This is a genomic window from Spirochaeta thermophila DSM 6578, from assembly GCF_000184345.1.
In the GTDB taxonomy this organism is placed as follows: Bacteria; Spirochaetota; Spirochaetia; order Winmispirales; family Winmispiraceae; genus Winmispira; species Winmispira thermophila.
This window is the reverse complement of sequence record NC_017583.1, coordinates 2003902-2118217: the sequence shown is the minus strand read 5'-3', so window position 1 is coordinate 2118217 and position 114316 is coordinate 2003902. Positions and strand designations below refer to the sequence as shown.

104 protein-coding genes and 1 tRNA gene (2 of these 105 running past the window's edge) are annotated in these 114316 nt (G+C 63.0%); 70 read left to right on the top strand and 35 right to left on the bottom strand.

Annotated elements, in window-relative coordinates:
* A protein-coding gene (locus SPITH_RS09650; protein ID WP_014625474.1) for an IMPACT family protein crosses the window boundary here: on the top strand, positions 1 to 536 show its 3' portion. Its footprint begins 82 nt before the window's first position; only the last 536 of its 618 coding nucleotides appear in the window; its start codon lies beyond the left edge, outside the window; it ends in the stop codon at positions 534 to 536.
* Position 537: 1 nt separating this feature from the next.
* Complete coding sequence (locus tag SPITH_RS09645) at positions 538 to 1806, top strand: M20 family metallo-hydrolase (RefSeq protein WP_014625473.1); 1269 nt, start codon at positions 538 to 540, stop codon at positions 1804 to 1806.
* Here the strand turns inward: SPITH_RS09645 and SPITH_RS09640 are convergent.
* From SPITH_RS09640 to SPITH_RS12135, 3 genes are read right to left on the bottom strand one after another with little or no spacing between them, the layout of a single operon-like run.
* Complete coding sequence (locus tag SPITH_RS09640; protein WP_014625472.1) at positions 1772 to 2626, bottom strand: hypothetical protein; 855 nt, start codon at positions 2624 to 2626, stop codon at positions 1772 to 1774. The two genes, SPITH_RS09645 and SPITH_RS09640, sit on opposite strands and share 35 nt — an antisense overlap.
* 3 nt (positions 2627 to 2629) lie before the next feature.
* A complete protein-coding gene (locus SPITH_RS09635) occupies positions 2630 to 3904 on the bottom strand; it encodes a LysM peptidoglycan-binding domain-containing protein (protein WP_014625471.1) in 1275 nt (424 codons plus the stop codon).
* The gene (locus SPITH_RS12135; protein ID WP_014625470.1) at positions 3871 to 4929 is read right to left on the bottom strand and encodes a tetratricopeptide repeat protein; all 1059 of its coding nucleotides are present in this window, start codon (positions 4927 to 4929) and stop codon (positions 3871 to 3873) included. The genes SPITH_RS09635 and SPITH_RS12135 overlap by 34 nt, the downstream gene beginning before the upstream one ends.
* A gap of 100 nt (positions 4930 to 5029) precedes the next feature.
* Here SPITH_RS12135 and icd point away from each other — a divergent pair, with 100 nt between their 5' ends.
* The 14 genes from icd (at position 5030) to SPITH_RS09560 (ending at position 19135) form a co-directional block, all read left to right on the top strand.
* Positions 5030 to 6238 (top strand): NADP-dependent isocitrate dehydrogenase, encoded by a 1209-nt coding sequence (icd, locus tag SPITH_RS09625; protein ID WP_014625469.1) that lies wholly within the window; start codon positions 5030 to 5032, stop codon positions 6236 to 6238.
* 60 nt (positions 6239 to 6298) lie between these two features.
* Positions 6299 to 7084, top strand: a complete 786-nt coding sequence (locus SPITH_RS09620; protein WP_014625468.1) for a DUF432 domain-containing protein — start codon at positions 6299 to 6301, stop codon at positions 7082 to 7084.
* A 2-nt stretch (positions 7085 to 7086) separates the two neighbouring features.
* A complete protein-coding gene (locus SPITH_RS09615) occupies positions 7087 to 7989 on the top strand; it encodes a mechanosensitive ion channel family protein (RefSeq protein ID WP_014625467.1) in 903 nt (300 codons plus the stop codon).
* Positions 7990 to 8045: 56 nt separating this feature from the next.
* A complete protein-coding gene (locus SPITH_RS09610; RefSeq protein WP_014625466.1) occupies positions 8046 to 9056 on the top strand; it encodes a P-loop NTPase in 1011 nt (336 codons plus the stop codon).
* 192 nt (positions 9057 to 9248) lie between these two features.
* Positions 9249 to 11144 (top strand): 1-deoxy-D-xylulose-5-phosphate synthase, encoded by a 1896-nt coding sequence (dxs, locus tag SPITH_RS09605; RefSeq protein WP_014625464.1) that lies wholly within the window; start codon positions 9249 to 9251, stop codon positions 11142 to 11144.
* A 48-nt stretch (positions 11145 to 11192) separates the two neighbouring features.
* The gene (gene folP, locus SPITH_RS09600) at positions 11193 to 12059 is read left to right on the top strand and encodes a dihydropteroate synthase (RefSeq protein WP_014625463.1); all 867 of its coding nucleotides are present in this window, start codon (positions 11193 to 11195) and stop codon (positions 12057 to 12059) included.
* Complete coding sequence (cdaA, locus tag SPITH_RS09595; RefSeq protein WP_014625462.1) at positions 12056 to 12853, top strand: diadenylate cyclase CdaA; 798 nt, start codon at positions 12056 to 12058, stop codon at positions 12851 to 12853. Before folP ends, cdaA begins: the two co-directional genes overlap by 4 nt.
* Entirely contained in the window at positions 12850 to 13818 is a 969-nt protein-coding gene (locus SPITH_RS09590) for a CdaR family protein (protein WP_014625461.1), read from the top strand. The genes cdaA and SPITH_RS09590 overlap by 4 nt, the downstream gene beginning before the upstream one ends.
* Positions 13815 to 14192, top strand: coding sequence for a holo-ACP synthase (locus tag SPITH_RS09585; RefSeq protein WP_013314609.1), 378 nt, complete (start codon positions 13815 to 13817; stop codon positions 14190 to 14192). The genes SPITH_RS09590 and SPITH_RS09585 overlap by 4 nt, the downstream gene beginning before the upstream one ends.
* A complete protein-coding gene (locus tag SPITH_RS09580) occupies positions 14189 to 15088 on the top strand; it encodes a DUF2225 domain-containing protein (protein WP_014625460.1) in 900 nt (299 codons plus the stop codon). Before SPITH_RS09585 ends, SPITH_RS09580 begins: the two co-directional genes overlap by 4 nt.
* Entirely contained in the window at positions 15075 to 15821 is a 747-nt protein-coding gene (gene truA / locus SPITH_RS09575) for a tRNA pseudouridine(38-40) synthase TruA (protein WP_014625459.1), read from the top strand. Before SPITH_RS09580 ends, truA begins: the two co-directional genes overlap by 14 nt.
* A complete protein-coding gene (locus SPITH_RS09570) occupies positions 15814 to 16575 on the top strand; it encodes a uracil-DNA glycosylase (RefSeq protein WP_014625458.1) in 762 nt (253 codons plus the stop codon). Before truA ends, SPITH_RS09570 begins: the two co-directional genes overlap by 8 nt.
* Positions 16576 to 16579: 4 nt before the next feature.
* A complete protein-coding gene (gene priA / locus SPITH_RS09565) occupies positions 16580 to 18523 on the top strand; it encodes a replication restart helicase PriA (RefSeq protein WP_014625457.1) in 1944 nt (647 codons plus the stop codon).
* A gap of 63 nt (positions 18524 to 18586) precedes the next feature.
* Positions 18587 to 19135 carry a DJ-1 family glyoxalase III gene (locus SPITH_RS09560; protein WP_014625456.1) on the top strand — a complete coding sequence of 183 codons (549 nt, stop codon included), beginning with the start codon at positions 18587 to 18589 and terminating at the stop codon, positions 19133 to 19135.
* Positions 19136 to 19196: 61 nt separating this feature from the next.
* Here SPITH_RS09560 and SPITH_RS09555 read toward each other — a convergent pair whose 3' ends face one another.
* Together SPITH_RS09555 and SPITH_RS09550 are read right to left on the bottom strand one after the other, a co-directional pair.
* The gene (locus SPITH_RS09555) at positions 19197 to 20531 is read right to left on the bottom strand and encodes an acetate kinase (RefSeq protein WP_014625455.1); all 1335 of its coding nucleotides are present in this window, start codon (positions 20529 to 20531) and stop codon (positions 19197 to 19199) included.
* 195 nt (positions 20532 to 20726) lie between these two features.
* Entirely contained in the window at positions 20727 to 22700 is a 1974-nt protein-coding gene (locus tag SPITH_RS09550) for a PEGA domain-containing protein (protein WP_014625454.1), read from the bottom strand.
* 118 nt (positions 22701 to 22818) lie between these two features.
* Here SPITH_RS09550 and SPITH_RS12130 point away from each other — a divergent pair, with 118 nt between their 5' ends.
* Together SPITH_RS12130 and SPITH_RS12830 are read left to right on the top strand one after the other, a co-directional pair.
* Entirely contained in the window at positions 22819 to 23832 is a 1014-nt protein-coding gene (locus tag SPITH_RS12130; protein WP_155816553.1) for a hypothetical protein, read from the top strand.
* Positions 23826 to 23957, top strand: coding sequence for a hypothetical protein (locus SPITH_RS12830; protein ID WP_281047817.1), 132 nt, complete (start codon positions 23826 to 23828; stop codon positions 23955 to 23957). Before SPITH_RS12130 ends, SPITH_RS12830 begins: the two co-directional genes overlap by 7 nt.
* Here the strand turns inward: SPITH_RS12830 and murB are convergent.
* Positions 23954 to 24898, bottom strand: a complete 945-nt coding sequence (gene murB, locus SPITH_RS09540; protein ID WP_014625452.1) for a UDP-N-acetylmuramate dehydrogenase — start codon at positions 24896 to 24898, stop codon at positions 23954 to 23956. The genes SPITH_RS12830 and murB overlap by 4 nt on opposite strands.
* A gap of 48 nt (positions 24899 to 24946) precedes the next feature.
* Here murB and cysS point away from each other — a divergent pair, with 48 nt between their 5' ends.
* The 13 genes from cysS to SPITH_RS09475 all read left to right on the top strand — a co-directional run bounded on the left by cysS (position 24947) and on the right by SPITH_RS09475 (position 39260).
* Entirely contained in the window at positions 24947 to 26359 is a 1413-nt protein-coding gene (gene cysS, locus SPITH_RS09535; RefSeq protein ID WP_014625451.1) for a cysteine--tRNA ligase, read from the top strand.
* A gap of 35 nt (positions 26360 to 26394) precedes the next feature.
* Complete coding sequence (locus SPITH_RS09530; RefSeq protein WP_014625450.1) at positions 26395 to 26907, top strand: RNA polymerase sigma factor; 513 nt, start codon at positions 26395 to 26397, stop codon at positions 26905 to 26907.
* Positions 26904 to 27398 (top strand): hypothetical protein, encoded by a 495-nt coding sequence (locus SPITH_RS09525; protein WP_014625449.1) that lies wholly within the window; start codon positions 26904 to 26906, stop codon positions 27396 to 27398. The genes SPITH_RS09530 and SPITH_RS09525 overlap by 4 nt, the downstream gene beginning before the upstream one ends.
* Positions 27395 to 27946, top strand: a complete 552-nt coding sequence (locus SPITH_RS09520; protein WP_014625448.1) for a hypothetical protein — start codon at positions 27395 to 27397, stop codon at positions 27944 to 27946. The genes SPITH_RS09525 and SPITH_RS09520 overlap by 4 nt, the downstream gene beginning before the upstream one ends.
* Positions 27946 to 29517, top strand: coding sequence for a transglutaminase domain-containing protein (locus SPITH_RS09515; RefSeq protein WP_014625447.1), 1572 nt, complete (start codon positions 27946 to 27948; stop codon positions 29515 to 29517). Before SPITH_RS09520 ends, SPITH_RS09515 begins: the two co-directional genes overlap by 1 nt.
* 271 nt (positions 29518 to 29788) lie before the next feature.
* Positions 29789 to 31027, top strand: coding sequence for a Crp/Fnr family transcriptional regulator (locus tag SPITH_RS09510; protein WP_014625446.1), 1239 nt, complete (start codon positions 29789 to 29791; stop codon positions 31025 to 31027).
* Positions 31028 to 31178: 151 nt separating this feature from the next.
* Positions 31179 to 32351, top strand: coding sequence for an ISNCY family transposase (locus SPITH_RS09505; protein WP_014625445.1), 1173 nt, complete (start codon positions 31179 to 31181; stop codon positions 32349 to 32351).
* A gap of 157 nt (positions 32352 to 32508) precedes the next feature.
* Positions 32509 to 33117, top strand: coding sequence for a hypothetical protein (locus tag SPITH_RS09500; RefSeq protein ID WP_014625444.1), 609 nt, complete (start codon positions 32509 to 32511; stop codon positions 33115 to 33117).
* Between the two features lie 11 nt (positions 33118 to 33128).
* The gene (locus tag SPITH_RS09495; protein ID WP_014625443.1) at positions 33129 to 35210 is read left to right on the top strand and encodes a flagellar assembly lytic transglycosylase; all 2082 of its coding nucleotides are present in this window, start codon (positions 33129 to 33131) and stop codon (positions 35208 to 35210) included.
* An 11-nt stretch (positions 35211 to 35221) separates the two neighbouring features.
* The gene (locus SPITH_RS09490) at positions 35222 to 36022 is read left to right on the top strand and encodes an undecaprenyl-diphosphate phosphatase (RefSeq protein ID WP_014625442.1); all 801 of its coding nucleotides are present in this window, start codon (positions 35222 to 35224) and stop codon (positions 36020 to 36022) included.
* A gap of 68 nt (positions 36023 to 36090) precedes the next feature.
* Positions 36091 to 38667 (top strand): DNA translocase FtsK, encoded by a 2577-nt coding sequence (locus tag SPITH_RS12890; RefSeq protein ID WP_041624092.1) that lies wholly within the window; start codon positions 36091 to 36093, stop codon positions 38665 to 38667.
* A 38-nt stretch (positions 38668 to 38705) separates the two neighbouring features.
* Positions 38706 to 38903, top strand: coding sequence for a hypothetical protein (locus tag SPITH_RS09480; RefSeq protein WP_155816552.1), 198 nt, complete (start codon positions 38706 to 38708; stop codon positions 38901 to 38903).
* Positions 38904 to 38999: 96 nt separating this feature from the next.
* Positions 39000 to 39260 (top strand): DUF2335 domain-containing protein, encoded by a 261-nt coding sequence (locus SPITH_RS09475; protein WP_014625439.1) that lies wholly within the window; start codon positions 39000 to 39002, stop codon positions 39258 to 39260.
* Positions 39261 to 39264: 4 nt separating this feature from the next.
* On the opposite strand, the gene SPITH_RS12125 is transcribed toward SPITH_RS09475, so the two are convergent.
* Positions 39265 to 39672, bottom strand: a complete 408-nt coding sequence (locus SPITH_RS12125) for a hypothetical protein (protein WP_014625438.1) — start codon at positions 39670 to 39672, stop codon at positions 39265 to 39267.
* A 108-nt stretch (positions 39673 to 39780) separates the two neighbouring features.
* The gene (locus tag SPITH_RS11830; protein ID WP_281047851.1) at positions 39781 to 41238 is read right to left on the bottom strand and encodes a HEAT repeat domain-containing protein; all 1458 of its coding nucleotides are present in this window, start codon (positions 41236 to 41238) and stop codon (positions 39781 to 39783) included.
* A gap of 535 nt (positions 41239 to 41773) precedes the next feature.
* Between SPITH_RS11830 and SPITH_RS09455 the strand changes: the two genes are divergently transcribed.
* Positions 41774 to 43072, top strand: coding sequence for an NAD(P)/FAD-dependent oxidoreductase (locus SPITH_RS09455; protein WP_041624348.1), 1299 nt, complete (start codon positions 41774 to 41776; stop codon positions 43070 to 43072).
* Positions 43073 to 43082: 10 nt separating this feature from the next.
* A complete protein-coding gene (locus SPITH_RS09450) occupies positions 43083 to 44246 on the top strand; it encodes a D-alanyl-D-alanine carboxypeptidase family protein (RefSeq protein WP_014625436.1) in 1164 nt (387 codons plus the stop codon).
* Between the two features lie 2 nt (positions 44247 to 44248).
* Here SPITH_RS09450 and SPITH_RS09445 read toward each other — a convergent pair whose 3' ends face one another.
* The gene (locus SPITH_RS09445; RefSeq protein ID WP_014625435.1) at positions 44249 to 45100 is read right to left on the bottom strand and encodes an SDR family oxidoreductase; all 852 of its coding nucleotides are present in this window, start codon (positions 45098 to 45100) and stop codon (positions 44249 to 44251) included.
* 141 nt (positions 45101 to 45241) lie between these two features.
* Here SPITH_RS09445 and SPITH_RS09440 point away from each other — a divergent pair, with 141 nt between their 5' ends.
* The 8 genes from SPITH_RS09440 to SPITH_RS09405 all read left to right on the top strand — a co-directional run bounded on the left by SPITH_RS09440 (position 45242) and on the right by SPITH_RS09405 (position 52651).
* A complete protein-coding gene (locus tag SPITH_RS09440) occupies positions 45242 to 45748 on the top strand; it encodes a tetratricopeptide repeat protein (RefSeq protein WP_014625434.1) in 507 nt (168 codons plus the stop codon).
* Positions 45749 to 46048: 300 nt separating this feature from the next.
* Complete coding sequence (locus SPITH_RS09435; RefSeq protein ID WP_245523378.1) at positions 46049 to 46633, top strand: MBL fold metallo-hydrolase; 585 nt, start codon at positions 46049 to 46051, stop codon at positions 46631 to 46633.
* Positions 46630 to 47193: a GNAT family N-acetyltransferase gene (locus SPITH_RS09430; protein ID WP_014625432.1), complete on the top strand. Its 564-nt coding sequence runs from the start codon at positions 46630 to 46632 to the stop codon at positions 47191 to 47193. The genes SPITH_RS09435 and SPITH_RS09430 overlap by 4 nt, the downstream gene beginning before the upstream one ends.
* A gap of 36 nt (positions 47194 to 47229) precedes the next feature.
* Positions 47230 to 47898: a deoxyribose-phosphate aldolase gene (deoC, locus tag SPITH_RS09425; protein ID WP_014625431.1), complete on the top strand. Its 669-nt coding sequence runs from the start codon at positions 47230 to 47232 to the stop codon at positions 47896 to 47898.
* A gap of 98 nt (positions 47899 to 47996) precedes the next feature.
* Positions 47997 to 49040: a BMP family lipoprotein gene (locus SPITH_RS09420; protein WP_014625430.1), complete on the top strand. Its 1044-nt coding sequence runs from the start codon at positions 47997 to 47999 to the stop codon at positions 49038 to 49040.
* Between the two features lie 77 nt (positions 49041 to 49117).
* Positions 49118 to 50644 (top strand): ABC transporter ATP-binding protein, encoded by a 1527-nt coding sequence (locus SPITH_RS09415; protein ID WP_014625429.1) that lies wholly within the window; start codon positions 49118 to 49120, stop codon positions 50642 to 50644.
* A complete protein-coding gene (locus SPITH_RS09410; protein ID WP_245523377.1) occupies positions 50641 to 51729 on the top strand; it encodes an ABC transporter permease in 1089 nt (362 codons plus the stop codon). The genes SPITH_RS09415 and SPITH_RS09410 overlap by 4 nt, the downstream gene beginning before the upstream one ends.
* Positions 51716 to 52651 carry an ABC transporter permease gene (locus tag SPITH_RS09405; protein WP_014625427.1) on the top strand — a complete coding sequence of 312 codons (936 nt, stop codon included), beginning with the start codon at positions 51716 to 51718 and terminating at the stop codon, positions 52649 to 52651. The genes SPITH_RS09410 and SPITH_RS09405 overlap by 14 nt, the downstream gene beginning before the upstream one ends.
* A gap of 44 nt (positions 52652 to 52695) precedes the next feature.
* Here SPITH_RS09405 and SPITH_RS09400 read toward each other — a convergent pair whose 3' ends face one another.
* Positions 52696 to 53676 carry a dihydroorotate dehydrogenase-like protein gene (locus tag SPITH_RS09400; RefSeq protein WP_014625426.1) on the bottom strand — a complete coding sequence of 327 codons (981 nt, stop codon included), beginning with the start codon at positions 53674 to 53676 and terminating at the stop codon, positions 52696 to 52698.
* Positions 53677 to 53821: 145 nt separating this feature from the next.
* Between SPITH_RS09400 and SPITH_RS09395 the strand changes: the two genes are divergently transcribed.
* The gene (locus SPITH_RS09395; protein ID WP_014625425.1) at positions 53822 to 54712 is read left to right on the top strand and encodes a 2-oxo acid dehydrogenase subunit E2; all 891 of its coding nucleotides are present in this window, start codon (positions 53822 to 53824) and stop codon (positions 54710 to 54712) included.
* Between the two features lie 173 nt (positions 54713 to 54885).
* Positions 54886 to 56187 carry an endo-1,4-beta-xylanase gene (locus SPITH_RS09390; protein ID WP_014625424.1) on the top strand — a complete coding sequence of 434 codons (1302 nt, stop codon included), beginning with the start codon at positions 54886 to 54888 and terminating at the stop codon, positions 56185 to 56187.
* 43 nt (positions 56188 to 56230) lie between these two features.
* On the opposite strand, the gene SPITH_RS09385 is transcribed toward SPITH_RS09390, so the two are convergent.
* The 9 genes from SPITH_RS09385 to SPITH_RS09345 form a co-directional block, all read right to left on the bottom strand.
* Positions 56231 to 56683: a GtrA family protein gene (locus SPITH_RS09385; protein ID WP_014625423.1), complete on the bottom strand. Its 453-nt coding sequence runs from the start codon at positions 56681 to 56683 to the stop codon at positions 56231 to 56233.
* Positions 56676 to 57620 carry a glycosyltransferase family 2 protein gene (locus SPITH_RS09380; protein WP_014625422.1) on the bottom strand — a complete coding sequence of 315 codons (945 nt, stop codon included), beginning with the start codon at positions 57618 to 57620 and terminating at the stop codon, positions 56676 to 56678. The genes SPITH_RS09385 and SPITH_RS09380 overlap by 8 nt, the downstream gene beginning before the upstream one ends.
* 9 nt (positions 57621 to 57629) lie before the next feature.
* Complete coding sequence (locus tag SPITH_RS12825; RefSeq protein WP_014625421.1) at positions 57630 to 61286, bottom strand: phospholipid carrier-dependent glycosyltransferase; 3657 nt, start codon at positions 61284 to 61286, stop codon at positions 57630 to 57632.
* Positions 61287 to 61406: 120 nt separating this feature from the next.
* Positions 61407 to 62138: a lysophospholipid acyltransferase family protein gene (locus tag SPITH_RS09370; RefSeq protein ID WP_014625420.1), complete on the bottom strand. Its 732-nt coding sequence runs from the start codon at positions 62136 to 62138 to the stop codon at positions 61407 to 61409.
* A complete protein-coding gene (locus SPITH_RS09365) occupies positions 62135 to 63370 on the bottom strand; it encodes an LL-diaminopimelate aminotransferase (RefSeq protein ID WP_014625419.1) in 1236 nt (411 codons plus the stop codon). Before SPITH_RS09365 ends, SPITH_RS09370 begins: the two co-directional genes overlap by 4 nt.
* Positions 63371 to 63432: 62 nt before the next feature.
* Positions 63433 to 65163, bottom strand: coding sequence for a PAS domain S-box protein (locus tag SPITH_RS09360; protein WP_014625418.1), 1731 nt, complete (start codon positions 65161 to 65163; stop codon positions 63433 to 63435).
* Positions 65164 to 65200: 37 nt separating this feature from the next.
* On the bottom strand, positions 65201 to 66208 hold the full coding sequence (locus SPITH_RS09355; protein ID WP_014625417.1) for an AEC family transporter: 1008 nt from the start codon (positions 66206 to 66208) through the stop codon (positions 65201 to 65203).
* 30 nt (positions 66209 to 66238) lie between these two features.
* Positions 66239 to 67429, bottom strand: coding sequence for a DNA polymerase IV (gene dinB, locus SPITH_RS09350; protein WP_014625416.1), 1191 nt, complete (start codon positions 67427 to 67429; stop codon positions 66239 to 66241).
* A complete protein-coding gene (locus tag SPITH_RS09345) occupies positions 67426 to 69546 on the bottom strand; it encodes a hypothetical protein (protein ID WP_155816551.1) in 2121 nt (706 codons plus the stop codon). Before SPITH_RS09345 ends, dinB begins: the two co-directional genes overlap by 4 nt.
* A 146-nt stretch (positions 69547 to 69692) precedes the next feature.
* On the opposite strand from SPITH_RS09345, the gene SPITH_RS09340 reads away from it, so the two are divergent.
* Positions 69693 to 70202: a nitroreductase family protein gene (locus tag SPITH_RS09340; protein ID WP_014625414.1), complete on the top strand. Its 510-nt coding sequence runs from the start codon at positions 69693 to 69695 to the stop codon at positions 70200 to 70202.
* 3 nt (positions 70203 to 70205) lie between these two features.
* On the opposite strand, the gene SPITH_RS09335 is transcribed toward SPITH_RS09340, so the two are convergent.
* Entirely contained in the window at positions 70206 to 71291 is a 1086-nt protein-coding gene (locus SPITH_RS09335; RefSeq protein WP_245523376.1) for a D-alanine--D-alanine ligase family protein, read from the bottom strand.
* Between the two features lie 30 nt (positions 71292 to 71321).
* Complete coding sequence (locus SPITH_RS09330; protein WP_041624089.1) at positions 71322 to 72833, bottom strand: UDP-N-acetylmuramoyl-L-alanyl-D-glutamate--2,6-diaminopimelate ligase; 1512 nt, start codon at positions 72831 to 72833, stop codon at positions 71322 to 71324.
* On the opposite strand from SPITH_RS09330, the gene queD reads away from it, so the two are divergent.
* From queD to SPITH_RS09300, 6 genes are all read left to right on the top strand, one after another.
* Positions 72832 to 73260 (top strand): 6-carboxytetrahydropterin synthase QueD, encoded by a 429-nt coding sequence (queD, locus tag SPITH_RS09325; RefSeq protein WP_014625411.1) that lies wholly within the window; start codon positions 72832 to 72834, stop codon positions 73258 to 73260. The genes SPITH_RS09330 and queD overlap by 2 nt on opposite strands.
* Positions 73205 to 74917, top strand: a complete 1713-nt coding sequence (locus SPITH_RS09320; protein WP_014625410.1) for a DNA adenine methylase — start codon at positions 73205 to 73207, stop codon at positions 74915 to 74917. The genes queD and SPITH_RS09320 overlap by 56 nt, the downstream gene beginning before the upstream one ends.
* A 128-nt stretch (positions 74918 to 75045) precedes the next feature.
* Positions 75046 to 75474 (top strand): hypothetical protein, encoded by a 429-nt coding sequence (locus SPITH_RS09315; protein ID WP_014625409.1) that lies wholly within the window; start codon positions 75046 to 75048, stop codon positions 75472 to 75474.
* A 49-nt stretch (positions 75475 to 75523) separates the two neighbouring features.
* Positions 75524 to 75838, top strand: coding sequence for a YhbY family RNA-binding protein (locus SPITH_RS09310; RefSeq protein WP_014625408.1), 315 nt, complete (start codon positions 75524 to 75526; stop codon positions 75836 to 75838).
* Positions 75839 to 77011: an iron-containing alcohol dehydrogenase gene (locus SPITH_RS09305; protein WP_014625407.1), complete on the top strand. Its 1173-nt coding sequence runs from the start codon at positions 75839 to 75841 to the stop codon at positions 77009 to 77011.
* An 8-nt stretch (positions 77012 to 77019) separates the two neighbouring features.
* Positions 77020 to 77973, top strand: a complete 954-nt coding sequence (locus SPITH_RS09300) for a 1-phosphofructokinase family hexose kinase (RefSeq protein ID WP_014625406.1) — start codon at positions 77020 to 77022, stop codon at positions 77971 to 77973.
* 143 nt (positions 77974 to 78116) lie between these two features.
* Here SPITH_RS09300 and SPITH_RS09295 read toward each other — a convergent pair whose 3' ends face one another.
* The gene (locus SPITH_RS09295; RefSeq protein WP_014625405.1) at positions 78117 to 79781 is read right to left on the bottom strand and encodes a diphosphate--fructose-6-phosphate 1-phosphotransferase; all 1665 of its coding nucleotides are present in this window, start codon (positions 79779 to 79781) and stop codon (positions 78117 to 78119) included.
* 169 nt (positions 79782 to 79950) lie between these two features.
* On the opposite strand from SPITH_RS09295, the gene manA reads away from it, so the two are divergent.
* Positions 79951 to 81183, top strand: coding sequence for a mannose-6-phosphate isomerase, class I (gene manA, locus SPITH_RS09290; protein WP_245523375.1), 1233 nt, complete (start codon positions 79951 to 79953; stop codon positions 81181 to 81183).
* A complete protein-coding gene (locus tag SPITH_RS09285) occupies positions 81184 to 81648 on the top strand; it encodes a YaiI/YqxD family protein (protein WP_014625403.1) in 465 nt (154 codons plus the stop codon).
* A 6-nt stretch (positions 81649 to 81654) separates the two neighbouring features.
* Here the strand turns inward: SPITH_RS09285 and SPITH_RS09280 are convergent, their stop codons facing one another.
* Both SPITH_RS09280 and SPITH_RS09275 read right to left on the bottom strand, forming a co-directional pair.
* Positions 81655 to 82071: a HEPN domain-containing protein gene (locus SPITH_RS09280; protein WP_014625402.1), complete on the bottom strand. Its 417-nt coding sequence runs from the start codon at positions 82069 to 82071 to the stop codon at positions 81655 to 81657.
* Positions 82068 to 82445, bottom strand: a complete 378-nt coding sequence (locus tag SPITH_RS09275) for a nucleotidyltransferase domain-containing protein (RefSeq protein ID WP_014625401.1) — start codon at positions 82443 to 82445, stop codon at positions 82068 to 82070. Before SPITH_RS09275 ends, SPITH_RS09280 begins: the two co-directional genes overlap by 4 nt.
* Before the next feature lie 209 nt (positions 82446 to 82654).
* Here SPITH_RS09275 and SPITH_RS09270 point away from each other — a divergent pair, with 209 nt between their 5' ends.
* The gene (locus tag SPITH_RS09270; RefSeq protein WP_014625400.1) at positions 82655 to 83332 is read left to right on the top strand and encodes an HAD family hydrolase; all 678 of its coding nucleotides are present in this window, start codon (positions 82655 to 82657) and stop codon (positions 83330 to 83332) included.
* 117 nt (positions 83333 to 83449) lie between these two features.
* Here SPITH_RS09270 and SPITH_RS09265 read toward each other — a convergent pair whose 3' ends face one another.
* The 4 genes from SPITH_RS09265 to SPITH_RS09250 all read right to left on the bottom strand — a co-directional run bounded on the left by SPITH_RS09265 (position 83450) and on the right by SPITH_RS09250 (position 87785).
* The gene (locus SPITH_RS09265) at positions 83450 to 85498 is read right to left on the bottom strand and encodes a 7TM-DISM domain-containing protein (RefSeq protein WP_425358086.1); all 2049 of its coding nucleotides are present in this window, start codon (positions 85496 to 85498) and stop codon (positions 83450 to 83452) included.
* A gap of 148 nt (positions 85499 to 85646) precedes the next feature.
* On the bottom strand, positions 85647 to 86510 hold the full coding sequence (locus tag SPITH_RS09260) for a VIT1/CCC1 transporter family protein (RefSeq protein ID WP_014625398.1): 864 nt from the start codon (positions 86508 to 86510) through the stop codon (positions 85647 to 85649).
* A 63-nt stretch (positions 86511 to 86573) separates the two neighbouring features.
* On the bottom strand, positions 86574 to 87020 hold the full coding sequence (locus tag SPITH_RS09255; RefSeq protein ID WP_014625397.1) for a pyrophosphohydrolase domain-containing protein: 447 nt from the start codon (positions 87018 to 87020) through the stop codon (positions 86574 to 86576).
* 15 nt (positions 87021 to 87035) lie between these two features.
* Complete coding sequence (locus tag SPITH_RS09250) at positions 87036 to 87785, bottom strand: SDR family oxidoreductase (RefSeq protein WP_041624088.1); 750 nt, start codon at positions 87783 to 87785, stop codon at positions 87036 to 87038.
* A gap of 308 nt (positions 87786 to 88093) precedes the next feature.
* Between SPITH_RS09250 and SPITH_RS09245 the strand changes: the two genes are divergently transcribed.
* The 3 genes from SPITH_RS09245 (at position 88094) to SPITH_RS09235 (ending at position 90561) form a co-directional block, all read left to right on the top strand.
* Positions 88094 to 88546 carry an Hsp20/alpha crystallin family protein gene (locus SPITH_RS09245; protein ID WP_013314513.1) on the top strand — a complete coding sequence of 151 codons (453 nt, stop codon included), beginning with the start codon at positions 88094 to 88096 and terminating at the stop codon, positions 88544 to 88546.
* Between the two features lie 21 nt (positions 88547 to 88567).
* Positions 88568 to 88945, top strand: coding sequence for an Hsp20/alpha crystallin family protein (locus tag SPITH_RS09240; RefSeq protein WP_013314512.1), 378 nt, complete (start codon positions 88568 to 88570; stop codon positions 88943 to 88945).
* Positions 88946 to 89046: 101 nt separating this feature from the next.
* A complete protein-coding gene (locus SPITH_RS09235; protein WP_014625395.1) occupies positions 89047 to 90561 on the top strand; it encodes a Do family serine endopeptidase in 1515 nt (504 codons plus the stop codon).
* Positions 90562 to 90630: 69 nt separating this feature from the next.
* On the opposite strand, the gene SPITH_RS09230 is transcribed toward SPITH_RS09235, so the two are convergent.
* The 3 genes from SPITH_RS09230 to SPITH_RS09220 all read right to left on the bottom strand — a co-directional run bounded on the left by SPITH_RS09230 (position 90631) and on the right by SPITH_RS09220 (position 94439).
* Positions 90631 to 91710: a glycoside hydrolase family 130 protein gene (locus tag SPITH_RS09230; protein WP_014625394.1), complete on the bottom strand. Its 1080-nt coding sequence runs from the start codon at positions 91708 to 91710 to the stop codon at positions 90631 to 90633.
* Positions 91694 to 92914: a glycosyltransferase gene (locus SPITH_RS09225; protein WP_014625393.1), complete on the bottom strand. Its 1221-nt coding sequence runs from the start codon at positions 92912 to 92914 to the stop codon at positions 91694 to 91696. The genes SPITH_RS09230 and SPITH_RS09225 overlap by 17 nt, the downstream gene beginning before the upstream one ends.
* A 61-nt stretch (positions 92915 to 92975) precedes the next feature.
* A complete protein-coding gene (locus SPITH_RS09220; RefSeq protein ID WP_014625392.1) occupies positions 92976 to 94439 on the bottom strand; it encodes a glycoside hydrolase family 130 protein in 1464 nt (487 codons plus the stop codon).
* 114 nt (positions 94440 to 94553) lie between these two features.
* Here SPITH_RS09220 and SPITH_RS09215 point away from each other — a divergent pair, with 114 nt between their 5' ends.
* Positions 94554 to 95069, top strand: a complete 516-nt coding sequence (locus SPITH_RS09215) for a nucleoside-diphosphate kinase (protein WP_014625391.1) — start codon at positions 94554 to 94556, stop codon at positions 95067 to 95069.
* 24 nt (positions 95070 to 95093) lie between these two features.
* A complete protein-coding gene (gene argA, locus SPITH_RS09210) occupies positions 95094 to 96410 on the top strand; it encodes an amino-acid N-acetyltransferase (protein WP_014625390.1) in 1317 nt (438 codons plus the stop codon).
* Positions 96411 to 96423: 13 nt separating this feature from the next.
* Here argA and SPITH_RS09205 read toward each other — a convergent pair whose 3' ends face one another.
* Positions 96424 to 96822 (bottom strand): hypothetical protein, encoded by a 399-nt coding sequence (locus SPITH_RS09205; protein WP_014625389.1) that lies wholly within the window; start codon positions 96820 to 96822, stop codon positions 96424 to 96426.
* Between the two features lie 8 nt (positions 96823 to 96830).
* Positions 96831 to 98054 carry an ROK family transcriptional regulator gene (locus tag SPITH_RS09200; RefSeq protein ID WP_014625388.1) on the bottom strand — a complete coding sequence of 408 codons (1224 nt, stop codon included), beginning with the start codon at positions 98052 to 98054 and terminating at the stop codon, positions 96831 to 96833.
* Positions 98055 to 98231: 177 nt separating this feature from the next.
* On the opposite strand from SPITH_RS09200, the gene SPITH_RS09195 reads away from it, so the two are divergent.
* The 11 genes from SPITH_RS09195 (at position 98232) to SPITH_RS09145 (ending at position 110612) form a co-directional block, all read left to right on the top strand.
* Positions 98232 to 99953 (top strand): ABC transporter substrate-binding protein, encoded by a 1722-nt coding sequence (locus SPITH_RS09195; protein ID WP_014625387.1) that lies wholly within the window; start codon positions 98232 to 98234, stop codon positions 99951 to 99953.
* Between the two features lie 128 nt (positions 99954 to 100081).
* Positions 100082 to 101074 (top strand): ABC transporter permease, encoded by a 993-nt coding sequence (locus SPITH_RS09190; RefSeq protein WP_014625386.1) that lies wholly within the window; start codon positions 100082 to 100084, stop codon positions 101072 to 101074.
* Positions 101071 to 101988 carry an ABC transporter permease gene (locus SPITH_RS09185; RefSeq protein WP_014625385.1) on the top strand — a complete coding sequence of 306 codons (918 nt, stop codon included), beginning with the start codon at positions 101071 to 101073 and terminating at the stop codon, positions 101986 to 101988. Before SPITH_RS09190 ends, SPITH_RS09185 begins: the two co-directional genes overlap by 4 nt.
* A 3-nt stretch (positions 101989 to 101991) precedes the next feature.
* A complete protein-coding gene (locus SPITH_RS09180; protein ID WP_014625384.1) occupies positions 101992 to 102954 on the top strand; it encodes an ABC transporter ATP-binding protein in 963 nt (320 codons plus the stop codon).
* Positions 102947 to 103900, top strand: coding sequence for an ABC transporter ATP-binding protein (locus SPITH_RS09175; protein WP_014625383.1), 954 nt, complete (start codon positions 102947 to 102949; stop codon positions 103898 to 103900). The genes SPITH_RS09180 and SPITH_RS09175 overlap by 8 nt, the downstream gene beginning before the upstream one ends.
* Positions 103901 to 103977: 77 nt before the next feature.
* Positions 103978 to 105825, top strand: coding sequence for a glycoside hydrolase family 3 protein (locus SPITH_RS09170; protein ID WP_014625382.1), 1848 nt, complete (start codon positions 103978 to 103980; stop codon positions 105823 to 105825).
* A gap of 51 nt (positions 105826 to 105876) precedes the next feature.
* Positions 105877 to 108249, top strand: a complete 2373-nt coding sequence (locus SPITH_RS09165; protein ID WP_014625381.1) for a chemotaxis protein CheA — start codon at positions 105877 to 105879, stop codon at positions 108247 to 108249.
* 9 nt (positions 108250 to 108258) lie between these two features.
* The gene (locus SPITH_RS09160; protein WP_014625380.1) at positions 108259 to 109629 is read left to right on the top strand and encodes a chemotaxis protein CheW; all 1371 of its coding nucleotides are present in this window, start codon (positions 108259 to 108261) and stop codon (positions 109627 to 109629) included.
* A gap of 3 nt (positions 109630 to 109632) precedes the next feature.
* A complete protein-coding gene (locus tag SPITH_RS09155) occupies positions 109633 to 110103 on the top strand; it encodes a chemotaxis protein CheX (protein ID WP_014625379.1) in 471 nt (156 codons plus the stop codon).
* Positions 110100 to 110537 carry a response regulator gene (locus SPITH_RS09150; protein WP_013314494.1) on the top strand — a complete coding sequence of 146 codons (438 nt, stop codon included), beginning with the start codon at positions 110100 to 110102 and terminating at the stop codon, positions 110535 to 110537. Before SPITH_RS09155 ends, SPITH_RS09150 begins: the two co-directional genes overlap by 4 nt.
* 1 nt (position 110538) lies before the next feature.
* Positions 110539 to 110612 (top strand) — tRNA-Val (locus SPITH_RS09145).
* Positions 110613 to 110791: 179 nt separating this feature from the next.
* Here the strand turns inward: SPITH_RS09145 and ilvN are convergent.
* Positions 110792 to 111334, bottom strand: coding sequence for an acetolactate synthase small subunit (gene ilvN, locus SPITH_RS09140; RefSeq protein ID WP_014625378.1), 543 nt, complete (start codon positions 111332 to 111334; stop codon positions 110792 to 110794).
* A 1-nt stretch (position 111335) separates the two neighbouring features.
* Positions 111336 to 113051: a biosynthetic-type acetolactate synthase large subunit gene (gene ilvB / locus SPITH_RS09135; protein WP_014625377.1), complete on the bottom strand. Its 1716-nt coding sequence runs from the start codon at positions 113049 to 113051 to the stop codon at positions 111336 to 111338.
* A 78-nt stretch (positions 113052 to 113129) separates the two neighbouring features.
* On the opposite strand from ilvB, the gene SPITH_RS09130 reads away from it, so the two are divergent.
* A protein-coding gene (locus SPITH_RS09130) for a DUF401 family protein (RefSeq protein ID WP_014625376.1) crosses the window boundary here: on the top strand, positions 113130 to 114316 show its 5' portion. 109 nt of this gene lie beyond the right edge of the window; only the first 1187 of its 1296 coding nucleotides appear in the window; the start codon lies at positions 113130 to 113132; the stop codon falls past the right edge of the window.

Below are 114316 nucleotides of genomic sequence, written 5' to 3'. Positions count from 1 at the left end.
CGGCTTTTTCGGTCGCAGAGGCACGGGATGTCATCGAGGAGAGACGGAGGGAGTGGAGTGATGCCACACACGTGGTCTACGCCTATGTGGTGGGAAGTCCGCGTTCGGAGGTCCAGGGGATGAGCGACGACGGCGAGCCTCACGGTACGGCTGCGAGACCCGTCATGGCCCTCATCAGGGGGAGGAGGCTCTGGAACGTGGTGGTCACGGTGGTCCGCTACTTCGGCGGCGTGAAGCTCGGTACGGGCGGGCTCGTCCATGCCTATGCGGAAGCGGCCCGCAGGGCCCTCGACCGTCTCCCCGTGCGGCCCTTCGTCCCCATGGCGCGGATCCGGCTCGTGGTTCCCTATCCTCTGTTCTCACGATTGGGGCCCTTGCTCGAGGAGTACGAGGTGACGGTGCTCGAGCAGGAGTTCACTTCCGAGATCTCGCTCACGTGTCGTCTCCCCCGGCGGTGCCTCGAGGGCTTCTCGAAGGGGCTTCGGGATCTCGGATCGGGGAGCGACGTCGACATTCTGGAAGAGGAAGGAGCGTGACATGCACGAGGATACGAGCAAGAGGATGCTTTCCTACATGGAGGCACACACCGAGGAGATGGTCGAGCTGCAGCGGCTGCTCACCTCTCACCCCGCCCTCTCGCCCGAGGTGGGTGGTCGAGGAGAGTGGGAGAAGGCCCAGGCCCTCGTCGAGTGGCTGGAGGCCCATCTCCTGCGCGAGGCGCGCGAGAAGGGGGTGGCGGCATCCCTCTCGGTGGTGGAGGTGCCTGACGAGCGGGCCGAACGCGGTTCCAGGCCTTCGATCCTGGTGGAACTCTGGCACGACAGGAACGGACCTGCCTTCTGGATCATGACGCACCTCGACGTGGTGCCGCCGGGCGAAGTCGCACTGTGGAACGGGGATCCCTTCACCGCGGTGGTAAAGGAGGGGCGTATCTACGGACGGGGAACCGAGGACAACCAGCAGTCGATGACGAGTTCGATCTTCGCGGCGCGTGCCCTGGTGGCCCTCGGCCTTGCGCCCGAGCGGCCCCTGAAGCTCCTCTTCGTGGCGGACGAGGAGTTCGGCAACCGTTACGGTATCCAGGCGCTCGTGACCTCCCACAGGAGTCTCTTCAAGGAGGGGGACGTGTTCCTGGTGCCGGACGGGGGACTCCCCGACGGCTCCATGATCGAGGTGGCGGAGAAGCAGCTCCTGTGGCTCAAGTTCACCACACGGGGACGCCAGTGCCATGCCTCGAGGCCCGATCTGGGGAAGAACGCCTTCGTGGCGGCTTCGGATCTGGTGGTGAGGCTCTCCCGGCTCGATGAGCGGTTCCCCCGGCGGAACGATCTGTTCGTGCCTCCCTGTTCCACCTTCGTGCCTTCCCGTAAGGACCCCAACGTGCCCAACATCAACACCGTGCCGGGCGAGGACGTGTTCTACATGGACTGCCGGGTGCTCCCGGAGGTGGACCTTGCCGAGGTCATGGGGGCGGTCGAGGCCCTCTGCCGCGAGGTGGAGGCGGCCTACGGCGTCGAGATCTCGGTGGAGGTGGTGCAGCGGATCGTCTCGAGGCCCACACCCGCGGATGCCCCGCTCGTGGATGCCCTGAAGGCCGCGGTGGAGGAGGTCTACGGTGTCGAGGCGCGTCCCATGGGGATAGGAGGGGGCACGGTGGCCGCTCCCCTTCGGAACGAGGGGTTCGACTGTGTGGTGTGGTCGACCGTGGACGAGACCGCTCACCAGCCCAATGAGTACTGCGTCATCGAGCACATGGTGAAGGACGCGGGGGTCATGGCCCTTCTTGCACTACGTTTTCGCAGATGACGAGGATCCTTCCCTCGGTGAGGATGCGTTGGTTCTCGGGATGGGCGAGGAGCATCCTCACCGCTTCCTCGGGAATCACGAGATCGGTCCTCCCCTGGCCGAAGACGGCTTCCGCCCGGATGCGCAGGGGATGTGCGCCTATGCGTTCGAGATGGGGTTCCTCCCGGTAGGAGGTGGTGAAGGCCACGGCTCCCCAACGGGTGAGTACCTGGGGAGGGATCATGCGTTCGCTCAGGACGAGCTCCCCGGTGGTGCTGTAGAGGCGGGGGAAGAGGGAGGGGGTGAGTGCGGCGGTTTCCCCTTGCTTTCCATATACGGGGAAGGTGCCCTTCGCGTCGATGACGAGTCCGGAGAAGGTGTCGGCGGGTACCCATCCGATGCGCTCGGGGAGGGGGTCGGGGTCGTGGTGGAGGAGGAGGTGTGGGAGGATTTCGCGGGGCACGGAGAAGGTGTAGCGGGCGGTGATACGCGAGAGGTCCTGGCTGTAGGTGATGAGGTCGGGGCGCTTGGTCTCGGGGAGCGCGAGGAGGGAGAGGAGGCGATCGGGGTTGGAGCGGAAGAAGTCCTCTCCGGTGATGCGGGAGGAAATGCGGAGGGTGGAGAGGGTCTGCCTGAGGGAGAGGGGGAGGAGCGTCTGGATGTCTTGGAGGGTGCGGTGGGGTGCGTCGGGGGTGAGCCGGCCGGCCGGGGGTGCGAGCCCGATGGTCAGTTCGAGGGTCTGGGCCTCCCAGTCCAGCCTCCAGTGGATGGCAGGAGGGGCTTCCTGGGTGAGGACGGGGAGCGACAGGAGGATGCCTGCGAAGAGGAAGATGCGCCTCATCTCTTATTCCTCGACCAGGGGCACGGGTATCTTGAGCCGCATTCCCGGATGGATGACCGCGGAAGGGGATAGGCCGTTCGCGAGGGCGATCCACTCCACGGTGGAGCCGTAGGTGCGCGCGATCCGCCAGAGGGATTCGCCTTCCTCGACCGTGTGGTGTTCCCACCTGAGGGAGGCGGGGAGGGCGGGAGGGGGTGGAGGGGTCCGGGGGGAGACGAGGGGGATGATGAGGGTCATGCCCGGCGTGAGGGCGCGTGGACGGACGTCCGGATTGTAGAGGTAGAGGAGGGAGAGGGGGATTCCGTAGTACCGTGAGAGGGCGGAGAGTGTGTCGCCTGTACGTACAGTGTGGAGGGTGATGTCCATCAAGGGGACTGATTCCAGGGCTTCCCTCACTGCCGGGGCATAGTGTCGGGGGATCCTGATCACGCTGGAGGGAGGGGCGATCCCCAGGAGGAAGGAGGCGTTCGCCTCCTCGAGGATGTCGAGCGGGACCCCCGTCCGTGCGGAGAGGAGACGGAGCGAGACCGGTCTGTCCACGGAGAGCCCCTCCCATTCCCATGGTTCTTCCCACGAGATGGGAAGCCCGTGTCGGGCCGCCTGGGATGCTATTTCCACCACGGCGATGAACCGGGCCACGTAGTGTGTGGTCTGGTGGGGAAGGTGACCTCCTTCGGCGAGGGCGAAGTAATCCGTGAGTCCCGTGAGGTGTATGATGGAGAGCATGCGGTTGAGGCCGCAGTTGTAGGCGGCGAGGGCGAGGAGCCAGTCTCCCAGGACGGAGTAGTTGTAGGAGAGTTTTTCGATGGCCGCGCGGGTGGAGAGGACGAAGTCCCGCCGTTCATCGATCCACTCGTTCTTCGTGAGCCACGGGTGCATGGAGTTCTCCATGAACTGCCAGAGCCCCACGGCCCCCGAGCGGGAGACCGCGCGTACGTTGTAGGCCGACTCCACCACCGGAAGGTAGACGAGTTCCCAGGGGAGTCCCGCTTCCATGATGCTGAGGGAGATGAAGTGCCAGAAGGGCCTCGCACGCTCGAGGCTGCGTGCGAGCCACGTCTTTCCTTCTCTCGAAAGGAGCCGTTCCCGTTCGGCCTCGATGAGCGGGTGGGGGGGCACCCGGAGGGAGTAGCCCCGTGGGCCGGCGTGGTGTGACCAGGAAGGAACCTCGGCGGGTCCGGTGCGGAGGGGGCGTGACGGCGCCTCTTCCCCCGGGAGGATGGCCGCCGAAAGGAGGATGCAGGCTAGAACTTCTCGCCGAAATAGATACCGGCCCATTCCCACTTTCCGTCGATGTCGGGATCGAAAGGATAGTTCACCCGCCTGAAGTAGAGATACCAGACGTTTATCCGGTACGACCACCCCCAGGTCCTCAGGTAGGCCTCGCTCGGGGTGGAGGAAGGATCGAGTTCGCTCGCATAGCGGACCCTGGTTCCGGAGAAGAAGGGGGTGAAGTCGAATATCACCTGAGCGTTCTTGGCGGTCCGCTCCTGCTCCCACGAGATGGAGAAGAAGTTGACCTTCGCCCGATACCGCGAGAGGAGGGCGGCGTTCCTGGTGCGAATGGCGTACGTGACGGCGTCGAACAGACTCTCGAGATCGTCGAAGAGCCAGTTCTTGGGCGAATCGTGGAAGGCGAGGAGTTCCTGAACCTTGAGGTAGGCCTCGGGTTCACCCGGGATGCTGGTGGCGGGGTAGTTGAGGAAGAGCCGGTAGGTACGGATGGCGTCGTCCCACATCCCGGCCTGCTCGTAGGACTTGGCAAGGAAGTAGTAGGCGACGCCAGCATCGATCCGGGAGGCGTACCGTTGGATGAGGAGATTGTAGTAGCGGATCCTGGTGTACGGATCTTTCTCCTTGTCGGCCAGCTCCCTGAGACAGAGGAAATGGAGGGGTATCCCTTCGATGAGCAGGTCGGGATATCCCTCGAGGATCCTCCGGTAGTAGAGGAGGGCGAGAGGCTCCGCACCCTCCCGTTGGTACTGACGGGCGAGGAGATAGAGGTAATAGGCGGTGAGGGGCGAGTCGGGAGTCCGGGAAGCGAGGCCGGAGAGGAAGGCGGCCCGTTTCGTCCAGAGTCCTTCCTGTGCGAGAAAACCCGCTATCTCCTTGACCGCGATGAGTCTCGTCTCGGGTGAACTCTCGGGGATCAACGAGAGAAGTCGGGCGATGTGTGTCCGTTCGGGAGGTCGTTCCGGAAGGAGATACCCGTCCACCCATGGGGGTGAGGGCACGAAGAAAAAGGACAGGGAGAGGACGACGAGGGTGAGGAGGATGAGCGTGGTACGGACGGTGCTGCTCACGGGTCGATCTTATAGTGTAAGTCGAGGGGTTGGCAAGGGCGTGCAGGTCCGCTATAGTGAGATGCCATGCATATCCCCCTGCAGGAAGGAGTAAGAAGCCGTGGGAGAGAAGATACGAAAGGAAGCTGGAGGACTCGTCGTACCTGACGAGCCCGTCATCCCCTTCATCCAGGGAGATGGGACCGGTCCCGACATATGGCGTGCGGCGGTTCGCGTCTTCGATGCAGCGGTGGAGAAGGCCTACGGCGGTAGGCGGAAGGTGGCGTGGCTGGAGGTGTTTGCCGGCGAACGGGCCTACCGGGAGAAGGGGACGTGGCTCCCGGACGAGACCCTCGAGGCCTTCAAGGAGTACCTGGTGGGGATCAAAGGCCCCCTCACCACGCCCGTCGGCGGTGGCTTCCGGAGCCTCAACGTGACGCTCAGGCAGATGCTCGATCTCTACGTGTGTCTGAGACCGGTGAAGTACTATCCCGGCATCCCCTCCCCGGTACGACACCCGGAGCTGGTGGACATGGTGGTCTTCCGGGAGAACACCGAGGACGTCTACGCCGGATTCGAGCTCCCCTCGGGGGATGAGCGTACGAAGCGTCTCATCGAGTTCTGCAGGAGGGAGTTCGGGTGGCAGATCCGCGAGGATTCGGGGATCGGGGTCAAGCCCATAAGCCCCACGGGGACGAAGCGTCTCGTACGGGCCGCGATCAGGTACGCCCTCGACCACGGAAGGCGCTCCGTGACCCTCGTGCACAAGGGGAACATCATGAAATACACCGAGGGGGCCTTCAGGGCGTGGGGTTACGAGGTGGCGAAGGAGGAGTTCGGCGATCGGGTGGTCACCTGGGAGGATGTCCCCGACGGCGTCGTGCCGGAAGGGAAGGTGCTCGTGAAGGACGCCATCGCCGACGCCTTCCTCCAGCAGATCCTCACCAGACCTGCGGAGTTCGACGTGATCGCCACCATGAACCTCAACGGGGACTACGTCTCCGACGCCCTCGCAGCTCAGGTGGGGGGTATCGGTATCGCTCCGGGGGCGAACATCAACTATGACACAGGGCATGCGATCTTCGAGGCCACGCACGGCACCGCACCCAAGTATGCGGGGAAGGACATGGTCAACCCGAGCTCCGTGATCCTCTCGGGGAAGATGATGTTCGAGTACCTCGGCTGGCACGAGGCGGCTGCGCTCATCGAAAAGGGCCTCACCGGTGCGATCGCCTCCCGCAAGGTCACCTACGACTTCGCACGTCTCATGGAAGGGGCCGAACAGGTCTCCACGAGTGAGTTCGGTAACCAGATCGTCGCCCACATGTGAGCCTCCTTCCTCAAGTGGTGCGTCCTTGGCATCCTCGCTCCTTCAGGGTACACTGACTTCATGCAACCGGAGGAGGCCTATACCCTGGAGGAGGGGGCTGGATACCGCGTACGGGTGGGGCGGCTCAGGCTCTCCCTCGGGTACGAGAAGGGAATGTGCAGGCTGGCGTATCGGTACGGATCACGTCAGGTGGATCTCGATATCCGTCCGGGTACCCCGATCACCGGACCTCCGGAGGAGGTGACCACCCAGAGCATCCTCCTCAGCGTGCCGGCGCGGTCTTTCTCCCTTCTCCCTGCGGTGCCCGACAAACCCCTCATCCTGTTTCTCGAGGATCCTCTGCGGGTGTTTCCAGGGAACGAGCACCGCATCTTCTTTCACATCCCCCTGTGGGTGAAGCTCGTCCTTCGTGGCGACTCGTACGAGTACACAGTGTTCGATCTCCCGCCGATGGTGTTTTCCAACACGTGGTCCGGATCTCCCGAGTCGGGAGTGCTCGGTTATTCCTTCAGGACGAGGATCATGACCGAACCCGAGGATCGTCCCCCGGGCATGTGGGCCCTCTGTGCGGTACGTCTCCACAACCGGACCCAGGGGGAGCTCCTTCTGGAGCGTTTCGTCGTGCCCGTTGCCTTCCTCTCCCTCTACCGCGGTGGGGACAGGCTCACCACCTCCCGCGCATCGCTCTCGTTCCGCGGAGAGACCGGAGAGCTCCAGTGGAAGTTCGAGAGGGGTGCTCCGGGGTACACCGAGGGCGAGGTGCTCGTCTCGGGTCCCAGGGAGAAGGCGACTCGAAACATCTTCGTGATGGGGGCTTCCCTCATCCGCAGTCTCACGGGGTTTTGAGTATGAAGTGGCCGTCCGTGGATCTGTCTGGACTCCTCTCCATGGAGTGGTGGGGGGATGCCCTCGGGATTCTCGTCCTGGTGGTGGGAGGGTTTCTCAGCCTCAAGCTGCTGAGCCTCTTTCTCCGCAAGGTGGTGCTCCGGAAGCTCTCACCCCATGCGAGCATGGTGATCACCAAGTTTGTCTACTATTCCGGCCTCCTTCTGCTTATCCTGGTGGTGCTCCAGAAGCTTGGGGTGAGTCCGACCACCATCCTTGGAGCTGCGGGGATCGCCGGTATAGCCGTGGGGTTCGCGGCGCAGACGAGCATGTCGAACCTCATAAGCGGGATCTTCCTCCTCTCCGAGCGACCTTTCAGCGTAGGCGATCTCATCAAGGTGGGCGAGATCACCGGGTTCGTGGTCTCGGTGGACCTCCTCTCGGTGAAGGTGCGCACCTTCGACAACAGGTTCGTACGTATCCCCTCGGAGAGACTCATCAACCAGGAGCTCGTGAACATCACCTACTATCCCATACGGCGCCTCGACATCGATCTCTCGGTGGCCTACAAGGAGGACTTCACCCGTGTGGCCCGCATACTGCGCGAGGTGGCCGAGAAGAATCCCTACTGTCTGGACGAGCCGGAGCCCCTCATCGTCTTCAAGGCCTTTGGGGCCTCGGGGATCGAGATCTTCTTTGGGGTGTGGTTCATAAAGACCGACTACCTCAAGCTCAAGAACTCCATCATGCACGAGATCAAGCAGCGCTTCGATGCCGAGGGGATAGAGATACCCTTCCCCCACGTCTCGGTCTACACGGGATCGGTCACCTCGCCCTTTCCGGTCCGGGTGGTGGATGAGGTGCATGATCCCTCCGTCGTGGGGGCGGCTCGGGACGTCCCTCCCCCTGAGGACGGGGGGCCGTAACCCCATGGGGGAGGCCGGCGCTTGCCTTCTCCGGATCGGGTGAGTACCTTAGACCCATGAGTCCTGAAGCAGTCTACGAGGTGTTGTCGAAGGTCACGGATCCCGAACTCGGCAGGAACATCGTGGAGCTGGGGTTCGTGAAGGACCTTTCGATAGAGGATGGGAGGATCGCCTTCACCCTCGAGCTCACCACTCCGGGGTGTCCGCTCAAAGAGACGCTCACGGCGCAGTGCAGGGAGGCCCTCCTCTCGGCCTTCCCCGAGGTGCGGGAGGTGGACATCCGCGTGAGCGCGCGTGTCCGTCAGGACGCCCGCATCCAGGAGAGGCTCTCGGTGCCCGTGAAGACCGTGCTCGCGGTGGGAAGCGGAAAAGGCGGGGTGGGTAAGTCCACGGTCACCGCCCTCCTCGCCCACCTCTTCCACAGGTTGGGAGCCAAGGTGGGGGTCCTGGATGCCGACATCTACGGGCCCAACATCCCCCGCCTCCTCCCGCCCGTGCAGGGTCCCGAGGCGGAGGGTGAGCGTATCGTCCCTGCCCGGACGAGGGAGGGGATCGTGGTGATGAGTGTGGGGTTCCTCGTGGAGGAGGGGCAGGCCCTGGTCTGGCGAGGTCCCATGCTCCACAGCATGCTCCAGTCGCTCATCACCCAGGTGGAGTGGCCCGTACTCGATTACCTCCTCCTCGATCTCCCCCCGGGCACGGGGGACGTGCAGCTCAGCGCGAGCCAGCTCCTGCCGCTCACCGGTGCCCTCCTGGTGGCCACGCCGCACCCCCTCGCCCAGGAGGACCTGCGACGCGGGGTGGACGCCTTCAAGCGGCTCTCGGTACCCCTGTTGGGTGTCATAGAGAACATGGCCGGCGAGGTGTGGGGCGAGGGGCTCACGGCCCGTACCGCGGAGAGCCTCGGCATTCCGTTCCTGGGGAGTATTCCCCTCTCCCGGGAGATCGCCCATGCGGGTGTCTCGGGCGATTTCTCGTTCCTCGACAAGGGTGAGCTGCCTTTCAGGGATGTCGTGGAGGCCGTGGGGTCGAGGGTGAGCGTGGAGACCTACCGACTCCAGGGGTGAGGCCCTTGACGAAAGGGGACGGGGTTCGCATAATGCATCCACCACTTCTTTGTGAGGAGAGAGATCGGTGCCGTGCGGAAGAAAGCGTAAGCGGAAGAAGATCGCCAAGCACAAGAGGAAGAAGAAACTCCGGAAGAACCGCCATAAAAAGAAGAAACGCTGAGGTTTCATGACTCGAAAGAGGGCAGGCCGGTGAACTTCACGTACCTCTCTCAGGTAGAGGGGCCAGAGGATGTCAAGAGACTTTCCTTCTCCCAGCTTTCCGAGCTGGCAGAGGAGATACGGGAGTATATCCTTGCGACGGTGAGCCGGACGGGAGGACATCTTGCATCCAATCTGGGCGTGATAGAGCTCACCCTTGCCCTCCACTATGTCTTCGAGAGCCCGAAGGACAGGATCATCTGGGACGTGGGGCACCAGTGTTACCCCCACAAGATCCTCACGGGCAGACGTGATGCCTTCCCCACCCTTCGCCAGAGGGGGGGGATAAGCGGGTTCCCCAAGCCCTCGGAGAGCGAACACGACGTGGTGGAGACGGGGCACGCCTCCACCTCGCTCTCCATAGGTCTGGGCCTCCGGATGGGCATGGAGCTCCTCCGGCGGGAGGGAAAGGTGGTGGCGGTCATCGGGGACGGCGCCCTCACCGGCGGCATGGCCCTGGAGGCCCTCAATCACGCGGGACACCTCAAGAAGGACCTGATCATCGTCCTCAACGACAACGACATGTCCATCAGCCCCAACGTGGGGGCCCTCTCCTACTACTTCAGCAGGCTCTCGTCTACCAGCTCGTACCAGCACTTCAGGGAGTGGGTGGACGGGATCATCGCGGGTATCCCCCACTACGGGGGAAGGCTCATGGACATGGTCGAACGACTGAAGGCCGGTGTGAAGTCTCTGGTCTATGAGCAGAACCTCTTCTCGGTCCTGGGGTTCGAATACGTGGGGCCGATCGACGGGCACCGGATCGATCGACTCGTCCAGGTGTTCCAGGACGTGAGGGAGATGCAGCGGCCGGTGGTGGTCCATGTGAAGACGAGGAAGGGAAAGGGGTACCCCTACGCAGAGGAGGATCCCACGACCTATCACGGGGTTCCGTCGTTCTGTGTGGACAGCGGGGAGGTGGCCTCCTCGGGAAAGGTGACCTTTACCCAGGCCTTCTCCCAGGCCCTCCTCTGCGAGGCTTCGAAGGATGAGCGCATCACGGCCATCACGGCGGCCATGGAGACGGGGACAGGGCTCGCCCCCTTCAGGCAGGCCTTTCCGGACCGGTTCTACGACGTGGGGATCGCAGAGCAGCACGCGGTGGCGCTCGCCGCAGGCCTCGCACGTGCCGGGCTCAGGCCCGTGGTCGCCCTCTATTCCACCTTTCTCCAACGGGCGATCGACCAGGTGATCCATGACGTGGCCATCCCGAAGCTCCCGGTGGTGCTTGCGATCGATCGGGCGGGACTCGTGCCCGGTGACGGGGAGACTCACCAGGGGATTTTCGATGTGCCCATGCTCAAGGCGGTGCCGGGCATGACCATCCTCATGCCTGCGACTGCCGACGAGATGCACCTCATGCTTCGCTGGGCGCTCGAGAGGGGCGGCCCGGTGGCCCTTCGGTACCCGAAGGATGTCTGCCTTCCCCCTCTCTCGGCATGTGAGGAGGAGCTCATCCCCGGACGGGGGGTGTTCCTGCGGGAGACCGGCGAGGCGCACGTCCTCCTGGTGGGAGCCGGAGGGCACCTCAGGGAGCTCCTCTCGGCTGCAGAACTGCTCTCCGGCGAGGGGATACCGGCGGATGTCTACCACCTGCGCTTTCTCAAGCCGCTCGATTTCGTCCATCTTGGAAAGATCTTCTCGCGGTATCGGGGCGTCTACCTCCTGGAGGATGGGGTGGCCTCGGGAGGTGTCGGAGAGACCATCCTCGCCGCTGTGGATGTGGAAGGGGTGCGGCTCGTCCACAAAGGCGTGCCCGACGAGTTCCCCACCCATGCGACGAGGCAGGAGCTCCTCGCCGACTACGGCCTCGATGCGGCCCACATAGCGGAGCTGGTCCGCGAGGGGGTGGGCGGTTCCCGGAGGCTCCACTCCCACTCTGCGTGACGGCCGGGAGTGCGTGCACCTTCCGCGTGTTTGTGGTATACTGCCCCCATGAAAGCCATCAGACTCGCATCTGGAGCCCTCCTTCCATACGAACGACGGCCGCTCGTCATGGGCATAGTGAACACGACGCCGGATTCCTTCTATCCCGGAAGCAGGGCCTCCGGTGAGGAGGCGGTGAGGAAGGCCGTGGCCCTCGTGGAGGAGGGGGCGGATCTCCTGGACATAGGGGCCGAGTCCTCGCGTCCCGGGAGCGACTATGTCTCCGAAGAGGAGGAACTCGCCCGGCTCGTTCCCGTGGTCCGGGAGGTGAGGAGGCTCGTGGACGTTCCGATCTCGGTGGATACCCGGAAGGCCCGGGTGGCCCGGGAGGCCATCGATGCAGGGGCCGACATCGTGAACGACATCTCGGCCCTCAGGGACGATCCCGACCTCGCACGGCTCGTCGCGGAGAGGGGGGTGCCGGTGGTGCTCATGCACATGCGCGGAACACCCCGCACGATGCAGATCGATCCTCACTACGACGATCCGGTGGAGGAGGTGCGGAGGGAGCTCCTCTCGTTTGTGGAACACGCCCTCGAGGCAGGGGTGCATCGTGACCAGATCATCATCGACCCGGGATTCGGGTTCGGGAAACGAAGGGAAGACAACCTCCTGCTCTTGAAGCACCTGGATGTATTCGTCTCCACCGGGTATCCTGTGCTCGTGGGAGTCTCCCGCAAGTCCTTCATCGGACTCACCCTGGGGAGAGAGGTGGAGGAAAGACTCTCCGGCACCCTCGCGTGCCACTACCACGCCGCCCTCAAAGGAGCGGCCATCCTCAGGGTGCACGATGTCAAGGCCACGAGGGATCTCATCCTCATGAAGGAGGCCGTGGAAGGAGCGACGCTCCCCTCCGGGCCTGCGGCGGAGTCATGATAGAGACGCTCAAGACCCTCTGGGACACGGTGTTCCTCCCCCTCCTCGATATAGGGATACTCGCGTTCCTCATCTACAAGACGTACGAGCTGCTCCTCGTGACCAACGCCCTCCCGGTCCTGAGGGGGCTTCTCTTCCTCGGAGGGCTCTACCTCCTCGCCTTCGTCCTGGGGCTCTCGACCCTCCGGTGGATCCTCTCGTTCCTCGCACCAGGCCTGGTGCTCGGCGTGTTCGTGATCTTCCAGCCGGAGCTCAGGCGCATCTTCACCCGGCTCGGCCAGGGACAGGTCTTCGGCCTCGGGGCGAGGAGGTATTCCCTCGACATCGACGCGGTGCTCAATGCCATGGAGGTCCTTTCTGCGGCGCGGCGGGGAGCCCTCATCGTCCTCTCCCGGAGCATGAGCCTGCGGAACGTGATAGAGACGGGAATCCGGCTGGACGCCGAGCTCTCATCCTCGCTCCTCATCACCATATTCGGCCATGACACCCCGCTCCACGATGGTGCGGTGGTGATAGAGAAGGGGCGGGTGGTCGCGGCGGCCTGTTTCCTCCCACTCTCCGAGCAACCCCAGGCACGGCGGGCCTTCGGCGCCCGTCACCGGGCCGCCCTCGGACTCGCCGAACAGTCGGACGCGGTGGTCCTGGTGGTCTCGGAGGAGACAGGTGCCCTCTCGCTCGCCTACGAATCCAAGCTCCTCTACGACCTCTCGCCCGAGGAGCTCAGGGCCGTCCTCGCCGGGTTGCTCGGACTCCCGAGGGAGAGGACCCGCATCGAACAGGGGGAAGGGGTATGAGGACGAAGAGGAACGTGTTCCACCACCTCCCCGCGAAGATCGTCTCTCTCGTCTTCGCCGTCCTCCTCTTCTATGCCCAGAGGTACTCGGCCTTCGAGGAACGGTATGTGATGATCCCCTTGAGCGCCCGCCTCCCGGAGACGCTCATCCCTGCGAGTCCCCTTCCGGAGAAGGTACGGGTGGGGATACGGGGCAGGGAGGAGGATATCTACGCCCTCCTCCCCGAGGACCTGTCCGTGTACGTGGACCTCTCTTCCCACACGGTGCCGGGTCGTTACACCGTCCCGATCCATCTCGATCGGGGGGAATCCGCCCTGGGTGTGGAAGCCGAGTTTTCCATAGAACCCTCGCAGATCACGGTGGAACTGGTGGAGAAGCTCTCCAAGTCGCTCCAGGTGATACCCGATGTGGCGGGTTCCCCGCCGCCCGGGTACGAGGTGGTCCAGATGCTCGTGATCCCCTCGTCGGTCGAGGTGGAAGGTCCCAGGGACGTGATCGAGGGGGTGACGCAGATACGCACGGAGCGTATCGACCTCTCCAGCAGGACCGAGGATGCGAGCCTCACCGTGCGGCTGGTGAGGCCCGCTCCTTCCGTGAGGATCCCGGGAGGGGATGTGGTGGAGGTGCGTGTCCTCGTGAGGGAACGGATCATCCATCAGACATTTGAGAAGGTCCCCCTGGTGGCGGTGGACCTGTCGCCTTCTCTCGAGATGGAAGGGCTTCCCGAGGAGGGGTCGGTCACCATCCAGGGGCCGTATTCGACCATGGAGGGGCTCGCCCCGCAGGATGTGCACCTGGTGGTGGACTGTGGAGAGGTGGAGGAACCGGGTGAGTATGTGCTGGAAGTGCGGCCGATCGTTCCCCAGGAGGTGGTGGTGCTCGACTTCTCACCTCGCCAGGTGGGTGTGCGGGTGAGGTTTCGGGAGTCCCCGGCTACCGGAGTCGTCTCGGAGGAGGGGGAATGATCCTCGGAGTGGGCATCGATGTGGTGAGGATCGACCGGATCGCACACTGGTGGGAGAACCCCGGACTGGTGGCCCGCTACTTCCACCCTCTCGAGATAGAGAGCATACGACGGAAGGGGGGAGGGGTCGCCGGATCGCTCGCCGCACGGTTCGCGGCCAAGGAGGCCTTTGCAAAGGCCCTGGGAACGGGGCTGCGCGGGTTCTCGCTGAACGAGGTGCAGGTGGAGAACGATCCCCACGGCCGTCCCTATCTCGTGCTCCACGGAAGGGCCCGCGACCTCTTCGCACGGCGTGGGGGGGCCCGTGCGCACCTCTCGCTCACCCATGAGAAAGACGCGGCGATCGCCGTGGTGGTCATAGAGGGGGATGTATGACGCAGGAATCCAGCCCTGATACGGGTCTCAAGCTCACCTACTTTTCCAAGCGGCCGTTGGAGTGTCCCGTGTGCAGGACCGAGTTCTTCAGGGAAGACCTGCTCTCGGGGCGGGGGCGTCTCATCGCGGGCCGCCTCACGCTGGAGCTTCGAAGGCTCTACGAGCCCTCGAAGAAGTATGGGGTGGTCTACCCGCTCGTGTATCCGGTGACGGTGTGTCCCTCATGCTTCTACGCCGCCTATCCCGAGGACTTCCTCGAGATCCCCGCCGAGGCCCTAGTTCCCCTCGAGGCCTCCACCGACGCGCGCCGGGAGCTCCTCCTCTCGATCTTTCCCGACCTCTCCTTCTCGGCCCCGCGGCGCCTCTACGAGGGGGTGGCGAGTTACGTACTGGCCATGCTCTGCTACGAACACTTTCCGGCCGACCTGGCTCCCACCTTCAAGATGGGCCTCTCGGCCCTCCGCGGGGCCTGGCTCGCCTCCGACCTCCAGGCCCAGTTCCCGGATGAGGGCTGGGGCCTCCTCGTGCGTCACCTCTACCGGAAGGCACGCTTTCTCTACATCCTGGCGGTGGAGAGAGAGCAGAAAGGTGAGGAGGTGCTCTCCCGCCTCAAGTATCAGGGACCCGACCTCGACAAGAACTACGGCTACGACGGCGTCCTCTATCTTGCAGGACTCCTCGATTATCGGTATGGTCCACGATCGAACAGGGAAAAGCGGGTCGCCTCGCTCATGCGGGCCAAGCAGATCATCGCCCGCATCTTCGGCATGGGCAGGGCGTCCAAGCACAAGCCCCAGGTGCTCCTCGACAATGCGAGAGACGTCTACGACCTCATCCGGGAGGAGCTCGAGTCACTGGGGGCCGATGGAGGGGAGCCGGTAGATGGGTCAGCGTAACATCAAAGTGGTACTCGCCTACGACGGTACGGACTTCGTGGGCTGGCAACGACAACCGAACGGGCGGAGCGTCCAGGGGGTGGTGGAGGATGCCTTGGCGAGGATGCACAAGCACCCGGTGCACGTCCATGCGGCGGGTCGCACCGATTCGGGGGTGCATGCCGTGGGCCAGTGTATCAACTTCATCACCGACATCGATTCCCTCCCGGTGGAGAAGTTCGCCCTTGCGCTCAACTCCTTCCTGCCCCGCGATGTGAAGGCCCTCCAGGCCGAGGAGGTGCCTCCCGACTTCCACGCCCGTTACAGCGCCGTGCGTCGGGAGTACCGCTACTACGTGTTTTCCTCGCCCTCGCCGTATCCCCACCTCAGGCGCTACAGCCTGTGGGTGAACCGCCTGCCGGACGTCCGTCTCCTCAATGCGTATGCCTCCTGCATCGTGGGCGAGCACGACTTCTCCAGCTTCTGCAGCCCGTCGGATCCGAGCCCGTCCAAGGTGCGCCTCATCCACACCGCCTCGTGGTTCCCCGAGGGGGCTCGGCTGGTCTTCCGTATCGTGGGGAACGCCTTCCTCTGGCGGATGGTGCGGGCCCTGGTGGGTACCATGCTCGACCTCGAAAAACAGAAGGCCGACCCCGAGATGATGTGGAAGATCCTGGAGGCGAGGGACAGATCGGCGGCCTCGGACAGCGCCCCGGCGTGGGGGCTCTTCCTCCATGAGGTGCAGTATGAGTGAGCAGGACCTCTACAAGGAGTTGTGGGAGCTTTCGTTCCTGGTGGAAGACCTCGTCCATGGGGGATGGGAGCGCCCACACCCCGAACCACCCACCGTCCCGGGGGAAGCGCCTCCCCTCGTGGCGGGATCAGGAGAGAGGAGTGAGGGGAAACCCACCGGCGGGGACGATCCGGCACGTACGCTCGGGGCCCTCCACGAGCAGGTGCGCGCCTGTAACCGGTGTGACCTCGCCCGGACCCGGCGGCAGGCCGTGCCGGGGACAGGGAGGGTGGGCCTCCCGGTGATGGTGGTGGGAGAGGCCCCCGGTGCGGACGAAGACGTGAAGGGCGAGCCGTTCGTGGGGAGGGCCGGGCAGTACCTGGACAAGTGGCTCGCGGCCATAGGGCTGCAGCGAGGCCGGGATGTCTTCATCACGAATGTGGTGAAGTGCAGGCCGCCGGGGAACCGCGATCCCCGTCCCGACGAGATTTCGGCCTGTCTCCCCTTCCTCGAAGCACAGATCGCGCTCGTGAGACCGCGGGCCATCCTCACGGTGGGGAGGTTCGCCGCCTCCACTCTGCTCGGTACACAGGAGGGCATCTCTCGCCTCCGGGGGAGGGTCTATCGGTACCGGGACATTCCCCTGGTGCCCACCTACCATCCGAGCGCGGTCCTCAGGGATCCGTCGCTGAGGAGGCCTGTCTGGGAGGACCTCAAGCTCCTCTCTTCCGTCCTGCGCGGGGAGGGGGCGGGCGTGCACGATGCCTCGAGGTGAGGGTATGTGGGTGGACGTGGCCTTCAATCTTCCCCTCCGTGAACCCCTCACGTACCGGGTGGAGGGAGAGGTCCCCGTGGGCGTGCGGGTACGGGCACCCGTAAGGGGGCGGGTGCTCACCGGGTACGTGGTAGGGGTGAGGGGGAATCCTCCTTCCGGTGTGGCACCCGAGGACCTCAAGCCCGTGGAGAAGGTGCTCGATGAAGAACCCCTGTTCGACGGGCGTGTCCTCTCTCTCGCACAATGGATGAGTTCCTACTACCTGTGCGGGCTGGGCGAGGCCCTCTCGGCCATGATCCCCGGCGGGAGGGTGCAGCGGGAGGCGCCCGTGCCGTATGATGAGCCTGCGGCATACCGGCGGCACCGGCTCTCTCCGGCCCAACGGGAGGCGGTGGAGGCCGTGGTCTCCTGCACCCACCCCATGTTCTACCTCTGGGGTGTCACCGGATCGGGCAAGACCGAGGTGTACCTCACGGTCGCCGAGCACATGCTCGAGCGGGGGAAGGGGGTGCTCTACCTGGTGCCCGAGATCGCCCTCACCCGCCAGGTGGTGGAGACCATCCGCGCCCGGTTCGGCCAGGACGTGGCGGTGCTCCATTCTCGCCTCACCGCCTCACAACGGCTCGCCGAGTGGCGGAGGATCGTCCGTGGCGAGGTGCGCTTCGTCATAGGTGCCAGGAGCGCGGTCTTCGCCCCCATCGGCGACCTCGGGCTCATCGTGCTTGACGAGGAGCACGAGTCGAGCTACAAGTCGGGTGCCACCCCGCGGTACCACGCCCGCCAGGTGGCCATGCACCGCGCCCGCACCGAGGGCGCCCTCCTCCTCATGGGGAGCGCCACCCCCTCGCTCGAAGCCTACCATCTCATGCATACAGGGCGGCTTCCCTTCTTCCACCTTCCCGAGCGTGTGGCGGGGGGAGAGCCCCCCCGTATAGAGATCGTCTCCCTCAAGGACCATCCCGGCCCGCTCTCCAAACCCCTCCTCAGGGAGATCGAGCGTACCAAGAAAGAGGGAAAGCAGACCATCCTCTTCCTCAACAGGCGGGGATTCGCCCACTACGTGGGATGCAGGGCCTGCGGGTTCGAGATGACCTGCCGCCATTGCTCGCTCCCCCTCACGTACCACAGGGCCGAAGAGGTGATGGTCTGCCACTACTGCGGCTACCGGACCAGACCCATCGACGTGTGTCCCTCGTGCGGGAGCGTGGACGTACGCTACAGCGGGCCGGGCACCGAGCAGGTGGAGAAGCAACTCAGGGAGACCTTTCCCTTCTACCGCATCGCCCGACTCGACACGGACACGGCCCGGAAGAAAGGCGTACTCGAGCGCGTACTCGAGGAGATGGAATCCGGCCAGGTGGACGTGCTCCTGGGGACGCAGATGATCGCCAAGGGCTTCAACTTTCCCCGCCTCGGGCTCGTGGGGGTGGTGCTCGCCGATACCGGGCTGCACATGCCCGACTTCCGGGCCGCCGAACGGGTCTTCTCCCTCCTCGTTCAGGTCGCGGGCCGTGCGGGCAGGTTCATGCCGGGCGGCCGGGTCGTCATCCAGACGTATCTGCCCGATCATCCCGGCATCGTGTGTGCCCGGGAGCACGACCTCCGCCGCTTCTACGAGGAGGAACTCGCGGTGCGGAAGGAGACCCTCTTCCCTCCCTTCTCGAGACTCGTCCGCCTCGTCTTCCGGGGGAGGGACGAGCGCAAGGTGGAGAGGGACGCCGGGGGATTCGCCTCCCTCCTTTCGGCCGACCTGCCCGAGGGTGTCGAGCTCCTGGGTCCCGCCCCCTGCCCCATGGAGAGGATCGCCGGCAACTATCGGTACCACCTCTTCCTCCGCTCGTCCTCACTCGCCCCCATGCACGACCTCCTCGCCCGCACCCTCCCCCTCTTCAGGCCTTCCTCGGGCGTGCACCTCGAGGTGGACGTGGATCCGGTGCAGGTGGTATGAGGTAGCCGATCACCCCGTTTCGGAGTACCCTTGGATAGAGAACACGTTCTCAAGGAGGCTTGTATGGCACGAGTCGCAGTATGTCTCGCCGATGGATTCGAGGATGTGGAGGCCGTGACCCCCATCGACCTGCTGAGGCGCGCTGGCGTGGAAGTGGTGGTAGCCGGTGTCACCGGCAAGGAGGTGACCGGTTCGCGCGGCGTGCGCATCGTCACCGACGCCCTCCTCGCGGATCTTTCGCCCGAGGACTTCGACGGCATGGTGCTGCCGGGGGGCATGCCGGGCTCGAGCAACCTCGCCGCCTCGGACGCGGTGCGGGCCTGGCTCTCCCACTGCATGAAGGCGGGAAAGACCATCGGGGCGATCTGTGCCGCTCCCGCGGTGGTGCTGGGCAAGGCGGGGCTCCTCGAAGGAAGGCGTTTCACCTGCTATCCCGGAATGGAGAAGGAGGTGGAGGGAGGTACGTGGGAGCCCTCTCCCGTGGTGAGAGACGGCAACCTCATCACGAGCAGGGGCGTGGGGACCGCAGGCCTGTTCGGGCTCGAGCTGGTGCGCGCCTTCGCCGGAGAAGAGGCCTACCAGAAAGTGGGCAAGGCCACCCTCATCCTCTAGTCGGTGAAAGAAGGGCGGGGAGCCAGAAGATTCCCCGCCCTCTCTCTACGTGGTGCTACTGTCACGTGTTGAGGATGATCTTCTCGAGACCCGGCCACTTCTCCATGTCGCGGGGAAGCTTTTCGAGCCGTTCCGCGTTCCTGTAGGAGGGGTTCTCGAAGGTGTAGGTGAACCGGGTGTGGATGTCGTAGGTACCGTTCATGAGGGCGTAGGTGTCCTCGGTCATCACCATCTCCTCGTCGGTGGGGATGACGAAGACCTTCACCGGCGAATCATCGGTCGAAATGATGGTCTCGGCGTTGCGGGTCATGGAAACGCGGTTGCGCTCCGGGTCGAGCTTCACCCCCAGGGCCTCGAGGCCTTCGAGGGCGATCTGTCGTATGATGGGCCCCTTCTCACCCACGCCTGCGGTGAAGACGATGGCGTCCACCCGGCCGAGGGCTGCCATGTAGGCCCCGATGTACTTCTTGATCCGGTACCCTTCGATGGTCTGGCAGAGGATCGCGCGCTTGTCCCCCTGTTCCGCCGCGATCTCCACGTCCCTGCGGTCGACCCACTTCCCGGTGATCCCGAGGACGCCGCTCTTCTTGTTGAGGATGGACTCCACTTCCTTGGGGGAGAGCCCGGTCTGCTGCATGATGTAGAAGGGGATGGCGGGGTCTATGTCGCCGCAGCGGGTGCCCATCACGAGTCCTTCGAGCGGGGTGAGGCCCATCGAGGTGTCGTAGGAGCACCCGTTCTTCACCGCATTGATGCTCGCCCCGTTCCCGATGTGGGCGATGATGAGGTTGGTCTCGGAGGGCTTCTTGCCGAGGAGCACCGCCGCCCTCCGTGAGGTGTAGAGGAACGAGGTGCCGTGGAACCCGTAGCGCCGTACCCCGTACTTCTCGTACCACTCGTAGGGGAGGGCGTAGATGTAGGAGTGGTCGGGCATGGTCTGGTGCCAGGCGGTGTCCATGATGGCGCAGTGCGGCACGTCGGGCAGGAGCTGGCGGGCGGCCTCGATCCCCTGGATGTTGGCCGGGTTGTGAAGCGGAGCGAGGTGGGCGATGCTCTTGAAGACCTCGACCACTTCGTCGGTGATGACCACCGACTGGGCGAACTTCTCTCCTCCGTGCACCACCCTGTGGCCTACGGCCTTGATCTCCGAGAGGTCGGAGATGGCTCCGTACTCGGGGTGGAGGACGGCCTCGATGATGAGCTGGATGGCCTCTCTGTGGGTGGGACAATCCTGTTCCTTCTTGTACTCGGGTTTTCCAGCGGCCTCGTGGACGATCACGGATCCCTTCTGGGTGACGCGTTCCACGATACCGGATGCGAGCCTCCGCTTCTTGTCCCAGTCGTAGATCTGGTACTTCACAGAGGAGCTTCCGCAGTTGAGGGTCATGATAACCATGGGGGAAACCTCCGCGTATGAAATGAAGATGGATACATGTGATTACCCTTACAGGGTGGCACAATGCGGTATTTTTTTCAAGTAAAAGGGAAAAATTTCGAGTTTTCCTGATATATCAGCATGGGCGAGGTGCGCATCCATCCCGCGGTGCCGGTGTTTCGCGCAAAGATTATCGAGAGACTTCGCTACGGGGCTTCACATGAAGCGGTACACGAGCCCTATCCCTCCTCGAATGAACCGCAGGTTATCCACGTACGAGGGGGTTTCCGAATTCTCCACGGGCGTCTCATCGGTACGGTGGAACGAGTAGCCCTCTGCCCAGAGGTGGATGCCGGCGCGGAGCGAGGGGAAGAGGCTGAGGCCCGCCGAACCGCCGTACCCGTAGGGGAGGAAGCGCGTCTCGTTGTAGGTCCACGTGCCCCAGGAGGGGTTGTGGAACACACCGTAGCACGTGCCCACCGCGTAGGGCGAGAGGAAGAGGTCGAGTTCCACGTGAGGGGAGGAGAGGGCGAGAAGTGCACCGACGGCCGTGATCCCGCCCGGGGGTGAGGGGGCGAGCTCGGAGGGGGCGGTCTGGGAAAGGTCCACGTCGGAGGGGTCGGTGAAGTTGCCCTTGAAGGCCACCTGCGCCCCGAGCGAGAGGTGCTCCGAGAGGGGGAGGAGGTAGGCGGAGGAGAGGCCCATCATCACCTCCTCCTGTGAGGCGTCGATCTCGAGGCCGAACTGGTACCTGGGCGCCCTGAACCTGAGGGCCGTCACGAAGAACCAGGAGGTGTTCGAAATCCCGTCGGCCACGGCCTGGTTGAAGGCCTGTGTGCTGTCAGGGTCGGCCGTCTGGGTCTGAAAGACGTGGTGGCCCTCTCCCGAGAGCACGAGCTCGGCGTAGGTGGGGTAGAGGTAGTCGTCGTCGGCGGTGAGCATGCCGTCGATGAGGGAGTAGAGGTAGAGGGTGAGGGCCGAGGCCCCCAGGGTGATGCCGGAGATGAGGTTGTAGGGTTCGTGGTCGGGTGGCGTCTCATCGTCGAGGAGGTTGGAGAGGAAGATCCCGCTTATCGCCGCCTGGATGAGGGTGGCCCCTCCTGCCATGAGGCCCAGGTTGGTGTAGCCGTCGTAGACAAGGCCGCCTCCCGGGACGATGCCTCTGGTGAGTGCGGTGGAGGGATCGGTCTTCTCCCTGGGGAGCTTGCCTATGCGGAGGAGGTCCTCCACCTGTACTTCGGCGACGAGCTCGCGCTCGATCACCGCCTGCTGGCCCTCTGCAAGACGGACCTTTCCCGCATAGGGTTTGTAACCCGGGGCGCGTATCTCCACCTGATGGGTGCCGAGGGACAGTCCCTCGAGGGTGAGGGGGGTCTTGCCCGAAAATGTGCCGTCGATGTAGACCATGGCCCCCTCGGGGATGCTCTTCACCACGAGCCGGGGTGCGCCTTCCGCGAGGGGGCTGTCCTCGAGCACTACGGTATCACCGACCTGGAGCTCCTCCTCTGCCTCCACCAGGAGGGCGCGGGCGCCGGTCGGCTGGACCTCCTCCACCTGGAGCCGGGCATAGGGGCGCTCTTCCCTCATGACGATGGCGCCCGTCTCGTCGGTGATGGGCCTGGTCTTCACCGCGGTGACGATGCGGCCCGGGACGAGCCCGGCCTGTTCGCCTGCCGAGAGGTAGACCGTGCGTCCTTCCACCGCGGCCACGGTGACGGAGAGGGGGATCGCCTCAACGAGGCGGCGGACGAGGGTCTTTGCGGCCTCTTCCACCGAGGTGGTGGGGGAGAGTTCCACGCTCGCGGCGGCCTCCACCGTGCCCTTCTCCACGTCGACCACCCTTGCGGAGAGGATGCTCTCGACATAGGCGGTCTTGTAGGCTGCGAGCGAGGCGATGAGGACCTTGCGGGCGTTGGTGAGGTTGCCGATGCGGACGGCCTGTTGGGCGCCCGTGAGCCCCGAGACCTGGATCTCCTGTTCGGTGAGTACCTCCTCGAGTCTGGCCCGTTCGACCACCTGGAAGAGGGGGACGGCCGTGAGGGTGGTGTAGAGGAGGTCGGTGACCGCGGCTGCCTGTTCCTCGGGTACGCCGATGCCCTCTACGGGGAGGACGGCGATGGTGACGGGGGCCGGGGAGAGGGCGGTTGCGACGAGGAGCAGCAGGGGGATGAGGGGGTTCCGAAGACGCATGGGACACCTCCTTTGGGGTGTGTTGTCCAGCAGAGGAGGCCCAGCACGCTGTTTCTTACCACTATACCCCGCTATGGAGGCTCTTTCAAGGAAAAAAGGGCGGGTCTGGTGAAGCGGGGTGGCGGGTTCGCGTGTCGTACCGGGCAGGATGGTTCGCCGGTGGTTCGTTCCCATGTGGGTGGGGGTCGTGCTCGTGGTGTATGCGGGGGAGGGGTCGCTCACCGTGTGGCAGGATGTGGAGGGTGGGTTCGGGGTGCGGGTGGGGGTGGATGAGGGGGGGTGGAGGGGGATGGTATGGGAGGGGGAGGAAGGGTGGAAGGCGGGGGTTGCGGGTCCCGTGGGGTGTGCGGGGCCGCTCCAGAGGGAGGGGCTCCTCGCCTCGTTGTGGAATCCGTTCGGTTGGGGGTGGGATGAGGGGAGGATACGGCGTGTGGTGCCGGTGCGGCTCGATGGGGCGAGGGTGCCGGTGGGTCGGGAGGGGGTGGCGGTGTGGGTGCCGGGGGGGAGTGTGGGGTGCTTTGGGTGGGGGGATGGAGGGAGTGAGGTGTGGGGGGTATGGCTGGGGTTGGGGGATGAGGGGGGTGGGGTGGAGGTGGTGGGGGTTCGGGTGAGGTGGGAGGGGGAGGAGTGGGGGGAGGGGTGGTGGGTGGAGGAGCCGGTGGTGGGGGTGGGTGGTGGTGTGTACGGCGGGGTGCGGGGGTGGGTGCAGGGCGGGGGGGTGATGGGGTACGGGGAGGTGGGGTGGGGGGTGCCGGGTGAGGGGCCGGTGGGGTGGTACGGGAGGGGTGGGGGGAGGTGGGAGTGGGGGTGGGGGTGGGGGTGGCTGGTGGGGGTGTGGGGGAGGGATTGGGTGGGGTGTGATGGGGAGTGGGAGGGGGAGGGGAGGAGGGTGTGGTGGGGCGGTGGGTGGCGGGGGAGGAGTGGAAGGCGGGGATGGGCGGGGAGTGGTGGGAGGTGTGGGTGGGCGGGGAGGGGGAGCGGGGGTGGGTGGAGGGTGAGGTGGGAGGGGGTATGGTGCGGCTGTGGAGGGAGGGGGAGGTGTGGGGAGGGAGGTGGGGGGTGGCGTGGGGGCCGGTGGAGGCGGGGGTCGGGTGGGTGTGGGGGGAGGGGGTGGAGGAGGGGGAGGTGGTGAGGGTGACGGTGGGGGTGGGGGGAGGGGAGGTGTGGGGAGGGGTGGGGCTGAGGGAGGGGTGGGAGCCGGGAGAGGTGCCGGCGGTGGGGGTGGGGATGGGCTGCTCGTTTGTCGAGGAGTTCTAGGTGAGGGGAAAGGGAGGCGCGGTCTCTTCGTCCCACTCCCCCACCAGGAGCACCTCGCGCTCGAGTCTGTAGCCGTAGGCCTCGTAGACCTGTTGTTCGATAAAGCGTATGAGGTGAAGTATCTCGCGTGCCGTAGCCCCACCGGCGTTCACGATGATGTTGCCGTGAAGGGGCGAGACCTGGGCCCCCCCCATCCTGTGCCCCCGCAGCCCGAGCCTGTCCACGAGCACGCCGGTGGGTGCGCCGAAGGCCCGGTTGTTCTTGAAGACCGACCCGGCCGACGGTGCGGCGAAGTGGCCCTTCGCCTCCCTGTCCGCCCGCACCTCCCGCACCCGCCGTGCCAGCGCCTCCCGCTCCCCCTTCCCCAGCCGCACCCGCGCGCGCACGAGCACCCACCCCTTCCCCTGCAGGGGCGAGCGCTTGTAGCCGAACTCCTCCTCCCGCACCTCCTTTCCCACCAGCCGCCCCTCCTCGTCTATCACCTCGAAGGCGCTCATCACGTCCGAGAACGACCTGCCGTAGCACCGCGCGTTCATGTAGGCGCTCCCGCCCACGCTCCCCGGCATCCACGCGAAGTCCTCGAGCCCTACCATCCCCCGCTCCACCGCCTCCACCACCGCGTCCTCGATCCGCACCCCTGCATCGAGCCAGGCCCCCTCCTCGTCCCACACCGCCTCCCTCACCCGTCCCGTGTGCACCACCACGCCCCGCACCCCCCGATCGGAGACCAGGATGTTTGCGCCCCCGCCCAGGACGAAGAGCGGCAGCCCCTCCTCCCTCACCATCCGCACCACCCGTACGAACTCTTCCCGGTCCTCCGGCACCACGAAGAGGTCGGCAGGTCCGCCCACCTGGAACGAGGTGTGCCGGGCCATCGGCTCGTCCGGCAGAACCGACCCCGTTATGTTGATTTTTTCCGCCAGTTTCCGTACCTTATCCACGACCTCATCCTAGCAGAAACCGGGCGCTACCGCCAGAATGGAGCGGGTATGGAACTCAGGCTCTTCAACACCATGGGCAGGATCCAGGAGCCGTTCGTCCCTCGGGAGGCGGGCAAGGTGGGGATGTACACCTGCGGCCCCACGGTCTACAACTATGCCCACATCGGGAACCTCCGCACCTATATCTTCGAGGATGTGCTGAGGCGCACCCTCCTCCATGCGGGCTACCGACTCGTGCACGTGATGAACGTGACCGACGTGGGCCACCTCACCAGCGACGGCGACGAGGGAGAGGACAAGGTGATCAAGGCCGCGCGCGAGCGAGGGATGAGCGTGTGGGAGATCGCCGAGTTCTTCACCAAGGCTTTTTTCGAGGATACGGACAAACTCAACATCCAGCGACCCGAGATCGTCTGCAAGGCCACGGAGCACATCCCCGAGATGATCGACCTGGTGAAGCGGCTCGAGGAACGCGGCCACACCTACCTTGCAGGCGGCAATGTCTACTACGACATCTCCACCTTTCCCCGGTACGGAGAGCTGGCTCGGCTCGACGAGCAGGATCTCCGCGCCGGTGCCCGTGTCGGGGTGGATGCCCACAAGCGCAGTCCCCGGGACTTCGTCCTGTGGTTCACCCGTTCCAAGTTCGAGCACCAGGCCATGGTGTGGGACTCCCCATGGGGGAAAGGGTATCCGGGATGGCACCTCGAGTGCTCGGCCATGAGCATGAAGTACCTCGGTGAACAGTTCGACATCCACTGCGGCGGAGTGGACCACATCCCTGTGCACCACACCAACGAGATCGCCCAGAGCGAAGGCGCCACGGGGAGGCACCCCTGGGTACGCTACTGGCTCCACGCCGAGTTCCTCGTCATGGATTCCGGCAAGATGTCCAAATCGAAGGGCAACTTCCTCACGCTTTCCAGTCTCGAGGAAGAGGGCTTCCATCCCCTCGATTACCGGTACTTCTGCCTCGGGGCGCACTATAGGAGCCAGCTCTTCTTCTCGTGGGAGGCACTCGAGGCGGCCAGGAACGCACGACGCAACCTCATCGAACACCTGAGCGGGCTTCATCCCAGGGAGGGGTGGGAGCAGACTCCGCTCTCCGAGAGGGGTGAGGCCTACAAGCGTGAGTTCGAGGAGGCGATAGGAGACGACCTCTCCACGCCCCGGGCACTCGCCGTGCTCTGGCGTGCGGTGAAGGATGAAGACCTCCCGCCCGAGGAACGGGCCGTACTCACGGTGACCATGGACCGTATTCTCGGCCTCTCGCTTGCGGAGGCCATCGCCTCCGACGATGCGCTCGAACCCGAGCTCCTCGAACTCGTCCAGCGACGTGAGGCCCTGCGGAAGCAGCGGGACTTTGCGGAGGCCGACAGGATTCGTGACGAACTCGCGCGTCGGGGTATCATCGTAGAGGATACGCCACAGGGGCCGCGCTGGAAGCGAAAGACCACCTAGGGTGTAACTTTCAGGGACATGGGTTGTTGTAGTATATGTATCATGACGACGGGCTTTTCGACAGGGTGTACCGGCATGCGTTTCCCGTACTCTACAGGGTGGTCTACCGGATAACGGGCGACGGCCATGTGGCAGAGGAGATCTGTCAGGAGGCGTTTATCCGCTATTACCCTCGGATGCATACGATTCAGGATACCGACGAGGCCACCTATTGGCTCATCCGGGTGGCCCGTAACCTCGCCTACAACCACGAGCGGCGACGTACGAGGGAGCGGCGTGCGCTCACCAGCCTCTTCAAGGAGCAGCCCAAGACCGAGGAGAGCGAGGAGTCCCGTCTCCTCAAGGAGGAGGACTCCCGCATGGTGAGGGATGCGATCATGGCGCTCCCCTACAACCTGAGGGTGCCGCTCGTCTTGCGGGAGTACGAGGGCTTCGCGTATCGAGAGATCGCGAAGGCGCTTGGCATATCCGAAGCCAACGTGAAGATCCGTATCTTCAGGGCCCGGCGCAGGCTCGCCGAGCTGCTTGAGGACCGGGGGATGGTATGAACGAGAAGGAATGGCTCTCCATGAGCGAGAGGTACGATCGGATGCGGGATGGGAACGAGGTTCCGCTCGAGCATCCTGCACTGCAGACCTACGGACGCCTCTCCGCCTTCCTCTCCTCCTGGGTGATCGGGAGGGAAGAGGTGGAAGAGGCTGCAGCCCGGGTGTACCGGAGGGTGGAGGCGGTCCTCACTGCGCCCCGCCGGGTGGCGGGGATCGCCCTCCCCGTGCCGGTCTTCGCCTTGCTCGTGGTCCTCGCCGTTGCCGGTGCGGGGTTCTCCCTGGGGGTCATCCTCGGGATGTGGGGCGGCCAGGCAAGCATGGATGTGGTGCAGCAGGCGGTGGTCCCCCTGCCCTCGGCCCAGCCGGGTGGGGAGATGGTCCGCGCGTTGGGTGATTCCTCACAGGACGAGCTCGTGATAGAGCTTCCTCCTGTCCCCTCTCCCCGGGCATACGGGACCCCCGTCTTCGTACGACTCTCGTCCGGAAGATGACGATGCATACGCGCATATTCGTCGCATGGCTCCTCACCGTCTCCCTCATGCCGGTCTTCGGTCAGGACGACCGGGTGGAGGACCTCCTCTCCACCATAGAGAGGGTCGTTACGGTGAACATCGCTACCCGACTGGAGGGGGTGGAGGATTTCGAGTGGGAGGTCCACCGGTCCCGGGCCACCCTTCCCGGCAAGGCGGTCACCATAAAACTCGTGGGCAAGGACCTGGTGGTCCTCGCACGTATCACCCCCTTCGAGCGGAGTGACGGGTCGTATCTCATCCTCGCCGAGGGACAGGTGTGGACTGCGGACGAGGGCGATGCACTCAGGTACGTGGCCACGGTGAAGGAGATCCCGCTCAAGATCGGAGAGAAGGTGGTCTTCTTCCCCCTGGGGCGGGCCGACGTGCACGTCCAGGGAAACGACGTGTACCACATCGTGATGGAGATATGGCTGGACGGAGCCCTCGATGAAGAGCCGCAGGGCGGGGCCGCCGATGATGCGCCGGAAGGGGGTGAACCCGAGGGGCAGGGGGAGGAAGGGGGGTGATGCTGCGCTCGTTCGCGGTCTTCTCCATAGCGGTGACGTTGGGTGCGGTGTTCATGTGGGTGGTCGACGCCCTGCCCCCGCGGATCGTTCGGGTCGTGCCCGAGGTGGCTTCGCCGGGGGAGGTGGTGCGCATCGTGGGTCGGGGATTCGGAGGTGAGCCGGGCAAGGTGTGGGTGGGGGGGAGACAGCTCCTCCAGCGGAACGTGCGGTCGTGGAGTGGCAGGACGGTGGAGGTGGAGCTTCCCAAGGACGTGGAGTCCGGATTCGTGGTGGTGGAGGCCCGTGATGGGAGCAGGAGCAACGGGGTCCTCTTCGCGGTGAAGGAAGAGATCCCGGTGGCGTACGAGGAGGGCGCCTCGCCAGTCCTCTCGGAGGTCGAGCCGGCGCGGGTGAGGATAGGTCAGCTCGTACGACTTTCGGGAGGAGGGCTCTCTCGCCTGAGGGAAGGAGGGCGTGTCTTCGTGACGTGGGCGGGAAGGGCGGCGGTACAAGGCGAGGCCTCGCGGTTCCTGCCGGTCCCGATCGATCAGGTGATCTCCTGGACCGACGAGGAGGTGGTCTTCCGCATGCCGGAGGGTGCGGCGGGGGGAGAGGTCTTTCTCGCGAGGGGGGATGAGCGCTCGAGCGGGGTCTTTGTGGAAGTCGACACCGCACCGGGGAGGAGGGAGTACGGTGATGCGGTCACCTATGCCCTCACCTTCCGGACCACGGTGGAGGGAGTGCGTTTCCAACCTACGGGTGTGGTGGTGGCATGGCTTCCCCGGGTCCTGGGCACGCATTGGCAGCGGAACATAAGGGACGTGGAGGAGACGCCGCCCCCCTTTTTCCAGAACGATCGGCGTCTCGCCTTCAGGTTCTCTTCCGGACCCGGGGTCCTCATCGCTGAGCGGGCCGTGGTGTGCGACGTGTATCCTATGTGGATAGAGGATGTGGATCCTCGTCTCTCCTTTTCGAAAGCGGAGGCTTCCTCGTACGAGGCGTATACCAGACCCTCCGGCGCCATCGATGCGGGTGACGAGCGGCTGGGAGGGCTCTTCGAAGAACTCACAGGGACGGCCTACGAGCGGCTCTGGCGTCTCTTCACCTGGGTCCGGGACGTCGTGGGGTACGACCCCGGAGGTCCGGGCGAGCCGGCCCAGGTCCTCGCCGCCGGAAGGGGGTCCTCCCTTGGAAAGGCCCGCCTCCTCGCGGAGCTCGGTCGCATGGCAGGACTCCCCGTGCGCCTCGTGGGTGGGGTCCTTCTGGAGGGGCGCGGAGACCTCGGGTGGTACTACTGGGTGGAGGCTGCGCTCCCCGGCATGGGATGGGTGCCCGTGGATCCCACGGCGATTCAGAGGGTGGTGCGGATCCCCGAAGGATACCGGGGGCAGGATGAGATGTTCTTCCTCGGTGGGCTTTCGGCCCAGCATCTGCTCCTCTTCAGGGAGGACACCTCGACGGAACGCCTCGTACCAGGGGGTGAGGCCGCCCTCTCGGAGGAGGCTCCGGCCCTCTGGGAAACGAGCCACGAGTGGCGGGGCGTCTCGTTCGATCGGGTTTCCTACTCGGTGGAAGTGGTGGGCGTCTACTAGTCCGTACGGGGCGTGATTCGGGGCGGCGGTGAGCCATCCCTCTGGCCTTCGCCGGGGCCCCCTGGCGCGTCCGCGTGTCCCCCATGGGGAGCAGCGACGGTCCCCGCGGCCGACGGGTGCGATCCTCCTGCGACAGGCCGTAGTGCGGCATGTGCCCGCACCATGGTGAAATCCGCTCCAGCGTGTGCTATTATAGATAGTGGCATGTTCATTGACAAAGGAAATTGCACGCTTCTATACTGTGGTAAGAACATTCTCCTCAGGATGAACGATGGCTGAACCACTCCAGCTCTCCCTGGTCAACTTCCGGAAAGGCGCGTACATCATCGTGGAAGGCAAGCAGGATGCCGACTACTTCTACATCATCCGTTCGGGACAGGTGCGTCTGGCCAGGGAGACCTCGGTAGTGGACGACGAGGGGGGGGACATCCTCGGGCCGGGTGACTTCTTCGGCGTGGTGGCCACGATGTCACGCCACAGCCACATCGAGACGGCCCAGGCCCTCACCGATGTCTCGCTCATCGCCGTGCACCGTGACAACTACCACCTCCTCATCGAGCGGAACACCCCGGTGGCGCTCAAGATCATCGAGAAGTTCTCACGCCAGATGCGACATCTCGACAGGAAGCTGTCCCAGCTCACCCTCAAGCACACCATAGAGGAGTACGATCTCGAGCACCTCTTCAGGGTGGGTGAGTACTACGTACGGCAAAACCAGTACTCGATCGCCTACTACGCCTACTACCAGTACCTCAAGTATGCTCCTCAGGGACGGAACGTGGAACAGGCGAAGGCGAGGATGGAGAAGATCAAACCCTATGCACGGCCGGTCTTCCTCGAGCCCGCCGAGGGACTCACCCGCACCTACCCCAAGGACACCATGATCTTTTGCGAGAACATGCCGGGGGAGGAACTCTTCGTGATACAGAAGGGCTCGGTGAGGATCACCAAGATCGTCAACGACAGGGAGGTCCTCCTCGCGGTTCTCAAGCCCGGTGATATCTTCGGGGAGATGGCCCTCCTCGAGAACAAACCCCGCTCGGCCTCGGCCATTGCTCACGAGGATTGCACCCTCCTGGTGGTGAACAAGGCGAATTTCGAGCGGATGGTGAGTACCCAACCCCAGCTCATCGCCAAGCTCACCACCCTGCTCGCCGAACGGATCTGGTTCCTCTACAAACAGCTTGCCAACACCCTGCTCGCGAACCCGGTGGCGCGCCTCTACGACGGGATGCTCATCCACCTCGAAAAGTTGAGGGTCTCCATCCGTGACGGGAGCGCCTATACCTTCGATTTCGGTCCCAGGGAGCTCGTCAACATGGTGGGGCTCCCCCAGGAGAAGGGACTGCGGGCCTTCCAGGAGATCCTCTCTTCCAAGTTCATCCGAGTGCTCGACGACAGGATCGTGGTGAGCGACGTGGCCGAGCTCGAGAAGCAGGCCAAGTCCTACAGGAAGATCGAACGGATCGAGCGGGCGCGCAAGGGAGTCAAGACGCAGGACGCCTTCTGAGGAGACCGTCTCGAGGGCGATCCGTTCCCCGGCCAATCCCTCTCCATCTCTTTTTACACCTTCCTTCGTGAAGAATTACGCCTGTTGAAACTCAGTAATAATGTCACCCCTAGGACTCGATAAAAATGTCACCCCCTGAGAGAATGGGGGGATGATCGAGATGAGTCTAAAGGAATTAAAACGAGCGGAAGTGTTGGGGAAGATGGAAAGCCAAGGTCTGACGAACGAGCAGGTAGCGCAGATCTTAGGGGTGAGCAAACGGCAGGTGCAGCGGTGGAAGAAGAGGCTCCGGGAAGGGGGGATCGCGGGATTGCGGCATGGGAACCGAGGCAAACCGTCGGGGAATCGGAAGGAGGAGGAGTTTCGGCAGAGGGTGGTGAGTAGGTATCGGGAGAGGTACGGGGATTTTGGGCCGACGTTTGCGAGCGAGCAGTTGGCGAAGGAAGGTCTTGAGGTGGATCACGAGACGCTACGCAGGTGGCTGCTGGAGGAAGGAATCTGGGCGAGGAAGAAGAGGAGGAAGCCGTACCGAAGCCGGAGGAAACGGCGGGCCTGTTTTGGGGAGCTGGTTCAGTTTGACGGGTCCCCGCATGATTGGTTTGAAGGACGGCGCAGTGCCTGTTGCTTGATGGTGATGGTGGATGATGCGACGGGGATCACGTATGCGCGGTTCAGTGAACAGGAGACGAGCGCTGCGGCGATGCAGCTGCTGTGGGGCTGGGTGGAGCAGTATGGGATCCCGATGAGTCTGTACTGTGACTTGAAAAACGGCTACAAGACGCTGCGGGAACCGACGCTGGAGGAACAGTTGGCGGGCAAAGAGCCGAAAACCGCATTCGAGCGGGCGTGCGACAAACTGGGGGTACAGATCGTGAGTGCGTATTCGCCGCAAGCGAAAGGGCGGGTGGAACGGCGGAACGGGATTCTGCAGGATCGGTTGGTGAAGGAACTGCGTCTTGCGGGGATTTGTACGATCGAGGAGGCGAACCGGTACTTGTGGGAGACGTTCCTGCCTCAGTTCAACGAACGCTTTGCGGTAGAAGCGGAAGACTCGCAGGACGTGCATGTGCGATGTACCAAAGAAACGAAGCTGAAAGAGATCTTTTGCTTTGAAGCGAATCGAGTCGTACAAAACGATTACACAATCTACTATGAGAGGCAGGTGCTGCAGATCAAGAACGACAAAGGCTTCCTTCCTCGGCCGAAACAGAAGGTCCTGGTTCGAAAATACCTGGATGAAACGATCTCCCTGTTCCATGAGAATAGGGAGTTGAAGTATGAGCGGGTAACTCCTGCACGGCACACCAAACAGCGGGCAGGATGAAGAGAATACTACCCAGGGGGTGACATTTTAACTGAGTTAAAAAGGGTGACATTTTTATCGAGTCTTGACACCCCCCCATTTCAACACTCCCCCTTGACAGTGCCCAAGGATCTTTGTCATTGACAAATCGCGTGTGTGGGTTTTACTCTAGAGGTACATGGTGGGCATAGCGCTTGCGGACAGACGGTTCTTCCCCTTGGTGGATGAGAGGAGCGGTGGGGCGAAGCGGGTGGTGCTCGAGCCGGCGCACGAGGGCCAGCGCCAGGTCGAGGTGCGGCTCCTCATGCGTGATGATCAGAAGGAGCTCCACGTGGGTTCGCTCTTCATCGAGGCGGTGGGGGAGGTGGTGGTGGATGTGCTCGTCCGGGATGGGCGGCTGGTGGCGCGTGCGCGGTCGGGCGACCGGCAGCAGCACCTGAACGTGAACCTCTCGCTCATCGAGGAGGAGTACGCGCTCCCCGATCTCGATCTCCTCTCTCCCGAGGAGCGGGAGGCGCTCGAGGAGGAGATGAGGCGGCAGGGGGATCTGGACGAGGATGTCTTCAGCGAGTGGGAGGAGGAGCGGCCGCGGCGGTCGGCGTGGTGGTGGCTGCTCCTGGTGGCAGGGGTGCTCCTGGGACTGGGGGTGGCGCTTGGCGGTGCGTATCTGGTGTATCGGTTCCTCCTCCAGCCCGAGCCGCTTCCCCGGCTCGAGGGGTCGCTGGGTGAGGGGCTGCGGATGGCGGCGGGGTGGGCGGGACTTCTCTGTATGTCCCTGAGACGATAGGGGTGGTCTCGATGTCGATGGTGCGCGTCTCCCTCTGCGTCGCAGCGCTGGGGGTGGTGTTGGTGTGGGCCTGCGCCTCGGAGGGTGGGGTGGAGGACGGGGTGGTGGGGGTGCTCGACGGGCTCGAGGAGGGGAGGGTGGAGGTGCTAGAGGGGCGGGAGGCGGGGGTGCTCGCCCGGGGGGCGGAGCGTGAGGAGGAGGGGGCGGCGTTCTTCCTGGGGCTGGTGTATGAGGGGATGGGGTTGCGGGAGGAGGCGAGGGTGTGTATGGAGGTGGCGGCGGGGAGCGGGTCGGTGCCTGCGAGGGTGGGGGCCGTCGGGTGGTTGATGGAGGATTCGTACGACCGGGGTGATCTTGCGGGGGTGGAGGAGTGGGCGAGGAGGGGGGTGGGGTACGGGGTGTTGCGGGGGGAGGCGCTGGCGAGGCTGGTGGAGGTGTGGGCACGGCGGGGAGGGGGTGAGAGGGAGGTGTTGGAGTGGGTGGCCGAGGAAGGGGAGGGGAGGGTGCGGGCGTGGGCGCTGTGGGCGCTTGGGGAGTGGGAGAGGGTGCTGGAGGAGGTGAGGGCGCGGGAGGTGCCGGAGGGGGTGTGGGTGGTGGGGGAGTGGGGGGTGCTGGGTGAGGCGGTGGGGGCGGTGAGGGAGGGGCGGTATGGGGAGGCGGTGGAGGGGTACCGGGCGTACCTGGGGGGAGGGGAGAGGGCCACGCCTACGGTGCTCGCAGACCTCTACACCGCTTACAGACTCTCAGGCCGCCTCTCGGAGGGCGCCTCCTTCTTCCTTTCGCTGGCCGAGACGCGATCGGAGGTACGGCTCTCTGCCCTCGACTACGCCGGCAGGCTCTTTCGCTTTGCAGGCGACTATGACCGGTCCGACCAGGTGTGGGAGACCGTGGGTGAAGAGGCCTCCTCCCCCTCGCTCCGCGCCCGGGCCGCCTGGTACCTCTTTGCGAACGCCGTCCGCCGTGGGGGGGACGCCCCCCTCACCCTGGCCCCCCGCCTCCCCGCCCTCCTCCACAGCACGCAGGAGCTCTCCCCTGTGCTCGACGAGTACGTCTCCGAACTCATACGCACCGGCGAGTTCCGCACCCTCCCCCGCCTCTACACCGCCCTCGCCCCCATCCTCTCCCCGCCCCACCGCGCCCTCCTCTCCACCGCCATCCTCGCCTCTGCCTCTGCCGGCCTCCTCTCCCTCTCCTCCGACGAGGCGCACACCCTCAAGGATGCCCTCGCACAGGCCTCCGCCTCACCCCACACCCACCCCTACTACTACCTCCTCGCCCACCCCGACGCCTCGCCTCTCGCCTACTACACCCGCACCCCGCGCAGCCCTCGCACCTCCGACCCTGCCGCCACCCGCTTCATCCGACTCGCCGTTCGCTTCCGTCCCCTCTACCCACGCCTTCCCTCCCTCATCCGGCACTACCTGCCTACCGCCGCCCCTGACGTCCTCTTCGACCTCGCCCGCGCCCTCTCCCAGGCCGGCTTCCACTACCAGGCCATCCACCTCCTCGCCGACCTCCACGAGGAAGGCATCCCGCTACCTGAGGACCTCGTGCGCACCGTGCTCTATCCCCGCCCTTTCCTCGACCACGTGGAGTCCGCCCTTCGCACCCTCCGCCCCCACCCCTCCCTCGACCGCGCCCTGCTCTACGGACTCATGCGTGAAGAGAGCCTCTTTTCCCCGAACATCGTCTCGCACGCCGACGCAGTGGGCCTCATGCAGCTCATCCCCGCCACCGCCGACGAGGAACGCCGCCGCCTCAGGATGGAACCAGGCGACCTGGAGGACCCCTCCTACAACATCACCCTGGGCACTTCCTACCTCTCGCGCATGCTCGAGCGCTTCTCCCTCCCCATCTACGCCCTCGCCGCCTACAACGCAGGCCCCACCAGAGCCAAGACATGGAGTGCCTCCTACGCGCACCTCCCGCCCCTCCTCTGGATAGAGGCCCTGCCCCTCCCCGAGACCCGCCACTACCTTCGCAAGGTCCTCGCCTCCTCGGTATACTACGCCTACCTTTACCACGGCCGTTCGGTGAGGGACGAACTCTTCCGACTCACCGGGACTGACGTGGCGCAGGCACTCTCTCTTTAAGGAGTCGTGACGTGGACATCATCACCGCCGTGATTCTGGGAACCCTCCAGGGGCTCACCGAGTTTCTCCCCATCTCCAGCTCCGGACACCTCGTGATCGCCCAGCACCTCTTCGGCCTCGGCGAGGTGCCCCTGCTCTTCGACGTGCTCCTCCACGTGGCCACCCTCCTCGTGGTGGTAGGGGCCTTCTGGGGACGCATCCTCGAGATACTCGCCGCCCTCCTGCGCCTCCTCGGGGGGAGCCGGACAGACGCTGATCGTGCGCTGGGGAGACTTGCCCTCGTCCTCCTGGTGGGCACCGCGGCCACCGCGCTCCTCGGCCTGCTCGTGAAGGACCTTCCCTCCTTCGGTCACCCACGCTTCGCTGCAGCCATGCTCCTGGTGACCGCCCTCCTCCTCGTGAGCACCGCCCTCGCCCCCACCCGTGAGGGCCGGAACCTTCACCACATCCGCCTCACCGACGGCCTGGTCGTGGGCCTGGTGCAGGGACTCGCCGTGCTCCCCGGCATCTCCCGATCCGGGAGCACCATCGGCGCCGCCCTCCACCTCGGCATCTCCCGGCGCGATGCAGGCGAGTTCTCCTTCCTCCTCTCGGTCCCTGCGATCCTGGGCGCCCTCGTGCTCGAGCTTGCAGATGCAGGCGAGCTCGCCTCCCAGGTCCCCCTTCCCTCGCTTCTCGCCGGCATGGCGGCCGCCCTCCTCTCGGGATACCTCGCCCTCAAGGCTCTCCTCCGGGTGGTGAAGGCCGGCAGGCTCCCCCTCTTCGCCTTCTACCTCGTGCCCGCGGGACTGGTCGGCCTCATCCTCCTGTGAGGGGCACCCCCTTGAGGCCCCGGATCTGCGGATACCCCCGCAGGTAAACCCGGCCTTGAAACGTGCCGATGAAGAGCAGAGGAGGTATCGTGTTCGCTCGGCTCGTGCGCACCGCCCTCGGAAGCCTTCTCATTGCAAGTGGCGCGGCAGGACTCCTCGCCGCGGCAGCCTCGCTCGCAGGACTGCCCGGCGATCCCTTCCCGCCCGTCTCCTTCGTCCTCTCCTCCTTCCACCTCCCCGGGCTCTGGGTCTTCCTCTACCTGTGCATCGTCGGCGTGCTCCTCGTGCGGCGATCGTTCCCGCTCTGGTTCTTCCTCTGGCTCAAAACCACCCTGCTCCCGCTCCTCTTCTTCGGCCTCGCAGCCAGGCTCCTGGTCGACCCCTTCGCCGTGCACGCCCCCCTTCCCGGGGCCCTCATCCGGGCCTTCACCAGGCCGGGCGCCGGCCTCATCACCACGCTCCTGGGCATGGTGAGCCTGGTGGGGATCGTCCGCCTCATCCCCTGGTTCAGGGGCCACGTGCCTGTGTGGGACGAGGGGAGTGGGCGTGGCGGGCCGGGAGGGCAGGAAACCCAGCCTCGCCGGACACCCGAGGCCGATCCTCCCTCCGCCTCTGTGCCCTCGGGGGGCGAGGCACTGCGAGGAAGGGAGGATGAGCGGGTGCGCATCCTCCCCGAGGACTCGGTGCTCGTGAGGATCGCAGGCCGCGTGAAGACCTCGACCCGTCCTGAATCCGATCGGAGGGAGTCGGAGGTGCTCCTCCTCGAGGCTCCCGCACCCGAGCGCGGGATGGACGGGGAAGGGGAGGTGCAGGAGGAGGAAGGTGAGCTCGCCGGTCTCGCATCCTCCCTCCCTGACGCGGAGGGGGAAGCCCCCCTCCCGTCGGCCCCTCCTGCGATGCCCGAACCCCGTGCCTCCCGAGGGGAAGCGCCCGGGGCGCATGCGCAACCCGACTCCCCGGTCGTCGGGGATGAGGGGGAAGCCCCTGCGCCCGACGAGGAGCCCATCTACCTCCCCCTCGGGCGCACGCGAGAGGAGACGGAAGGCCCCGTGGCCCCTCGGGACACTGAAGGAGGCGGAGATGCCCCTCGCACTTCCTCCTCGCGCGGGCCATCCCCTTCCCAAGGCCGGATCTCATCTTCGGTTGAGCAGCGCCCCCGACGGGAATCCCTTTCGCAGGAGTCCCCTGGATCCTTACACGCCTTCGAGGGCCCCTATCGGGTGCCGATAGAAGGGATCCTCGCCCGGTACCCCGAGCTCTCCTCCGACAACAAGGAGGAGATCAAGAAGGCAGGGGAGCTTCTCCTCGAGACCCTCTCGGAGTTCGGCATCGAGGCCGAGCTCATCGGGATCCGGAGGGGGCCGGTCATCACCATGTACGAGATCCTCCCCGCCCCCGGGGTGAAGCTCTCCCGCATCGTCAACCTCGCCGACAACATCGCCTTGCGGCTCGCAGCCCAGAGTGTCCGCATCGTGGCCCCCATTCCCGGTAAGCGTGCCGTGGGCGTGGAAGTTCCCAACAAGCACAGGGAGCTCGTCTCGCTGAGGGAGATCCTGGAACAGACCGACCTCTCTGACCCGCGTTACGGGATCCCGGTGATCCTCGGCAAGGACATCACCGGCGAACCCCAGGTGGTCGACCTCACCCAGACCCCCCACCTCCTCATCGCAGGCGCCACCGGTTCGGGAAAGTCGGTCTGTGTGAACGCCATCATCTGCTCGGTCCTCTACAGCAGGTCCCCCCGCGAGGTTCGCCTCATGCTCATCGACCCCAAGATCGTGGAGCTCAAGCTCTACAACGACATCCCCCACCTCCTCACGCCCGTGGTCACCGACCCGAAGAGGGCCTTCCAGGCCCTCCAGTACTGCGTCTACGAGATGGAACGGCGCTACGCCCTCCTCGATGCCGTGGGCGCCCGCGACATCCGCGCCTACAACCAGAAGGTGGAGCGCGAGGGCCTCGCCATGGAACGGCTTCCCTACATCGTCATCATCATCGACGAGTTCGCAGACCTCATGGCCACCGCGGGAAAGGACCTCGAGGCCATCCTCGCCCGGCTTGCGGCCATGTCCCGCGCCGTGGGACTCCACCTGGTGCTCGCCACGCAGCGGCCCTCCATCGACGTGATCACCGGTCTCATCAAGGCCAACATTCCCTCCCGGATCGCCTTCATGGTGGCGAGCAAGTTCGACTCCCGGATCATCATCGACAGCGTGGGCGCCGAGAAGCTCCTCGGCAGGGGGGACATGCTCTTCACCTCGCCGTGGCAGCCCTTCCCCGTGCGCATCCAGGGCGCCTTTGTCTCGGAAGAAGAGGTGGAACGCCTGGTCGCCTACCTCAAGGAACTCGGCCCGCCCGACTACGTGGACGACGAGATCTTCATAGACGAAGAGGAGGACGACCCCTCGCTACAGGGAGACCTGGAGGATCCCCTCCTGGAGCGCGCCATCCAGATCGTGGTCTCCACCGGCAAGGCCTCGGCCTCCTACCTCCAGAGGCGGCTCAAGATTGGCTACAACAGGGCGGCCCGGCTGGTGGAGGCCATGGAAGACCTCGGGATCGTGGGTCCTGCGAACGGGAGCAAGCCCCGCGAGATCCTCCAGGTACCGCCGGAGTACCAGGGGGCTCAGGAGGAAGATCTGTAGGGGTGGAAGCGACTCCTCGATGGTGGTATCATATGGGTATGAAACGATTCGGTCCTGTGTTCCGACACCTCCTTGCCGGCTACCTCTCGCTCTTCGACCTGTCGGGCCGCACCATGTTCTCCATAGTACGGGCCTCGGGAGGCCCCCCTCGGGATCGCGCCTCCCTCTCCCGTGACTGGGCGAGGGTGGGTAGGGACCTCAAGACCGCGATGGAGCAGGTAGGGGATGGCCGATAGGGACCAGCAGGGGAGAGAGGAGAGGGGCGTAGTGGCCGGGCCACCTACGAGGGACCCCTTCCCCCGGCCTCGGAGTTCGCCCGGTACGAGAAGACCTTGCCTGGGGCGGCGGAGCGCATCCTCACCCTCGCAGAGGAGGAGGCCCGCCACAGGCGGGAGCTCGAGCGAAGGCTCGTGGAGGCGAGCGTCCAGGCGTCCCGGTGGGGCCAGATCCTCGCCTTCCTCATCGCCATGGTGAGCCTGGGCGCCGTGATCCTCTCGGTCCTCCTCGAGCAGGTGGCGGGAGCCATCGCCCCCGCCATCCTTGCCATCACCAGCCTCGTCGCCACCTTCGTGGGTTCGCGAAGGGAGGAGTGAGTTTTTATCTTTTTACATCGGTAAATTGGGATTCGCTGATTTCTTCTATGTCATAGAAGACACGAATGAGGTCCGTCTCCGATTTCAGATAATAGTATTTCCCCGGCTTGAAATCGAAAGTAATTGTGGTGGGTGAAACAGAGCTGTATGCCCCATCATGGTAAGATACCGTCAGATGGTGTACGCCTGATGTAATGATCACTCGATGCGTTTTTTCTGTAGGCCCTATCCAGTTGACGGTTTTTCCATCGAAAGTACTAACTATTATCCTCCCATCTATTTTGAGGCCTACGAGCGTTTCTTTTGGTAGTCCTTTGCTTTTGTAGAACCCGTGATCAGTCGTAGCACATCCTGCGAATACGAGTACTGTTATCAACACACCCAGAAAAGGAAGAAAAGCTCGTCTTTTCATTGTTTTACCTCCTTGATTAGCGCGAAGTAGTTATATTGAGATAATTATAAAACGAGTTGTTGCTATCGGTCAATACTCATCGATAGCAGATCCTCAAATAGAGGTTCCCTATGGTTTCCCAGGGTGGCTCTCATCCAACACGTATGGCCTTTCTCTTTTTCCTGATGCGAGCAGGTCGGCAGTGGAGACATAGGGTTCGGGATCGCGAATCATCCGGTTGAGAGCGTTCATGACTTCCGGATCATCGGGAGCGATCCGGGCGAGCGCCTGCACTGCTTCTCTCCTCACCAGCCATTCCTCATGGTACAAGAGTTCCAAAAGCAGGGGCACGGCGGATCGAGCCTCGTCTTCCATCCTCCCCAGTGCAGAGACGGCGGCGCAGACCTGCCACTCCTCGTCAGTAAGGGCTTCCATCAAGGCGGGGACGGCTGAAGAAGCTCCACTCCCAAGGGCCCCCAGTGCCCGGGCTGCGGCCTCGCACACCTGCCACTCCTCCTCGTGGAGTCTTTCGATGAGGGCCTCGATCACCCCAGGACTCGCGGCTCTGATCGTCGTGAGGGCGTCGGCTACCGCCTTCCTCACCTGCCATGCCTCGTCTTCCAGGCTACGTGTGAGAGTTGGCACTGCGACATGTGCTCCGGGGCCAAGGCTCATGAGGATAAGGGCAGCTTCTTTCCGTACCATCCATTCCGGGTCTTCAAGCTGAGAGATGAGGGAGTCGATCTCACTCTCGGAAGGTACGTGTACGGACGTGGAGGGTATGAGTGCGGTGAGGAGTTCCCTGTTCCAGTAACGGTACCTCTGGTTGTAGAGGAAGCCGAACGACCCGAAGTCGGAGAACCCCCAAAAGATCCACACCATGCCCCTCTTCTCCGCCTCTTCCCTCACACAGGAAATCCACTTCCTGCGCGATTCCACATCGGCGTAGCCGGTGACCCCGAATTCTCCCAGGATCACCGGCCGTCTCATTTCTCGAGCCCACTGCATTATGAAATCGAAGTCTCTCTGGATGAGTCGCTTCTGCCTTTCGGTGTTGTCCCATGTATTCCCGATCTGCTTCTGGGTGGTACGAGCAAGATCGGGAGTGTAGGCCTCTCCCTGAAAGGTGAATGCCCCCGGGTCGTAGTAGTGGAACGAGATCATGAGATGTGGATCCTCCTCAGGAGCGGGAAGGATGAGTTCCTTGATGCCACTCACGTGGTCCCATGCACGACCGGTGGAAAGATCGAGACTTATGTATGTATGAATTCGGATGGGTACGGGTACCACTACGATCCGGTTCGCGTTGCCTCCCCCGGTGTTCCTGATGAGTGTTATGGCCTTACGGACATACTCGTTCCACACCTGAGGAGTGAGAGGGTCATGGGGTTCATTCGCGAGTTCGAAGTAGAGATCCTCCGGATACTCCTTGTATCTCTCTGCGATCATTTTCCAGAAGGTGAGGAATTCCTTTTCCACCTCTCTTTCCTCTGCTTCCGAGTTGAAAGAAAATGGGTATCGGAGATGAGACTGAAATAGGAGAGTATCGCTACCATGTCCCTCGCCAGGATGTTCTCGATGATCCAGTCGAGGTACTCGAAAGAGGCCTCATCGAGCGATGCGTCCTGTATCTCCAGTTCGAAATGCACCGGAATCCGTACGAACCGAAACCCTCCATCTCTGATCGTATCGAAGGTATGTGCTTCGATATGCCTTCGAGGGAATCCACGGGACGGCACGGAAATGGGAAATTCGAGATTGATCCCACTACGTTCACTTGGTAGGGTTCTTTACGTTGAATAAGGGGGTATACACATGGGAGAGGGATCTACGATGGAGCTTCGCGTCAGGGTACGGTGCACACGAGAGTATCACCACCATTACGAGTAGCGTAAGGAAAAAGCGGCGTTCCATGTTCTGTCTCCCCGAAGAGTATATCACACTACTCCATATAGGGCATCTCCTGTTATACCTGCATACCCGTTGTCCCTGCATCGTAGGTTTTGTCAACAGCCTTGATTTCTCATACGCTGCCGAAAGCAAGGGTGGCCCGCTGCCGAAAGCAAGGGTGGTCGACAACCTCCCCATAGCCCCCTTTCGGTTCTCCTGTTATCATAGGCCCATGAAACACTACGACGTGGTCATCGTAGGCTCTGGCCCTGCCGGCCTGGGAGCTGCCTTCTTCCTTTTGAAACACGCCCCCGAGATGAAGATCCTCATCCTCGAGAAGGAGTCCATCTCCACAGGAGGCCTCAGGAACGACTGCAAGATGAACTTCACCTACCCCATAGGCTTCCCTGAGGACCTGTGGGACAGGGAGACGGCCGAGGCACACCTTGCCGAGGTGGAGGCCGTGCTCAGGCCTCAGTGCATGCCTGTGGCCAACATAGAGACCTACCGGAAGCGCGCCGAGAAGCTCGGCGTGGTGCTCCTTGAGATACGGCAGGCCCACCTCGGTACCGACGGCGGCATCAAACTCATCAAGCGGCTCGTGGCAGAGCTCACCGACAGGGGGGTGGAGTTCTCCTTTGGCGAAGAGATGGTGGATGTGGACCCTGAGCGAAAGGTGGTGATCACCGACCGGGGTCAGTACTCCTACGATCACCTCATCGTGGCGCCGGGGAGGAAGGGGTTCAGGTTCCTCCAGGAGCTCATGGATCGGCTCGGTGTGGCCTACGTGGATCACGTGGTGGATATCGGGCTCAGGCTCGAGATGAAGGAGGAACACTATCCCATCGTGAGGGACTACTACGACCCCAAGTTCCTCTTCCCGGACAAGGTCCGCACGTTCTGCACGAACTCCCGCAGGGCCTACGTGGTTCAGGAGCGCTACACCGCCCGCGACGGAAGCACGTACTACAGCGTGAACGGCCATGCCTACAGCAGGGCGGCCCGGGAGAACGGGCTCGTGAACTTCGCCCTCCTCAGGACCATCACCCTCACCGAACCACTCGCGAGCGGCCAGCTCTACGCCGAGATGCTCGGCCAGCAGGCCGTACTCCTGGGTGGGGGAAGACCCCTCATGCAACGCGTGGGGGACTTCAGGCTGGGAAAACGATCGAGGCCAGAGACCTTCAACGAAGACCTCTACGATTTTCCTCCCACACTCCCCACGTGTACCCCAGGCGATATCAGCCTCGCCATGCCGGCAAAGATCCTCCGGAGCATCTGGAGGGCCATGAAGATGCTCGACACCATCTGCCCCGGGGTACTCCATCCGAGCACCATCATGTACTACCCCGAGATCAAGCTGTATGCCAACCGTCCCACCTTTATGGACGACTACTTCCAGGTGAGGGCGGGCATCTACCTCATAGGAGACGGAGCCGGCACGAGCAGGGGGATCACCGCGGCCTGGGCGAGCGGCATCCGCGCCGCCCGCAGCATCCTCGCCGCCACGGGCCGGACTCCCACCCTCTAGGAGGGACGCCGTGCGCATCCGTGCCTTCCTCCTCCTGCTCGCCGCCACCCTCCTCCCCGCCGCCCCGCCCCCGCTCTCCGCGCCCTCCGCCTTCCTCCTGGAACCGACCACCCGTACCGTGCTCTACGAAAAGCAGGCCGATCTCCCGCATCCGGCAGCCTCACTCACCAAGCTCGTCACCGCCTACCTTGCCCTCCAGGCCGTGGAGGACGGCCTCCTCCAGGAGGATGCCCTGCTCCCCGTGCCCTCCGCCCTTGCCCGCATCCCCTTCCCCCCCGACGCCTCGCTCGCAGGCCTTGCCCCCGGCACCACCCTCACCCCTGCCCAGCTCCTCTCCCTGACCCTCATCTACTCGGCCAACGACGCCGCCTATGCCCTCGCCCTCCTCCTCGCCCCCGACATCCCCGCCTTTGCCTCCCGCATGAACCGGCTCGTCCACGCCATGGGCTACACCCACCTCTTTTTCGAGGAACCCTCGGGCCTCTCGCCCCGCAACACCATCACCGCCCGCGAGATCGCCCTCTTCGCTGCCGACTACCTCGACCGCTTCCCCTCTGCCCCGGCCCGCTACCACGCTCCCCGCGCCCTCACCGTAGGAGGACGCACCTACCTCAACCGCAACACCCTCCTGGGCCGCTATCCCGGCCTCGAGGGCCTCAAGACAGGCTACCTCGAGGAATCGGGCTTCCACATCGTGGCCTATGCCCGACGCGGCCCCACCAGCCTCATCGCCGTCCTCCTCGGCATCCAGGCCCCCGGCTATTGGGAAGGCATGCAGGAACGCGACCGCCAGGCCGCCGCCCTCCTCGACTACGGCTTCGACACCTACCTCACCACCGAGCCCCCCCTCACCGGGATCCGGCCCGTCCGCATCTGGGGCGGCACCCACTCCACCCTCACCCCCCGCCCCGCCCGACCCCTTCGCGTCACCCTCGCCAGGACCGACCTTCCCCGCCTCTCCGTAGAGGTGGAGCAGGTCTCGGAGCGCTGGGCCCCCCTTCACCCCGGCGAGCGACTCGGCACCGTCCGCCTACTGTTGGACGGCACCGTGCTCGCGGAATCCAGCCTCATCGCCCCTCAGCACGTCCCCCGCGCCCCCTTCTTCCCCTTCCTCGCCGACCTCCTCTCCTGGATCTGGCACCACCTCCTCGCGATCCTGGGGTATGCCACCTGAGCCTACACCCCCCTGAGCACCACCTCCCGTGCGGGGAGCGGCGGCCTCCCTACGAGCCGCGCCACGTCATCGGAGACCACGTCGAAGCTCCCCGAGGCGATCCCCCGGTAGAGGTCCTCCATCAGATCCACGAGCGGGCCTGGGGCCCCGGCGGCCGCCATCCGCTCCCGGAAGACCGCCGGCTCCACCGGCCGGTAGACCACCCTCCTGTCCAGCACCTCACCCAGGAGCCCCGCCACCTCCTCGAACCCGAGCGGGACAGGACCGGTGATATCGTAGACCTTTCCCCCGTGCCCCTCTCCTAAGAGCACCGCAGCCGCAGCCCTCGCGCAGTCCTCCCTTGCCACCCACGCCACCTTGCCCCCGTCGGCGGGCAGCTCGAGCACCCCATCCTCGCCCACCTGAGCCATGAGCCCCGAGATGAACTCGGCGTACAGATTGTTCCGGAGTACGGCGTGGGGAATCCCGAGCTCCCTGAGGATCGCCTCGGTGGCCCTGTGTTCGCCCATGAAACGGGGAAACTCCCGATCGTTGTTCACCGACGAGGTGTACACGAGGAGCCCCACCCCGGCCCGCTTCGCCGCCTCGGCCGCATGCCGATGCTGCGTCACCCGACGGCCTATGGCATCGGTGCTTATCACGAGGAGCCGCTCGACCCCCCTGAAGGCCTCTTCCAGGGTCTCCGGACGATCGAAATCGGCCTTCACCACTTCCACCCCCTTCTCCTGAAACCCCTCCAAGGCCTCAGGCCTTCTGGTGATGAGACGCACTTCTCGGGAAGGCACCTGCTCCAGCACGAACCGGGCCACCAGTCGACCGAGGTGACCCGCAGCCCCGGTGATTCCTATACGCATATGCTCCTCCTCTTCTGATACGGGATCTCTCCTCCTGGAGAGACAGGATCAGTTGCGTACTGCAGCACCTCGTGATAGTGTAGTGGATAGGCGTTCTTTGCCGCAACTCCCTCGACGCCTGCCGTATGTGAGGAGGACCCCATGGGTAAATGGCCGGTGATCCGTCAGGTATCCCTTCTCGGTGTCCTGATCTCATTGGTCATCATGGTGGGCCTCATCCTCCTCTTCCGGTGGATCCATCCTGAGGGCTATCTCTTTGACGCGCTCCTTGTCTATTGGGGATTGCATCTCATTGTGCGCTCCGGTTTCGCGTACCACCACAGGAGGGGTATTCGTTTCTACCGGAAAGGGGATTTCGAAAACGCCATCTCCTGTTTCGAGAGGAGCTATTGCTACTTCACACGGTACAGATTCCTCGACAGGTTCCGATATCTCTTTCTGCTGAGTCTCTCGGCGATGTCCTACAGGGAGATGGCCTTGCTCAATTGGGCCTTTTGTCTCGCTCAGGTGGGGGAGAGGGAGAAGGCGATCGAGAAGTACAAAGACTGTCTTCGGGAGTATCCTCACAACCGGGTCGCACGTGCTTCCCTCACCATGATGGGAGTGACTCCTGAAGAGGATGTCAGGGAAGGGACTGCACATGCTTGAGGATCCCGCGCATCTCGGGTTCGGGGACCTTTACGAGTAAATCGGAAAGATCCTCCTCTCGGTGATTATACCTCCAACCAAGCTCCTCCTAATCCTAGTTAGTAGAGAATGATGTGCGCTTCTCACGATCAGGACGACACCTTGAAGGAACGTCCGTTCGGGGGGAAGCCCCGAGAGGCCATGAGTTTCACGATCTCGAGAGAGATGGGTATCCCCCATCCCGCATACCGATCCTCAAACCGGGAACATCAATGGCATCGATCCCTTGTGCACTCCCTCCCCCTCCTGTTATACATCCCTATGCCGTTGCGTTCGTTCTCCTACAAGAGCACCCACTACTATCTGGTGGAGGGGGAGAAGGGGCTCCTCGCCTTTGACGTGGGGTGGCCGGGTACGATACGTTCCTACATCGATGGCCTCAAGTCGCTTGGGTTCACCCTCTCCGATCTCTCCTGTTTCATGGTATCCCATTTCCACATCGACCATGCGGGTATCGCGGGGGAACTCCAGTCTCGAGGGATCCCCTTCCTCGTCTTCCCCTCTCAAGAGGAGGCGATCGCCGGGTTCGAGTCCTTCATGGCCCGCAAGGGGATGGCCTTCACCCCCATAGACCTGGAAGCCCTCGAGCGCGTACCCTTCGAGGAGTCCCGGTGGATCCTCGCTACGTGGGGGATCGGAGGAGAGGTGCTCCCTACCCCGGTACACTCGGCGGACAGCGTGAGTCTCCTCCTCGACGGTGGAGAGGTGGCGGTGGGCGACATGCCGCCTGCGCACCAGCTCGCAGAGGAGGAGGGACGGGCGGTGTGGCGCCTCGTAGGTGAGAGGGGTGGGCGCAGGGCCTTTCCCGCGCACGGACGTCCGTTTCCCGTGGAGGAGCGCCCATGAACGACCTTCGTCTTACCGGTACCGTCCCCCTTACGACCGAGCGGCTCCTGCTCCGGCGGTTCACCCTTGAGGATGCGCCCGCTGTGTACGAGACGTGGGCGCGCGACCCCGAGGTGACCCGATTCCTCACCTGGAGTCCACATGCATCGGTGGAGAAGACCCGGTCGTTTCTCGAGGAGGCCGTCCGCGGCTACGAGAGGGATGATCAGCTCTTGTGGGCCATCGTCCTCAAGGAGCCGGGGAGCCTCATCGGTAGCATCGGTGCCCGTGTGGAACGTGCCCACCGACGGGCCGAGATCGGGTACTGTCTCGGGAGGGCCTTCTGGAACCGGGGGTATATGACCGAAGCCCTGAGGGAGGTGGTGAGGTTCCTCTTCGACGAGGTGGGCGTGGTGAGGGTGCAGGCCCTCCACTTCGTGGGGAATCCTGCCTCCGGGCGGGTCATGGAGAAGGCGGGGATGCGCTACGAGGGCACCCTCAGGAGCTACCTCATCAAGGATGACAGCGCGGTGGACGTCCTCATGTATGCGATCGTGAGGGATGCGCGCACTGGCACCTGAGCCGCGCGTGTACTATGATTGACGAAGGAGTGCCACATGGCGGAACAATGGACGAAGGTGACCCTGGCGAAGATGATCGATCACACCCTCCTCAAACCCACGGCCACGAGGGCCCAGATAGAGGCCCTCTGCGACGAGGCCGTGAGGTATGGATTCGCATCGGTGTGTGTGAACTCCTGGTGGGTGCCTCTCGCGGCGAAGCGCCTCTCCGGGTCGGGCGTGATGGTGTGTACGGTGGTGGGATTCCCTTTGGGGGCGGCGAGTACCGAGGCCAAGGCGTACGAGGCCGCTCGGGCGGTGGTACAGGGGGCGAGGGAGGTGGACATGGTGATCAACCTCGGTCTTCTCAAGGGTGGGGAGTACGACCTCGTGAGGGAGGATATCCGGGCGGTGGTGGATGCAGCCGCCGAGGCCCATGTGAAGGTGATCATAGAGGCGTGCTACCTTTCCGACGAGGAGAAGCGCAGGGCTTGTCTCCTCGCGGCGGAGGCAGGGGCGCACTTCGTGAAGACCTCCACGGGGTTCGGTCCCTCGGGCGCCACGGTGGAGGACGTGCGGCTCATGAGGGAGGTGGTGGGAGAGAGCCTGGGGGTCAAGGCGGCGGGGGGTATCCGCTCGCTCGAGACGGCCCTCGCCATGATCGAGGCAGGGGCCTCCCGGTTGGGTACCTCCTCGGGGGTCTCGATAGTGGCCGAGCTGGAATGAGATTCTCAAAAAACGGCAGATTTTTCTTGACTGCCCGGTGAAGGCGGTCTAGTATGAGGCATATTTCTGCAATTTTCTATTCGATTCGAGGAGGATGTATGAGACGTTCAGGGCTTATTTTTCTTATTATGGCGGTGCTCCTGGTCTTCTTCCCTGCGTGCGGGCAGAAGAAAGAGGTGAAGACCGAGGAGCAGAGCTTCAGAGTGGGACTCGTGACCGACGTGGGAGGGATCGACGACAGATCCTTCAACCAGGGCACCTGGGAGGGGATCGTACGCTTCGGTAAGGAGATGGGCCTCGAGGAAGGGGTGGGGTACAAGTACCTCCAGTCCTCGCAGGAGGCCGACTACGTACCCAACCTCGCCACGTTCGCCGACGAGGGGCTGGACCTCATCGTGGCGCCGGGCTTCCTCTTCCAGAACGCCGTGGCCGAGGTGGCGAAACAGTATCCCGACCGCAAGTTCCTGGTCATCGACACCGTGGTCGAGGCTCCCAATGTGGTATCGGCCGTGTTCGCGGAACACGAAGGCTCCTTCCTCGTGGGTGTCGCCGCGGGCCTCAAGGCCAAGCAGGACGGCAAGAACGTGGTCGGTTTCCTCGGCGGGATGCAGTTCCCGCTCATCGAGAAGTTCCAGGCCGGATTCGAGGCCGGGGTGAAGGCCGTGTACCCGGAGTGCACCGTACTGGTGGACTATGCGGGAGACTTCGCCGCACCTGACAAGGGGCAGGCCATCGCCCAGAAACAGTTCAATGCAGGCGCGTACATCATCTTCCACGCGGCCGGCGGAACCGGTAATGGCATGATCAAGGAGGCCAAGGAGCGTTCCCAGAAGGGCGACATCCGCTGGGCGATCGGCGTGGACAAGGACCAGTACCAGGACGGCATCTACGGCGAGGGCACATCGGCCGTGCTCACCTCCATGGTGAAGCGGGTGGACGTGGCCGCCTACACCGTGGCGAAGATGACCATGGAGGGGAACTTCCCCGGTGGTCAGACGCTGGCCTTTTCGTTGAAGAACGACGGTGTGGGGCTGCCTGCGGAGAATCCCAACCTCTCTCCGGAGATCCTCGCGGTGGTGGAGGAGTACGCGAAGAAGATCGCGAGCGGAGAACTCGTGGTTCCCGACACCCCCAAGAAATGATGCTGCTGCTGCAGAAGAGAGGGAAGGCTTGATGCAGCCTTCCCTCGTTTTTATCTGTGTGGGAAGGAGAGCACTCCGTGGACTATGTCGTGGAGATGATGGATATCGTGAAGGACTTCCCCGGTATCAGGGCCAACGACCATGTGACCTTACGGGTCCGTGAGGGGACGATCCACGCCCTCCTGGGGGAGAACGGAGCGGGCAAGTCGACGCTCATGAACATCCTCTTCGGGCTCCACCATCCGGATTCCGGCGTCATCCGGGTGCGGGGCCGGGAAGTGAAGGTTTCGAATCCCAATGTGGCCACCTCGCTGGGCATCGGGATGGTGCATCAGCACTTCAAGCTCGTGCACAACTTCACGGTGGCGGATAACATCGTCATGGGAAGCGAGCCCCGGAGGGGGCCCTTCCTCGACATAGAGACCGCCCGCCAGAAGGTGGCCCGCATCTCCCGGGAGTACGGCCTGGAGGTGGATCCGGACGCCCGGATAGAAGACCTCTCGGTGGGGACTCAGCAGCGTGTGGAGATCCTCAAGATGCTCTACCGGGACGCCCGGATCCTCATCTTCGACGAACCCACCGCGGTGCTCACCCCCCAGGAGATAGAGGAACTCATGGAGATCATGCGGAAGCTCGCCGGGAGCGGCAAGACGATCATCCTCATCACCCACAAACTCAAGGAGATCAAGGAGGTGGCGGACGAATGCTCCGTGCTCCGACGGGGCAGGCTCGTAGCCACCTTTCCCGTCTCCGACGTCTCGGAAGAGGAGATGGCCGAACTCATGGTGGGGAGGGAGGTGAGTTTCAAGGTGGAGAAGGACGCCCCTCGGCCGGGAGCACCTGCTCTCGAGATTCGAGAGATCTCTGTCCGGAACGAACGGGGAATCCTCGCGGTCGAAGGGCTCTCCCTCACCGTGCGGGAGGGCGAGATCCTCGGGCTCTGCGGAGTCGACGGCAATGGGCAACGGGAACTCCTCTACGCCCTCGCCGGGCTCCTTCCGGTGGAGTCGGGTCGTATCCTCCTCGCCGGAAAGGATATCACCCGTGAGCCTACGAGACGGAAACTGGATGCGGGCCTCGGCTTCGTTCCCGAGGACCGCCAGCGGCATGGGCTCGTCCTGGAGTTCTCGGTGGGGGAGAACCTGGTGATACACGACTACGGGCGGCCTCCTTTCTCCCGGTATGGTATCCTCCGGTACGAGACGATCTACGAACATGCCGAGACCCTCATGTCACAGTTCGACGTGCGGGCGGCCCGGGGCGCGAGAACTTCCGCCGGCGAACTCTCCGGTGGAAACCAGCAGAAGGCCATCATCGCCCGCGAGGTGCACAGGTCGCCCCGCGTGCTCGTGGTGGCCCAGCCCACCCGGGGGCTGGATGTGGGGGCGATCGAGTACATACACAGGAGGATCGTGGAGGAACGGGACAAGGGGAGGGCGATCCTCCTCATCTCGTTCGACCTCGACGAGATACTCGATCTGTCCGATCGGATCGCCGTGATCTACAGGGGGAAGATCGTGGCGGAGGTGGACGCAGGAGAGACCGACGAGAACGAACTCGGGCTCCTCATGGCGGGATCGACGGCAAAGGGGGAGAGCGCATGACTACAGGAAGACGATGGATGATCCTCTCCCTCAGTGCGGTGGTGCTGGGGTTCGTCGCAGGTGCGGTGATCATCACCCTCACGGGTCGCTCTCCGGGGCTGATGTTCGCGGCGATGGTGAAGGCCTTCTCGGGACTCGACGTCCTGAGGGGCTCCTTCAACGCCAGGTACATCGGAGAGTTCCTCATCCAGATGATCCCCATCACCCTCACCGGGCTTTCGGTGGGATTCGCCTTCAGGGCGGGTCTCTTCAACATAGGAGCAGAGGGGCAACTCATGATGGGCGCTCTGGGCGCCACCATGGTGGCCCTGCTGGTCCCGGCCCCTCCGTGGCTCCATCTCCCCCTCTGCCTCCTGGGGGCCATGGTGGGAGGCGGGCTGTGGGGGCTCATCCCCGGCTGGCTCAAGGCCCGGTACAATCTCCATGAGGTGGTCGTCACGATCATGCTCAACTATACCGCCTTGCACCTGTCCAACTGGGCGCTCCTCCACGTGGTGGGTACCGTGGACCGGGTGAAGACCTCGCCGTTTCCGGCCTCTGCCCTCCTCAAGAGCGAGTTCCTCTCCTCGATCACCAGGGGATCGAGGCTCCATTGGGGGCTCCTCATCATGGTGATCTGCATTCTCGTCTACTGGGTGGTGATCGAGAAGACCACTTTGGGGTTCGGACTGCGGGCCACGGGACACAACAAGGATGCCGCACGGTTCGCCGGCTTCCCCATCGCCGGGTATACGATGCTCACCATGGCGATGAGCGGTGCGTTCGCGGGGCTCGCCGGTGGGGCGATGGCCCTGGGGACCTTCGGATTCGGGCGAGTGCTTCCCGCCTTCGAGGGGTACGGGATGGACGGGATAGCCGTGGCGCTGGTGGGAGGGAACACGGCGTGGGGCATCGCCGCCTCGGGGGCTCTCTTCGGGATGCTCAAGGCGGCACAGCCCCTCATGCAGTCCCAGGGTGTTCCCCGGGAGATCGCGGGGATCATACAGGCGAGTATCGTCCTCTTCGTGGCCATGCGCTATGGGATCCAGCTCGTCATCGATCGGGTGTCCAGAATCAGGCCGGGAGGCAGAAATGAAGGTGTTTGAGATCTTTCCCATAGGGCTCATGTTCGCCACCCCCATCATCCTCGCGGGCCTCGGCGGGCTCTTCAGCGAGCGTTCCGGTGTGGTGAACATCGCCCTGGAAGGGATCATGATGGTGGGCGGTTTCACTGCAGCGGCCCTGGTGGTAGTGCTCGAGCCTCTCACCCCCGCGGCGCCGTGGATCGCCTTTCTCGCAGCGGCAGTCGCGGGCCTCGTGTTCTCCCTGCTCCATGCGGTGGCCTCGGTCCACCTCAGGGCCGATCAGATCATCTCGGGTACGGCGCTCAACATCCTCGCGGGAGGCCTCACGGTCTATCTCTGTCAGATCCTCTTCGGTCAGCAGCGGACCCGGGCCTTCTCCGTGGGCCTCAGGAAGGTGACGGTACCCTTTCTCGAGGACATTCCCCTCGTGGGCCCTCTCTTCTTCTCCGAAATATACCCCACGTTCTATCTCGCCCTGTTCCTTGTGGTGATCACGTGGATCGTGGTCTACAGGACCGTTTTCGGTCTCAGGCTGAGGGCCTGCGGAGAACACCCCGAGGCCGCCGCGAGCATGGGGATAGACGTGTACAGGATGCGGTACCTGGGGGTGATGCTCTCAGGTGTGCTCGCAGGACTCGCAGGTGGGGTGATGGTCCTCTCGCAGGACATCCAGTACACCCTCACTTCCATACACGGCACGGGCTTCATCGCCCTCGCGTCCCTCATATTCGGGAAGTGGAACCCCTGGGGGGTGCTGGGAGCCGCCACGTTCTTCGGTTTCTCGCAGGCTCTCTCGTTCTATGTGAACGACATCTCCTTCCTCCAGAGCATCCCCCTCGAATTCTTCCACGCCTTTCCCTACGTCCTCACCATAGTCGCCCTTCTTGCCTTCGCGGGAAGGTATTCGGGACCACGGGCGGCGGGACGGATCTATCAGCGCTAGTGGGCGCAAGGTGGGAACAGAGGGGCCGCAAGGCCCCTCTTCGTCTATCTTCCGAAACCGCGGAGGGCGATGAGGTACTGGAGCCTGCTCAAGCGCTCCTCGTCCTCGCCAGGGGTGCGTATGAGTGCGCCCTTCGCCTCCCGGAGCGAGGAGAAGCCCTGCTCGGAGAGCCAGGCCTCGAGTTCATGAAGCATCTTCTCGATGTGACCGAATCCATGTCTGAGGACGGCGGAGACCACCTGCACCGCACTCGCCCCTGCGAGCACCGCCTTGGCGATATCGAGGCCGGAATGGATCCCGCACGATGCGGCGATGTCCAGATTCCGCCTCGGCGCCTCCAGGGCTGTCCAGCGGAGGGTGTGGGAGAATTCGTGGGGATCGCTCAGCCTGTGCCCCGAGACGAGCCTCCTCCTCGAGGGGTCGATGTCCACCTGGTAGAATCGGTTGAAGAGCACCACCCCCCCGGCGCCGAGGGCCTCGATCCGGGCGAGGAGATGTCCCAGACTCGTGAAATAGGGGCCTACCTTCACGGCGATGGGGACGGAGACCGCCGACCGTGCGGTCCTCACTATGTCGTAGATCCGTTCCTCCGCCTCCTGCGAGGACTCGGCATCGTTCGAGGGGAAGGGGGCCACGTTCAGCTCGAGGGCATCCGCCCCAGCCTCTTCGATGCGGCTTGCAGCCTCGGCCCACCACTCGCGGCTGCTGCAGTTGAGGCTCGCGATCACGGGGATGGAGAGCCGATCCTTCGCCTCGCGCACGAGGGAGAGGTAGGCCTCCAGGGCCTGCTGGGTGCCGAAGTGGGTGAGATAGTCCGCGCCTTCGGTATGGAACCCTTCGGAGAGGCTCTTCAGGTGTTCCACCCCCTCGGCGATCTCCTCCTGGAAGAGGGAGCGGAGCACCACGGCGGCGGCGCCGTGCGTTTCGCAGGACACGAGGTGGGAGACGTCGGCGGTGAGGGGAGATGCCCCCACAATGAGAGGATTTTTGAGAGAAAGGCCAAGATAGCGCGTGGAAAGTTCCATCCGTACGACCTCCTTTCCACACTATACCGGAAAACCGAGACATTCACAAGTTGAGATGTTTGTGTTTTGGAAGCATATGTGCTATACTCTTGACCGCTGGTCGAGAACGGCTGGAGGTGTGAACATCTCTCTTTGAGGAGGCTGTATGGGTGTGCGGAAGCGATGCGACGGGACCCTCATCAAGGGACTTCCGGGCTTCAGGAAGATAAACCCCTTTGTGATGAAGGGGCGTAACGAGTCGGCGGTCTACTACAGCGACGAGTTCGTGCTCGACGAGACGCTTGAGTTCATCAGGGAGTACAACCGGAACAGAAAGCCGGGCCAGAAGTCCATCAGCATCTTCCACGTGGTCCTCTGCGCCGCGGTCCGGACCATCGCCCTCAGGCCCCAGGCGAACAGGTTCATCTCCGGACAGAAGATCTACCAGCGCAACAGAATCCAGATCTCGTTCGTGGTGAAGAAGGAGCTCACCGAGGAGGGGCTCGAGAGTACGGCGAAGATCACGTTCAGCCCGAATGAGACCCTTCAGACCATCGTGGACAAGGTGCACCGGGGGGTGAAGGCGGCCCGGGATGCGGCGGGCACCGCCACCGACAAGGAGATGGAGTTCGTCACGAAGCTCCCCCGCTTTCTCCTCAACCTGGTGATCAAGGGATTCAAGATCCTCGACTACTACGGCATCGCGCCCAAGTCGATGATCGAGACCGATCCCCTCTACACGAGCGTCTTCCTCGCCAATCTCTCGAGTCTCGGGCTCGATGCCCCCTTCCACCACCTCTACGAGTGGGGCAACGCCTCGGTCTTCTTCGTCATGGGGAGGATCAAGAAGGTGCCCTACATCGACGAACAGGGCCAGGTGAAGGTACACACCGTGATGGAGGCGAAGTTCACCATCGACGACAGGATATCCGAGGGCATCTACTGGGCGAAGACCATCGGGATGCTCAAGCACTTCGTCGAACACCCGCAGGAACTCGTAGAGCCGCCTGAGATCCCGGAAGAGATCCTCAAGGAACACATGCTGGAAGAGGTGTGATCCGATAGGAGCGCGAATCCTGCATACCCGGGGGAAACCCCGGGTATGTTTTTTTGTGCTGCAGGAGTGTGCGGGAATAAAATAAAAACTTTTCCAATGCATTTTGAAATTTTCATTTATATGTGGTATAGTCAATGCGTGAGGAGATCTTCATGGACTGAAGGAGTGCAGGTATGTCCACATGGATGCGAGGTCTTTTTGTCCTTTTTGTGGCGGTGCTTCTTGCCTCGTGTTGGTACGAAGTTACTCCACGAGTGGAGGTGAACACAGGGAGCAAGTTCCTCGGCAACATCTTTTACGGAGCAGAGGAGCCGCTTAAGTTCTCGCAGTACTGGAACCAGGTGACCCCGGAGAATGCGGGGAAGTGGGGGTCGGTGGAGTCGAGCCGGGATCAGATGAACTGGGGTACGCTCGACTCCATCTACGACTATGCGAAGCAGCACGGGATGCCGTTCAAGTTTCACGTGCTCGTGTGGGGTCAGCAGCAGCCCTCGTGGATCAGCGGGCTTTCAGCGAGCGAGCAGCGTGCGGAAGTGGAGGAGTGGTTTGCGGCCGTGGCGAACCGGTACGCCGACATCGACATGATCGACGTGGTGAACGAGCCGCTGCACTCGCCGCCGCCGTACCGTGATGCCCTTGGTGGTGATGGGAGCACCGGGTGGGACTGGGTGGTCACCTCGTTCCAGCTTGCGAGGGAGTACTTTCCGAACAGCACCCTGCTCATCAACGAGTACGGGATCATCTCCGATCCGAGCGCGGCGCAGCGGTACATCCAGATCATCGATCTACTCAAGGCGCGTGGGCTTGTGGACGGGATAGGGATACAGTGTCACGCCTTTAACATGGACAGCGTGAGCGTCTCCACGATGGAGCAGGTGCTCGACATGCTCGCCCAGACGGGACTTCCCATCTATGTGTCCGAGCTGGACATGAGGGGCGACGATCAGACGCAGCTTCAGCGGTACCAGGAGAAGTTTCCCGTGTTGTGGGAGCATCCCTCGGTGAGGGGTGTGACGCTCTGGGGGTATGTGGAGGGACACATCTGGCAGAGCGAGGCGTACCTGCTGCACTCCGACGGCACGGAGCGGCCCGCCCTCACCTGGCTCATGCAGTACGCGAGTGGTGGTTCCACTCCCACGCCTACGCCCACTCCCACATCCACGCCGACTCCCACCCCGACGGCCACGTCCAGCCCCACACCGACGCCTACTCCTGGTTCAGGTGAGTATACCGAGATCAATCTGCCCTTCAGCTATGACGGAGCAGGTGAGTACTACTGGAAGACGAACGATTTCTCCAGCACCACCAACTGGGGCCGGTATGTGAACTCCTGGAACCTCGATCTCCTCGAGATCAATGGCACCGACTACACCAATACCTGGGTTCCCCAGCATGCGATTCCGGCTTCATCCGACGGGTGCTGGTACATCCACTATGAGAGTTCGGTCCCGTGGGGGCACGTTGAGATGAACTAACACACGTGTGGTACGGGGAGGGGGGAACCCCTCCCCTTTTTTTCTAGTGAAGGACTTGTTCCTCTCTGAACACCCACCACCTGTTGGCGGTGAAGGTGAGGAGGCTGCCTGCGACGAGGGCGCAGGCCTTGCCTGCCACCACGTAGGCAGGCCAGGCGAGGATCCGGGTAGATCCCCAGCCGGTGGAGGAGGCGAGCTCCTCAAAGAGGGCGATGATGCTCGTGGTGAGCAGGATCCCAGCAAGGTTCACGAACACGAACTTGAGGGCCTGGACTCCCCACGACCCTCTCCGTTGTCTGAAGGTCCAGTACTTGTGGAGGAAGAAGCCGTTCACCATGCCGCAGAAGTAGGAGACAGGTTGGGCGGCGACCGGTGGGGTGCCCAGGGAGGTGAGGAGGGCGAAGATCCCCACGTCGATGAGGGTGTTGAGGGTGCCCACCAGGTTGAAACGTACGAACTGGAAGGCGAGCTGCAGATGCCGGGCCCTCTCATCCATGCCGGATCTCCTTCTGTTCCACCCCCAGCGTCTCCTCCACGATGTAGAGGGGGCGTTGCTTCACTTCGTCGTAGATCCTTCCCACGTACTCGCCCAGGATCCCGAGGGACAGGAGGGTGAAGCCGTTGAATACCAGTATGAGGACCACGATGCTCGCCCATCCCTGGACCACTTGATCGGTGAAGAGCCTGAGGTAGAGCACGTAGAGGAGGTAGAGAAAGCCCGCGAGGGAGAGGAGACTGCCCAGGAGGCTCGCAACCTTGAGGGGCTTGTCCGAGAACGAGGTGATCCCGTTGAGGGCGAAGCGGATCATCTTCCCGAGCGGGTACTTCGTGGTTCCTGCGTAGCGCGGGTCGCGCACATAGGTGACCTCGTCCTGCCTGAATCCCGTCCAGCTCACCAGGCCCCGCACGAACCGGTTGCGTTCCCGCATCCCTTTGAGCGAGTCCACCACCTTCCGGTCCATGAGCCTGAAGTCTCCCACATCCACCGGGATCTCCACGTCGGTGAGGGCTTTGAGGATCCGGTAGAACAGGGCGGCGGTCGCGCGTTTGAAGAGCCCTTCCCCCTTGCGTTTCACCCTCCGGGCATGGACGATCTGTGTCCCCGCTCGCCATTTCTCGAGCATCTGGGGGATGAGCTCGGGCGGGTCCTGGAGGTCCGCGTCGATGATGATCACGGCGTCCCCTCGGGCGTAGTCCATGCCCGCAGTGATGGCGATCTGGTGGCCGAAGTTGCGGGAGAAGTGGATGACCTTGCAGCGGGGGTCTTTCTCATGGAGGTTTTTGAGGATCTGGTAGGTGCGATCGGTGCTCCCGTCGTCCACGAAGACGAGCTCGTACTCTTCCCCGGTGCCCTTCATGACGCGGGTGAGCCGCTCGTAGAGGGCCGGGAGCACCTCCTCTTCGTTGTACACGGGGATGATGATCGAGATCATGGGTTCCTCCTAATAGAAGTACCAGGTGGGCATCCACCTGAGGAGCACGGCGTACCAGCGGGGTACGGGAAGGCCCGAGAGGATGGGATAGAAGAGGAGAAAGAGGATGGCGCACCCCGCCGCGAAGGCGGGCACGATCCATCGGGTCTTCCCCTGGGTCTGAAAGAGACCGAGCTCTTCGGCTGCGTGCACGAGGAGGAGGATGCTGAAGGGTATGGCGGCGAAGTAGTGATAGAAGAAGGTGAGCGACCTGGGGCTTATGGCCCAGGGGAGGTACTGAAAGCCGAAGAGGAGGAGCAGCAGGCCGGTGAGTCGGGAGCGGGTCCGTACCCAGCGGACGAGGAGCCAGAGGAGGGCTGCGGTGCCTCCCCAGATGATGAGCGGGTTGCCCATGGCGAAGATGGAGGAGACCACGTCGGAGGGGAGGTGGGACTTCCCGGAATAGTACCAGATGGGCTTGATGAGCAGGGGCCACTGCCACCACGGCGAGGAGAAGGGGTGCGTGGCGGTGAGCTCGCTGTGGTACCGGTACATCCCCACTTGCTCCTTGAGGATGTAGGAGACCGGTGAGGAGATGGAGAGGATGCGTATGTTCGGGATGTAGCTCGCCCCGTAGATGAGGGCGGGGAGGACGAGGAAGCTTGCAGCCGACCAGAGAAGGAGACCGGCGATCCGTGAGGGGGTTCCTTCGCCGGTTTTGAGGGCGCGGACGAGCTTCCAGAGGTAGAGCACGGCGAGTCCTCCGCCCGCATAGACGCAGGTCCACTTGGTGGCTGCGCCGAGTCCGAAGAAGAGGCCCGAGAGCAAGAGAGGGAGGGCAAAGCGCCTGAAAGAGAAGGCCTCTTCATCCAGCAAGAGGACATACCTCACCATGGGGATGTACATGAGGATGATGAAGAAGACCGCGAAGCTGTCGATGGTGGCGATGCGGGTCTGGACGAAGTGGAGGTGTTCCACCGAGAGGAGGAGGGCGGCGAGCAGGGCGAGGGATGGCTTCCGGAGGAGGGTCCTCGCGAGGAGGTAGAAGAGGGGGATCATGAGGACCCCTATGAGGGTTCCTGCGAAGCGCCAGCCGAAGGGGGTCATGCCGAAGAGGAGGATCCCCAGGCTGATGATGAGCTTGCCGAGGGGTGGGTGGGTGGTCTCGCTCGGGGGGAGGCCCAGTACGTACTCGTAGGCGGTGCGGGCGTGGTAGATCTCGTCGAAGTACATGTTGGTGAGGTGGCTTATCCGTTCTGGGATGGTCTCCTGCTCGTCCACCAGGAGGTCGGGGTTACCCATGCTCTTGGCCGAGGAGAAGTAGGTGGGGATCTTCACCGGGATAGGGGTACCGTCCCTGTCGAGAAAGGCGATCTCGTGGAGGGCAAGGCCGGGGGTGTGGACGCGAAAGAGGAGGTAGGGGCCTTCCGGTGCGGGGAGGGGGGCGCTGAACCACCCGAACTCGGCGTAGGGGTTGGTGTTTTCGATGACCGTGAGGTTTTTCCAGCTCTTTCGGTCGGGAGAGGAGAGAATGTCGTACGTGCCGGTACCGAGTCCGCGGTAGTAGAGGATGGTTCGGGGGACGCGGTCGGGGGGGAGTTCCACCACGAAGTATTCGGTGCGTTCACGGGGCTTGTAGAAGGTGGTGGGGGTGTCGAGGGAGCCGAGGTTGGTGAAGGCGATGAGGGCGTAGGCGAGGGTGATGAGGCCGAGGAGGATGAGGTGTCGGGGGGTGGTGTGTTCCTCGTGTGATGGGAGGAGGGGTGGGGGGGCCGGTCGCCGAAGGATGAGGCGGCGGAGGGGAAGGGTGAGGGAGGGGAAGAGGCCGAAGATGAGGAGGGCGGCGGCGGTGAGGGTGAGGAGGGAGGCGAGGGCCATGGGGGCGTCGAGGGGGAGCTGGAACTGTTTCTGGGCGGCGTGGAACAGGACGTGGGCCTGGTTGAGGTAGGAGGAGACGGTGAGGAGGAGGAAGACGATGAGGAAGGTGCGCCGTTCGGTGGTGAGGAAGGCGGCGAGGGAGAGGATGAGGGCAGGGTAGATGTAACGTTCGTGCATCTTGGGGAGGAAGGCGAATCCCCAGAGGGCGAGGAACAGGGCGGTGAGGAAGGGGATGGTGGAGGGGGTGCGGTGTTCCTCGCGGAGGTAGATGAAGGCCGCACCTGCGAGAAGGGCCGTCTGTACGATGGTCTGCCAGGTGGAGAGGGGGGTGCCCAGGAAGGAGGAGAGGAGGGGTTTCCAGTTGAAGCCTGCGAGGGTCCAGAAGTTGGCGGCGTTCACCGAGCCGAAGGGGTAGGAGGTGAGGATGCGGTGGTAGAGGGTCGGGGCGAGCTGGGGGTGGAGGATGAAGAAGGGGAGGTGGACGAGGAGAAGGGTTCCGGCAAAGGAGAGCAGGGAGAGGCCCATGGTGGGGGCGAGGCGTCGGAAGGAGGCGAGGGCGTCGGGTCGGGTGCGGCTGGTGAGGGGTCGGATGAGCCAGGTGAGGAGGAAGAGGAGGGCGATGGGGGCGAAGAGGAGGGCCTGGGGCTTTACGGCGAGGGCGAGGCCGAGCCAGGCCGCAGAGGTGGTGTAGGACCTGCGGTGGAAGGCGACGAGGAAGAGGAGGAGCACCAGGGTGAGGACGCTGTCCGCTTGGCCGTAGACTGCCGAGTTGAGGATGATCGAGGGGTTGAAGAGGTAGGCGGCCGTGAGGGGAATGGCGAGGCGGGTGGGGAAGGCCCGGAGGAGCACGAGGGCTGCCAGGAGATCGGCCGCGATGGAGGGGAGCTTGAGGAGCAGGAGGCTTGCGGGGTGGCCGAAGGGGATGCGGAAGAGCGTGATGAGGAGGCCTACGGGATAGAGGACGAGGAGATAGCCGGGTGGATAGTCCTTGAAGCTGGCGGTGGCGTAGAAGTGAGGGATGCCCTCCCGTGCGAGCTCGGTGGCCCAGGCGTAGAAGGTGGGCATGTCGGAGGAGTGGCCGGGGAAGAGGGGGGCGAGGGCGAGCCGGAGGAGGAGGGCTGCGAGGAGGAGGGCGGGGAGGGGGATGCGGGAGAGGAGGGGCGTGCGGAGGAGGAGGGCGAGGAGGCCGAGGTAGGCGAGGGTGAGGAGGAGGTGGAGGCCGAGGGGGAAGCGGGGGGTGGAGGGGGTGGTGGGGGCTAGGCCGATGATCCTGGCGCCCGCGGGGGCGCGTTCCACCTTCACGAACTCCGCATCGTCGAACCACACCGTGCCTGTGGAGAGGGCACCGTAGCCTCCCAACCTGAGGGTGAGGTTCACCTCTCTCTGGGTTGCTCCGGTGCGGCAGTAGGTCTCGAGGAGCACCCACTCTCCCCGCGTGTCCTTCACGTCAGGGGACCGCTCGGTGGTCTCGAGGGCGGAGAGGTTGGCCCCCAGCATATCGGAGGGCACGCCTTCCACCTTTACCCACACCGAGAAGCGGTAGAGGCTATCGGGTTCCACCTGGACCTTCTGGACGAGCTTGCCGTCTTCCGGGACGGTGGCGGTGAGGACGGCAGCATACTTCCCCGAGTGGGCGTTCTCGGACCGGGTGAGGACCACACCGCCGGTATGCTTCCAGGTGTGGAGATGCCAGCCGTGGGGAGCCGAGGGAGACCATACCTCGAATCCGGGATTGCGAAGCAGGTTCTCTCCGGCGGCGACGGGGAGGAGGATGACCAGGAGAAGGAAGGGCAGGAGTCTCTCTCTCATCACGACGCTCCTTGGAGATTGTGCCGACTCCGACTTATTGTGCAATGGATGCGCTGATCGCGCAAGAAAAAAACACGCGTGATGGGGAAGAAGGAGTAAACCGGAGGTACTAGGCGCGCCTCAGGAGGGGAGACTCGTTTCCCGATCGAGAAGCGGTCCTTGAATGATGTGAAAGACCTTCTCGGGAAGTTCCTTTCGCTCTTCTTCGGTGAGGGTGGAGAGTTCTATAGGAGGATGGATGTGCACCTCCACAGGATGCTTTCGGAGGTACCCTCTCTCCTCGAGGAGGTGGAAGCTCCCCACGATGGTGATGGGCACGATGGTGGCGTTCGAGAGGTAGGCGAGCTTGAAGCTGCCGTGTCTGAAGGGCCTCATGGTGTAGGAGCGGGATCGTGTGCCTTCGGGGAAGATGACCATGGGGTGGCCTTCTCGTATGTGACGGGCCCCCTGCTCGATGGCGCGCTTGCCCTGTCTGAGGCTCTTCCGATCGATGAACACGCAACGGAGAGCGGTCATCCAGAAACCGATGACAGGGAGCATCTTCAGCTCTTTTTTTGCGATGAAGCCGGGCGCCCTGCCGGTGGCCATGAGGATGAGGGGGATGTCGGCGAAACCCTCGTGGTTGGCCACGAAGCAGATGCGGTCGTGCGGCGGGAGGTGTTCCTTCCCCTTCACGATGATCGGCACTCCCGCTACGAAGAAGAGTGAGGTGCCCCACAGGGTGGCGGTCATCTGGACGTACCGCCGCGCGAGGCGGGGGGAGAAGAGGGAAAGGATGGGGACGAGGGGATAGAGCAGGGCGAGCAAGAGGAGTTCGGTGATGAAGAAGAGAAGGAACCCGGCGCTCCTCATGGTGTTGCCCCCGAGAATACGGTGGAGATGCGGCGGGCCGCTTCCTCGACGTGCTCCCTGAAGTTGAAGGCGCTGAACCTCACGAAGCCCTCTCCCGATTTCCCGAATCCTGCACCCGGTGTGCATACCACTTGGGCCCTTTCGAGGAGTATCTGGAAGAACTCCCAGGAGTCGGTGCCGGTCTCCACCCAGATGTAGGGCGAGTTCTCTCCACCTGTGCAGGCGTAGCCGAGACCGAGGAGGGCCTCTCTGAAGATCCTGGCGTTTTCCATGTAGTAGGCGATGTTGGCGTGCACCTGGGCCTGGCCCTCCGGGGTGTAGACCGCCGCGGCCGCCCGCTGTACGGGGTAGGAGACACCGTTGAACTTGGTGCTCTGCCTCCTGAACCAGAGGTCGTGGAGGCTGTGGAACCTCCCCTCGCCGTCCTTCACCCTGCACTCTTTGGGGACCACGGTGTAGGCGCACCGCGTGCCGGTGAAGCCTGCGGTCTTGGAGAAGCTGCGGAACTCAACCGCCACCTCACGGGCTCCGGGGATCTCGTAGATCGAGCGAGGAATCTCTGGATCCCGGATGAAGGCCTCGTAGGCCCCGTCGAAGAGGATGATCGCGTCGTGCCTCCGCGCGTACTCCACCCACAGCGCCAGGTAGTCCCGGGGTGCCACCGCTCCGGTGGGGTTGTTGGGGTAGCAGAGGTAGACCACGTCCACCTTCTCCTTGGGCGGGTCGGGGAGAAAGTCGTTCTCGGGGACACAGGGGAGGTACACCACCCCTTCGTATCTCCCGTTGCGGAATACGCCCGTGCGGCCTGCCATCACATTGGTGTCGATGTAGACCGGGTAGACCGGGTCCTGGATGGCGATCTTCGCGTCGGAGGAGAAGAGATCCTGGAAGTTGGCGGTATCCGACTTGGCCCCGTCGGAGATGAAGATCTCCTCGGCGTCTATCTCCACGCCTCTGCTCCGGTAGTCTCCCTCTGCGATGGCCTCCCGGAGGAAGGGGTAGCCCTGTTCAGGTCCGTAGCCCTTGAATGTCTCGGCCCGGGCCATCTCGTCTACGGCCTCGTGAAAGGCCTTTATACACGCCTCCGGCAGGGGGAGGGTGACGTCGCCTATTCCCATCTTGATGATGTCCGCCTCTGGATGTGTCTCCTTATAGGTGTTCACCCGCTTCGCGATCTCGGAGAAGAGGTATGATGAGGTGAGTTTGAGGAAATGCTCGTTCATCCTCGCCATAGGGCGCTCCTGCTGGAAGAATTTTCCCCATGATAGTAGAGAGCGGTGAAAAAATCAAACGGTCACGGCCGACGGGCGGGGATGCGGATGGTGTAGCGGGTGCCTTTCCCGGACTCCACTGTGAGGGTGCCGCCAAGCTGTTGGACGAGTAAGGGGATGATCTGGAGGCCAAGGCCTCCTGAGCCTCCGGAGTCGCGTGTTTCGGGCAAACCTCGTCCGTCATCTCCCAGTTCCATGACGAGGTCGTCTCCTTCCCGGCGCAGCATGAGGGAGATGGTTCCACGATCCTCGAAGGCGTGCTTGCAGGAATTGGTGATGATCTCCGTGACGATGAGCCCGAGGGAGGTGGCGTCCTTGGCACTGCAGGAGAGGGGCGCGAGGTCCATGTCGAGGGAGATCCTGTCCCCCGGCGCATAGGCGATCAGCAGTGTCTGGGCGAGGCGGGAGAGATAGGCGGAGAGGTCGACTTCCTTGATGCCTCCGAGGCTGTGGAGCAGGGCGTAGAGTTCCGAGAGGGACTTCACCCTGGCCTCGAGCGAGGAGATGCGGGAGAGGAGACGTGGATCGTCCCATGAGGATTTCTCGAGGTGGATGAAGCTGAGGATGAGCGAGAGGGTGTTTCGGACTCGGTGGAGGAGTTCCTTGAGGAGGAGTTCCCTCTCTTCCACAGCCTTCTTGAGCTGTTCCGTGGCCTCCTTGAGGGCGATCTCGGCGAGTTTCTTCTCGTGGATATCCCGTCCCACGCCGATGATGCCCACCACATTCCCCTCTTCGTCGAGTACGGCGGTGTCGTTCCAGGCGAGCCACCGCTCACCGTAGACAGTCATGGCGCGTTGTTCCATGTACGCGGTGTAGGGCGGCCGGTAGAGGGCCTCCATTGCCTTGAGCGTGGGTTCCCGGTCCTCTGGATGGACGAGAGGAATGAATGTCTTACCCAGAAGTTCCTCTTCACTCTTGCCGAACATGCGACAGTAGGAAGGGCTGACGTAGAGGAACCGGCCTTCGGTGTCGACCCTGACCACGAGGTCGGTCTGGTTTTCGATCAGGAGGCGGTACTTCTCCTCGTTTTCCGTGAGGGTCTCGAGGAGAGCGGATTCCCTCAGCACGATGAGGAAGAGGTCCTTCGTCCATGGGATGAGGAGGGCCCTTCCTCCGTGCTCCGAGGTCTGCTGGATGGGGATCTCGAGGGGGATTCCCCGAGCGAGGGCTTCCACGATCCTCCCGGCCGGGAGTCTCGTCCTCTCCAGGAGGAGGGGAGAGGCCTGGTGCATCCATGCGTTGAAGAGGCTGTTTCCATGGAGGAGTCTCCAGGAGAGGACCTCTCTCTCCCGGGTGAGCCCGCAGAGGGCGGCGGGCTGGTCGAGTGCGTCGATGAGGAGACGTATGCGGTCGTCGGTTTTGGCGGCGTGATCCGTACACCTGTCCTTGAGGAGACGGATCACGTTGGTGAGGAGGGTTTCCCTGGTGACGAGTTTGGGAAGGAAGATGCTTCCTTCTATTGCCTCCACCTGGGCGAGGGTCTCGGGGTCCGAGTAGTTCGAGAAGAAGATGATGGGAAGAGACGATGTCGTCCTGATCCGCCGCGCGAGTCCGATACCGTTTTCCCCTTCACCGAGTCCGATGTCCATGAGGACGAGGCCCACGTCGGGTGTGGTATCGAGGACCCTGAGGGCCTCTTCCGAGGAAGTGGTGTGGATGACCTCCAGTCCCCTCTCGGCGAGGGTCCGTACGAGGTCGAGGGCGATGAGTACTTCGTCCTCCACGAGAAGGACGGGGGGAAAGGTCTTGGCCACATATCAAGTGTGGTATATAAGAAGCGGTTTTTCAACTTCATGGGTAGAGGAGCGAGAGAAAGAGGACGAGGGAGACGGGGAAGAGGATGAGGTAGGCGAGATAGGAGGTGAAGAGGGAGATGCCGGCTATCTCTTTGTGGGTGTCGGCGCTCTGGGCCATGATCGAGAGGTTGGTGGCGGGCGGGGTGTGGGTCTCGAGGAAGAGGACCCACAGCTGGGGAGGGGTGAGGGTGTCCCTGAGGAAGAGGAAGTAGGCGAGGTAGAAGAGGGCCGGGAGGATGAGGAGGCGGACGCCCACGATGCTGAGGGCGGCTCCCAGATAGGCCTTTCGTTCCTCCCGTGACACGGAGATGTCGGCGAGCATGGCACCGAGGCAGAGGAGGACGAGGGGGAGGGTGGTGGAGCCTATGGTGTCGAGGGTGGAGACGATGCTCGCGAAGGGGAGGGAGGGGTGGAAGAAGGCCTCCTGGAGGCTGAGGACGGGGATGGAGAGTCCCGCGAGGATCCCCCGCACGGTGGGAGTGAGGAGGGCGAGGGGGGATCGGGTGGCGGTCCCGGTGATGAGGGCGTAGCCCGCGGTCCACAGGAGGGTGCTCGAGCCCACGAGGTAGGCGCCCACGTAGATCCCGGGGAGGTCGGTACCGAAGCGTTCGGCCACGAGGGGCACCGAGAGGGCGAGGAGTTCGATGTTGGTGATGGGGAGATACCCCGAGTTGCCGAACGAGGCGAGGGCGAGGTAGGCTTTGCGTTCCTCCCGGTCGAGTCGGGGGATCAGGGTCCCCAGGAGTGTGGCTGCGAGGAGGCCTGTGAGGGCGATCACTACCGCAGCGAGGGGAAACATCCAGGCGGTGGCAAGTTGTGAAAGGGAGGTGCGGGAGAATCGGGCGAAGAAGTAGAGGGGGAGGAAGATGCGCACGAGGAGGGTGCTGAGGTCCTGGAAGAACGATGAGGAGAATCCTCCTCTCTTTCTGAGGAGGAAGCCCAGTCCCATGAGCACGAAGAGTTGAAGCACCGAGTACATGAGGGGGAGGAAGGGTACACGCATGGCCTGATTGTAGCGGGGGAAGGGAAAAAATCAAGGTGCGGGGGGATCCCGGTGAGGATGGGGAAGGAGTCGCGCCTTGGTAAGGAGTTTCCTCCCTTTCTTCTTCTCGAGGGCGAGGAGCGCCTCTTCCAGTGTCTTTTTCTTCCGGGAGGGATCGGGGAAGAGCTGGGGGGGGAGGAGTTCCGTCTCGGGGGCGAGGCCCGACACCCCCACGCCGAGGAGCCTGATGGGAGTCTTGCCGTCCCATCGTGAGGTGAGGAGGGTCCGGGCGGTCTCGTAGAGGTCCTCGGCGCACTGGATGGGGGTGGGGAGGGTGATCTGTGCGGTGGTGGTGGTGAAGTTGGAGTAGCGGATCTTGATGAATACAGTCTTCCCGGTCTCTTCGTGGAGGAGGAGGCGTTCCATCACCTTGTGGGAAAGTGCGAGCAGGTGGGTCTCGGCTTGGTCCATGGTGGTGATGTCCTGGTCGAAGGTCTCTTCGTGGCTCGCCGAGCGGGTCTTGGGGTCGTCATGGTAGATGCCTGGGTCGTGGCCGTGGGCGATGGTATGGAGGAATGCGCCCTGAGCCTTGCCGAAGAGGGCCTGGAGCTGTTCACGGGTGAGTGCCTGGAGCCTGGAGGTGGTGGTGATGCCTTTCTGCTTGAGGAGCGCGAGGGTCTTCTCTCCCACACCCCACAGATCGGCGAGGTCGAGGCTTCGGATGAAGGGTTCCTCTTCTCCTCGAGGCACCAGGAAGAGTCCCGCCGGTTTGTTCCTTTCCGAGGCGAGCTTCGCCACGTACCGGTTGGAGGCGATGCCGATGGAAGCGGTGACCCCCACCTCCTCCCGGATGGTGCGCTGGATGGTCCGGGCCGCCTCCTCCGGAGGGCCGAAGAGGCGTTCGGTTCCGCTCATGTCGAGGGAGGCCTCGTCCACCGAGATCTGTCTCACCTCGGGGGTGAAGCGATGGAGGATCTCCATGACACGCCTGGAGTATTCCTGGTAGAGGCGCATGCGGACGGGGAGGAAGATGCCGTGGGGGCAGCGCCGCATGGCCTCCTGTATGGGCATGCCGGAGCGTATGCCGTAACGTCTCGCCTCGTAGGAGCAGGCCGAGACCACGCCTCTCCTAGGGGGGAGTCCGCCTACGATGACCGGTTTGTCTTTGAGCTCGGGGTGCTCGACTTTCTCGACCGAGGCGTAGAAGGCGTCGAGGTCCACGTGGAAGTACACGGGTCTCACGGGCCGCCTCCGAGCGTGAGTGTGCGGATGTACACGGTGTGGGTCTCGACCTTCACCAGGGGGGAGGAGATGGAGGGGGCTCCGGGGTTCGAGCGGGTGAGTGCCCTCACGGTGAGGGTGATGGGGCGGCCGTGGGGGATGTAGAGGGGGAGTGTGAGCGGGAGTGAGGGGACGGGGGAGATGACCACGAGGGCTCGTTTCCGATCGGTGTCGAATTCGAAGGGGAAGGTGGTCTCCAGGAGGGGGAGGCCTTCCTCTGATTCGAGGGTGAGGTGACAGGCGTCGAGGGGCAGGGTGCTCTCTATGGTGAGGTCGATGCGCAGGCGGTTGAGGAACCGGTGTTCCCGGGTGGAGAGGAGGAGGGGTGAAGGGGGGGCGGGGGTGGTGAGTGAGAAGGTGCGGGTTTCGGGAAGCGGCTTCCACGCGGTGTCGTACGTGAGGATGAGGCCGGAGAGTGGAGCGGGGCTTTCCACGGTGATGCGGCGTTCCGTCTCGTCGATGTATTCCACCACGTGTACGGGCCGGGGGGTCTCTTCGGTGAAGGTGGGGGTGAGGAGGAGGTGGGTCGTGAGGAGTGCGGTGGCGAGTCCGAAGAGGGTGAGGGAGAGCAGGAGGAGGGTGCCCACCTTGGTGGCGGGACGGTGGAGGAGGATGTCGAGGCGGAAGAGGAGGAGGAGGAAGGGGAGGAGGAGGAAGGCCATGAGGAGATCGCCGGCCGCCGGCGGGGTGAGGAGAAGGGAGGGTGGGGCGGGGGTGGAGAGGATCCACCAGAGGGTGTAGACGATCCAGAGTGGTGAGAGGAGGAAGAGGAGGAGGCGGAGGAGGCGCGAGCGTGTGACCGAGAATCCGGTGGCGCAGAGGAGAGCCCAGAGGAAGACGATGGCCAAGGGGAGCATGATGCTCCCGAAAAGGGCGATGTCGAGGGCGAGGAGGAGGATGGCGGCGGCGGTGTAGTAATGGGTTACTCTCATGAGGGGGAGGGAGAAGATCCTGAGGAGGAAGAGGAGGGTCGAGATGAGGAATACCGTGAGGGAGATCTTGAGGAGGAAAGAGGCCTGGAGGTGGTGGAGGAGGAATGCGTCGTACCGGTGGAATCCTGCGATGCTCCTGAGGAGGATGGTGCCGAGCAACAGGAATGCGCCGGTGGCGAGGAAGAGGAGGGGTGTCATGAACCATCCCCGCTTCATGATGGAGAGGTATCGACGGAGGTGTCTGAACCTGAAGAAGCCGAAGAGAAGGGCGGCGGTTATGCCTGCGAGGAGGAGGATGAGATAGTGGTGTTCGTGGATGACGATGAGGTGTCCGGCATTCAGGGGGATGGCGAGGTAGTGGTTCTCCCAGGTTCGAGGGGGGGTGGGGGGGAGGGTCGTGATGAGGGTGGTGAGGAAGTCGAGGAGGGGAGTGGGGTCAGTCGATGGGGCGGCCGGGGTGAGGACGGCGGAGGGGAGGTCGTGGGTGTAGAGGGGGGTGAGGAGGGAGGCGTAGGGGATGTCGTCGGGTGCGAGGAGTGAGAGGGTCTGGGCAGGGATGGAGGGGAGTGTCTGGATGGAGAGGGAGGGGCCTGCGGCCCGGAGGAGTGCGGAGAGGAGCCATGGTGGGGCCTTGCGGGCCGAGGCGGTGGTGTGGAGGGTGAGGGAGGAGGCGGGGTGGCTGATGTCCAGGTAGAGGAGGACCCTGTGGTCGAGGGCGGGGAGTCCCTCGAGGTAGGAGAGGGTGTGATGGAAGGGAGGGGTGACGGGGAAGGGGGGAGGGAGGGGTGCAGAGGGTTCGGTGCGTTCCTGTACGAAGAGGACCTCGAGGTTGACCGGGATGTCGGTGGTTTCGGCCCAGGCGAGGAGGGTGATGCCGAGGGCGGGGGGGAACGGGGTGCCGAGGGGGAGGACGAGGGTGAGGGTGGTGGGGCGGTGGCGGGAGAGGGTGGCGAGGATGGGGGCGTCGGGGGAGGGGGAGAGGGGGGAGACGGGGATGCCTGCGTCGGAGAGCGCCGAGAGGAGGTAGGCGCGGGGAGTGTCGGTGGTGGAGAGGGCGTGGAGGTGGGGGGAGAGGGAAGGGGTTTGGGGGGAGAGGGGAAGGAGGACGAGGAGCGAAAACAGCGGGATCCAGGGATGTCGCCTCATGATGGATGTAAGCATAGGACAACCACAGAGCAAGGTCAACTCAAACCTTTGCTCGGTCACGGTTTTACAATCCCCCGGTTTCCCGCTATAATGATGCCCGACACGGGTTGTCCGAATCACATCCATGGTGTGGTAAGGGGGAAAAAGTGGAACTTCTGCCCGAGATCGCGGAACGTGTGAGCGTCCGATCCTTCACCGACAGAGTGCCGCCCGAAGATGTGGTCCGCAGGATCCTCGAGGCGGGGCGCCTCGCTCCCTCGGCCAAGAACAGGCAGGCGTGGCGGTTCGTGGTGATACGAAAGGAGGATGTGCGGAGGAAAATCGAGGAGGCAGCCTTCCATCAGGAGTACGTAGGACAGGCGCCGGTGATCATTGCAGGGTGTACCACCAACGTGGAATACCGCATGCCCAACGGCCAGCTCTCCTATCCCATCGACATCAGTATCGCCATGACCCAGATGATGCTCCAGGCCGTGCACGAGGGCCTCGGTACCTGCTTTGTCTCGAGCTACGACGAAGAGCGGGTGAAGTACGTGCTCTCGGTTCCCTACTCCATGCGCGTGGTGCTCCTCCTCCTCCTGGGGTATCCGGCGGAAGAGCCGCTGAGGCCTGAGCGCTATCCCCTCGAGCGCATCGTGGGTTTCGACCACTGGTGAGTGTCAGCGGAGGGCCTCGTAGCGGTATGAGAGGGCGGCTCTCCTCCTGCTGCGATCGAGCCCCAGTTCGATGAGCCTGGTGAGGAGGTCGGGAAACGAGATGCCCGCTGCCTGGGCCATGAGGGGGAACATGCTCACCGGCGTGAATCCCGGAAGGGTGTTGATCTCGTTGAGGTAGAAGACCTCGGTCTCGGTGTCGAGGAGAAAATCGACTCGCGCGAATCCCTCACACTCGAGGGCCCTGTAGGCCTTCTCCGCCACGTTCCGTACGTACTCCTGCTGTTCAGGGGTGAGCTCTGCAGGGATCTTGAGCTGAAGACCTTCGGTGTCCTCGTACTTGGCCTCGTAATCGTAGAATTCGTGCGTGTGGATGATCTCGCCGGGAGGGAAGCTCCGTACGTCCTCGTTTCCCCACACCCCGCATTCGATCTCCCGGGCCTCGATCCCCTGCTCGATGACGATCTTCGAGTCGTACGTGAAGGCGAGTTCACAGGCCTTCTTGAGCCCCCGCTCGTCGTGGACCTTTGAGATGCCCACAGAGGAACCGCCCCGGGCGGGCTTCACAAAGACGGGAAACTCCATTCTCCGTCTGAGCTGAATCGCAAGCTCGTTCCAGGGAGGGAGTGACTCCCGGCGTACCACCATGAAGGGAAGGATGGGGAGCCCCGCCTGCAGCCACACCGCCTTGGCCCTGTCCTTGTCCATCCCCAACGCGCTCCCGAGCACCCCCGCCCCCACGTACGCCACCCCGGCCTGCTCCAGCAGTCCCTGGAGCGTGCCGTCCTCTCCGAAGGTGCCGTGCACGATGGGGAAGACGCAGTCCACCCTCAGGTCTTCCCCCCCGCACCAGAGCCCCGCGCCCGGCACCGCCCACACCACCGCCCCCTCGTCCTCTGTCACCTCCAGCGCCCCGTCCTTCACCCGCACCTCGCGCTGCAGGTACCACCGTCCCTCGTGGGTGATCCCTACCGGCAGGACCTCGAACCTCTCGCGATCGAGGTGCTCGTAGATCGCGGCCGCCGACCTGCACGAGACCTCGTGTTCCCCTGAGCGTCCACCGTAGAGCAAGGCGATCCTCATCCGTTCCATGCCCCGCATTATACCCGCCCCCCCCTTCCCTCACAAGCCCTGCTCCTCCCGCCACCCCCGCGCCGCCAGTGCCTCCCGTACCGCCCCCACCTCATCCCACGCCACCGGACCCTCCGCCGTGACGATACTCCGCTCGTGCCCCTTCCCCAGACACAGCACCGCATCCCCCTCGCGTGCCATCCCCACCGCCAGACCGATCGCCTCTCTGCGGTCCGGCACCATGAACAGGCTCTCGCCCTCCATCAGCCCCTCGCACCCCGCGGCGATCTCCCGCAGGATCGCCATCCTGTCCTCGCCCCGGGGATCCTCATCCGTGAGCACCACCACCTCCGCCCAGCGCGAGGCCACCCGCCCCTGCATCGGCCGCTTCGTCCTGTCCCGCTCGCCCGCCGACCCGAAGACCACGATCAGGCGTCCCTCCACGAACCGGCGCACGAACGGCAGCAGCTTCTCGAACGCCCCCGGCGTGTGGGCATAATCCACCAGCACGAGGAACGGCTGACCTGCCTCCACCCGCTCCATCCGGCCCGGCACACCCTCCAGGTGTGGCACGTGGGACAGGAACCCCTCCGGCTCCTTCCCCGCCGCCGCCGCGGCCCCCAGCACCGCCGCGAGCACGTTCTCCACATTGAAGCGGCCCGGGAACGGCACCCACACCTCGAGGGTCTCCCTCCCGTGCACGAGACACCGCGACCCTGCGAGCGACTCCTCCCGCACCTCGGCCCAGAGCCTCGCCCCCTCCCGCGCACCAAGCCCGTACCCCCACACCCCGGCCCTCGTCCTCTCGGCGAGGAACCCTGAGGAAGGATCGTCCAGGTTGAGCACCGCCTTCCCCTCCTCGGGGAGCCCCCTGAAGAGCCTGCCCTTGTCCTCGCGGTACTGCTCGAACGACCCGTGGAACTCCATGTGCTCGTGGGTGATGTTGGTGAGCACCCCCACCGTGAAGCGCACGTCTTCCAGCCGTGCGGTGCGCGGAGAGAGCCCGTGGGATGTCGCCTCCACCACCGCGTGGGTGCACCCCGCCTCCCTCATACGGGCCAGCGCCCCATGCACGAAGGGGGCCTCGGGCGTGGACTGGCGAAGCGGATTCGGCTCAGGCTCCCCCCCGGTGGAGAAGAGGGCCGTGGAGATGCACCCCACCTTCACTCCCGAAGCCCGGAGAAGCTGGTAGATGAAGTAGGTGGTACTGCTCTTCCCGTCCGTACCCGTCACCCCTATCACCTCGAGATCCTGGGAAGGATGCCCGTAGAACACCGCGGAGGCGGCGGAGAGCGCCCTGCGGGCGTTCTTCACCCTCAGGTACACCACCCCTTCCCGGTAGGACGGAAGCTCCCGCTCGTGTACCACCGCGACCGCACCCCGTTCGAGCGCATCCTGAACGAACCGATGTCCGTCGGTGTGAAGCCCCGGAAGGGCGAAGAAGAGCGCCCCTGATTCCACGTCCCGCGAATCGTAGGCGAGGAGACGCACCGGGGGATCCCCCTCGCCTCGCACCTCCTCGGGCTTGATCGCATCCAGCAAAGATGATAGAACCAGACTCATGGCCCCATCCTATCAGGGAGACGAGCGCGCAGACAAGGCCGTGTACGTGGTGAGGGCGGAAGGCACCTTTGCCGCAGCCCACTACCTCGCCTCCTACCACGGGAAGTGCGAAACCCTCCACGGCCACAACTACCGCGTCCGGGCCTACGCCGCAGGGAGGAAACTCGATGAAGGGGGTATGGTCCTCGACTTCGGGATCCTCAAGAAGGCCCTCAGGGAGGTGCTCGCACGGCTCGACCATACGAACCTCAACGACCACCCCTTCTTCCAGGACAACCCGAGCGCCGAGCGGATCGCCACCTATGTGTACGAGGAGATGGTGAAGAAACTCCCCGGGACACCGATATGGAAGGTAGAGGTGTTCGAGACCGATGAGAACCTCGCCGTCTACCTTCCGTACGGGGATACGCTCCCACCCCTACCTTAATCACCAGCTCCTCGCCTACATAGGCAACAAACGCTCTCTCCTCCCCTTCCTCGCCCGGATCTTCCACAAGGTGAGGGCCCGCACCGGAGCCCGCACCTTCCTCGACCCCTTTGCCGGCACGGGCGTGGTGAGCCGCCTCGCCCGTATCCTGGGCATCGAGGTGACTGCAGGCGACTGGGAGTTCTACGCCTACCTCGTGAACAAGGCCTACCTTGAGATCGACGCCTCCGAGCTTCCCCTTCTGTACCGGCATCTGGGCGGCATCGAAGAAGTCCTCTCGGTCCTCAACCGTCGAGGCGCCGGTGAATACCCGCGGGCGCCCTACATCAGCCGGTACTACGCCCCCCGCAGCCTCGAAGACGCCGATCCCTCTTCCGAGCGACTCTTCTACACACCGTACAACGCCCGATTCATCGATGTGGTGCGCGAGACCATCGAAGAGTGGTATCCCGGCTGGGACCTCCCCGACCCGGCGGGCAAGGAAAAGGCCCTCCTCGTGGCCCTCCTGCTCTACGGTGCGGCCAAGCATGCCAACACCTCGGGACTCTTCAAGGCCTTCCACCGGGGTTTCGGAGGCCACGGTCGCGATGCCCTCACCCGTATCCTCGCCCCCATCAGGATTCCCCCTCCCGTGCTCCTCGAGCACGGACCGTCCGCCCGTACCTTCTGCGAGGACGCCTTCTCCCTCGTCTCGCGAATAGAAGCCGATCTCTGCTACCTCGATCCGCCGTACACCATCCACCAATACGGCAGCAACTACTTCATGCTCAACACCATCGCCCTGTGGGACAGGCCTCCGGTGAGCGAGGAACGCGACCGGGAAGGGAAGCTCGTTCACAAGGCGGGGATCAGGTCCGACTGGAAGCGCACCTGGTCTCCCTTCTGTTCCCGCAGGTACGCCGAGGAGGCCATGGAGGCCCTCGTCGCGCAGGTGCGGGCCCCTGTGCTGCTGGTGAGCTACAACACCGACGGGATCATCCCCTGTGAACGCCTCGTCGACATCCTCTCGCTCCACGGCTCGGTGGAGGTGGAGGTGGCGAATCACACCGCCTACCGCGGGGGACGGCAGAGCATCTACAGAAAGACTGGCACCGTGGAGTATGTGTGCATCCTCACCAGGGGGAAACCCGCCTCGCCGGAGCTGCGACGATCCCTCAGACACGCCCTTGCGGTGAAGGAGGTCGAGGCCCTCCTCTCGAGGGGCTTCCGACCCGCCCTCCTTTCCCGCCTCTTCCGACTGGAAGGCGACCTCCTCCACCTCTCCCCCTCTCTCCCTCCGGTGAAGACCATAGCCGGCTACCTCCCCCAGGGAGCCCCTCCGGGCCTCGAACGGTGCAGCCTCGAGGAACTCGAGAGCATGAGGGCCGACCTCTCCCTCGCGGCGTGTACCGACAAGGAGGAGGAGTTCTACGTGGCCCTCTCCATCCTCCCCCGACTCTCCTACAGGAAGGAGGTCCGCCTCCTCTCCAAACGCGTGGTGTGGCTCCTCTCCAAGTTCGCCTTCAAGAAGTACCAGTGCGAGTTCAGCCGCGCCGTGTGCCACCTGCAGCACCTCCTCGCGTCGTCGCCGGGCGCCTATCCCCTCATCGAACGAGACCTCCCCCGCCTCCTGGAACGCGCCCGGAGACGGATGGGGAAGATGGAACGGCAGGAGTGAACTCTTCGGGTGAGGAGGGTGTCGTCGATTCCCCACGCGGATCTCCTGATTGATTCCGGTCACCGCCTGTACTATGCTTTGTCGTATCACGAGGGAGGTCCTCGTGGAGCCATCCCATGGAGGTACATATGAACCTTCGAATCTTTCTCCGACGGTTCGATGCCGTGCTCGCGGTGATCCTCATGATCTCGCTCTTCCTCCCCTGGGTGAGCGCCTTGGGGATTTCGTTCTCTGCCGTCACCTTGGGGGAGATGGCCGGCGGAATGGGGAATATCCAGGAGCTGCTCAAGGGTGGCACCTCTGTGCTCACCGTGCTCCGCTATGCCTTCTACGTGCTCTTCGCCCTCTGCTGGATCGTCCTCCTCCTGCGGCTCGCCGATGCCGGGGCGCGTCTCGTCTCCGTGGTCACGGGCGTGCTGGGGCTCCTCCTGGCCGGCGGTGTCCTCTTCGAGGTGGTACGCCACGATCTCGCACTCAGGCCCGGATGGGTGCTCGCAGCGGCCGCCGCGGGACTGCTCCTCATCTTCGGACTCGCACGCCGGAAGGCGGAGCCCTGAGGATATGCCCATCCTTGCGGAAGGCCCCCGATTTGCATAGTATAAAGTGATGATGGAACTCAGAGGCTATCAGAGGAGCGCCCTCATACGGATGGCGCACGATCTGGACCCGGCGGTCTATGTGGGAAAGGCGGGCTTGGCCGAAGGTGTATTCCGGGCCCTCGACGATGCCCTCGAGAGGAACGAACTCGTGAAGGTGCGGTTCGTGGCCTGGAAGGATGAACGGGAAGATCTCGCCCGCGAGCTCGCGGAGAGGCTGGGGGCCCTCCTCGTAGCCGTGATCGGACACGTGGCCGTGTTCTACCGGGAGGCGAGCGATCCCGAGAGGCGGAGGGTGATCATCCCGTACCGCGAGGAGGGGTGAATGGCGGTGCGTCCCACTGTGGCCCGGACACCGGAGCTCTATGCAGGGGAAGGGGTGTTCGACCTGTTCCCCCGGCTCGTAGCGGAGCGGGGATGGAGGAGGATCTTCCTCTGTACCGGCATGTCCTCCTTCGACGGTCTCGAGCCTGTACAGGAGGCGCTCAGGGAGATCGAGCGCAACGGGGTGGAGTGGGAACGATACCCGATACACGGCGAGCCCTCGCCCCAGGTGGTGGACGAGGGGGTGCGAAGGGCCCGCGAGATGGGGGCCGAGGTGGTGGTGGCGGTGGGCGGAGGGAGCGTGCTCGACACCGGAAAGGCGGTGAGCGCAGGCCTCTTCCTCGAGGGGAGCGTGAAGGACTACCTCGAAGGAGTGGGGACGAAGTTCCCCACAGGGGAGCGACTCCCGCTCGTGGCCGTGCCCACCACGGCGGGTACGGGGAGTGAAGCCACCTCGAACGCCGTGCTCTCCGAGGTGGGCCCCTCGGGCTACAAACGCTCCCTCCGCCATCCCGGCTATGTTCCCGATGCCGCCTTTCTCGATCCGCTCCTCCATCTCTCCTGTCCCCCTTCCATCACCGCAGCGGCGGGTATGGACGCTATTTCGCAGCTCGTCGAGGCCTTCCTCTCCACCGAGGCCAACCCTGCAAGCGACGCCCTCGCCCTCCAGGGGCTCGTGCTCGCAGGTCGTTCCTTTCTCGTGGTGGTGCGTGAGGGCGGGCGGAAGGTGGATGCGAGGCTCGAGATGGCCTATGCCGCCTATTTCTCCGGCGTGTGCCTCACGAGCGCAGGCCTGGGGTTGGTGCATGGGCTCGCCTCACCCATGGGGGCTCGGTTCCCCGTATCGCACGGCCTCCTGTGTGCCAACCTCCTGCCCGAGGTGATGGAGGCCACGGTGCGGGTCCTGGAGCGGGAGGGACACTCCTCCCTCCTCACCCGGTGCGCCCTCGCGGGCGAGGCCCTCTCGGGTCGGCGTCCCACCGGTACCAGTCCCCCCTCCCTCCTCCCCGCCACCCTCTATGCCCTCCGCGAACAGGCGGGCATCCCCTCCCTCTCGGGATGCGGCATCACACCCGAGGATGCGCGCGCCCTCGCCGCCTCCGCTTCCCACAAGGCCCACCCCTGCATCATACCTCGAGAGGAGATCGCTTCCATCATCATCTCACGCATCTAGGAGGCCGCATGCCCGATATCCCCGTTCCTCCGCCCCCCATCCCCCCCTACTTCCTGGTAGTCTGCCCCAGTCCCACCTTCCAGCGCACCCTTCGGTTCGATGCGGTGCGCAGAGGGGCGGTCAATCGCGCCCGGGAGTCATCCCTCTGCGTGGCCGGCAAGGGCCACAACGTCTGTCGCACCCTGAGCCAGCTCGGACAACGCGCCGTACACCTCACCCACCTCGGCGGACTCCAGGCCCCCCTCTATCTCCACCACGCCCACCGGGAGGGCATCCACGTGCACGCCGTCTCCCTTCCGGTGGAGATCCGTACCTGCACCACCGTGATCGAGGCCGACGGAGCGGTCACCGAACTCGTCGAGGAGTCGCCCCGCGTCCCCGAACAGGCATCCTCCCGCCTCACTGAGGCCTTCTTCCAGCTCCTCTCCGGCGCGCACACCCTCATCCTCACCGGCAAACCGGCCCCCGGTTACCCCGCCGACCTCTACGCCCGCATGGCGCAGGCCGCCTCCCGTACAGGCGTCCGCCTCATCGTGGACATACGCGGCCCGGAGCTCGAGGCCGTGCTTCCCCACCGCCCCCTGGTCGTGACCCCCAACCTGGAGGAGTTCTCCTCCACCTTCCTCCGGGGAGCGGCCGCATCCAGGGACCAGGCCGCCGCCGAGGCCCTGCGCCTCGCACGCGCCTACCACACCGCCTTCGCCATCACCTGCGGCCCCGAGCCCCTCATCCTCGCCGGCCCGGACGGAGTGGAGCACGTCCCGGTGCCCCGGGTTCCGGCGGTCAACACCATAGGCTGCGGCGACGCCTTCACGGCGGGCCTCGCCCTCGCCCTCCATCGGGGCAAGCCCCTCCAGGAGGCCGCCTCCTTCGCGGCTCGGTGCGCCTCCGAGAGCGCCCGCACCCTCATCCCCGCCTCCCTCCCCGATCCCAGGGCACTCATCCTCGAGCTCGCAGGCTGACCCTCCGCCCGCCACCCACACACGCCTTCCGCAACCTCTCGTCCCCTTGAGATCCGCCTTCACTCTTCCACTGCGGCCCTCACAAAGAAAGGCGCCCGGAAGGTCCCGGGCGCCTTTGCCATGAAAGAGGCATTGATCGTCGCCTATTCCAGCCCTTGTTCGAGCTTCAGCGTCATGGTCGGCTGGTTGCACACATCGTCCGGCCCGTAGTACTGGATGGCGCCCGGGAACACGTAGGCGCTCTCGGTCGCCCACGCATCCCGCTGTGCTGCGAACCGCTTGAACGGCGCACCCTCGAGATCCACGAGGGCCTTCCTGATCACCGGCTTCATCTTCCCGTGCCGCTTCTCCATGTTCATCATCATCGTGAGGGGGATCCCCATGGGCTTCCACTCCACCGCAGGCCGGGCGAGGTTCTTGATCGCCGCGATGTACCCCGTGAGCCCGTTCGCGATCAACACGAAGGCCGTGAAACCGAGGGCGTAGCAGTAGTCGGCGTCGAAGTTGCTCGGGAAGGCACACCTCGCCTCGTAGCCAAAGAAGTGGTTGAGGGCGCTGAACTTGCCCTTATAAGCCCCTTCCCCCTTGAGCGTCTTGAGCCGGGAGGAGACCATCTCGATGAGCAGCCGCTCGGTCTCGATCCGCGAGACCTGGACGTTGCCGTGTGGATCCCTGTCCATGAGGAGCTGTGCCTGGATCGTCTCGGGGAGCGAGGAGAACACGCGCTGGTTGTTGCCCGAGAGCTTCCCCTTCACCCACGAGATCCGTTCCCTCGGATCATCGATCCTGTTGAAGACCTCAGCCTCCTTCGCGAGCAGGGTGTTGAGCTCGTCGATGAGCGCACCCACCTCGGGGATGAACTCGATGAGCCCCTCGGGCACGAGCACCACCCCGAAGTTCTCCCCCTTCGCGGCCCGTTTCACCACGGCATCCACGATCTGATCCACGATCTGGGAGAGGGTCATGTTCTTCTCGCGCACCTCCTCCGAGACGATGCACACGTTCGGCTGGGTCTGGAGGGCGCACTCCAGGGCGATGTGTGAGGCCGAACGGCCCATGAGCCGGATGAAGTGCCAGTACTTACGCGAGGAGATCGCATCCCGGGCGATGTTGCCGATGAGCTCTGCGTAGACCTTGGTGGCGGTATCGAACCCGAAGGACGCCTCGATGTACTCGTTCTTCAAGTCCCCGTCGATGGTCTTGGGGATTCCGATCACCTGTATGGGCGCCCCCTGTTGTACGAAGTACTCGGCGAGCAGGGCGGCGTTCGTGTTGGAGTCGTCGCCTCCTATGATGACCAGGGCGTCCAGCCCGTGTTTCTTCGCGTTCTCGAGGGCCTTTGCGAACTGCTCGGGCGTCTCGATCTTGGTTCGTCCCGAGCCGATGATGTCGAACCCCCCGGTGTTCCGGTACTGGTTGATGAGCGAGTCGGTGAACTCGATCCACTCGTCGTCGAGGATGCCGGAAGGCCCTCCCTTGAAACCGATGAGCGTGGACTCCCTGTTCGCCTTCTTGAGGGCGTCGAAGAGGCCGCAGATCACGTTATGGCCGCCGGGTGCAGGCCCGCCCGAGAGGATCACCCCCACGGTCCGCCTCCTCCCCGCCTCGGGGTTGGATCCCCTGGTGAGGGTGGCGATGGGCTTCCCATAGGTGTTCGCAAACAGACGCTTGAGGTCTTCCCTGTCGGCCACCGCCTCGGTGGGCTGTCCCAGTTCCGCCTGGATCCTGGCGATCTCGTCCTGAAGCACGGGAGGCAGCTTGGGGACGTATCCATATCTGGCCTTCTGAAGCGGGGATATCCGTGTCATGAGCTCCTCTCCTTTGGATGATATGGTTGCGACGGGGAAAGTGTATCCGTATGGATCGGTTTGTTCAAGGAGTGTGCATCAGTGTCGGGAAACGCTCGGCTGCTGCCTCCCGCTCGTTTCTCCACATAGCTACTCCTTGTCATATCGGAATTTTTGCCGTACACTGGGTATGACACACGGAAGCGCGATGAAGGGAGGAAGAACGCCCGTGCAGCCCGGTATCCATCTGCTCGAGAACAGCATCCAGCACTATGCGTGGGGGTCTCCCACCGCCTTCACCACCTTTCTCGGCATCCCCAACCCCGAGGGCACGCCCATGGCCGAGCTGTGGATGGGCGCCCATCCGAAAGCCCCCTCCTATGTCCGCCTCTCGGACGGGGAACGCGTACCGCTCGGGGACCTCATCGAACGGGATCCCGTCTCCTGGCTCGGCGCTGCGGCCCCACGCTACGGCAACGTCCTCCCCTTTCTCTTCAAGGTCTTGGGCGTGACTCAGCCGCTCTCCATCCAGGCCCATCCGAACAAGGAGCAGGCACGAGAGGGCTTCGAACGGGAGAACCGGGAGGGCATCCCACTCGATGCACCTCATCGCAACTACAGGGATCCCAACCACAAACCGGAGGTGATCTGTGCGGTGACGCCCTTCTGGGCCCTGCGGGGCTTCCGCTCGCCCGGGGAGATCGCACGCAGGTTCACCCATCCCGCCTTCGAGCCCCTCGAGCAGGCGGTGAGGGACCTCCGGATAGACCCCACTCCCTCGGGCCTCTCCCGCTTCTTCCGCACCCTCATGACCCTGGAGCCTCAGGTGAAACGAGAGGTGGTGACCACGGCCTCGGTGGCCTTCCGGGATCATCCGGAGCCCGAATACCAGTGGCTCCTCCGGCTCGCCGACCTCTATCCCGGTGACATCGGTGCCCTCGCCCCCCTCTACCTCAACCTGGTCAAGCTCGCGCCGGGTGAGGCCATGTTCCTCCCCGCAGGGGAACTCCACGCCTATCTCGAGGGCGTGGGGGTGGAACTCATGGCCAACTCGGACAACGTCCTGAGGGGCGGATGCACTCCCAAGCACGTGGACGTGCCGGAGCTCCTCCGCGTCCTCACCTTTCGAGGGAAGGATGGGGTGGAGGTGCTCTCCCCCCGGGAGGTCGCACCCGGTCTATGGGCGTACGACCTGCCCACCGGGGAGTTCGCCCTCTCCTGCATCGAGGCGGACGACCCGGTTGAGGTGGAGGTGGGTTCCGTGGAGATCCTCGTGCTCCTGGGGGACCATGCGATCTTCTCCTGGGAAGGCGGAACCCTCGAGCTCTCCAGGGGACAGTCGGTGGTGGTGGCCGCCGTGGTGGGCCGGTACGAGGTGAGTGTCGAGGGCCGCCTCTACCGGGCCTCGTTGCCGGTGGCGTAGATGGCGCGGGTTCGCATCTACCTCGACGGCGACTCGTGTCCCGTGAAGGTGAGGGAGGTGATCTTCAGGGCTGCAGAGCGGCGTGAGGTTCCCGTCTACGTGGTGCATCAGGGAAGGCTGCAGCTCCCGCAAGGCCCGTGGATCAAGCCGGTGAAACTCCCCCCGGCGCCCGGCGCGGCCGATGCGTATATCCTCACCCATGCGAAGCCCTGGCACCTGGTCGTCACCCGGGACATCCCCCTCGCCGCCGAGCTCGTGGAGCGGGGGGTGCCGGTGATAAACGACAGGGGTACGGAGTTCACCCGGGAAAACGTCCGGGAGCGCCTCTCCGCGCGCCACGCCATGAAGCAGCTGAGGGAGCTGGGGCTGGTCAAGACCCGCAGTCGTTTCTCGCACCGTGAGCTGAGGGCCTTTGCCGCGGTCTTCGACCGGGTCCTCACGAGACTCCTGGGGGAGTCGGGGTAGGGGAGGTCAGGATTCCTCCACCTCTCTCTCGGAGATCCCCAGTTTCCTGAGGATGAGATCCTTCACCTCGCCCGCACGTTCGAGCGCTTTCCGTGCCTCTTCCAGGGTGGGGGTATAGAACTCGTCCGGATATCGCACGTCCACCGCATAAGAGGTAAGATCCCCCGGATCGAGTGATCCGAAATCCTCGTCCTCCCTGCTGCAGAATGCGAGCAGGAATTCGATCGAGTGCGTTCTCCCGAACTCCACCCCGCGAGAGATGAGGTACGCCTTCAGGAACTTCTCCACCGCCTGTTGAGAGTGGAAACATACCGAGGAGGTGATGACCTCGTTTTCTGGGGGGAGGTTGAGCTCGTGCGAGGCCGTGAGGTAGTCTTCCCACCCTTTGTGGAGCCACTTCCGCACGTAGTCCTTGGGGTTCACAGGGGGACCCCTCGATGGAGCGCCTCTCTCGTGATGCTCCCCGGCAACGATTCGTAAGAGGGGAGCTCTTCGGCGGTCTTTATGAGGATGTCCACCGGAATGAGCTTTCCGGCAAAGGCCCTTCTCAGCTCCCTCGAGATCCTCCTCTTCTCCTGGATGCTCAACCTCTCTCTCACGATGACGAGGATATCCCAGTCGCTCCCCTTGGAGGAGTCCCCTCGCGCGCGCGATCCGAAGAGGAGGATGCGCTCGGGATGGAGCCCGTTCTCTCCCAGGTACTCACGGATGAGTTTCCCGATGAGCGGTTTCACCTCGTCCTCGGGGATTGCTCCCCCCGAATCGAAAGGGAAGGACCGTCGCCCTTTTCCATGCATTCCTTTCCTCATCCCGTGTACATACTAGCACATCCCGCGCGGTTGTGCAGCCTGTAGGTTTCGGGTCCTTGAAGACCCGCAGTCGTTTCTCGCACCGTGAGCTGAGGGCCTTTGCCGCGGTCTTCGACCGGGTCCTCACGAGACTCCTTGAGGAGTGAGCCCTGCCTGGGCCACTTGCCTCCCTCACCGGAATCCAGTACGTTCTCCGCATGAGGATACGAGGTGTGATCTTCGATCTCGACGGCACCCTGCTGGACACCCTCCCCGACTTGGCGGAGGCGGTGAATACCGTACTCGCACGCCATGGGTTCCCGACCCACCCGCTGGAAGACTACCGGCTCATGGTGGGATTCGGCGCCATCATCATGATAGAACGGGCCGTGCCGCCGGAGGCCCGATCGCCCGAGCGGGTGGAGGCCCTCTTTCGTGAGTTCGAGGAGGAATACGAGCGACGGGCACACCTCCGAACCCGCCCCTATCCCGGCATACCCGACCTCCTCGGTCGTCTCAGGGAGGCCGGCATCCGTCTCGCGGTGTTGAGCAACAAGCCGCACCACGCCGTGGAGGGAGCCCTCGCCCCGTTCTTCGACCTCTCCCTCTTCGATGTGATCCTGGGGCACAGGGAAGGGCTTCCACCGAAGCCGGATCCCCGAGGGGTCTACGAGATCCTCGCAGCGTGGAGCGATCTCGGACCCGAGGATGTGGTGCTTGTAGGCGATTCCGAAGTGGATCTCGAGACCGCGAGGGCTGCGGGCATACAGGCGGTCGCGGTCACCTGGGGCTTCCGCACCGAGGAGGAACTGAGGGATGCAGGGGCGGGGATCCTCTGTCACCGTGTAGAGGATCTCTACGCCCTGCTCTCCCGAGAGATGTCCCCCCTTCGGTGAACGCCGGGGCGCCTCGTCTTCCGTTGGAGGGCGCGCCTCGTGTGACTCGGCGTCGAAGCCCGCGAAGAGGTGCGTGTACGCCCTCCCCACCGGGGTGAGCCTGCCTGACGAGCCCTCTCACGAGGTGATCCTGAGATACCCATCCCACCCTTCGGGTACACCCGATGCATGCAGGGTCATTGCCTCCTCGAGGTAGACCCTTGCGGGCATGTCGGAAGGGACGACCTCGAGGACCCTGTTGAAGAGCGAGATGGCGGTGGCGAAATCCCGCTTGAAGAAGGCGAACATTCCCTGTTCGAAGGAATCGTACGCCGCCCTCAGCTCCTTTTCCTTGAGGAACTCCCTGTCGGTGAGCACCTGGAAGACCGATACCGCGGAGGACTTGCCCTTCACCATCACCTTCCCCAGGAATCGGAGGTGGAGGGCTCCGGGATCCGCCAGGGACATCACCACCTGCTCCGATATGAGGATATCGGTTCCGAACGTCTTGGTGAGATTCTCCAGCCTCGCCGCGATGTTGACCACGTCGGAGATCACGGTGGTATCCATTCGGAGATCCTCGCCCACGGTGCCCACCATGCACGGCCCGGTATGTATCCCTATACCTATACGTATGGACGGCCAACCCTTCGACTCATACCGCCTGTTGAGCGCCGGGAGCGCCTGCTGGATCTCGAGGGCCGCTGCAAGGGCGTCGTCCGCCTTATGGGGGAAGATGGCCATGACCCCGTCCCCTATGTACTTGTCGATGAATCCGTGGTGCTTCCTGATGATGGGACCGATGCACTCGAAATACCCATTGAGGAATTCGAAGCTCTCGGCAGGGGTGAGGGACTCCACGATGCTCGTGAAGTTCCTGATGTCGGAGAACATGAGGGTGAGCTCGGTCTCCGTCTGATCTCCCAGCCGCACGTCCTTTATCGACCCCCTGTGCATGAAGGAGAGGAATTCCCGAGGCACGAACTTGGAAGAGGCCTCGTAGAGCTCCTTCCAGTTCTTCTCTACCGTGTACTTTTCTTCTATTAGAAGCTGGAGGCGTTTGAACTGGATGAGGGTGAGCACTACGATGAACAGGAGAAATCCCAGTCGGATGATGTTGAGAGTAAACCAATTGGAAGGGAGCTGCCCCAGTCCTCTCACTCCAAAGATCACGATGCTTCCGATGAGGAGGAGGTAGGCAATGAGAAGATACCTTCCCAGGAAAGTGCGTCTTCCCGGTGGATGGAGGAGGAGCCAGAGATTGGGGACGAATGAGACCGCTCCGGTGAGGGCAAATACCTTCACATAGAGAGCGGGGCTTACGGAAAAGGTGAGGATGATGAGAATGAGCGCGGCGCCCCAGAAATACGAGAAGACTTGAAGGAACGGGGTGTTCACGTAATCTCTTTTAAAGAAGAAGATCATGAAAAAACTCAGCGCCACGAGTCCAAGTTCGCCGCAGATCACATAGGCTCGGAAGAGGGATCCGATGTGTTTAGGGATGAAGAACAGTACAAAACCGTCCTGAATGGACTGAAAGATGCTGTAGAACACAATGAGTAGGGTGAGGAAGAGACTCGCAATCCCATCCGGTTCCCTCTTGTACGCGTAGAAAAAGAAGAGGTTAATGAATGCGGCCAGGAGAAGCGCCCCAAAAAAGAGTCCCATTCCTGCAGTCTGTCTCAATGCCCGGACCCTGTACGTGTGCTCCTTAAAGAGGTAGAGCGGGAATCTAAGTGTCCCTTCGGTGGAGACGCGGACGAACATTGGGTTGGGACCAGGTTGAAGTGTCACGGAAAACACAGGCCTGTGTGAGCCTTCGTAGGCGGTATAGTCGAGCTCCTTCCAGGTGCCGTCTTTCTGAGGAAGGTAGAGGCGCACCTCGTCCACCAGACTGTAGTCGAGCACGAGGAGGAATGGTGCTGGCTCCTGTGCCTCCCTGTACTCAAAGGTGACTTTGAACCACATAGGGTGGGATTGAAAACCGAAGGTAAGGTCTTCTAACCCAGAGCCTTCGTTAAAGGCTGAGGGAGAGAGCGTAAGGACCTCCTCTATAGTGGCCCTGCCTGAGCTGTCTTTCCAGAATGCGCAGCGACCGCCCACTTGTACCATATGATCCGAGGGCTCCACCGGTACTACCGGGGTTGCCCTGAGAGGTGCGCCTGCCAAGAGGAGAACTACAGCCATCACTACCATGGACGTTCTCATAGCCACCGACCATAGTACTGGGATTTTCAGTATCGCTCAACAGAAAATTGTGTTTTGTGGGATAGCCTCCTGGACAGCGCGGCACGGCGCCTGAAGGAATGTGGGAGCAGGATTTGTACCGTGAGATTCATATATCCACCTTGAGGACCATGCGGGCGAGGAGACCGATGCCGAACGAGAGGGCCGCCACCCCCAGGCTCACGCCCAGCATCTCGAGGAAGAGCCGGGCGAAGGATTCCTCCTGTACCACGCTCACGAAGAAGGTGAAGATCAGTATCACGGTCACCGCGCCCAGGAGGGCGAATGCGAGGGCAGGGACATAGTGACCGAGGACGAAGTACGGCCACACCAGGATGAGCACGGTCACCAGGTAGACCACCCCTGTGTAGAGAGCCGCCTTGCCGGGGGACTTCTCGCCCTTCTCTGAGCGGGTGGAGAGGTATTCGGAGGCGGCCATCGAGAGGGCCGCCGAGATCCCCGTGATGAGTCCGGTGAGGCCCACCAGCCGGGTGTGCTGGAGCGCGAAGGTGAGACCGGCGAGGGCGCCGGTGAGTTCCACCAGGGCGTCGTTGAGTCCCAGGACCATGGATCCTATGTAGCCGAGCCGTTCCTCGTCGAGCATGGCGGTGAGCTCTTTTTCATGCTCCTCCTCTTCGTGGAGGATCTCCTCGGCCTCGGGTACGGTCGTCACCAGCGTGCCGTATCCGGCCTCGGCCCGTTCCTCGCCTCGCTCCATGAGTTTGATGGCGAAGGTGTAGCTGAAGATCCGGGCGATGAAGAGGTAGAAGAAGGCCTTGAGGCGGTTCGGACGGAAGGTCTTTCCGGTGTAACGGGACCACACCTCGGCGTGGTGCCCCTCTTCCCCGGCGATACGGAGGAGCACCTCCCGGTTGTTTCCTTCTACGAGCTCGGCGAGCCGGCTGTAGACATAGTGTTCCGTGGTCTCTGTCTTCTGGAAGACCTCGATGGTCTCGAGAAGCCTCTGATCCACCCCGTTCCTCCTTGTGTGATCTCGTTTCAATCTAACATCGGATATGAGATTGTGCAAGATTTCCTACTGGTTCCCCTGCCGTTCTATTTCCGCCTGCAGGGCGGGATAGGGGTCCGTCCAGCCGGGAGGTTTCACGGTCTTGCCGTCCTCGTTGTAGTGAGGCTTCCCGTCGGGCCAGAGTTTCTTCATGTTGGCCTCGTGGACGATGCGGAACAAGGGCTCCGGCTTCACCCCCATCTCCACCAGGGTGCCCAGCGCGAAATAGATGAGGTCGATCATGGCATCCGCCTGATCCACCACATCCTCCGCTTCGAGAAACTCCTCCACCTCCTCCTGCATCCACTTGGCGCGGGCCGCGGCCCGTTTCCCCTCGAGGAACCGGGGCCGGTCCTCGTGTGGATGTCCGAAACGCAGGTGGAACTCCCGTACGGCCCGCCAGGCCAGGTTGAGGCCCTCGTCGGAGTCGCAGACCCGTCCGTCCTTCTCCCTCTCGTCTTCCGATATGAGCATAGTCCCTCCAGGGTGTTACACGTAGATCATCTTCCTCGTCATGCCGCCGTCGATGACGAAGTTCTGTCCCGTGATGAAGTCGTTCGCAGGGTCGAGCAGGAAGAGCACCATGCGCGCGATGTCTTCCGGTACCCCCACGCGGCCCGCAGGGTGCTGGAGCGCGTCCTCCTCGGTGTGGTGGACCTCCTGCCTCAGCGCACGCTTCTTCCGATCGCGCACCTCTATCCATCCTGGGCTCACGGCGTTCACACGGACGCGGGGGCCCAGACTCACCGCGAGGGCGTGGGTGAGGGCCAGGAGCCCTCCCTTGCTCGCGCTGTAGGCCTCGGTGTGGGGCTCGGACATGAGGGCACGTGTGGAGCAGATGTTGACGATGGCCCCCCGGGTGGCGGCCAGATGGGGGGCACAGGCCTGGGCGAGGAAGCACGGCGCCGTGAGGTTCACGGCCAGCACCGCCTCCCACTCCTGCCGCGAGAGCGCGTGCAGGGGGGTGTCTGCCGAGACGGCCGCATTGTTCACCAGGCCGTGGAGGCGTCCGAAGCGCTCCAAGGTGAGGCGAACTGCGCGTGCGATCCCTTCCTGGAAGGCGATGTCGGCCTCGATCGGAAGGTAGCCCCGGTATGTTGCCAACCGTTCCTGTTGTTCCAGGAGCGCCTCTCCGTCCTTGTCCACGGAGGCCACCGCATATCCCGCCTCGAGCAGGGCCTTCACGATGGCGTCGCCTATACCCTGCGCCCCGCCGGTCACGAGCGCCGCTCTCTCCATGAGGCCCAGTGTAGGCGAGGCGGGGCGTTCCTGCAAGGGGCTCCATGGATCCCCGGTGAGGGCGGAATCGTATCATTATGACACACGGTGTCTCTCGGGGCGCCTTCCCCGGGTGGGTAATTTCGACCCAATCGGGACCGCCCATCCATACTCGCCGTCCGAGGTAGGCACGTTTAAGCTCTTTCCAACAAATGAGATGTGCACTTGTCATTGGGTTGGCACGGCATTTGCTAATCTGCATGTGGAGCGAAAATCGCTCCGGCCCACGTGGTGGGCTCCATACACACACCGTACGTAAGGAGGGAGATATGGCAAGGGATCTCGTGAGAAGGACGACCGACACTTGGCTCGACGAGCTGGACAGGATACAGGAGGAGATCAACCGGGTCTTCGACCTCGTATGGCCTGAGACCACAGGTCTGTTCGACAGAGTCACCTCGCCGAGTCTCGATGTGATGGAGACCGACAACGAGGTGATCGTCTCCTGCGACCTCCCGGGTGTGAGCGAGAAGGATCTCGACATCACCCTCACCAACAACGTACTGACCATCAAGGGCGAGAAGAAGGACGAGAAGGAGGAAAAGAAGGGAGATTACTACCGTAAGGAGTCCTGGAGCGGTGCGTTCCAGAGGACGGTCTCCCTGCCGGATTCCATCGATCCCGATGCGGTGAAGGCCGAGCTCAAGAACGGGGTGCTCACCATCACCATCGCAAAGAGGGAGGAGAAGAAGCCCAAGAAGATCGCCGTGCAGGTGAAGTAATCCCGGGGAAGGAGGTGTGCCATGAAAGAGAGGAAGGAACTCCAGAAACAGGAAGCGAGGAAAGAGGAGCGGGTCTTCCGGCCTCCTGTGTACGACGTGCGCGAGGAGGACGGGAAGATCGTGGTGAGGATGGAGATGCCGGGCGTGGACAAGGATGGGGTGGAGATCTCCGTGGAGGACAACACCCTCACGGTGGTGGGGCACAGGAAGGACACCCTTCCTGAGGGGGCCTACCTGGTGAGGGAGCGGAGGATGTGCGACTACAGGAGGGTCTTCACCCTCGACGAGACCGTGGACCCCGAGTCCATCGAGGCCCGGCTGGAGAACGGTGTGCTCTTTCTCACCCTCCAGGTGAAGGAGAGCGCGAAACCGAAGAAGATAGAGGTGAAGACCGCCTGAGTGGCTGCAGGGGCTGCCCGATGGGCAGCCCCTGTTGTGTTGTAACTTTTTCCGGCCGGATTCGTTTTTGTGAGAGAAGCTCGTGATGCGGGAGGAGCGATATGAAGCGGAATCTTGTCCTCAGAGCCGTGGCGTTCGTGTTCCTCGTGGTTGCGTGCACGCAGGCGCAGCAGAACGTGGCCTTCGTCGACTCCACTACGGTAGCCGGTCAGACGGCCGATCCCTCTCCCTCTGCGGTCCCCGTGAGGGAGGAACGGGTGGTCGAGAAGACCTATGTCGACCCGAGGGCCTTTGAGGAGATATTCAACCGGGTCTCACGTGATGTCCTCCCTGTGGTGGTGGAGATCAACGTGGTGGAGGTGGTGAAGCAGCGGGTGCCCTCCTTCGAGTCCCCCTGGGACTTCTTCTTCGGGACACCGCAGTTCCAGGAACGGGAGTTCAGGCGGAGCGGACTCGGCTCGGGCGTGATCGTACGTCGTGACGGCAAGACGGTCTACGTGCTCACGAATGCCCACGTGGTGGGGGATGCGGACGAGATCAGCGTGAAACTCTACGACCAGCGGACCTTTCCTGCGAAGATCGTGGGGAAGGACGAGCGGATCGACCTCGCGGTGGTCTCTTTTGAGACCTCCGAGGAGATACCGGTGGCCCGGCTGGGCGACTCCGACACCCTCGAGGTGGGCGACTGGGTGCTCGCGGTGGGTAATCCGTACGGATTCGAGTCCACCGTGACGGCCGGCATAGTCAGCGCCTTGGGGAGGAAGAGCCCCCCCGGTACGCAGATCGGTGAGTTCACGGACTACATCCAGACCGATGCGGCCATCAATCCGGGCAACTCGGGCGGGGCGCTCGTGAACCTCGACGCCGAGGTGATAGGGATCAACGCGTGGATCGCCTCCCAGACCGGAGGCAACGTGGGGCTCGGGTTCGCCATCCCCATCAACGTGGCGAAGCGGACCATGGAACAGCTCATCGAGAGAGGGCACGTGGCCTATGGATGGCTGGGTGTGACCCTCCTCGACCCTTCGGACGTGGCGTTCCCCGGGTTTGCCGAGGCTCTCGGTATCAAGGGGAAGAAGGGAACGCTCATCTCCAACGTGTACGTGGGGTCCCCCGCGTGGCAGGCGGGGCTGAGGCCGGGGGACTTTGTGGTGCGGGCGGGGAACACCGTGATCACCCAGGCCTCGGAGCTCTCCCGGGAGATCGGGATGCGGAGCCCCGGCGAGCGTGTTGAGATAGAGGTGCTCAGGCAGGGCGGGAGCAAGGTCTTCACCGTGCGCCTCGGGGAGAGGAAGACCGACGATGAGCTTTCCCGGTCCGTGGAGCAGTTATGGCCCGGTCTCATGGTCACTCAGCTCACCGACGAGGTGCGTGAGCGGTACGGGGTCGAGGCCCGTACGGGCGTCCTGGTGGTACAGGTGGCGGCCGGGACTCCACCTGCGGTGGCCGGCCTTCGTGCAGGGGATGTGATCACCGCTGTGGGAGACCGGGCCGTGAGGTCGGTGAAGGACTTCTACGGAGCTCTCGCCGAGACGAGCAGGCCGGGGGCCACGGTACGTTTCAGCGTGCTCCGGGGCACCACCGAGGTGGTGATCGGCCTCAAGGTACCCAGATAGGTGTTCGTGGAGTGATGAAAGAGAGGCCCACCCTGAGGGTGGGCCTCTTGTGTACCCTCATGTAAGCGATCAACCTGCTGCTCGAGACCCGCGGTCACCGTGGGCCTCGAGATGGGCGAAGACCTCTTCCAGTCCGGTGCGGACGAGGCAGGTATACTGATCCGCCGCGCCGTAGTATATGGAGAGCGTTCCGTCCTCGTGGGCGATGATCCCGTTGGTGAAGAGCACGTTTCCGAAGAAGCCTTCCTTCTCGTAGGGTGCCTCGGGTTCCATGAGGGGAACGGTACCCCGCGCGATGATCTTCCGAGGATCTTCGTGGTCGAGGAGAAGGGCGAAGAGGGTGTAGCGTTGTCCCTCTCCTTTCGCGTGGTAGATCTGGAGCCACCCCTTCGTCGTCCTGATCGAAGGCGCGCCGCCCCCTATCTTCATCGCCTCCCACACGGTGGGCCGTGGTCGGGCAAGGCAGGAGTGCGCTCCCCAGTGAAGGAGGTCCGGCGATTCCGCGTACCAGATCGACGGTTTTCCGAAGCCTTCGTTGTTGGGTCTGTGGAGGGCTGCGTACCTTCCTCGGATCTTTTCGGGGAAGATGCAGACATCCTTGTTCTGCGGATGGAAGATGATGCCGTGGCGCTCTACCGATCGGAAGTCGGTGGTGGAGGCGAGGGCCGTGGCCCACCCGTCGGGGGAAACCACGGTGAAGGTGATCCAGTACCTGCCCTCCAGGTACACCACCCGGGCATCCTCCACCCCGAACCGCTCGGCGGGAGAGGCGGGGAACAGGAAGGGGTCCTTCTCCACGGTGAAGTGTACCCCGTCTCTGCTTCGTGCGAGGCGGATGTGGCTCATGGTGGAGAGGTAGTCCACGCCCTTGTACACCACCCCCCTGGTGTCCTTGAGGCGTACATCGGGATCGTCTTCCCTGAATGACAGGACCGAGGGGATGCCGTTGCCCCCTTCCCTGAACTCCACATGGGGCACCCGTATCCACCCCTCCTCTTTTCGCACCCGTTCGGCTACACGGAGGAGGAGAAGGTACTCGTCGCCCACCTTGACGGCGCCGGGATTGAAGGCTCCGACCACTTCATACTCAGGAGTGGAGGGGGATACGTCTTCCGGTCGTATGAGGGGGTTCTCAGGATGTCGTTCCATGCATGCCTCCTTCTGCGGGGATACGGGGTGACAACGGTTTCACCCGATCGTCCTGTGCCGGTTCGGGGATGTAGATGTAGCGGGCCTTCCCCAGAGTGGAGCCGAGGATCCTTCGATACACCTCGATATGGGCTTCGGCCACCTTTTTCCAGGATGCCCTCTTCTCTACGTAACGACGGATGTTCTCTTGAAGCCGGGCATAGAGAGCCTTGTCGTTGAGCACACGGGGGATGAGTTCCAGGTAGTCTTCGTCTTGTTCCGCGATGAGACCTCCTCCGCTGCGTTCTATCACCTTTCTGAAGGCGAGAAGCCCGGAGGTGATCACCGGTCTGTGTGCGGCGAAACACTGGGCCAGCATCCCGCTCTGTGCCCCTTTCTCGTAAGGGAGCACCACCACATCGGCCGCAGAGAGGATGGTGTCGAACGTGTACTGGGGGAACTGACCACGGAAGACCAGGATACGGTCCTCCACGGGGGAGGAATGGATCTTTTCGAAAAGCTGTCTGCGGTACTCGTCGTACTCCAGGTTCCTCGTCTTGCCAGCCACTACGAGGACCAGGTCCTCCACCCTCTCCACCAGGCGGGGCAACAGATCGACGATGAGTTCGAACCGCTTGCTGGGCCTGAAGTAGCCGGCGAGGAGGAGCACCTTCTTGCCTTCGAGTCCCAGGATATGCTTCGCATTGGGTACCGGGCCAACCGTCCTGATTCCATGTTCGATGACCGCGATCTTCGACTCGAGGGAGGGGATATCGGGTAAACCCTCGAGGAGGGACGCTTTCTGGAAGTCCTCGTGCACGATGACACCGGACGCCGCCGAGAGGAGAGGGTGGAGTACGATCTTCTCCTCCCGTGAGAGGTGCTCGTACACGGTGTGGAGGGTGATGACCACCGGGATACCCACCAGATGGTAACGGAGTGTGAGATCGACGATCTCCATGCCCCGCTGGTCTCCATAGAGGCCGTACTCGTGCTGTATGTGCATGATGTCGGGGGTCATGGACGTACTGAGCTTGAATACCATGTGGGCGAAGGTATCGCTCCCGGGAGGAAAGACCGGAAACACACGCTCTCCCTGGGCGCCGAAGGGGCTCATCACGAAGATCTCCATCTGGTGGAACCTGAGGGCTTCCACCAGGTACTGACAGTACGTGGCGATACCGCACTCTATGGGCGGATGGGTGGAGATCATCCCTATACGCATGCAGTCCTCCTTTCAATTCAATGGGGTAGCGTCTCGGCCCCCAGAGCCGGACATCCCTTCTCTAGGGACCGCAGCGAAGTAGTTCCTCGAGAAGTTCATCCACCTGTACGATGGCGAAGCTCGTCACGTAGTCGGACATCGCGTAGGGGATGAGGAGCCTCCCCTCGTGCAGGAGGGAGCCGCAGCTGTAGAGTACGTTCGGCACGTATCCCGCCCGCTCCTCACCCACCGCTTCCAGGAGCGGATCCCTGAGTCGCCCGAGGACGCGGAGGGGGTCTTCACGATCGAGGAGCACCGCCCCCAGAGCGTAGTGGCGCATGGGCCCCACGCCGTGGGTGATCACGAGCCACCCCGCCTCGGTCTCTATGGGCGGTCCACAGTTCCCCATCTGGATGAACTCCCACACATACTTCGGTCTCAGGATGATCCGGTACTCGTTCCAGAAGCTCAGGTGATCGGAGAACATGAGGGTGATGGTCTCGTTGTCCTGGCGGCCGAGCATGCAGTACTTTCCCCCTATCTTCCGGGGGAAGAGCGCGAAGCCCTTGTTCTTCACCGCCTTGCCCGTGAGCGAGATGAACCTGAAGTGGGTGAAGTCCTTGGTCGCGAGGAGCTGTGGTGAGAAGCTCGTGCCGTCGTAGGCGGTGTAGGTCGCGTAGTAGGTGACGGCTCCCCTTTCGTCCACGAAGCGTACGAACCGGGCGTCCTCTATCCCCTTGAGATCGACCACGGTCGCAGGGGGGATCACCCGCCGGTCGATCGGTACGTCCGGCGGGAAGTATACCTCCTGGTTGAAGCTCGCGAGCCACTCTATCGCCTCGAGCGTTCCGAGGAATGGGCGCGTGTGGGTGGGGGTGGCCTCCCTGAGCTCTTCGATCCTCCGGATGAGATCGCGGTAGCCGAATTCTTCTTCGAGAGGGGAGAGGAGCAGTTCGGCGTACTCGTTGTAGTAACCCGCCTCAGTGAGCTTTGCGATGAACTCCCTCTTGTTGTAGGTGGAATTGGCGATGACTTGAGGGGGAAGGACGTAGCGGGCCCCGGATTCCTCCACCGTCACCCGGCCGTCGGGATGGAAGACCCCTTCCCTGAAGACGAGGGAGGAGATGTGTCCCTCACCCGTGGCCCGTAGGGAGAGGACGAAGCGGACGGCCCCCTCGGGGAGCCCGCTCTGATCCGGATGGGGAACGATGGATGGATTGAAGAGCGCCGAGGCCTCTATGGAATACTCGCTCGTGAAGAAGCTCCCGATGAAGAGTTTCCTCTCCTCCGAGAGTTCGGCATCCAGGAAGAGGTAGGGTCGAATCCTTTCGAAGTGTCTGGAGAGGCGTTCCTTCAGGTAGGACTCATGGTGGGAGAAACGCGCTGATACCGAGGAAAGATGCTCCGCCACCTCTTCTTCCGAGAGGGTGAGTATCCTCCCAAGGATGTGTTCTATCCGAGCCTTTTCCCCGGGGCTGAAGTACCGAAGGAGGACACGTTGAGGGTTGGGTCTCAGTTTCACGGGGACTCGCGTGACCGTGACCATGGATCCTCCTTGAGAAGAGGGAGAGAAGGATTCCCTCTTTAACTATAGTGAAGGAGTATGACGCTCGTCAATGAAACTGCTTGACAGAAGGGGGATGTCTCGTAAGATAGGGACATGGGAACACGGGAGATCACGCGTACCCTCTGTCTCGTCAAGCCCGATGGCGTGAGGCGAGGGTTGGTGGGAAGGATCCTCACGAGGTTCGAGGATGCGGGCCTCAAGATCGTGGCCATGAAGATGCTCGTGCCCGACGAGGAGCGCGCACGACGTCACTACCGATACGAGGATATTGCGGTACGACACGGAGAGGCCGTGTGGAACAGGCTCGTGCAATTCCTCTGTTCCGGCCCCGTGGTGGCCTTCGTGCTCGAAGGGGTGGACGTGGTGCCGGTGGTGAGGAAGCTCTGCGGCAGCACGGAGCCCGCGTCCGCCCCTCCTGGGACCATCAGGGGCGATTTTGCCCACCATACCTATGAATACAGCAATTCGGCCCAAGGGAGTGTCCGCAATCTCATCCATGCTTCGGCTACGGACGAGGAGGCCGCATACGAGATATCGGTGTGGTTCCTGAAAGAAGAGCTCGTCTCCGGATACAAGAGGTCGGACGAGGCCGAGCACTATCTCTCCTGAGAGGGAAGGACGGCATATACCCCTATGAACCTTCAGGAGCACGTGGAACTCATACGGGAGGTCTTTTACTATCTCCGCAGGTTCCGGGGGGCCACCTTCGTGGTGAAGGTGGACTACCGTGCGCTGCAGGCTCCCCACGCTCCGCTCCTGGTGAGAGACATCGCGCTCCTCAGACAGGCGGGAATCAACGTGATCCTCGTTCCCGGGGCAAAGGAGCGGATCGACGAGATCTGCAGGCAGTACGGCATCTCCTGGGAAGAGAAGGACGGGGTGCGCATCTCGCCGGAAGAGGCCATGCCCTTCATCGAGATGGCGGCCTTTGATGTCTCCACCAGGCTCATGACCGCCCTTGCGGGGGAGGGGATCCATGCCGTGGTGGGCAATTGGGTGCGGGCCCGGAGCCTCGGGGTGATAGACGGGGTGGACTTCCTGCGCACCGGGAGGGTGGAACGGGTGAACATCGAGCCGGTCGTGAAGCTCCTTCACGATGAGATCGTTCCCATCTTCCCCTGCGTGGGGTGGAACGCCCAGGGCAAGCCGTACAACATCTCCTCCAACGAACTCGCCGGCACCATCGCCGCCCAGGTCTCGGCGGAGAAGCTCTTCTACCTCATCGATCGACCGGGTTACAGGGCCGCCGATCTCCTCCTCCCCGAGGGAGTGGTCCTCACCGAGGAAGGGTATATCTCCAGACTCACCGTGGAGCAGGCCGAAGCCCTCCTCGAGATGAATCCGGGCAGCCGCTCCCATCTCGAGCACATCGCTCACGCGAGTCGTGCGTGCAGGGCCGGCGTGGACCGGGTACACATCCTCAACGCCATGATCGACGGGGTCCTCCTCAAGGAGATCTTCTCCAATCTCGGGGTAGGGACCATGATTCACAGGAACGAGTTCGAGAGTATCCGAGCCATGCGTGAGGAGGATGTTCCCGCGGTGCTCAGGCTCATGGATCCCCTCATCCGCGAGGGAGTGCTCCTCCCGAGGAGCGCGGATCAGCTCCGGAACGAATATCAGAACTTCTACGTGTACGAGCTCGACGGGAGCATCTACGGGTGCGGAGCTCTCTATATTTATGGGAAGGAAGGTGAGGTGGCCGGACTGGCCATGGACTCCACGGTGCGGCACCTGGGGATCGGTCGCAGGCTCACCACGTTTCTCATCGATCAGGCGCGCAAGGCAGGGCTCAAACGTCTCTTCGCCCTCACCACACAGGCCTCGGACTGGTTCGAGCAGATGGGGTTCTCACTTTCAACCCCGGAGGAGCTTCCCCCCGAGCGCCGCCGTCGCTACCTCCCTTCCCGCAACTCCCGCGTATACGTGAAGGACCTGGCCCAGGGCTGAGCAGGCGAGTCCGTCAATCGTCGTAGAAAAGCTCGTTCACCGCGTCCCATGTCTCGGGGTCGTTGTCCCTGAGTCTGCATACGAAGGCGTATTTGTCGAGGAGGAATCGCATCCTCTGAAGTTTCGCTTTCCGGGCCCATGCCTCCCTGTCCCCTCCCGAGTAGGGCTTCTCCATGTTGAGTTCGGCCTCGAACTCCTCGGGGCCGAGCGAGGCGAGTCGCTCGAGTTCTTCCCTCAACTGTGCTTTGGTGATGCGTACGAGGTCGAGATCGAGCTTGCCCTGCGTGAAAGAAAAGGAGAGCATGTCCAGATGGGCCGCTGTCTTTTGGATGATGTCCGGAGCATGATCGGGCAACCGCTCCAGATCCTCGAGAATCCCCTCATAGGCCTTCCGGAATTCCTGTTCCGTCATACTATAGACTATAGACGAGAATCCTCTGACTGTACATACGTGCGTGGCGGAGTATCAGGATTCCCCCCCTGCCAGTGCTCGAGCACCAGCTCGAGGAGGTTCAGGCCCGAGGGAAGGACCCTGGAGCCGGGTACCACCTCCGGCACGCTGAAGAGACGCTCGAGGAAGCAGCCTGCGGCGCCGTAGGCCACGGTCTTCTCTTTGAGAGGCGACATCTCGATGCGTGGGGAAGTCTGCTCGGGATAGAGCCAGTTCGCCTGAATCTCTTCCATGAAAATGGTCTTCACTTCCTGTTCGAAGGCCTCCAGATCACCGCAGACCACGATCCGGCTCAGGTCGAGGGTGTTGGCCAGGAATGCCACGTGCTTGCCCAGTTCCACGATGACCTTCTTCACCACCTGCGGGTCGGGTATGCGCGCCGCTTCCTCGTCCGGGATGCTGAACTGGGTGACGTTCGGGGGTCGCCAGAGGATGCTCTTGAACTCTCCTGCGATGAAGTGATCACCGTAGAAGACCCCCTCGTGAAAGAGAAACGCCATGCCGATGCCGATCCCCATCTGGGGAACGGTGTGGGCACTGGTTTGGCGGAATTCCGAGAGGATGAAGAGTGCGTTCCCCTCACGGGCGCCCCTCGTCTGGAGGAGATCGGCCCAGCAACAGCAGTTCGCGTCGTTCTCGATGAACACGGGAAGTCCGAACCGTTTCTCGAGGGGAGGGACGAGTGCGGTGGGGGAGGTGATGTCCAAGGGATTGGAGCGGTGCACCACGCCCTCGAAGGGATCGACCAGACCTGAAAGCCCTATCCCCATGCCGGCGAGCGGGAGGCCGAGGGCTCGGACCTCCTCCCTGGTCTCCTCGATCATGCGGGCGGTGATGAGGATGATATCGTCCTCCTCCGGGAGGGCGGCCTCCTTGTAGAAGAGTTCCTTTCCCGTGAAGTCGAGCGCGATGGCGGAATACGTCGTGGTATGGAGTTCGAACCCCAGGACCATCCCGAAGGAAGGATTGATGCCCAGGTAGATGGGTTTCCTTCCGCCACGTGGACCCGAGGGGCCTTCCTCGCGGGGGACGACGAGACCCATCTGTTCGAGGGATGCCACGATCTTCGTGACCGTGGACTTGTCGAGGCCCAGATCCTCGGCGATCTCGCTCCTGCTCTTCCGGGGAAAGTGCCACACGTGTCTGAGGACCCGCGAGATATTGATGGCATTGATGGTACGCGCATTGGCCATGCTACTTTTATATCATATCCCAGGAAAGAGTACAACAAGAACTTGATTGACTACTCCAAAAAAAGCTTGACAGCTCCGGAAAGCCGGGGGTATACTTTCGTTGATGTGATACAATAACCAAGGATCGCACAACCCCAATGTCATTGGGGTAGTTATATCACAGCAGGAGGGACTGTCATGAGAAAAGCCTTTACCGTGGTCTTGAGTCTCTTCCTCCTTGCGGGTGTGGTGTTCGCGAGCGGTCAAGCTGCACAGCAGGCCGGCGCGGCTCCCTCTCAGCAGGTGGTGGAGTTCCCCAGGAACGAGACCCTGTACTCCAGCGGTACCATGTGGGCCCCACCGTCCAACTGGAACCCCTACACCCCGTGGGCGGTGGCGACAGGTACCATCGGGCTCTGCTACGAGCCTCTCTTCCTCTATGATCCGCTCAAGGACGAGTTCATCCCATGGCTCGCCGAGAGCGGGAAGTGGGTGGACGCCAAGACGTACGAACTGAAGGTGAGGAAGGGGATCACGTGGCAGGACGGCAAGCCTCTCACCGCCGAAGACGTGAAGTTCACCTTCGAGCTCGCCAAGCAGCAGAGCGTGTCCCTGAGCACCATCTGGGATTGGCTCGCCGAGATCGTGAAGGTCGACGATTACACCTTGCGGTTCACGTTCAGCGATCCGCGTTACCAGTCGTGGGACAACACCCTCTACACCCAGGGGATCGTGCCCAAGCACATCTTCGAGGGGAAGGAGGACGTGGCCAACGATGCGAACGAGAACCCCGTGGGTTCCGGTGCCTACAAGTACTACGGGCACAGTGAAGATCGTATGATCTGGGTGCGGAACGAAGACTGGTGGGCCACCAAGCTTCTCGGCAAGAAGGTTGCTCCCAAGTACATCGTCGACATCCGCAACTCGAGCAATAACGTGGCGCTCGGCATGGTGGTGAAGGGTGAGCTCGACCTGTCCAACAACTTCCTGCCCGGGATCGCCGCCCTGGTGAAGCAGGGGTACGTGAAGACCTACTACGACGGGCCTCCGTACATGCTCTCGGCCAATACCGCGTTCCTCTGGCTCAACCTCACCAAGAAGCCTCTCAACGATCCGGCCTTCCGGAGGGCCATCGCCTTCGCCATCGATACCCAGAAGATCGTGAACGTGGCCTACGCAGGCCTCGTCCAGGCTTCGGATCCGACCGGCCTGCTCCCCACCTGGAGCAAGTACATCGACAAGAACGTGGTGGCGAGGTACGGGTTCAAGTACGATACCGCCCAGGCGAAGAAGATCCTCGCCGACGCGGGCTACAAGGACGTGGACGGCGACGGGTTCGTCGAGGCGCCGGACGGGTCCAAGATCAGGCTCTCGGTGATCGTGCCGTTCGGGTGGACCGACTGGATGGAGTCCATCAAGATCGTGGCCGAGGGGTGTAAGGCCGCCGGTATCAACGTGGAGCCCGAGTACCCCGACTTCGGTGGATACTCCGACCAGCTCTACGGCGGCACCTTCGACATGGCGATCAACAACTTTGGCTCCGGTCTCAGCAACACCCCGTGGACCTTCTACAACTGGGTGTTCTACCATCCCATCTCGGACAACATGCCCAACGGTAACTTCGGCCGGTATAACAACCAGCAGATCTTCGACCTCGTGGAACAGCTCAATCGTGTGCCCACCGACGATACCGAGGGCATGAAGGCGGTGATCTCCAAGATCCAGGAGATCCAGCTTAAGGAGATGGTGGCCATCCCGCTCTGGTTCAACGGCCTCTGGGCCCAGTTCAACACCTCCGTGTGGACCAACTGGCCCACCGCAGCCCCGGATACCCCCGACTACATGCCGTGTCTGTGGGGTGGGTATGTCCAGGTGGGTGGTCTCCTCACCCTCACCGAACTCAAGCCCGCACAGCAGTAAGCACGTCGAGGCCCTCCCCAGGGGGGAGGGCCTTCTTCTCCCCCTCAATTCCAGTGCAAAAAGTCTTTACGGATCGGATTCGGGCGTTATAATGGAACAAGAGGGTATCAACAAGCTCAGGAGGATACGTGAAACGCTACTTCATCCGGAAGATAGGTGTCTATCTCCTCACGTTTTTCGTGGCCGTCACCATCGACTGGCTCATTCCCCGCTTCATGCCGGGGGATCCCATACAGTCGATGCTCGCGAGGGCCCAGCTCAGGCCCGATGCGTACAAGATCATCTACAGTCACTACACTCAGGCCTTCGGGCTCGATCTGCCCCTGTGGAAACAGTATCTCAATTTCTGGGGGGCGGTCTTCAGGGGTGATCTTGGGATCAGCATCTACCGGTTTCCCACGCCGGTGATGAAGGTCATCATGGAGGCCGTGCCCTATGACATCGCACTCCTCCTTCCCGCCGTGCTCTTGAGTTGGTGGGCGGGGAACAAGTTCGGGGCCTTCGCCGCCAGGCGGAAGCGGCTCGACAACACCTTGCTGCCGGTGGGGTACTTCCTCACGGCCACTCCCTACATGTGGATGGCGATCATCCTCGCCTGGGTGCTCGGCACGGCCTTCGGGGTCTTTCCCATCGCCGGGGCCTACAGCTTCGGTCTGGTGCCGCATCTCTCGGTGCGATTCTTCCTCGATCTCCTCTGGCACTGGTTCCTGCCCTTCGCCTCTCTCTTCCTGGTGATGTTCGGGGGATGGGCCATAGGCATGCGGAACATGATCATCTACGAGTTGGAGGCGGACTACTCGCGCTATCTCGAGGCCCTGGGTGCACCCCGGAGGCTCATCCGTCGGTATGCCTTCCGGAACGCCATCCTGCCCCAGGTGACCGGGCTCGCCCTCCAGTTGGGGACGATCGTCGCGGGAGCCCTCGTGACCGAGCAGGTCTTCTCCTATCCCGGCATAGGGTATCAGATCCTGGCCGCCATTCAGAACAAGGACTACTTCCTCCTCCAGGGATGTTTTCTTTTCATCATCATCGGGGTGCTTCTCGCGAACTTCTTCATCGACGTGATCTACATCCTCATCGATCCGAGAACCCGTTACGGACTTACAGGAGAGTCGGCATGAGTGACAGGGAAATGATTCACGAGGTACAACAAGGGGCAGAACCTCCCCAGGAGGTCAAGCCTCAGATGTCGTCCTTCAGGGAGCTCCTGTTCTTCGCATGGAGGAACACGCGGGTGAGGATAGGGGTGGCCATCGTGGGGTTCTTCCTCCTCGTGGCCCTCGTGGGGCCTCTCTTTGCGAAGTACGATCCGAACGAGTACGTGGGGCCTCCGAACCAGCCTCCGAACGCGGAGTATTGGTTCGGGACCACCACCTTCGGCCAGGATGTGTACAGCCAGTTCGTCTACGGCCTGAGACCCGTGTTCATCGTGGGCCTCCTTGGAGGAGGTCTCGGTACCCTCATCGGTATGCTCATAGGATTCGTCGCGGGATACAGGGGCGGAGTCGTCGATGAGGCCCTCAACATGTTGACCAACATCGTGATCGTGATTCCCACCTTCGCCCTCCTTCTCATCATTGCGGCCTACCTCAAGGTGCGGAGTATCTTCAGCGAGGCCCTCTTCATAGGGTTCACCGCGTGGCCGTGGGCGGCACGCGCCATCAGGGCACAGACCTTCTCCCTGAGGGCCAGGGAGTTCGTGGACCTCGCGCGGATCACGGGGATGCGTTCGGGGAAGATCATCCTCACCGAGATCGCCCCCAACATGATGTCATACCTCTTCATGACGTTCATCCTCCAGTTCGGTGGTGCCATACTCAATGCGGCGACTCTCGACTTCATCGGTCTCGGCCCCACCAACGCCATGTCCCTGGGACTCATGATGAACAACGCGGTGCTCTGGAGCGCGCTCCAGCTCGGTGTGTGGTGGTGGTTCGTGCCGCCCGGGCTCGCGATCGCCGCCATAGTGGGGGCCCTCTACATCACGAACGTAGGGCTCGACGAGGTCTTCAACCCCAAACTCAGGGAGATGTGAGGCATGAGTCTACAGATAGAGAATCTCAGGGTGTACTATCAGACCCTCCGGGGTGATGTGAAGGCCCTCGACGGGGTCACCTTCACCATAGGAGATGGAGAGATCATGGGGCTCGCGGGGGAGTCGGGGTGCGGAAAGTCCACGCTCGGCAACAGTCTGGTGCTCCTCAAGCCGCCCATGCGCTATGTGGAGGGCTCGGTCACCGTGGACGGGGACGAGCTTCCCATATGGGACTTCGAGAGGATGAACGAATATCGGTACCGCACCATCTCCACCGTGCCGCAGTATGCCATGAATGCGATGAATCCCACGAGGAAGATCGGTCGGATGATCGCCGAGATCCTCGAGGCGAAGGGGGAGAATTTCGAAGCCCTGCTCCCCGAGCTCACACGCCGTCTCGAGCTCGTGGAGCTGCCCGAGAAGGTGCTCGACATGTACCCCATCGAACTTTCCGGTGGGATGAAGCAGCGGATGGTGATGGTGATCTCCACCCTCCTGAACCCCTCGGTCCTCATTGCCGACGAGATCACCTCGGCCCTCGACGTCTCCACCCAGAAGGCGATCGCCGAGATGCTGGTGGAGTTCCGCAACAGGGAGTTCGTGAAGTCGATGATCGTCATCACCCATGACGTCTCGATCCTCTACCAGATCGCCGACAGCATCATGGTGATGTACGCGGGCAAGTTCGCCGAGCGGGCCCCCACCTCCACGCTCATCCGGGAGCCTCGGCATCCCTATACCCAGATGCTCATCTCGTCGCTCCCCGAGATAGGGGTGAAGTTCGGCGAGAAGCGGCTCAAGGGAATACCGGGCAAGCCGCCCCTCCTCCTCGATCCCCCCCGGGGATGCAGATTCAGGGACAGGTGCCCGTTCGCCCACGAACGGTGTGTGGAGGAACCACCCGTGATCGAAGTGGAAAAAGGACACTGGGTATCCTGCTGGAAGGAGGTAGGGAGCGATGCTTGAACTGCAGCATGTCTCGAAGATCTACAGGATAGGGGCCTTCGGGCGGAAGACCCTGAGGGCGGTGGACGATGTGAGCTTCGATATCGCGGACGGAGAGGTGGTCTCGCTCATCGGGGAGAGCGGAAGCGGGAAGACCACCATCGGGAAGATGATCCTCAGGCTGATAGGGATTTCGGAGGGAAAGATCCTCTTCGACGGCCAGGACATCTCGCTCCTCAAGGGGGCGTCGCTCAAGGAGTACTATCGCTACGTACAGGGGGTCTTCCAGGATCCCTTCAGTTCGTACAACCCCATCTTCAAAGCGGATCGTATCTTCAGCCTGGTGAAGGAGGAATTCTACCCTTCAACCTCCGCCTCCGAATGGAAGGAGAAGGTCGAGGGTGCCCTCCGCGCGGTGGGCCTCAACCCTCCCGACGTACTCAACAAGTACCCCCATCAGCTGAGCGGGGGCCAGCTCCAGCGGTTCCTCATCGCCCGGGCCCTGCTCCTCGACGTGAAGTTCCTGGTGGCGGACGAGATCATCAGCATGCTGGATGCCTCTACCCGCGTGGACGTGCTCAACCTCATAGGCGATCTCAAGGCGCGGGGGCTTTCGGTCCTCTTCATCACGCACGATCTCGCCCTGGGGTACTACATAGGTGACAAGGCGGTGATCATGTACAAGGGGAGGGTGGTGGAGATGGGCTCCACCGAGAAGGTCTACCACGACACGCTCCATCCCTATACCAAGATGCTCATGGCCGCTGTACCCAGATTGGATGAAAAATGGGAGGAGGTGGAGATCCGCCTCAAGGAGCAGGTGGGTGACGGGACTCTGGGGTGTCCCTACTACGGCCGGTGTCCCGTGGCGGAGGACCGTTGCCGAGTGGAGACTCCACCCCTTCATCGAAAGGACGAGGACCACTGGGTGGCGTGCTGGAAGTACTACGACGAAAAGGATGGCTGAGCGACGAGGGAGGGTTGCATGCCCTCCCTCTTTTGTGAGACGGTTGGTAACGATAACACAGCAAAGAGGAGGGGAAAATGAAAAACCACAAGCCGGTCTGGTTGCTCATGATCGTGTTTCTTCTCTTTCCCACATGGGGATGTGGGGTGAAGGGTGATCCTTCACGAGGCAGGTTCAGGGACTCGTCCCTCTCTCCCGAGGAACGCGCGCGGGACCTCCTCTCCTACATGACGATTGAGGAGAAGATCGGTCAGATGGCCATGGTCGACAGGGGGTATCTCAAGAGCCCACACGACATCGCCGAGTACGGCCTGGGAGCCATCCTGAGCGGGGGAGGTTCTGCGCCGCGGCGGAATACCCCCGAGTCGTGGAAGGAGATGGTGGACGGCTTCCAGAGAGAGGCCCTCGGTACCCGTCTGGGTATTCCCATACTCTACGGCATCGATGCGGTGCATGGTCACAACAATGTCCACGGTGCAGTGATCTTTCCCCACAATATAGGGCTGGGGGCCACCGGGGATCCAGAGCTCGTCGAGCGGATCGGCCGGGCGGTGGCAGAGGAGGTGGTGGCCACGGGTATCCACTGGACCTTCGCCCCCTGTGTCACGGTCCCCCAGGACGAACGATGGGGAAGGACGTACGAGGGGTTCGGCGAGGATCCGGAGCTCGTGGCTCGGCTGGGAGCGGCGCTCATTCGGGGGTTCCAGGGCGTACCTGCTCCGGAGAGCCTCGCCCGGCCAGATACCATCCTCGCGACGGCCAAGCACTTCGTGGCAGACGGCGGGACCACAGGAGGGAAGGACAGGGGTGATGCACGGCTCACCGAGGAGGAGCTGAGGAAGGTGCACCTTCGTCCCTATGTGGAGGCGGTGAAGGCGGGTGTGGGATCGGTGATGGTGAGCTTCTCGAGCATCAACGGGGTGAAGATGCACGCCAACCGCGACCTCATCCAGGGTGTGCTCAGAGGAGAACTCGGGTTCGACGGACTCATCGTCTCCGACTGGGCGGCCCACACCGAACTGCCGGGTTCGCTCGAGGAGAAGCTCGCCACGGTGATCAACGCGGGGGTGGACATGATCATGATACCCGACGACTACCGGGGATTCGTGGCGGCGGTGAAGTCGCTGGTGGAGGAGGGGGTCGTATCGCGGAAGCGCATAGACGAAGCCGTGTACCGTATCCTCCTCACCAAGTTCCGTCTCGGACTCTTCGAACGTCCCATACAGGAGGACGTGGATTTCTCCATGGTGGGGAGCGAGCCCCATCGCGCCCTCGCCCGTGAGGCGGTCCGAAAATCGGTGGTCCTTCTCAAGAACGATGGAGGGGTCCTTCCCTTGAAGAAGGAAGGTACGCGTATCCTCGTGCTCGGTGACAAGGCCGACGATCTGGGAGTCCAGTGCGGTGGGTGGACCATCACCTGGCAGGGGAAGCGGGGGAGGGTCACCGAGGGGACGACCATCCTGGAGGCGATCAGGAAGGCCGTGAGCGATCCTTCCCTCGTGACGCACGTACGGCGGGCCTCGCAGCTCGCGCAGGTGAAGGCCGATGTGATCATCGTGGTGGTGGGAGAGACGCCCTATGCCGAGATGTACGGCGACAGACAGGATCTCTCGCTCACCAGGGAGGACGCGGAACTCATCATCCATGCCTCGCAGACCGGCCTGCCGGTGGTCGTGGTTCTCGTGAGCGGCAGACCCCGCATTATCACCGATCTGCTCGACTCCATGGACGCGCTCCTCGCGGTGTGGCTGCCGGGTACCGAAGGGGATGGGATCGCCGATGTCCTCTTCGGGGACTATGCGCCCACGGGAAAGCTACCCTTCGTCTGGCCCAGGAGCATGGAGGTGCTCCCTCTCACCATCGAGGAGAGTGGGCATCACCCGGAAAAGGCCCTGTTTCCTTATGGATACGGCCTTTCCTACTGAGCGTTTTCAGCTTGACTTATAGGGAGGTTTATATAAAGATAGAAGGAGACAATGAGCGACTATCTTGACCCTCACAATGAAGAGCTTCTCAAAGATTTCTTTGCAGAGGCCTACCAGCAGGTGGAGCTCATGGAGCAGAACCTGCTGGTGCTGGAACAGGATCCGGGCAACTCCGAGGCCGTAGACGAGATCTTCAGGGCGGCCCATACCTTGAAGGGGGGAGCGGGGACCGTCCAGATGGAGGAACTCGCGGAATTCACACACGCCCTCGAGGATGCCCTGGATGAGATCCGAAGCGGCACGGTGAAGGTCTCCTCGGAGATCGTGGACCTGCTTCTCTCCTCGCTCGACGTGCTCAAGGCCATGCTCGGGGCGAGAGAAGCGGGAGACGTGTACCGAGAGGATGTCTCTGCTCTGCTGGAACGCCTCAAGGCCCTCCAGGGAGCCGGAGCACACCCGCCTGCGGAACCCCCTGCATCAGGAAAGAAAGCCGGATCGTCCCGGAAAGGCGCTCCCTCCAGAGGCAAGGCCGCTTCCACCGGAGGAGAGAGCCTCTCGGAAGAGGAGATACGCGAGCTCTTCGAGGCGGCCCCGTCGAGGCACACCGTCTACAGGGTGCAGGTCACGTTCGACGAGTCGAATGTGATGAACACGGTGGGAGGGATCCAGGGCTTCGCCCTGCTCAAGGATCTGGGGGCGGTCCTCAGGACGGATCCTCCCTTCGAGAAGCTCTACGAGGACGAGTTCTTCCCGGTGGTGGTGTACTACGTGGCCTCTTCCCTTTCGGAGGAGGAGCTCCTCTCCCGTATCGTCTTCCCGAGTGACGTGGCGAAGGACGTGAAAGTGGAGCGGGTGAGCCTCCCCGAGGAGGGGGAAGAGGCACAAGGGAGAGGCGGGGAGCCCGAGGGCGTGGAGGAAGGAGCAGAGAGCGGGGGAGAAGAGGTGGGTCCCGTTCCGGCCGAAGAGGAGGAGGGGCCGCTCCCCGAGCTCCCGAAGAAGGCACCCGCTGCTCCTGTGCGCGAGAAGTCGGTGGCCACGTCCATTCTCCGGGTCGACAGCGGGAGGGTGGACGCCCTCCTCAATCTCGTGAGCGAGGCGGTCATCAACAAGGCCACGTTCAATCAGATTTCCGTCCAGTTCGGAGAGACGTTCACCCAGTTCCAGACCCTCCAGTCGCTCTTCGGCGAGAAACTCAGAGGCCTCATGGACGTGATCCCCGAGCTCGCACGTATGATGGTGGAGCAGGATGTCTCCGAGAAACAGGTGCGGCGGATGCTCCAGGAGCAGTACGGTGAACTCTTCGAGATGTTCGATCCGGTGGAGGCCTCGTTCAAAGGGATATTGAACAAGTATCGTGAGGCGACCCAGCAGCTCAACCGTATCACCGGAGAGATGCAGGAAGCGGTGATGCGTATCCGCATGGTCCCCATCTCGCAGATCTTCGCGCGTTTCCCGAGGTTGGTCAGGGATCTCTCACGGTCGCTCAAGAAGAAGATCAATCTCATCATCGAGGGGCAGGAGACCGAGCTCGACAAGTCGGTGATCGAGGATCTCCTCGATCCTCTCATCCACTGTGTGCGGAACTCGGTCGACCACGGTATAGAGGGCCCCGGAGAGCGGAAAAAGGCGGGGAAGCCGGAAGAGGGTACTATCGTCCTCAGGGCGCGGAACGAAGGCAATCTCATCGTGATAGAGATCATCGACGATGGACGGGGGATAGACGTAGAGGCGGTGCGGAAACGTGCGGTGGAACGGGGACTCATCCATCCTAACAAGATCCTCTCCCAGGTGGAGGCCTTCAACCTCATCTTCGAGCCCGGTTTCTCGACGGCACGGTCGGTCACCGATCTCTCGGGCCGGGGCGTGGGGCTCGACGTGGTGAAGCGGCAGATCGAGAAGCTCAACGGGTCCATCTCGGTCTGGTCGGAGCAGGGAAAGGGTACCCGGTTCACCATCAAGCTCCCCCTCACCCTCGCTATCATACAGGGGCTCCTGGTGCAGGTGGGTGGCGAACGCTACGCCATCCCCATCACCTCGGTGGTGGACTGCCACAGGATACGTCCTTCGGACATCCGATATATCGACGGGTATGAGGTCTTCGACGTACGGGAGGAGGTGGTCTCCCTCCTCAGGTTGAACCGTCTCTTCAAAATCCCCACGGATGAGGAGAAGGAGTATTTCTTCGTGGTCATCGTGGGAAGCGGGGAACGTAAGATGGGGATCGTGGTGGATGGCATCCTGGGAGAGGAGGACGTGGTGATCAAGCCTCTCAGGGATCACTTCGTGAATACGCCCGGCATCGCGGGGGCCAATATCACGGGTGAAGGCACCGTCTCCCTCATCATCGACGTCCCTCAGCTTCTGGAACTGGGTCTCAAGGAGGAGCGCGAGGCCCGGAAGAAGCGCGATACCAGTATCCTCTAGGAGTGCTGCATGGCGGTGAAAGATGCTGACCTGAAGGAACAGGACGCGGTGGAAGATGCGTGGGACGAGGAGGAAGAGGTCCAGGAGATAGAGATCCCCGATTTCAGGATGGTGACGTTTTCCCTGGGCGGACGGGATTACGGCGTGGATATCATGAAGGTGAAGGAGATCGCGAAGTTCGCCCAGTACACCTATGTGCCCAATACGCCTCCCTATGTCCGGGGGGTCTACAACCTGAGGGGTGAGATCATCTCGGTGGTGGACCTCAGGCGGATGTTCAATCTCCCCTTCGAGGAGACCCCCGGCCGGCCGGATACCGGACTCATCGTACACGTGGGGGATACCCTGGTGGGGGTGGTGGTGGACGCCATCGACCGGGTAGTCGCCGTCCCCTCCCGGAGGATTCAGCCTCCCCACCCCCTCTTCGGGGATATCAACGTTCGGTTCATAAGCGGTGTGGTGGAGCACGAAGAGAGGCTCTACATCGTTCTCGACATAGAGCGTATTCTCGGAAGAGAGGAAGAGGAATCCGCCCCGGAAGACTCGGCTCCTGCATCCGAGATCAGAAAGGAGAAGGCCTCGAAAGCCCCGAAGGAGAAGGTCCCCGCCCCGCGCAGGAAGGAAGAGCAGGACCTCCAGTTCATAAAAGAAGGGCTCGCCGCCCTCGCGGGATTCCATGTGACGGCTCTCAACGAAGCATGGGTGGAAGGCCGGTGGGAGGAGTGGAAGCAGGAGCGGGCCGCTCAGGGGAAGGAACTCCAGCTCCAGGAAGAGGAGGACGCCCGGGAGTTCCTTTCTCCTTTCTTCTCCCCGCATACCGGAGAGTTCTGGGGAGAGAAGTACGCGACGCGTGTGGCGGAGAGCCTGCCGAAGGAGGTGTCGCCGCCCTACAAGGTATGGAATGTCGGCTGTGGAAAAGGGTATGAGACCTACTCTCTCGCCGCGCTCCTCAGGAACCGATATCCCGGTGTGCTCCTCACCATCTGGGCGCAGGATGTAGACCTCCTGAGCGTCTCCATGGCACCCAATCTCGTGGTGAACAGGGAGGAGGTACCCTCCTGGCTCCATTCCTTCCTGGTTGAGGGCCGGAACGGCTACACCTTCTCGCAGGAGATCAAGGACGCCATCGTCTTCGAATATCATGATGTCTTGAACGCCAACCCGTTTGTTGGTATAGATCTCATTGTGGCACGGGATGTCCTCTCGTTCCTCGAGCCTTCGGCTCAGCTCAGGGTCCTGGAGGAGTGGGAAGAGAAGCTCAAGCCCAAGGGCCTTGTCCTCGCCGGGGCGCATGAGGACATAAGCGTGTACGAAGGATGGAAGAGGGTCCGGGATGATCTCCCGGTTTTTCAGAAATCGACGGTTGGAACGAAGGAGTGATATATGCGGGTAGAGTACATCAACCCCTTTGTCGAGTCTGCGTACTATGTACTCAAAGAGGTCCTGGGTGGCGAGGTGCGGAGGGGGGAGCTCTTCCTTAAGTCGACGACCATGCCGGTCCTTGGGGTGGCGGCGGTGGTGGGCCTCGCCGGTGACGTGGAGGGGCGGGTATTGTTCGATATGTCGAAGGAGACCGCGCTCAAAGTTGCTTCGGTGATGAACGGGGAGGAACTCACCAAGCTCGATGAACTGGTGAAGGCCACCATCACCGAGCTCGCCAACATGATCACCGCCCAGGCGGTGACGAAGCTCCATGAATTGGGATTTCGATTCGATCTGACTCCCCCGGCCATCTTCACAGGGGACAACATGGAGGTGACGGATCCCGAGGTGGAGGCGCTCATCGTGCCCATGGAGGTGCCTCAGGGAAAGGTGGAGATAAACGTGGCAATCCGGGAGCGGAGGGCTGTATGAAGACCAAAGCGGATTTTCCCAGTATCAACGAGCGGCGGCCTGAAGGGATCAAGGAGAACGGGGAACCGTATCGCGTGCTGGTGGTGGATGATTCCATGTTTGTCACCAAGCAGATAAGTCAGATCCTCGCCTCCGAGGGGTTCGAGATCATCGCCACGGCGGGGGACGGCGAGGAGGCCGTCGAGAAGTACAAGGAACTCTATCCGAAGGTGGACTTGGTGACCATGGATATCACCATGCCGAAGATGGACGGCGTAACGGCCCTTGAAAAAATCATGGAATTCGACAAGAATGCCCGTGTCGTCATGATAAGCGCGCTGGGGAAACAGGACCTCGTCAAGAAGTCCTTGCTTCTCGGCGCAAAAAATTATATAGTGAAACCGCTCGACAGGAAGAAGGTCCTCGAGCGTATCATCATGGCCCTGAAACGCTGATGGGCGGTTAGCTCAGTTGGTTAGAGCACTTGCTTGACATGCAAGGGGTCGGTGGTTCGAATCCACTACCGCCCAAGATAAATAGAAACCCCGCAAAGAAGTGCGGGGTTTTGTTTTTTGTGTATACGATTCTTGCATCAGGTCATGCGGACTCACATGCCTCTGGAAGGGGACGTGGGGTCTCCTCAATGGCTTACAGGAAACTATAAAAAAAGCCGGGATTCTCCCGGCTTCTGCTGTGCTTTGCCCTGTACTCAGGGGGTGAACTCGCTTCCCTTGGCCATGAGCACCTTGCCGGTACGCATGCTCTCCAGGATGCCGTAGGGCTGGAAGACCCTGAGGATTGTATCGATCCTCTCGGGATCGCCCACCGCCTGTAGGATGATCTTGTCCTCCGTGAGGTTGAGGATCTCGCATCCGAGGGCCTCGCCGGCTTGGAGAATGTCCGTTCTGACCTCGGCGGGACAGTTGACCTTGATGAGGGCGAGTTCCCTCTGGATGATGTCCTCCCCGGTGCGATCGCTCGCATGGACTACGTCTACCAGCTTGTTGAGCTGCTTGATGATCTGTTCCAGCCCCTTGCGTTCACCGGTGGCCACGATGTTCATCACCGAGAAGTCTGGATTGGTGGCCGATTCGGAGACCACGAGGCTGTCGATGTTGTAACCCCGCCGCGCGAATACGAGGGCGATCCGGATGAGGACTCCCGGTTTGTTCGCCACGTAGAGGCTTATCGCGTGACGCTCGCTGGCCTGATTCCTGCCGTTGTTGTTCGTGATGATCTGTTCCTGTGCCATATCACCTGCTCCTTACGGGTCTCTTGAGTCGTCTTCGAGGTGGTTCGAGGATCATTTCGCTGATGGCGGCGCCGGCCGGAATCATGGGGAAGACGTTCTCCTCTTTCTCCACCTCTGCGTCGATGAGGCAAGGGCCGTCGTTGTAGGAGAGTGCCTGCTCGACCACCCGCCTCACGTCGCCCGGCCTTCGCAGACGGAAGGCCTTGCACCCGAAGCTCCGGGCGAGCTTCACGAAGTCGGGGCTGCCTTCGAGATCCACGCCGGAGAGCCGGTTCTCGTAGAAGAGGTGTTGCCACTGACGCACCATACCGAGATACCGGTTGTTGATCACCACGATCTTTATGGGGAGCCTGTGGATCACCGCGGTGGCGAGTTCGAAGAAGGTCATCTGGAAGCCTCCATCACCCACGATGGCCACGACCGTCTCGTCGGGGCGGGCGAACTGTGCTCCTATGGCCGCGGGCAGGCCGAAGCCCATGGTTCCGGCTCCTCCGGAGGAGATCCAGTTCCGGGGGGAGTCCACCTTGTAGTACTGGGCCGCCCACATCTGGTGCTGTCCCACGTCGGTCACCACCACGGCCTTTCCTCCCGTCTGCCGGTAGAGTTCCTCTATCACGTGCTGGGCCTTGAGTTTGCCCTCTTTCCGATACTTGAGTGGATACTGGCGTTTCCACCGGTTGATCTGTTTGAGCCAGTCCGTGGTGTCTCCTCGTCTGCTGATCCCGGCGAGGGCCTCCACCACGTGGCGCGCGTCGCCCACGATGCCCACATCGACCTTGATGATCTTGTTGATCTCGGCCGGATCGATGTCGATGTGGATCTTCTTGGCGTTCACGCAGAATCGGGAGACGTCTCCGGTGATGCGGTCGTCCCACCTGGAGCCGATGGAGACGATGAGGTCGCAGTTGTCCACGGCCATGTTGGCGTATGCCGTCCCGTGCATACCGAGCATCCCGAGACTGAGCTCGTGTGTCTCGGGGAAGGCCCCTTTGCCGAGCAGAGTGGTGGTCACAGGGATCTGGAGTTTCTCCGCAAGGTGGCGCACTGCCTTCTCGGCTCCGGAGATGATGGCGCCGTGACCCACGAGGAGCACGGGGCGTTTGGCTTCGTGGAGGAGCCGTGCGGCTTCCTCTATCTTTTCCGTGTCGCCTTCAACCTGGACTTTGTACCCCTCGAGATGGAACTCCTCGTCGTAGTCGGGTTCTATGAGGGAGTTGGAGATGTCCTTGGGGATGTCGATGAGGATCGGGCCGGGTCTTCCCGTGGTGGCGAGGTGGAAGGCCTCGCGGACGATACGGGGGAGTTCCTTGGGGTCTTTCACGAGGTACGAGTGTTTCACGATGGGGTAGGTGATTCCCGAGACATCGGCTTCCTGGAAGGCGTCGAGTCCCAGGTTGTTGCGCGTCTGCTGCCCGGTGATGACGACGACCGGAGAGGAGTCCATGTAGGCGGTGAAGATGCCGGTGACGGTGTTGGTGGCCCCGGGGCCGGAGGTGACCAGTACCACCGCCGCTTTGCCGCTCGCCCTGGCATACCCGTCCGCCATGTGGGTGGCTCCTTGTTCGTGACGGGTGAGGATGAACTTGATGCCGGAGTCGACCAGGGCGTCATAGAGTGGAATGGCGGCTCCACCGGGGATGCCGAAGATGTACTCCACTCCCTGTCGATGGATGAGGTCGATGACCACTTCTGCACCTTTTTTCTGCTGACCTGTCATATGCTTGTCCTTTGCTCCGGTATGATATAGATTACAGAATATACCTGATTCTGATATGTGTCAAGAAAAGAGGAGGATATGGTGGCTTTTTTTGTGCAGATTTCCGACCTTCTCGTGCTCTTGGTGGTTTTTTCGCTCATCGTCATCGCCTACCTGTTTCTAAAAAATATTACGATTTCCATTTTGGTAGGCATGGTGGGTATGATACTGTTCTACGGCATACCGATCGAGGATTTCTTTCTTTCGTTCCTGCCGGGGAGGGCCTTCACGCTCCCGATGCTCTTCTTCTTCCTCGTCATCATAGGGGTGATGGCCCTTTCGTCTCTATTGAAAGAAGCGGGGCTCGTGGATTCCGTGGTTCGGATCGTGGAGAGACGCGTGCGGTATCCCTGGAGCCTCGCGGTGTTTCCCGCCGTGGTGGGGTTGCTGCCCATGCCGGGAGGGGCCATCTTCTCTGCGCCCATGGTAGCCCGTGCGGACAGATCGGAGAGGCTCTCCGGTGCCCAGCGTGCGGTGGTGAACTACTGGTTCAGGCATCTCTGGGAGTACTGGCTGCCGCTCTATCCGGGTGTGCTCCTGGCCGTGGAGCTCTCCGGGATGAGTACGCTCTCGTTCATGAGAAACCACGCGGTCTTCATGGTGCTCGCCCTGGTGGTGGGATATGTGGTCTACCTGAGGTCGGTGATCAGTGCGGAAGGAGGGCAGAGGTCGGGAGAAGATGACGAGGCCCGGGATGGGTTGCGTGCGCCGTTTCTCGAGATCGGGATCGTGTTGGGGGTGTATGTCCTCGGGAGCGTCCTGTTCCCCGGGGTCAGGGGAGGACGGTATCTGTGGTTGGCGCTGGGGGTGTGGTCGGCGATCGCGGTGCTCCTCGTGAGGACGGGTATCCCCGGTGGGAAGGTGCGGGGGGTGTTTTTCGGGAAGCGGTTGTGGAGTCTCGTGCTTCTGGTGATGCTCATCAGGGTCTACGGTTTCCTGTTCGAGTTTCCCGCGGACGGGGGGACTCTGGCCGAGCGGATCGCCGGCTCGCTCTCGGGGGCGGGGATTCCCCCGGTGGTCGTCCTGGTGTTCCTTCCGTTCATTGCGGGATTGGTTCTGGGGATCGCCGTGGGATTCGTGGGGGTGAGCTTCCCGGTGGTGATGGGGCTCCTTTCCGGTATGGGGGTTGAGCGGGTGGGGCCGTATGTGATGCTCGCCTATGTGGCGGGGTACATCGGAATGATGCTCTCGCCTCTCCACGTGTGTTTCGTGGTGAGTAGTGAGTA

Excerpts from the sequence above, each read along its gene's own strand:
- ilvN (WP_014625378.1), bottom strand. The coding sequence starts at position 111,334 with ATGGCACAGGAACAGATCATCACGAACAACAACGGCAGGAATCAGGCC.
- SPITH_RS09585 (WP_013314609.1), top strand. The coding sequence starts at position 13,815 with ATGATCCTCGGAGTGGGCATCGATGTGGTGAGGATCGACCGGATCGCA.
- SPITH_RS09215 (WP_014625391.1), top strand. The coding sequence starts at position 94,554 with ATGGGAACACGGGAGATCACGCGTACCCTCTGTCTCGTCAAGCCCGAT.
- SPITH_RS09430 (WP_014625432.1), top strand. The coding sequence starts at position 46,630 with ATGAACGACCTTCGTCTTACCGGTACCGTCCCCCTTACGACCGAGCGG.
- truA (WP_014625459.1), top strand. The coding sequence starts at position 15,075 with ATGGGTCAGCGTAACATCAAAGTGGTACTCGCCTACGACGGTACGGAC.
- manA (WP_245523375.1), top strand. The coding sequence starts at position 79,951 with ATGACACACGGAAGCGCGATGAAGGGAGGAAGAACGCCCGTGCAGCCC.
- SPITH_RS09445 (WP_014625435.1), bottom strand. The coding sequence starts at position 45,100 with ATGCGTATAGGAATCACCGGGGCTGCGGGTCACCTCGGTCGACTGGTG.
- SPITH_RS12890 (WP_041624092.1), top strand. The coding sequence starts at position 36,091 with ATGAAGAGCAGAGGAGGTATCGTGTTCGCTCGGCTCGTGCGCACCGCC.
- SPITH_RS09610 (WP_014625466.1), top strand. The coding sequence starts at position 8,046 with ATGAGTCCTGAAGCAGTCTACGAGGTGTTGTCGAAGGTCACGGATCCC.
- SPITH_RS09615 (WP_014625467.1), top strand. The coding sequence starts at position 7,087 with ATGAAGTGGCCGTCCGTGGATCTGTCTGGACTCCTCTCCATGGAGTGG.
- SPITH_RS09330 (WP_041624089.1), bottom strand. The coding sequence starts at position 72,833 with ATGAGTCTGGTTCTATCATCTTTGCTGGATGCGATCAAGCCCGAGGAG.
- SPITH_RS09315 (WP_014625409.1), top strand. The coding sequence starts at position 75,046 with ATGAACCTTCGAATCTTTCTCCGACGGTTCGATGCCGTGCTCGCGGTG.
- SPITH_RS09230 (WP_014625394.1), bottom strand. The coding sequence starts at position 91,710 with ATGGAACGACATCCTGAGAACCCCCTCATACGACCGGAAGACGTATCC.
- SPITH_RS09275 (WP_014625401.1), bottom strand. The coding sequence starts at position 82,445 with ATGCATGGAAAAGGGCGACGGTCCTTCCCTTTCGATTCGGGGGGAGCA.
- SPITH_RS09335 (WP_245523376.1), bottom strand. The coding sequence starts at position 71,291 with ATGGAACGGATGAGGATCGCCTTGCTCTACGGTGGACGCTCAGGGGAA.
- SPITH_RS09455 (WP_041624348.1), top strand. The coding sequence starts at position 41,774 with ATGAAACACTACGACGTGGTCATCGTAGGCTCTGGCCCTGCCGGCCTG.
- SPITH_RS09220 (WP_014625392.1), bottom strand. The coding sequence starts at position 94,439 with ATGGTCACGGTCACGCGAGTCCCCGTGAAACTGAGACCCAACCCTCAA.
- SPITH_RS09365 (WP_014625419.1), bottom strand. The coding sequence starts at position 63,370 with ATGGCGAGGATGAACGAGCATTTCCTCAAACTCACCTCATCATACCTC.
- SPITH_RS09345 (WP_155816551.1), bottom strand. The coding sequence starts at position 69,546 with ATGAGGCGACATCCCTGGATCCCGCTGTTTTCGCTCCTCGTCCTCCTT.
- SPITH_RS09265 (WP_425358086.1), bottom strand. The coding sequence starts at position 85,498 with ATGGCTGTAGTTCTCCTCTTGGCAGGCGCACCTCTCAGGGCAACCCCG.
- SPITH_RS09155 (WP_014625379.1), top strand. The coding sequence starts at position 109,633 with ATGCGGGTAGAGTACATCAACCCCTTTGTCGAGTCTGCGTACTATGTA.
- SPITH_RS09305 (WP_014625407.1), top strand. The coding sequence starts at position 75,839 with ATGGCGGTGCGTCCCACTGTGGCCCGGACACCGGAGCTCTATGCAGGG.
- SPITH_RS09570 (WP_014625458.1), top strand. The coding sequence starts at position 15,814 with ATGAGTGAGCAGGACCTCTACAAGGAGTTGTGGGAGCTTTCGTTCCTG.
- SPITH_RS09205 (WP_014625389.1), bottom strand. The coding sequence starts at position 96,822 with ATGACGGAACAGGAATTCCGGAAGGCCTATGAGGGGATTCTCGAGGAT.
- SPITH_RS09380 (WP_014625422.1), bottom strand. The coding sequence starts at position 57,620 with ATGATCTCGATCATCATCCCCGTGTACAACGAAGAGGAGGTGCTCCCG.
- SPITH_RS09530 (WP_014625450.1), top strand. The coding sequence starts at position 26,395 with ATGTATCATGACGACGGGCTTTTCGACAGGGTGTACCGGCATGCGTTT.
- SPITH_RS09175 (WP_014625383.1), top strand. The coding sequence starts at position 102,947 with ATGCTTGAACTGCAGCATGTCTCGAAGATCTACAGGATAGGGGCCTTC.
- SPITH_RS09550 (WP_014625454.1), bottom strand. The coding sequence starts at position 22,700 with ATGCGTCTTCGGAACCCCCTCATCCCCCTGCTGCTCCTCGTCGCAACC.
- SPITH_RS09185 (WP_014625385.1), top strand. The coding sequence starts at position 101,071 with ATGAGTGACAGGGAAATGATTCACGAGGTACAACAAGGGGCAGAACCT.
- SPITH_RS09510 (WP_014625446.1), top strand. The coding sequence starts at position 29,789 with ATGGCTGAACCACTCCAGCTCTCCCTGGTCAACTTCCGGAAAGGCGCG.
- SPITH_RS12825 (WP_014625421.1), bottom strand. The coding sequence starts at position 61,286 with ATGAGAGAGAGACTCCTGCCCTTCCTTCTCCTGGTCATCCTCCTCCCC.
- SPITH_RS09495 (WP_014625443.1), top strand. The coding sequence starts at position 33,129 with ATGTCGATGGTGCGCGTCTCCCTCTGCGTCGCAGCGCTGGGGGTGGTG.
- ilvB (WP_014625377.1), bottom strand. The coding sequence starts at position 113,051 with ATGACAGGTCAGCAGAAAAAAGGTGCAGAAGTGGTCATCGACCTCATC.
- SPITH_RS09165 (WP_014625381.1), top strand. The coding sequence starts at position 105,877 with ATGAGCGACTATCTTGACCCTCACAATGAAGAGCTTCTCAAAGATTTC.
- queD (WP_014625411.1), top strand. The coding sequence starts at position 72,832 with ATGGCCCCATCCTATCAGGGAGACGAGCGCGCAGACAAGGCCGTGTAC.
- SPITH_RS09405 (WP_014625427.1), top strand. The coding sequence starts at position 51,716 with ATGAAGGTGTTTGAGATCTTTCCCATAGGGCTCATGTTCGCCACCCCC.
- SPITH_RS09395 (WP_014625425.1), top strand. The coding sequence starts at position 53,822 with ATGGGTGTGCGGAAGCGATGCGACGGGACCCTCATCAAGGGACTTCCG.
- SPITH_RS09520 (WP_014625448.1), top strand. The coding sequence starts at position 27,395 with ATGACGATGCATACGCGCATATTCGTCGCATGGCTCCTCACCGTCTCC.
- SPITH_RS09580 (WP_014625460.1), top strand. The coding sequence starts at position 14,189 with ATGACGCAGGAATCCAGCCCTGATACGGGTCTCAAGCTCACCTACTTT.
- SPITH_RS09505 (WP_014625445.1), top strand. The coding sequence starts at position 31,179 with ATGATCGAGATGAGTCTAAAGGAATTAAAACGAGCGGAAGTGTTGGGG.
- deoC (WP_014625431.1), top strand. The coding sequence starts at position 47,230 with ATGGCGGAACAATGGACGAAGGTGACCCTGGCGAAGATGATCGATCAC.
- SPITH_RS09300 (WP_014625406.1), top strand. The coding sequence starts at position 77,020 with ATGCCCGATATCCCCGTTCCTCCGCCCCCCATCCCCCCCTACTTCCTG.
- SPITH_RS09255 (WP_014625397.1), bottom strand. The coding sequence starts at position 87,020 with ATGCTCATATCGGAAGACGAGAGGGAGAAGGACGGACGGGTCTGCGAC.
- argA (WP_014625390.1), top strand. The coding sequence starts at position 95,094 with ATGAACCTTCAGGAGCACGTGGAACTCATACGGGAGGTCTTTTACTAT.
- SPITH_RS09435 (WP_245523378.1), top strand. The coding sequence starts at position 46,049 with ATGCCGTTGCGTTCGTTCTCCTACAAGAGCACCCACTACTATCTGGTG.
- SPITH_RS09195 (WP_014625387.1), top strand. The coding sequence starts at position 98,232 with ATGAGAAAAGCCTTTACCGTGGTCTTGAGTCTCTTCCTCCTTGCGGGT.
- SPITH_RS09620 (WP_014625468.1), top strand. The coding sequence starts at position 6,299 with ATGCAACCGGAGGAGGCCTATACCCTGGAGGAGGGGGCTGGATACCGC.
- SPITH_RS09525 (WP_014625449.1), top strand. The coding sequence starts at position 26,904 with ATGAACGAGAAGGAATGGCTCTCCATGAGCGAGAGGTACGATCGGATG.
- SPITH_RS09250 (WP_041624088.1), bottom strand. The coding sequence starts at position 87,785 with ATGGAGAGAGCGGCGCTCGTGACCGGCGGGGCGCAGGGTATAGGCGAC.
- SPITH_RS09160 (WP_014625380.1), top strand. The coding sequence starts at position 108,259 with ATGGCGGTGAAAGATGCTGACCTGAAGGAACAGGACGCGGTGGAAGAT.
- SPITH_RS09515 (WP_014625447.1), top strand. The coding sequence starts at position 27,946 with ATGCTGCGCTCGTTCGCGGTCTTCTCCATAGCGGTGACGTTGGGTGCG.
- SPITH_RS09480 (WP_155816552.1), top strand. The coding sequence starts at position 38,706 with ATGAAACGATTCGGTCCTGTGTTCCGACACCTCCTTGCCGGCTACCTC.
- SPITH_RS09225 (WP_014625393.1), bottom strand. The coding sequence starts at position 92,914 with ATGCGTATAGGGATGATCTCCACCCATCCGCCCATAGAGTGCGGTATC.
- SPITH_RS09500 (WP_014625444.1), top strand. The coding sequence starts at position 32,509 with ATGGTGGGCATAGCGCTTGCGGACAGACGGTTCTTCCCCTTGGTGGAT.
- SPITH_RS09560 (WP_014625456.1), top strand. The coding sequence starts at position 18,587 with ATGGCACGAGTCGCAGTATGTCTCGCCGATGGATTCGAGGATGTGGAG.
- SPITH_RS09385 (WP_014625423.1), bottom strand. The coding sequence starts at position 56,683 with ATGGATGAGAGGGCCCGGCATCTGCAGCTCGCCTTCCAGTTCGTACGT.
- SPITH_RS09240 (WP_013314512.1), top strand. The coding sequence starts at position 88,568 with ATGAAAGAGAGGAAGGAACTCCAGAAACAGGAAGCGAGGAAAGAGGAG.
- SPITH_RS09635 (WP_014625471.1), bottom strand. The coding sequence starts at position 3,904 with ATGGGCCGGTATCTATTTCGGCGAGAAGTTCTAGCCTGCATCCTCCTT.
- SPITH_RS09420 (WP_014625430.1), top strand. The coding sequence starts at position 47,997 with ATGAGACGTTCAGGGCTTATTTTTCTTATTATGGCGGTGCTCCTGGTC.
- SPITH_RS09310 (WP_014625408.1), top strand. The coding sequence starts at position 75,524 with ATGATGGAACTCAGAGGCTATCAGAGGAGCGCCCTCATACGGATGGCG.
- SPITH_RS09410 (WP_245523377.1), top strand. The coding sequence starts at position 50,641 with ATGACTACAGGAAGACGATGGATGATCCTCTCCCTCAGTGCGGTGGTG.
- SPITH_RS09590 (WP_014625461.1), top strand. The coding sequence starts at position 12,850 with ATGAGGACGAAGAGGAACGTGTTCCACCACCTCCCCGCGAAGATCGTC.
- SPITH_RS09295 (WP_014625405.1), bottom strand. The coding sequence starts at position 79,781 with ATGACACGGATATCCCCGCTTCAGAAGGCCAGATATGGATACGTCCCC.
- priA (WP_014625457.1), top strand. The coding sequence starts at position 16,580 with ATGTGGGTGGACGTGGCCTTCAATCTTCCCCTCCGTGAACCCCTCACG.
- SPITH_RS09235 (WP_014625395.1), top strand. The coding sequence starts at position 89,047 with ATGAAGCGGAATCTTGTCCTCAGAGCCGTGGCGTTCGTGTTCCTCGTG.
- SPITH_RS09555 (WP_014625455.1), bottom strand. The coding sequence starts at position 20,531 with ATGGTTATCATGACCCTCAACTGCGGAAGCTCCTCTGTGAAGTACCAG.
- folP (WP_014625463.1), top strand. The coding sequence starts at position 11,193 with ATGAAAGCCATCAGACTCGCATCTGGAGCCCTCCTTCCATACGAACGA.
- SPITH_RS09370 (WP_014625420.1), bottom strand. The coding sequence starts at position 62,138 with ATGAGGAGCGCCGGGTTCCTTCTCTTCTTCATCACCGAACTCCTCTTG.
- SPITH_RS09170 (WP_014625382.1), top strand. The coding sequence starts at position 103,978 with ATGAAAAACCACAAGCCGGTCTGGTTGCTCATGATCGTGTTTCTTCTC.
- SPITH_RS09645 (WP_014625473.1), top strand. The coding sequence starts at position 538 with ATGCACGAGGATACGAGCAAGAGGATGCTTTCCTACATGGAGGCACAC.
- cysS (WP_014625451.1), top strand. The coding sequence starts at position 24,947 with ATGGAACTCAGGCTCTTCAACACCATGGGCAGGATCCAGGAGCCGTTC.
- SPITH_RS09150 (WP_013314494.1), top strand. The coding sequence starts at position 110,100 with ATGAAGACCAAAGCGGATTTTCCCAGTATCAACGAGCGGCGGCCTGAA.
- SPITH_RS09270 (WP_014625400.1), top strand. The coding sequence starts at position 82,655 with ATGAGGATACGAGGTGTGATCTTCGATCTCGACGGCACCCTGCTGGAC.
- SPITH_RS09640 (WP_014625472.1), bottom strand. The coding sequence starts at position 2,626 with ATGAGGCGCATCTTCCTCTTCGCAGGCATCCTCCTGTCGCTCCCCGTC.
- SPITH_RS09390 (WP_014625424.1), top strand. The coding sequence starts at position 54,886 with ATGTCCACATGGATGCGAGGTCTTTTTGTCCTTTTTGTGGCGGTGCTT.
- SPITH_RS09440 (WP_014625434.1), top strand. The coding sequence starts at position 45,242 with ATGGGTAAATGGCCGGTGATCCGTCAGGTATCCCTTCTCGGTGTCCTG.
- SPITH_RS09245 (WP_013314513.1), top strand. The coding sequence starts at position 88,094 with ATGGCAAGGGATCTCGTGAGAAGGACGACCGACACTTGGCTCGACGAG.
- SPITH_RS09180 (WP_014625384.1), top strand. The coding sequence starts at position 101,992 with ATGAGTCTACAGATAGAGAATCTCAGGGTGTACTATCAGACCCTCCGG.
- SPITH_RS09285 (WP_014625403.1), top strand. The coding sequence starts at position 81,184 with ATGGCGCGGGTTCGCATCTACCTCGACGGCGACTCGTGTCCCGTGAAG.
- SPITH_RS09400 (WP_014625426.1), bottom strand. The coding sequence starts at position 53,676 with ATGGAACTTTCCACGCGCTATCTTGGCCTTTCTCTCAAAAATCCTCTC.
- SPITH_RS09355 (WP_014625417.1), bottom strand. The coding sequence starts at position 66,208 with ATGCGTGTACCCTTCCTCCCCCTCATGTACTCGGTGCTTCAACTCTTC.
- SPITH_RS12125 (WP_014625438.1), bottom strand. The coding sequence starts at position 39,672 with ATGAAAAGACGAGCTTTTCTTCCTTTTCTGGGTGTGTTGATAACAGTA.
- SPITH_RS09200 (WP_014625388.1), bottom strand. The coding sequence starts at position 98,054 with ATGGCCAATGCGCGTACCATCAATGCCATCAATATCTCGCGGGTCCTC.
- cdaA (WP_014625462.1), top strand. The coding sequence starts at position 12,056 with ATGATAGAGACGCTCAAGACCCTCTGGGACACGGTGTTCCTCCCCCTC.
- SPITH_RS09320 (WP_014625410.1), top strand. The coding sequence starts at position 73,205 with ATGAGAACCTCGCCGTCTACCTTCCGTACGGGGATACGCTCCCACCCC.